83 protein-coding genes and 1 pseudogene are annotated in these 87764 nt (G+C 71.5%); 40 read left to right on the forward strand and 44 right to left on the reverse strand.

Annotated features, from left to right (window positions below):
- Positions 1–257 precede the first annotated feature (257 nt).
- The 6 genes from I6A60_RS12390 to I6A60_RS12415 all read left to right on the forward strand — a co-directional run bounded on the left by I6A60_RS12390 (position 258) and on the right by I6A60_RS12415 (position 6539).
- A complete protein-coding gene (locus I6A60_RS12390) occupies positions 258–1601 on the forward strand; it encodes an ABC transporter substrate-binding protein (RefSeq protein WP_203018001.1) in 1344 nt (447 codons plus the stop codon).
- A 156-nt stretch (positions 1602–1757) separates the two neighbouring features.
- The gene (locus I6A60_RS12395) at positions 1758–2933 is read left to right on the forward strand and encodes an acyl-CoA dehydrogenase family protein (protein WP_203017999.1); all 1176 of its coding nucleotides are present in this window, start codon (positions 1758–1760) and stop codon (positions 2931–2933) included.
- A 124-nt stretch (positions 2934–3057) separates the two neighbouring features.
- Positions 3058–3516 (forward strand): Zn-ribbon domain-containing OB-fold protein, encoded by a 459-nt coding sequence (locus I6A60_RS12400; RefSeq protein WP_203017990.1) that lies wholly within the window; start codon positions 3058–3060, stop codon positions 3514–3516.
- Positions 3513–4682, forward strand: a complete 1170-nt coding sequence (locus I6A60_RS12405) for a lipid-transfer protein (RefSeq protein ID WP_203017988.1) — start codon at positions 3513–3515, stop codon at positions 4680–4682. Before I6A60_RS12400 ends, I6A60_RS12405 begins: the two co-directional genes overlap by 4 nt.
- A gap of 83 nt (positions 4683–4765) precedes the next feature.
- Positions 4766–5428 (forward strand): TetR/AcrR family transcriptional regulator, encoded by a 663-nt coding sequence (locus tag I6A60_RS12410; RefSeq protein ID WP_203017986.1) that lies wholly within the window; start codon positions 4766–4768, stop codon positions 5426–5428.
- 208 nt (positions 5429–5636) lie between these two features.
- Positions 5637–6539 (forward strand): crotonase/enoyl-CoA hydratase family protein, encoded by a 903-nt coding sequence (locus I6A60_RS12415; RefSeq protein ID WP_203017984.1) that lies wholly within the window; start codon positions 5637–5639, stop codon positions 6537–6539.
- Between the two features lie 52 nt (positions 6540–6591).
- Here the strand turns inward: I6A60_RS12415 and I6A60_RS12420 are convergent, their stop codons facing one another.
- The 3 genes from I6A60_RS12420 to I6A60_RS12430 form a co-directional block, all read right to left on the reverse strand.
- Positions 6592–7017 carry a VOC family protein gene (locus tag I6A60_RS12420; protein WP_203042265.1) on the reverse strand — a complete coding sequence of 142 codons (426 nt, stop codon included), beginning with the start codon at positions 7015–7017 and terminating at the stop codon, positions 6592–6594.
- Between the two features lie 91 nt (positions 7018–7108).
- Positions 7109–7867: an SDR family NAD(P)-dependent oxidoreductase gene (locus I6A60_RS12425; RefSeq protein ID WP_203017967.1), complete on the reverse strand. Its 759-nt coding sequence runs from the start codon at positions 7865–7867 to the stop codon at positions 7109–7111.
- Entirely contained in the window at positions 7864–8559 is a 696-nt protein-coding gene (locus I6A60_RS12430) for a hypothetical protein (protein ID WP_203017965.1), read from the reverse strand. The genes I6A60_RS12425 and I6A60_RS12430 overlap by 4 nt, the downstream gene beginning before the upstream one ends.
- Before the next feature lie 266 nt (positions 8560–8825).
- Here I6A60_RS12430 and I6A60_RS12435 point away from each other — a divergent pair, with 266 nt between their 5' ends.
- A complete protein-coding gene (locus I6A60_RS12435; RefSeq protein WP_203017963.1) occupies positions 8826–10046 on the forward strand; it encodes an acyl-CoA dehydrogenase family protein in 1221 nt (406 codons plus the stop codon).
- Positions 10047–10127: 81 nt separating this feature from the next.
- The gene (locus I6A60_RS12440; protein WP_203017956.1) at positions 10128–11381 is read left to right on the forward strand and encodes an ABC transporter substrate-binding protein; all 1254 of its coding nucleotides are present in this window, start codon (positions 10128–10130) and stop codon (positions 11379–11381) included.
- A gap of 98 nt (positions 11382–11479) precedes the next feature.
- Here the strand turns inward: I6A60_RS12440 and I6A60_RS12445 are convergent, their stop codons facing one another.
- The 3 genes from I6A60_RS12445 to I6A60_RS12455 all read right to left on the reverse strand — a co-directional run bounded on the left by I6A60_RS12445 (position 11480) and on the right by I6A60_RS12455 (position 12860).
- Positions 11480–12010, reverse strand: coding sequence for a hypothetical protein (locus I6A60_RS12445; protein WP_203017955.1), 531 nt, complete (start codon positions 12008–12010; stop codon positions 11480–11482).
- Between the two features lie 96 nt (positions 12011–12106).
- On the reverse strand, positions 12107–12394 hold the full coding sequence (locus tag I6A60_RS12450) for a hypothetical protein (protein ID WP_203017954.1): 288 nt from the start codon (positions 12392–12394) through the stop codon (positions 12107–12109).
- Between the two features lie 298 nt (positions 12395–12692).
- Positions 12693–12860, reverse strand: coding sequence for a hypothetical protein (locus I6A60_RS12455; RefSeq protein ID WP_203017953.1), 168 nt, complete (start codon positions 12858–12860; stop codon positions 12693–12695).
- 479 nt (positions 12861–13339) lie between these two features.
- Between I6A60_RS12455 and I6A60_RS43475 the strand changes: the two genes are divergently transcribed.
- Entirely contained in the window at positions 13340–13987 is a 648-nt protein-coding gene (locus I6A60_RS43475) for a phosphoribosylglycinamide formyltransferase (protein ID WP_307873661.1), read from the forward strand.
- A gap of 400 nt (positions 13988–14387) precedes the next feature.
- Here I6A60_RS43475 and I6A60_RS12465 read toward each other — a convergent pair whose 3' ends face one another.
- Complete coding sequence (locus tag I6A60_RS12465) at positions 14388–15737, reverse strand: ABC transporter substrate-binding protein (RefSeq protein WP_307873657.1); 1350 nt, start codon at positions 15735–15737, stop codon at positions 14388–14390.
- Positions 15738–16139: 402 nt separating this feature from the next.
- Here I6A60_RS12465 and I6A60_RS12470 point away from each other — a divergent pair, with 402 nt between their 5' ends.
- Together I6A60_RS12470 and I6A60_RS12475 are read left to right on the forward strand one after the other, a co-directional pair.
- Positions 16140–16853, forward strand: coding sequence for an enoyl-CoA hydratase-related protein (locus tag I6A60_RS12470; RefSeq protein WP_203017948.1), 714 nt, complete (start codon positions 16140–16142; stop codon positions 16851–16853).
- 167 nt (positions 16854–17020) lie between these two features.
- Complete coding sequence (locus I6A60_RS12475; RefSeq protein WP_203017946.1) at positions 17021–18166, forward strand: acetyl-CoA C-acyltransferase; 1146 nt, start codon at positions 17021–17023, stop codon at positions 18164–18166.
- A 37-nt stretch (positions 18167–18203) separates the two neighbouring features.
- On the opposite strand, the gene I6A60_RS12480 is transcribed toward I6A60_RS12475, so the two are convergent.
- Genes I6A60_RS12480 through I6A60_RS12490 form a run of 3 tightly spaced genes read right to left on the reverse strand, consistent with a single transcriptional unit; the run spans position 18204 to position 21020 of the window.
- Positions 18204–19106: an SDR family oxidoreductase gene (locus I6A60_RS12480; RefSeq protein ID WP_203017944.1), complete on the reverse strand. Its 903-nt coding sequence runs from the start codon at positions 19104–19106 to the stop codon at positions 18204–18206.
- 49 nt (positions 19107–19155) lie between these two features.
- On the reverse strand, positions 19156–19950 hold the full coding sequence (locus I6A60_RS12485; protein WP_203017942.1) for an enoyl-CoA hydratase-related protein: 795 nt from the start codon (positions 19948–19950) through the stop codon (positions 19156–19158).
- Entirely contained in the window at positions 19947–21020 is a 1074-nt protein-coding gene (locus I6A60_RS12490; RefSeq protein WP_203017940.1) for a TIGR03617 family F420-dependent LLM class oxidoreductase, read from the reverse strand. Before I6A60_RS12490 ends, I6A60_RS12485 begins: the two co-directional genes overlap by 4 nt.
- 213 nt (positions 21021–21233) lie before the next feature.
- On the opposite strand from I6A60_RS12490, the gene I6A60_RS12495 reads away from it, so the two are divergent.
- Positions 21234–22112 carry an SMP-30/gluconolactonase/LRE family protein gene (locus I6A60_RS12495; protein WP_203017931.1) on the forward strand — a complete coding sequence of 293 codons (879 nt, stop codon included), beginning with the start codon at positions 21234–21236 and terminating at the stop codon, positions 22110–22112.
- Between the two features lie 17 nt (positions 22113–22129).
- On the opposite strand, the gene I6A60_RS12500 is transcribed toward I6A60_RS12495, so the two are convergent.
- The gene (locus I6A60_RS12500; RefSeq protein ID WP_203017929.1) at positions 22130–23455 is read right to left on the reverse strand and encodes an ABC transporter substrate-binding protein; all 1326 of its coding nucleotides are present in this window, start codon (positions 23453–23455) and stop codon (positions 22130–22132) included.
- 66 nt (positions 23456–23521) lie between these two features.
- Here I6A60_RS12500 and I6A60_RS12505 point away from each other — a divergent pair, with 66 nt between their 5' ends.
- The 4 genes from I6A60_RS12505 to I6A60_RS12520 all read left to right on the forward strand — a co-directional run bounded on the left by I6A60_RS12505 (position 23522) and on the right by I6A60_RS12520 (position 26749).
- Entirely contained in the window at positions 23522–24124 is a 603-nt protein-coding gene (locus I6A60_RS12505; RefSeq protein ID WP_307873658.1) for a TetR/AcrR family transcriptional regulator, read from the forward strand.
- A 296-nt stretch (positions 24125–24420) separates the two neighbouring features.
- Complete coding sequence (locus I6A60_RS12510; RefSeq protein ID WP_203017925.1) at positions 24421–25404, forward strand: LLM class flavin-dependent oxidoreductase; 984 nt, start codon at positions 24421–24423, stop codon at positions 25402–25404.
- Positions 25405–25426: 22 nt separating this feature from the next.
- The gene (locus I6A60_RS12515) at positions 25427–25858 is read left to right on the forward strand and encodes a nuclear transport factor 2 family protein (protein WP_203017922.1); all 432 of its coding nucleotides are present in this window, start codon (positions 25427–25429) and stop codon (positions 25856–25858) included.
- A gap of 69 nt (positions 25859–25927) precedes the next feature.
- Entirely contained in the window at positions 25928–26749 is an 822-nt protein-coding gene (locus I6A60_RS12520) for an SDR family NAD(P)-dependent oxidoreductase (protein ID WP_203017919.1), read from the forward strand.
- Positions 26750–26856: 107 nt separating this feature from the next.
- Here the strand turns inward: I6A60_RS12520 and I6A60_RS12525 are convergent, their stop codons facing one another.
- From I6A60_RS12525 to I6A60_RS12535, 3 genes are all read right to left on the reverse strand, one after another.
- Positions 26857–28380, reverse strand: coding sequence for a carboxylesterase/lipase family protein (locus I6A60_RS12525; protein ID WP_203017910.1), 1524 nt, complete (start codon positions 28378–28380; stop codon positions 26857–26859).
- 72 nt (positions 28381–28452) lie between these two features.
- A complete protein-coding gene (locus tag I6A60_RS12530) occupies positions 28453–28794 on the reverse strand; it encodes a hypothetical protein (RefSeq protein WP_203017908.1) in 342 nt (113 codons plus the stop codon).
- Positions 28791–30155, reverse strand: coding sequence for an acyclic terpene utilization AtuA family protein (locus I6A60_RS12535; RefSeq protein ID WP_203017907.1), 1365 nt, complete (start codon positions 30153–30155; stop codon positions 28791–28793). Before I6A60_RS12535 ends, I6A60_RS12530 begins: the two co-directional genes overlap by 4 nt.
- Positions 30156–30235: 80 nt before the next feature.
- On the opposite strand from I6A60_RS12535, the gene I6A60_RS12540 reads away from it, so the two are divergent.
- Positions 30236–31171: a LysR family transcriptional regulator gene (locus I6A60_RS12540; protein ID WP_203017905.1), complete on the forward strand. Its 936-nt coding sequence runs from the start codon at positions 30236–30238 to the stop codon at positions 31169–31171.
- A 22-nt stretch (positions 31172–31193) separates the two neighbouring features.
- Here I6A60_RS12540 and I6A60_RS12545 read toward each other — a convergent pair whose 3' ends face one another.
- The 6 genes from I6A60_RS12545 to I6A60_RS12570 form a co-directional block, all read right to left on the reverse strand.
- Positions 31194–31568 carry a CrcB family protein gene (locus I6A60_RS12545; RefSeq protein WP_203017903.1) on the reverse strand — a complete coding sequence of 125 codons (375 nt, stop codon included), beginning with the start codon at positions 31566–31568 and terminating at the stop codon, positions 31194–31196.
- Positions 31565–31912 carry a DUF190 domain-containing protein gene (locus tag I6A60_RS12550; protein ID WP_203017901.1) on the reverse strand — a complete coding sequence of 116 codons (348 nt, stop codon included), beginning with the start codon at positions 31910–31912 and terminating at the stop codon, positions 31565–31567. The genes I6A60_RS12545 and I6A60_RS12550 overlap by 4 nt, the downstream gene beginning before the upstream one ends.
- Complete coding sequence (gene crcB / locus I6A60_RS12555) at positions 31909–32385, reverse strand: fluoride efflux transporter CrcB (protein ID WP_203017899.1); 477 nt, start codon at positions 32383–32385, stop codon at positions 31909–31911. Before crcB ends, I6A60_RS12550 begins: the two co-directional genes overlap by 4 nt.
- Positions 32386–32600: 215 nt before the next feature.
- On the reverse strand, positions 32601–33677 hold the full coding sequence (locus tag I6A60_RS12560; RefSeq protein WP_203017897.1) for an LLM class flavin-dependent oxidoreductase: 1077 nt from the start codon (positions 33675–33677) through the stop codon (positions 32601–32603).
- Positions 33674–34150 (reverse strand): nuclear transport factor 2 family protein, encoded by a 477-nt coding sequence (locus I6A60_RS12565; protein ID WP_203017895.1) that lies wholly within the window; start codon positions 34148–34150, stop codon positions 33674–33676. The genes I6A60_RS12560 and I6A60_RS12565 overlap by 4 nt, the downstream gene beginning before the upstream one ends.
- Positions 34141–34632: a hypothetical protein gene (locus I6A60_RS12570; RefSeq protein WP_203017893.1), complete on the reverse strand. Its 492-nt coding sequence runs from the start codon at positions 34630–34632 to the stop codon at positions 34141–34143. Before I6A60_RS12570 ends, I6A60_RS12565 begins: the two co-directional genes overlap by 10 nt.
- Positions 34633–34815: 183 nt before the next feature.
- Here I6A60_RS12570 and I6A60_RS12575 point away from each other — a divergent pair, with 183 nt between their 5' ends.
- Positions 34816–36078, forward strand: coding sequence for an aminotransferase class V-fold PLP-dependent enzyme (locus tag I6A60_RS12575; RefSeq protein ID WP_203017891.1), 1263 nt, complete (start codon positions 34816–34818; stop codon positions 36076–36078).
- 10 nt (positions 36079–36088) lie between these two features.
- Here the strand turns inward: I6A60_RS12575 and I6A60_RS12580 are convergent, their stop codons facing one another.
- From I6A60_RS12580 to I6A60_RS12595, 4 genes are read right to left on the reverse strand one after another with little or no spacing between them, the layout of a single operon-like run.
- Positions 36089–37225 carry an LLM class flavin-dependent oxidoreductase gene (locus tag I6A60_RS12580; protein WP_203017889.1) on the reverse strand — a complete coding sequence of 379 codons (1137 nt, stop codon included), beginning with the start codon at positions 37223–37225 and terminating at the stop codon, positions 36089–36091.
- A gap of 45 nt (positions 37226–37270) precedes the next feature.
- Positions 37271–38176 (reverse strand): ABC transporter permease, encoded by a 906-nt coding sequence (locus I6A60_RS12585; protein ID WP_203017887.1) that lies wholly within the window; start codon positions 38174–38176, stop codon positions 37271–37273.
- A complete protein-coding gene (locus tag I6A60_RS12590) occupies positions 38166–38972 on the reverse strand; it encodes an ABC transporter ATP-binding protein (protein ID WP_203017885.1) in 807 nt (268 codons plus the stop codon). Before I6A60_RS12590 ends, I6A60_RS12585 begins: the two co-directional genes overlap by 11 nt.
- The gene (locus tag I6A60_RS12595; protein ID WP_203017884.1) at positions 38969–40042 is read right to left on the reverse strand and encodes an ABC transporter substrate-binding protein; all 1074 of its coding nucleotides are present in this window, start codon (positions 40040–40042) and stop codon (positions 38969–38971) included. Before I6A60_RS12595 ends, I6A60_RS12590 begins: the two co-directional genes overlap by 4 nt.
- A gap of 346 nt (positions 40043–40388) precedes the next feature.
- Here I6A60_RS12595 and I6A60_RS12600 point away from each other — a divergent pair, with 346 nt between their 5' ends.
- On the forward strand, positions 40389–41363 hold the full coding sequence (locus I6A60_RS12600) for a TauD/TfdA family dioxygenase (protein WP_203017880.1): 975 nt from the start codon (positions 40389–40391) through the stop codon (positions 41361–41363).
- Positions 41364–41376: 13 nt separating this feature from the next.
- Here the strand turns inward: I6A60_RS12600 and I6A60_RS12605 are convergent, their stop codons facing one another.
- The 3 genes from I6A60_RS12605 to I6A60_RS12615 form a co-directional block, all read right to left on the reverse strand.
- Complete coding sequence (locus tag I6A60_RS12605) at positions 41377–42951, reverse strand: AMP-binding protein (protein WP_203017871.1); 1575 nt, start codon at positions 42949–42951, stop codon at positions 41377–41379.
- 12 nt (positions 42952–42963) lie between these two features.
- The gene (locus I6A60_RS12610) at positions 42964–43794 is read right to left on the reverse strand and encodes a nitronate monooxygenase (RefSeq protein WP_238435306.1); all 831 of its coding nucleotides are present in this window, start codon (positions 43792–43794) and stop codon (positions 42964–42966) included.
- 256 nt (positions 43795–44050) lie between these two features.
- Entirely contained in the window at positions 44051–44800 is a 750-nt protein-coding gene (locus tag I6A60_RS12615) for a DeoR/GlpR family DNA-binding transcription regulator (RefSeq protein ID WP_203017867.1), read from the reverse strand.
- 49 nt (positions 44801–44849) lie between these two features.
- Between I6A60_RS12615 and I6A60_RS12620 the strand changes: the two genes are divergently transcribed.
- The 3 genes from I6A60_RS12620 (at position 44850) to I6A60_RS12630 (ending at position 46225) form a co-directional block, all read left to right on the forward strand.
- Entirely contained in the window at positions 44850–45212 is a 363-nt protein-coding gene (locus I6A60_RS12620; RefSeq protein WP_203017865.1) for a DUF4406 domain-containing protein, read from the forward strand.
- Between the two features lie 83 nt (positions 45213–45295).
- Positions 45296–45532 (forward strand): helix-turn-helix domain-containing protein, encoded by a 237-nt coding sequence (locus tag I6A60_RS12625; protein ID WP_238435307.1) that lies wholly within the window; start codon positions 45296–45298, stop codon positions 45530–45532.
- 120 nt (positions 45533–45652) lie between these two features.
- Positions 45653–46225 carry a hypothetical protein gene (locus I6A60_RS12630; RefSeq protein ID WP_203017863.1) on the forward strand — a complete coding sequence of 191 codons (573 nt, stop codon included), beginning with the start codon at positions 45653–45655 and terminating at the stop codon, positions 46223–46225.
- 104 nt (positions 46226–46329) lie between these two features.
- Here I6A60_RS12630 and I6A60_RS12635 read toward each other — a convergent pair whose 3' ends face one another.
- A complete protein-coding gene (locus tag I6A60_RS12635; protein ID WP_203017861.1) occupies positions 46330–46773 on the reverse strand; it encodes a hypothetical protein in 444 nt (147 codons plus the stop codon).
- Between the two features lie 82 nt (positions 46774–46855).
- On the opposite strand from I6A60_RS12635, the gene I6A60_RS12640 reads away from it, so the two are divergent.
- Positions 46856–47476 (forward strand): TetR/AcrR family transcriptional regulator, encoded by a 621-nt coding sequence (locus I6A60_RS12640; RefSeq protein WP_203017859.1) that lies wholly within the window; start codon positions 46856–46858, stop codon positions 47474–47476.
- A gap of 90 nt (positions 47477–47566) precedes the next feature.
- Here the strand turns inward: I6A60_RS12640 and I6A60_RS12645 are convergent, their stop codons facing one another.
- The 3 genes from I6A60_RS12645 to I6A60_RS12655 all read right to left on the reverse strand — a co-directional run bounded on the left by I6A60_RS12645 (position 47567) and on the right by I6A60_RS12655 (position 51518).
- Positions 47567–47926, reverse strand: a complete 360-nt coding sequence (locus I6A60_RS12645) for a hypothetical protein (protein ID WP_203017857.1) — start codon at positions 47924–47926, stop codon at positions 47567–47569.
- Positions 47927–48328: 402 nt separating this feature from the next.
- Positions 48329–49090, reverse strand: coding sequence for a crotonase/enoyl-CoA hydratase family protein (locus tag I6A60_RS12650; protein ID WP_203017855.1), 762 nt, complete (start codon positions 49088–49090; stop codon positions 48329–48331).
- Positions 49091–49238: 148 nt separating this feature from the next.
- Complete coding sequence (locus I6A60_RS12655; RefSeq protein ID WP_203042266.1) at positions 49239–51518, reverse strand: acyl-CoA dehydrogenase; 2280 nt, start codon at positions 51516–51518, stop codon at positions 49239–49241.
- A gap of 263 nt (positions 51519–51781) precedes the next feature.
- On the opposite strand from I6A60_RS12655, the gene I6A60_RS12660 reads away from it, so the two are divergent.
- Entirely contained in the window at positions 51782–52777 is a 996-nt protein-coding gene (locus I6A60_RS12660; protein WP_203023063.1) for an aromatic ring-hydroxylating dioxygenase subunit alpha, read from the forward strand.
- Positions 52774–53643 (forward strand): enoyl-CoA hydratase-related protein, encoded by an 870-nt coding sequence (locus I6A60_RS12665; protein WP_203023064.1) that lies wholly within the window; start codon positions 52774–52776, stop codon positions 53641–53643. Before I6A60_RS12660 ends, I6A60_RS12665 begins: the two co-directional genes overlap by 4 nt.
- Positions 53644–53734: 91 nt before the next feature.
- Here the strand turns inward: I6A60_RS12665 and I6A60_RS12670 are convergent, their stop codons facing one another.
- Positions 53735–54754, reverse strand: a complete 1020-nt coding sequence (locus I6A60_RS12670; RefSeq protein ID WP_203023065.1) for an LLM class F420-dependent oxidoreductase — start codon at positions 54752–54754, stop codon at positions 53735–53737.
- Positions 54755–55013: 259 nt separating this feature from the next.
- Between I6A60_RS12670 and I6A60_RS12675 the strand changes: the two genes are divergently transcribed.
- Positions 55014–55691, forward strand: a complete 678-nt coding sequence (locus I6A60_RS12675; protein WP_203023066.1) for a TIGR03085 family metal-binding protein — start codon at positions 55014–55016, stop codon at positions 55689–55691.
- 238 nt (positions 55692–55929) lie between these two features.
- On the opposite strand, the gene I6A60_RS12680 is transcribed toward I6A60_RS12675, so the two are convergent.
- Positions 55930–56754 (reverse strand): SDR family oxidoreductase, encoded by an 825-nt coding sequence (locus I6A60_RS12680; protein ID WP_203023067.1) that lies wholly within the window; start codon positions 56752–56754, stop codon positions 55930–55932.
- Between the two features lie 160 nt (positions 56755–56914).
- Between I6A60_RS12680 and I6A60_RS12685 the strand changes: the two genes are divergently transcribed.
- Positions 56915–57460, forward strand: coding sequence for a TetR/AcrR family transcriptional regulator (locus tag I6A60_RS12685; RefSeq protein ID WP_238435309.1), 546 nt, complete (start codon positions 56915–56917; stop codon positions 57458–57460).
- 76 nt (positions 57461–57536) lie between these two features.
- On the opposite strand, the gene I6A60_RS12690 is transcribed toward I6A60_RS12685, so the two are convergent.
- A complete protein-coding gene (locus tag I6A60_RS12690) occupies positions 57537–57824 on the reverse strand; it encodes a DUF1330 domain-containing protein (protein ID WP_203023069.1) in 288 nt (95 codons plus the stop codon).
- A 244-nt stretch (positions 57825–58068) separates the two neighbouring features.
- Between I6A60_RS12690 and I6A60_RS12695 the strand changes: the two genes are divergently transcribed.
- Positions 58069–58791, forward strand: a complete 723-nt coding sequence (locus I6A60_RS12695) for an SDR family NAD(P)-dependent oxidoreductase (protein ID WP_374113357.1) — start codon at positions 58069–58071, stop codon at positions 58789–58791.
- Positions 58792–58833: 42 nt separating this feature from the next.
- Here the strand turns inward: I6A60_RS12695 and I6A60_RS12700 are convergent, their stop codons facing one another.
- Positions 58834–61146, reverse strand: coding sequence for an Rv1355c family protein (locus I6A60_RS12700; RefSeq protein ID WP_203023071.1), 2313 nt, complete (start codon positions 61144–61146; stop codon positions 58834–58836).
- Entirely contained in the window at positions 61143–61967 is an 825-nt protein-coding gene (locus I6A60_RS12705; protein WP_203023072.1) for a hypothetical protein, read from the reverse strand. The genes I6A60_RS12700 and I6A60_RS12705 overlap by 4 nt, the downstream gene beginning before the upstream one ends.
- A 476-nt stretch (positions 61968–62443) precedes the next feature.
- Between I6A60_RS12705 and I6A60_RS12710 the strand changes: the two genes are divergently transcribed.
- The 5 genes from I6A60_RS12710 (at position 62444) to I6A60_RS12730 (ending at position 69940) form a co-directional block, all read left to right on the forward strand.
- Positions 62444–63814: a 26S protease regulatory subunit gene (locus I6A60_RS12710; RefSeq protein WP_238435310.1), complete on the forward strand. Its 1371-nt coding sequence runs from the start codon at positions 62444–62446 to the stop codon at positions 63812–63814.
- Positions 63811–64911: a tetratricopeptide repeat protein gene (locus I6A60_RS12715; protein ID WP_203023074.1), complete on the forward strand. Its 1101-nt coding sequence runs from the start codon at positions 63811–63813 to the stop codon at positions 64909–64911. The genes I6A60_RS12710 and I6A60_RS12715 overlap by 4 nt, the downstream gene beginning before the upstream one ends.
- 129 nt (positions 64912–65040) lie before the next feature.
- Positions 65041–66534, forward strand: coding sequence for a metallophosphoesterase family protein (locus I6A60_RS12720; RefSeq protein WP_203023075.1), 1494 nt, complete (start codon positions 65041–65043; stop codon positions 66532–66534).
- Between the two features lie 327 nt (positions 66535–66861).
- Positions 66862–67695 (forward strand): LuxR C-terminal-related transcriptional regulator, encoded by an 834-nt coding sequence (locus I6A60_RS12725; protein WP_203023076.1) that lies wholly within the window; start codon positions 66862–66864, stop codon positions 67693–67695.
- A 103-nt stretch (positions 67696–67798) separates the two neighbouring features.
- The gene (locus I6A60_RS12730) at positions 67799–69940 is read left to right on the forward strand and encodes a WD40 repeat domain-containing serine/threonine protein kinase (RefSeq protein ID WP_203023077.1); all 2142 of its coding nucleotides are present in this window, start codon (positions 67799–67801) and stop codon (positions 69938–69940) included.
- A 137-nt stretch (positions 69941–70077) separates the two neighbouring features.
- Here I6A60_RS12730 and I6A60_RS12735 read toward each other — a convergent pair whose 3' ends face one another.
- Positions 70078–71010, reverse strand: coding sequence for an alpha/beta fold hydrolase (locus tag I6A60_RS12735; RefSeq protein ID WP_203023078.1), 933 nt, complete (start codon positions 71008–71010; stop codon positions 70078–70080).
- A gap of 186 nt (positions 71011–71196) precedes the next feature.
- Here I6A60_RS12735 and I6A60_RS12740 point away from each other — a divergent pair, with 186 nt between their 5' ends.
- Positions 71197–71457 carry a hypothetical protein gene (locus I6A60_RS12740; protein ID WP_203023079.1) on the forward strand — a complete coding sequence of 87 codons (261 nt, stop codon included), beginning with the start codon at positions 71197–71199 and terminating at the stop codon, positions 71455–71457.
- A gap of 181 nt (positions 71458–71638) precedes the next feature.
- Here the strand turns inward: I6A60_RS12740 and I6A60_RS12745 are convergent, their stop codons facing one another.
- From I6A60_RS12745 to I6A60_RS43480, 3 genes are all read right to left on the reverse strand, one after another.
- The gene (locus tag I6A60_RS12745) at positions 71639–73204 is read right to left on the reverse strand and encodes a glycosyltransferase family 39 protein (RefSeq protein ID WP_203023080.1); all 1566 of its coding nucleotides are present in this window, start codon (positions 73202–73204) and stop codon (positions 71639–71641) included.
- A gap of 94 nt (positions 73205–73298) precedes the next feature.
- The gene (locus I6A60_RS12750) at positions 73299–73958 is read right to left on the reverse strand and encodes a response regulator transcription factor (RefSeq protein WP_203023081.1); all 660 of its coding nucleotides are present in this window, start codon (positions 73956–73958) and stop codon (positions 73299–73301) included.
- Entirely contained in the window at positions 73955–75094 is a 1140-nt protein-coding gene (locus I6A60_RS43480; protein ID WP_203023082.1) for a sensor histidine kinase, read from the reverse strand. Before I6A60_RS43480 ends, I6A60_RS12750 begins: the two co-directional genes overlap by 4 nt.
- 161 nt (positions 75095–75255) lie before the next feature.
- Here I6A60_RS43480 and I6A60_RS12760 point away from each other — a divergent pair, with 161 nt between their 5' ends.
- A complete protein-coding gene (locus I6A60_RS12760; protein WP_203023083.1) occupies positions 75256–77607 on the forward strand; it encodes a bifunctional diguanylate cyclase/phosphodiesterase in 2352 nt (783 codons plus the stop codon).
- 29 nt (positions 77608–77636) lie between these two features.
- Here I6A60_RS12760 and I6A60_RS12765 read toward each other — a convergent pair whose 3' ends face one another.
- The 3 genes from I6A60_RS12765 to I6A60_RS12775 form a co-directional block, all read right to left on the reverse strand.
- Positions 77637–79355, reverse strand: coding sequence for a sensor domain-containing diguanylate cyclase (locus tag I6A60_RS12765; protein WP_203023084.1), 1719 nt, complete (start codon positions 79353–79355; stop codon positions 77637–77639).
- Between the two features lie 9 nt (positions 79356–79364).
- Positions 79365–80600 (reverse strand): EAL domain-containing protein, encoded by a 1236-nt coding sequence (locus tag I6A60_RS12770; RefSeq protein WP_307873660.1) that lies wholly within the window; start codon positions 80598–80600, stop codon positions 79365–79367.
- Between the two features lie 160 nt (positions 80601–80760).
- Positions 80761–81423 (reverse strand): TetR/AcrR family transcriptional regulator, encoded by a 663-nt coding sequence (locus tag I6A60_RS12775; RefSeq protein ID WP_203023086.1) that lies wholly within the window; start codon positions 81421–81423, stop codon positions 80761–80763.
- 109 nt (positions 81424–81532) lie between these two features.
- Between I6A60_RS12775 and I6A60_RS12780 the strand changes: the two genes are divergently transcribed.
- Positions 81533–82309 carry a metallophosphoesterase gene (locus tag I6A60_RS12780; RefSeq protein WP_203023087.1) on the forward strand — a complete coding sequence of 259 codons (777 nt, stop codon included), beginning with the start codon at positions 81533–81535 and terminating at the stop codon, positions 82307–82309.
- A gap of 81 nt (positions 82310–82390) precedes the next feature.
- On the opposite strand, the gene I6A60_RS12785 is transcribed toward I6A60_RS12780, so the two are convergent.
- Entirely contained in the window at positions 82391–83644 is a 1254-nt protein-coding gene (locus I6A60_RS12785) for an ABC transporter substrate-binding protein (RefSeq protein ID WP_203023088.1), read from the reverse strand.
- Positions 83645–84994: 1350 nt separating this feature from the next.
- Here I6A60_RS12785 and I6A60_RS12790 point away from each other — a divergent pair.
- The 4 genes and pseudogenes from I6A60_RS12790 to I6A60_RS41550 form a co-directional block, all read left to right on the forward strand.
- The gene (locus I6A60_RS12790) at positions 84995–85507 is read left to right on the forward strand and encodes an RICIN domain-containing protein (protein ID WP_238435311.1); all 513 of its coding nucleotides are present in this window, start codon (positions 84995–84997) and stop codon (positions 85505–85507) included.
- Positions 85508–85568: 61 nt separating this feature from the next.
- Positions 85569–86348: an amino acid ABC transporter ATP-binding protein gene (locus I6A60_RS12795; protein WP_203023089.1), complete on the forward strand. Its 780-nt coding sequence runs from the start codon at positions 85569–85571 to the stop codon at positions 86346–86348.
- A 201-nt stretch (positions 86349–86549) separates the two neighbouring features.
- Positions 86550–87488, forward strand: a complete 939-nt coding sequence (locus I6A60_RS12800; protein WP_203023090.1) for a glutamate ABC transporter substrate-binding protein — start codon at positions 86550–86552, stop codon at positions 87486–87488.
- A gap of 30 nt (positions 87489–87518) precedes the next feature.
- A pseudogene (locus tag I6A60_RS41550) lies at positions 87519–87764 on the forward strand (hypothetical protein); the annotation flags it as partial.

The following is an 87764-nucleotide window of genomic DNA, read 5'->3' on the forward strand; positions in this document are numbered from 1 at the left end:
GCCGCCCCCCCCCCCCGCCCCCCCCCGGGGGGCCCCCGCCCCGCCCCCCGCGGCCCCCCACCCGCCGCCACGCGGCCGCACAGCTGACCTGGGCCCGGGAGCCTGCCGTCCATCCGACCGGCGGGTGACCCGAGCCATGCCCATTGATAGTTTCTACTATGTGGCGACTACCATAGAGCGAACGTTGATCTCGCCCTAGCGGCCGCCAGTCGAGAAACCATCCGGCCTCCTTTGGTCGGCAAGAAGAGGAGACAGCTATGCGGCGACCTCACCGGGTTGCTTTAGTTGTGACGGTGGCCTGCGCCGTAGGCCTCGCCGGTTGCGGCGGCAGTAGTGGCGGCGGGAGCGCCGCCCCGGTCACGGTGGACCCGGCGCTGACCAAGCTGGGGCCGGATCACGGCTGGAACCAGACCAACGTCACCGCCGACGCCGCCTCGCTCAAATGCAACACGGCCGCCTCGGACCCGAACCGCGGCATCACCGCGACCTCCATCAAGATCGGCGGGCTGGTCTCTGTTACCAGCCCCGCCGGCGCCGCGATGGGTGACACGACGGCCGGCGCCGAGGCACGCTTCGGGCGCGCCAACGCGGACGGCGGCGTGAACGGCCGCAAGATCGATCTTCTGGACGTGCGCGACGACGGCAGCGACCCAGCCCGCGACGCCGACCAGGCCAAGGCGATCGTCGAGAAGGACAAGCCCTTCGCGTCGCTCGTGGCGACCACGGACGGGAACTACATCGACTCGTTCTGCTCGGGCGAGATGCCTTTCTTCGGCTGGGGCAACAACACCGGCTTCTGCGGCAACGTGATCGGCTTCGGCATCACCGGCTGCCAGACGCCGGCGACCGGCAGCCCGCGCGCCGTCGACACCACCGGCGGCCTGCTGGTGGGCAAGTCCGTCCCCGCCGGAGCCGCCAAGACCATCGCGCTCATCGGGCTCGACAACGACGCGGCCCGCCAGGGACTCGTCACCGTACGGCAGAGCTTCGACATCGCCGGGTTCAAGACGGTCTACAACAAGAGCCCGATCCCGGTCTCCGGCCTGACCGATCCGACCTCGATCGTCAGCGAGGTCATGACCGCCGACGCGGGCAAGCCGCCGGCCGTCGTCTTCTTCATCTCCCAGTTCAATGACGCCATCAAGCTCACCGGCGCGCTCAAGGCGGCCGGCTACAAGGGCACGATCGTCTCGCCGATCTACGACCCGCGCGTCAGTGGCCTCAAGGAGTTCGACGACACCTACGCGCTGCTGCAGTGGCAGGGCGGCTTCAACACCGACATCCCCGCCGTCGCCCAGATGGTCGCCGACTTCAAGAAGTACTCCCCCGACGCCGCGCTCAGCCTGACCGCGGTGGCCGGTTACTGGGCCGCCGACATGCTGGTCACCGGCCTGCAGAAGGCCGGGAAGGACCTCACGGTCGACTCCTTCCTGAAGACGCTCAACAACAACTACTCCAACTACGTCCCCGGAGCGCTGCCGGAGACCCGCTGGCCGGTCAACCACGTCGCCCCCGCGCCGTGCGAGACGGTCGCGCACCTGACGAACGGCACGTGGTCCGCCGGCCCGCTGCAGTGCGGCGCCATCGCCCGGACCAACTGACCGGACGATCCTGGCCGGCCTGGCGACCAACCCCCGCCGGACCGGCCAGGCATCAGGCCGCCACAGCGGTCGCCCCCACCACATAGCAAGTGCTACGTTCCGCACGCCCACGGATTCCGCGGGGTCTTCGGAACATCGCTAGCGAGGAGAGTCGACGTGCGGCGAGAGCTCTTCGGGCCCGACCACGAGGCGCTGCGGGAGACCGCCAGGACGTTCGTCGAGCGCGAGGTCGTTCCCCACCAGGACACCTGGCTGGAGAAGGGCCTGGTGGACCGGTCGGCCTGGCTCGCGGCCGGCGCCCAGGGGCTCCTGGGTATCGCCGCGCCGGCCGAGTACGGCGGCGCCGGCGAGCACGACTACCGGTACCGGCTGGTGCTCGTCGAGGAGCTGGCCCGGGTGGGCGCGGCGTCCTTCAACGCCGGCACCTCCGCGCAGGACGACCTCGTCGTCCCCTACCTGCGGGACCTCGGCACCGCAGAGCAGCAGGCGGCCTGGCTGCCGCGGCTGTGCACCGGCGAGGCGATCGGCGCGCTGGCGATGACCGAGCCGGGCGCGGGCAGCGACCTGCAGGGCATCCGGACCAGCGCCGTTCGCGACGGCGAGGGCTGGCGGCTGTCGGGCAGCAAGACGTTCATCACCAACGGCATCCTGGCCGACGTCGTCATCGTCTTCGCCCGGACCGAACCCGAGGCCGGCTCGCGCGGGTACAGCCTGTTCCTGGTCGAGAGCGCGGCGGACGGCTTCCGGCGCGGCCGCAAGCTGGAGAAGCTCGGCCTGCGCGGCAACGACACCGCCGAGCTGTTCTTCGACGACATCGTGCTGCCCTCGACGGCCCTGCTCGGCACCGAGGGGCGCGGCCTGGCTCACCTGATGGAACGGCTGCCACTGGAGCGGCTGTCGATCGGGGCCACGTCCTACGCGTTCGCCCGCGCCGCCTACGACTGGACCGTCGAGTACTGCTTCGGGCGCCGCGCCTTCGGCCAGCCGATCGGCGACTTCCAGAACACCCGGTTCACCCTGGCCGAGATCGCCACCGAGCTGGATGTCGCGCAGGCCTACCACGACCGCGCCGTCCTGGCCCTGGGCGACGGCTCACTGACGGCGGTCGACGCCGCCAAGGCCAAGTGGTGGCTGACCGACCTGCAGAACCGGGTCGTCGACCGGTGCGTGCAGCTGCACGGCGGCTACGGCTTCATGTGGGAGTACCCGATCACCCGCGCCTACGCCGACGCCCGGATCCAGCCGATCTTCGGCGGCACCAACGAGATCATGAAAGAGATCATCGGCCGCGACATCGCCCGAGGCGCCAATGCGGGCGGCGCGACGGCGTAGCACGACCGCCCGCACGGCCGGCCGCCGGAAGACCGCAGGTGGCCCTCCCGGCGGCCGGAGGCGGCCAGCCTCCGGCCGCCGGCTCCGTTTGCGGCGCGTCAGGTCCGCCGATAGCATCTACTATGTGGCGGACACCATAACCCCGGTCGACGCGACCGTGCACCCTGTGCCAGCGGTCACCGCGGACAACGAGTTCTTCTGGACGGCCGCCAGCGAGGGCCGGCTGGTAGCCCAGCGCTGCACGGGCTGCGGCCTGCTGCGCCACCCGCCGGCCGTCGCCTGCCCGGCCTGTCACTGCCTCGACCACGAGGTCGTGGAGCTCAGCGGGCGCGGCGAGGTGTACAGCTACGCGCTGCTGCATCATCCCCGCAGCCCGCGGTTCCAGTACCCGGTGGCGGCCGTGCTGGTCGATCTGGAGGAAGGCGTCCGGGTGGTCTCGAACCTCGTGGACGTCGACCCGGCCGCCGTCCGCGTCGGCCTTCCGGTCGAGGTCGCCTTCGAGCCGACGGACGACGACGACCTCGCGGTCCCGGTCTTCCGCCCCCGGGCCGGCGTGGCACCAACGAAGGGAGTCGCCCGATGAGCGGCGGCGGGTTGGGCGGACGGACCGCGATCGTCGGCATCGGGTCGACCGAGTTCTCGCAGGACGCCGGGCGCAGCGAGACACGGCTCGCGACCGAGGCGATCCTCGCCGCGCTGGCCGACGCCGGGCTGTCGACCGATGACGTCGACGGCCTGGTCAGCTACACGATCGACCCGGTCGAGGAGACCGAGCTGGTTCGCGCGCTCGGGATCCCGGAGATCGGCTGGTCGAGCCGGGTCCCGTATGGCGGGGCCGGCTCGCAGGGCGTGCTCCTGCATGCCGCGGCCGCGGTCGCCTCCGGCGCCGCCGACGTCGTGGTCGCCTACCGGGCGGTGCGGGCCCGGTCGGGAGCACGGCGGTTCGGGGCGGCGAAGGCCGGCGGAGCGACGTCGTCGCACTCCGGCACGACCGCGGGACAGTGGTGCGCCCCCTTCGGCGTCCTCACCCCGGCGTCCTGGATGTCGCTGAACGCCACCCGCTACATGCACGCCTTCGACGTCACCAACGAGGACTTCGGGCGGGCGGTGGTCGGCCTGCGGGCCTACGCGGCCACCAACCCGGCCGCGCGCTTCTTCGGCCGGCCGATCACCCTGGACGACCACCAGGCGTCACGGTGGATCGCCGAGCCGGCGATCCGGCTGTTCGACTGCTGCCAGGAGACGGACGGCGCGATCGCCCTGGTCATCACGTCGCGCGACCGCGCGCGGGACACCCCGGCCCCGGTGACCATCGCCGCGGCGGCCGGCGCGGCGCTCGCCGGCCAGGAGGTCGCCACCGACCACTACTCCCCCGACCTGTCGGCGATGGCCGGATCGGCGGCGCTCGCCCGCCGGCTGTTCGACCGGACCGGCATCGACCGCTCCGACCTCGATCTCCTGATGATCTACGACGCGTTCACCCCGGTCCTGTTCATGCAGCTCGAAGGCCTCGGCTTCTGCGCGCCCGGCGAGGCGAAGGACCTCGTCGCCTCTGGCGTGTTCGCGCCCGGCGGGTCGCTGCCCCTGAACACCAACGGAGGCCTGATCGGCGAGGGCTACATCCACGGGCTCAACCTCGCCACCGAGGCGGTCCGCCAGCTGCGCGGCACGGCCGCCAACCAGCTCGACCGCGTCGAGCTCGCCCTCGTCAGCGCCAGCCGTACCGGCGTCGTGCTCGCCAGCGCGTGACGAGTGACCCACCCTTCGCTCCGGCCAGGAACGTCCCAGCATGCGAGGATCTACTTGCAGAGGGAAAGTCCGGGAGGAGAACAGTGACGGAGACGGCCGAGAACGGGACGTCCTACGCTCCGCGTGACCGCTCACGGTCGCGTCGGCAGCCGAAGGACCAGGCCGGGCGGACCCAGATCGTCGACGCCGCCGTCGCCTGCATCCTCGAGCTCGGCTTCTACCGCGCGAGCAGCAACGAGATCGCCCGGCGCGCGCACCTGAGCTGGGGCGCGATCCAGTACCACTTCGGCACCCGCGAGGCCCTGATGCTCGCCGCGGTCGAGGAGATCAACCGCCGCTTCATCGCCTCGCTCGCGCAGTGTCACGTCGAGGGCGAGACGCTCACCGAGCGCGTCGAGTCCCTCTACGACCTGCTCGCCCAGCACTACGGCGCCTCGTCCTACCTGGCCAGCATGCAGATCATGCTGAACTTCCAGCACGACCCGAACACGTCGCCCGCTGCCAACGAGGCGCTCCACGCGCAGCACCAGCGGGTCGGCGACGAGATCCGCCGCCTGCTCACCGAGACGTTCGGCCCGGACATCGACCACGCCCAGCGCACCGCGATGTTCCACGCGATCCGCGGCTACGCCATCAGCACCCAGCTGCGCGACCTCGTCGCGGCCGACCTGGCCGGCCCGCTCCAGCCCGAAGCCCGCAAGTTCTTCCTCGCCGGGCTCGTCGCCGGCGCGGAACCGACCAGCTGACCAGCTTCACGGGCGCCGTGGCGCTTTCGGCGCACGCTCCAGTGACGGGCAGCGAGTCCGCCGGCGGTTGTGCCATTTCCCCGACCCAATTGGCGATCATCACGCCCTTGTCACAGGCCACAAGCGCGTCGACACGAACACGGCACCGCGATCGATCATCGCATCGACGCGGACGTTCGCGCGCGGACCGGGAACAGGAGAAGCAGGCGTGACTTCCTTCGAGCAGATTCGCCTCGACAGCGCGGATGGCATCGCCACGATCACGCTGAACCGGCCGGAGGCGCTCAACGCGTTCACGGACACGATGGAGGCCGAGCTCGTCGCCGCCTACGACCTCGTGGACGCCGACGACGCCGTCCGGGCGGTCATCCTGACCGGCGCCGGGCGGGCGTTCTGCGCCGGCATGGACCTCAGCGACGGTGGGGCCGTCTTCGACGCCTGGACGTCGAGTGGCTCCCCGTCCGACGGTGCGCCGTCGCCTGCCCGGGAACTGCGCCGCGATGGCGGTGGCCGGGTGGCGCTGCGCATGTACGAGTCCCGAAAGCCGATCATCGCCGCGATCAACGGGCCCGCCGTCGGGGTGGGCATCACGATGACCCTGGCCGCCGACTTCCGCCTGGCGGTGCCGGCGGCGAAGATCGGTTTTGTCTTCTCGCGTCGCGGCCTCGTTCCCGAGTCCTGCTCCAGCTGGTTCCTGCCACGCCTGGTCGGGCTGCAGACGGCGCTCGACTGGATGTACAGCGGGAGGATCTTCACCTCCGAGGAGGCGCTCGACGCGGGGCTGCTGCGCGGTCTCCACGAGCGTGCCGACCTTCTCCCGGCCGCGCGTGCGCTGGCCGTCTCGCTCACGGCGGAGTCCGCGCCCGTGTCGGTGGCGCTGACCCGCCAGCTGCTGTGGCGGATGCTCGGCGAGAACCATCCGATGCGCGCGCACGAGGTCGAGACCCTCGGCATCAACGTTCGCGGGGTGAGCGAGGACGCGCGTGAGGGCATCAGCGCGTTCCTCGACAAGCGGGCGGCGGTTTTCCCGCAGGACGTGTCGACGCAGACGCCGGACCTGTTCGGTGACCTGCCCGCTCCGGCCTATCGGGAGCCGCGATCGCCACGGTGACTGGCCCGCCTCGGCTGCCCGCCCCGCTCTGGCGGGCAGCCGGGCGCGGCGGTCAGGGGAAGCGGCGCATCAGGGTCACGTTGAACCCGAACCACTGTGCCGGGTCGAGGATGAGCTGGTGGACGGCCGCGGACTGCTCGTCGGCGTTGCCCTTGCGGCTGTCGTACTCGTAGACGATGTTGTAGTCGTGCTCCGCGAGCCAGGCGCGGGTCTCGTCGATGTCGGCGATCTGCCAGACCAGGGGGCCGATCTGGCCCGGCCCTCGTTCCAGCTTCGCGGCGAAGCTGCCCTTTCCGTCGACGGGAGCCACCAGCTCGATGAAGCCGTCGAAGGCGGTCGCCGACAGCACCGGCATGCCCTGAATCGGGTGCGGCTTCGGCAGGCCCAGCCCGAAGACCTCGTTGAACTGCTCGACGGCCTTCTCGATCTCGTCCTCGCGGACGACGAGCTCGACCCGATTGAATCCTAAGTGGTCCACTTTTCCTCCTGCATATAGGAAATGAATGCGGGCTGGGTGTGTCCGGTCGTGCTTTCAAAAGAAGACGGGCCGCGTCGCCAGGGGTGTCGGGTCACCACGACACGCCGCGCGCACCGCCGCCGTTGACGGTCAGGACCTGGCCGCTGACATACCCGGAGTCGTCCGAGGCGAGGAACGCGACCACGTCGGCGACGTCCTCGGGCAGGCACACCCGGCCCGCGGCGGACGCGGCGCCGAACTTGTTGATCATCTCGTCGTCGAAGATCCCGCGGATGCCCTCGGTCAGGACGAAGCCGGGCGCCACCACGTTGCTGCGAATGCCGGCCTGGCCGAAGTTGGCTGCCGTGTACAGGGACAAGGTCTCCACCGCGGCCTTCGCCGTGCCATAGGCGACCCGGGTCGCTGTCGCGGCATGGGCCGCGCCCGAGCTGGTGGTGATGATCGAGCCGCCCCCGGTCTTCACCATCACGGGAATGGCATGGCGGCACCCGTAGACAGCCGCCATCACCACCACGTCGAAGGTCGACCGCCACAGCGAGTCGGGGGTGCGGACCGTGTCGGTGTCCTCGGCCGACGAGCTGACGGCGTTGTTGTGCAGGACGTCGAGCCGGCCGAACCGCTCGACCGCCGTGTCGACTAGGGCCGCGACGGCGGCCTCGTCGGTGACGTCGGCCTGGCGCGCCACGACCGCGTCGCCGAGCTGCTCGGCCACGGCTGCCACGGCGTCGGCGTCGATGTCCGAGGCGACCACCGACGCGCCGTCGGCGGCGAGGCGGCGCACGGTGGCGGCGCCGATGCCGCGACCAGCCCCGGTCACGATCGCGACCTTGCCCGCGAGCCTGGCGGTCATCGCTTCGCGCCGCTGTAGTTGACGATGATCGACCGGGGGTCGGCCGGGTCGACGAAACCGAACCCGGTCATCCAGAGCTGCCCGTTCTGGTGCCAGGTGAGGTCGAGGCCAGGCCCTCGCTCCGTGATGGTCCAGGCGAACGGCCCCCAGGTCGTCCCGCCGTACCCGTCGTAGGTGATGGCGTACGTCCCAGGGAACCCGTCCCTGGCGTCACCGATCGCCCGGCCACGCAGCGCCTCGTGCTGCCCGGATGTGGCCGACATGATCGAGCAGTAGTAGGCGTCGATCGTGTACGGGTCGCGGATGGTGTACCGCACGATTCCCGTCGGCGCCGCGTCGCCGGTCCAGCAGCTGAGGAGGACCGTCGAGGGCGACGCCTCGTCGCGCAGTCCCATGCCGCGCCACACCGTTCCGTCGACCTTCGCCTCGACGTCGACCAGGGCTGTGCCCCGGGTGCTGACGTCGAGCTCGATGGCGAGCTCTGTGCCGTCCGGCAGCTGTGCGGCCGCCTGGTGGTGCCCGGCCGTGTCCAGGCCGCCCGTGGAGAAGCTGAGCAGCGCCGTCTGGGTGGCCGCTTCGGAGTCGGCCTGACCAGGCAGCAGGTAGGTCACGGTGACTCGTTCCGGTGCCGCCGCGTCCCAGGAGCAGGTCGCCACCGCGAGCGCGGCCGACCCGGCGTCGTCGTCGGTCATCTGGTTCCGCCCGTCCTGAATGGTGTTCGGGGTCGTCGGTACGCCGGCCCACCGAGGTGACCGCGGATGCGGCCGGTCGGTGGGAAGCCTGGCGCGGACCCTTGCGGGATGAGGTTCCAGCACTGTAGTACTCGCTATGTGGCGCACGCCATGCCTTCGGCGTGTTGTCAGGACCAGGGCCCACCGGGAGCCAACCAGCGTCTCGGACCGCGCCACGCACTGAGCGTTGGGACACGCGGCCGTCGAGGAACCGAGGAGGAACGGGAGTGGACTTCGCGCCGAGCCCGAAGGCCGCCGAGTACATCGCACGGCTGACGGAGTTCATGGAGGAGCACGTCTATCCGGCTGAGCCGAGCTACGAGGCGTACCGGCGGGAACGCGGGTGGGCCGACAACACCGTTCCGCCGGTGGTCGAGGAGCTCAAGGCCGAGGCTCGCCGGCGCGGGCTGTGGAACCTTTTCCTGCCTGACGCGGATGACCCCGCCCACGGCCTGTCGGTCACCGACTACGCGCAGCTCGCGGAGATCACCGGCCGCAGTCTCGACCTCGCGCCGGAGGCGTTGAACTGCTCCGCGCCGGACACCGGCAACATGGAGGTCCTGCACCTGTTCGGCACCGCCGAACAGAAGGAGACGTGGCTGCGCCCGCTGCTCGACGGGCGCATTCGCTCCGCCTTCGCCATGACCGAGCCCGACGTCGCCTCCTCCGACGCGACCAACATCCAGACGTCGATCCGCCGCGACGGTGACGAGTACGTCATCAACGGCCGGAAATGGTGGATCAGCGGTGTCGCCGATCCCCGCTGCGAAGTCATGATCGTGATGGGCCGCACCGACCCCGAAGCTCCGACGCATCGGCAGCAGTCGCAGGTCCTGGTGCCGCTCGACACGCCAGGCGTGGAGATCGTCCGGCCGCTGCCGGTGTTCGGGTACTGGGACCAGCACGGGCACTGCGAGATCACGTTCACCGACGTCCGGGTACCGGTCCGCAACCTGATCGCGGGCGAGGGCGACGGCTTCGTCATCGCGCAGGCTCGGCTCGGCCCCGGCCGGATCCACCACTGCATGCGCTGCATCGGGGTCGCCGAGCGGGCGCTGGAGCTGGCGTGCCGGCGGGCCAGCACACGGGTGGCGTTCGGGATGACGCTGGCCGAGCAGGGGGTCGTGCAGCAGCAGATCGCTGAGTCGCGGATGGAGATCGAACAGGCCAGGCTGCTGACCCTGAAAGCGGCCTGGCTGATCGACAACGGCGGCGTGAAGGGCGCCAGGACCGAGATCGCGGCCATCAAGGTGATCGCCCCGCGGATCGCGCTCGCCGTGCTCGACCGCGCGATCCAGATCCACGGTGGTGGCGGCGTCTCCGACGACTTCCCGCTCGCCTCGCTGTACGCCCACACCCGGACGCTGCGCCTCGCCGACGGGCCCGACGAGGTGCACGTCCGCACCGTCGCGCGCCAGGAACTGCGTCCCTACCTCAGCCGCGTCTGACCCCCGCACCAGCCGGCTCCTGCCTGCCGGCCACCAGACCGTGACTACTTCAGCTTCACCTTCACCTGAGGACGGAACTTCATGGCATTTGGACTGGGGAGGAAGGCCAGCGTCGTCGGTCGCGTCGGCGCGGCCACGTTGTTATGCCTGGTCGCGGGTTGTGCCGGGACGAGCGCCGACGCAGGACAAGCGGGCTCATGTGACTCGCCCGGCGTCAGTGCCGACGCCATAAAGGTCGGGTTGGTCTACCCGGACACGGGGGCCCTGGCGGCAGCGTTCGCGACGGCCCGCGGCGGTTTCGAGGCACGCATCGACCTGGCGAACGAGCAGGGTGGTGTCCACGGGCGTCGGGTCGAGGTCGTCTGGGGCGACGACGCGGGCGCCCTCAGCGGCAACCTCGCCGTCGCCCAGGACCTCGTGCAGAAGTCCGGGGTCTTCGCCCTGGCGGAGCTCACCACGGTCGCGTCGGGCTCCGCTCCCTACCTCGCGAACGCCGGTGTCCCGGTGGTCGGACTGGCGACCGAGCCGTCCTGGAGCCAGTACGACAACATGTTCTCGACGTCGTACGACGTCTCGGACCAGAAATCCATCTCCACCTACGGCGATTTCATCGCGGCGCGTGGTGGCAAGAAGGTGGCCATCGTCGAGGACCAGGGCTCGCCCGCGACCCGTGCCGCCACCAACACCCTGATAACCAGCCTGACCGCGGCGGGCATACAGGTAGTAGCTCGTATCCCTTACACGGCGGGTGTCACCTCCGCCGTACAGACTGCTTCGAAGATCGGGGCTAGCCGGGCGGACGTGCTGATCGGCGAGCTCGGTGCCGACAGCATCAGCGAGATCGTGGCCGCGACCCACCAGGCCGGTCTCCGCCTCAAGGTCGTGCTTTCGGGCTCGGTGTACGACAAGACGCTGCTCGCGCGCTACGGAGCCGACCTCGCGGGCATGACGGCCTACATCACCCACCTGCCGTTCGAGTCGAACGCACCGGCCGTGACCACGTTCCGCTCGGCGGTGCGGCGCTTCTCCCCGGAGATCGACGACCCGGACCAGAGCGTGGTGCTCGGTTCCTACGGGCAGGCGGACCTGCTGCTGCGCGGGCTGGAGGTCGCCGGCGCGTGCCCGACCCGCCAGGCGTTCATCACCAACCTGCGGTCCGTACACGACTTCAACGCCGCGGGATTCCTCCCGGGCGGTGTTGACCTGAGCACCAACCGGGGCTCCCCGACGGTGTGCCTGGCCTTCCTCACGGTCAACGCGCAGGGGACGGCGTTCGAGATAGACCGGGCCCCGGACGGCAAGGAACAGTGGTGCGGCACCCGGATCGGCACCTGACCGACCGCGGCCCGCGCGCCCCGGGCGGCGGCGGGTACGCCGGAATCTGCGCGGCCACCCTGCCCGAGATCGGCTACTCGGCCATGGGGGTTTTGCCGTCAATCCGTGACGTCAGGGCCTGGGTGCCGGTTGGGTAGCGTCGGCGGGGGCGAGAGATTGGGCAGCGAGGGCGGACGGTCGGGCGCCTCATCCGTGTTGTGCCCGCCGTAGTAGTACCTCACGGGACCGTCGCTGGCTATCAGCGGAGTCTCGCCGGCCGGAGTAGCGGCCTGTAGGACACGCCCGCGTCGCCCGACTCGGCCTGAATCGATGGCGAAGCTGCCGATGATGGTCACGCCGTCCTGCTCATAGACCGGGATCAGGTTTGGTTGTCCGGCCGCTTCCCGTTCGGCGAGGTTCATGTTCCATGCAGACAGCTCGGACGGGGGTAGATGGGCGCCGGTCGCGGCGTCGACTTCGGTCCGCCTGATGTAGCCGCTCTTCCAGTCCGTGGTCCACGCGGAGATCAGGTCTGGCCGGTTGCCCGGGAACAGGGCGGCCAGATCCGAGCCGTAGGTCTCTCCGGCCGCGTTGGACGGCCAGAGCGTCACGTGGCCGGGACGAGCCTGTTCGGACGGACGAGGGGGCACGGGCGGACCTGACTCGTTGTCGGGCATGCAACCTCTACCAGCATCCGAAAAGATCACCAGATTGCCCGCCGTCCTTCACCGCGCGACTGTCACTCGTCAGCACTCGCCAAATTTCACCTCATACGAAGGCCCAAGTTCGTCCGCGACGCGGACGGCCAGCGCGCGACCTCGGGTGTTCAGATCGATCCGGGCCTGTTCGTCGGGCCAGGCACAGCCGTTGGCGAGAAGCGTCTGGGTGTAGTCGTCCGACCAGCGGGCGAGATCCTCGCGCAACGGCGCTCTGAGCGGCAGCGCGTCAGGCGAGAGCATTCCGCCTCGCTCGCCTCCGGACCACAACGGAAACGCGTAGTAGTCGGCCATCACGGCCACCCGCGACACAGGCACGCTGTCAGGATAAGGCGGTTCGCGGGACGGCGCGGACCATCAGTGAAGGCGCTGAGCCGGAGCGACGCGGCATGTCGTTCCCGGCATCAGGTCCACGACGAATACCAGGAGCACCGGAAGGCCGCCTGACCACCTCGAATAGCGACACGGGTAACGTGACCGGAGGCACCTGCGGCCGGTTTGCTTTTCTGGCACCCTTGGGCCCGTGAGCGCCTCCGACTTGGAGCAAGGCACCGAAGCTGAGCTGCTTCGCGAGTGGACCTTGTATCGCCAGGAGATCGATCCCGCCGCCCGAGAGTTACTCGCGGCGAGCGACTCGTGGGACGCACACGACGCTGCCCTCCTCCTCTGTGGCGTGCTCGTCGAGCACCTCACGTGGCTGCCACATGGCGGTCGGGTCTACGCCGCCTGGGCCGAACTCACTGACCTCTACGAAGTCGGCGACACCCCGAAGGACATTGCTCACCGCGTCTTGCGTAACGCGGCGACACGGTGGGTCGAGACGCCTACGACACCTAGTCCTAGGTACATCACAGACTGGCTCATCGCGACGCACGCGGACATCCGGGAGACCTTGGCAAGTCAAGCCGGTCAGTGACGGAATCCGCGCGGCGGCCCCTTCTCGCGCGGCCGACGCATCCGACACACGCGGGAGGGGTGGCATCCCGACACGTCCGGGGTGCCGAGCGAAGCGAGGCGGGGCCCGGGTCGTGGCGGGCTGCCACCCCTTCGGCAGCGTCGCCCCGTCGCTACAGGACGGCGGCTGAAAGCCGGTGCCACACTGTCGTCGCCAGTCCGACCGACACGGGTTGGCGCAGAGTAACAGTTGAGACCGCGCATAAACTCTGCGCGTGGTCGCTCTTTCGTTCCAGCCCGAACTTTCCCCGGTCTCGACGACAGGTACGGACTGCGAGGTGCCAGGTTGTGGCTGACTTTCGCGTTGCCGTGTTCGCGTCACACGAGGGGACCAACCTGCGGGCGTTGCACCGAGCCTCCCTCGAACCGGGGACCGCGTACAGCCTGACTCTGGTCCTGAGCAACAACAGAGACTCCGCCGCGCTCGGTTACGCCCGGACCCATGCCATACCGGCCGCGCACCTGTCAGGGATGACCCATCCCGACCCCGTCAAGCTGGATGCAGCCATCTGCGCGCTCTTGCGCGAGCACCAGGTCGACCTGATCGTGACGGCTGGCTACATGAAGAAAATCGGTCCGCTCACGCTGGCGTCCTACGCCGGCCAGATCATTAACGTTCACCCGTCCCTGCTGCCGCGACACGGCGGTCAAGGCATGTATGGCCGCGCTGTGCATGAAGCCGTCCTCGCTTCCCTCGATCCCGTGACCGGCCCCTCGGTCCATCTCGTCACGGCCGAATACGACACAGGGCCCGTCATCGCCCGCCACGAACTCCCGGTACGCCCAGATGACACCGTCGAAAGCCTCGCCAGCCGAGTCCTCGCGGCCGAGCACGACCTACTGCCCGCCGTGGTCCAGAATCTCGCCGCACGCGCGACCAGCCCGCCGACGCCCGCGGACTCCCTCAGAGCACCCTCTGCGACCAGACCCAACGGCCATCCGCGCACGACGCCCTGAGGTGGCACCCCAGGCGTCGCCCGACGGGGCGCCGAGGTTCTTCATGATCGCGAGTTGGCAGGGGAAATCGTCGTTCACTGCCCTGGCTTGTCGCACTTATTCATGCGCAACTGGCGATCACTGCCGCCACTCACCACCGGACCGCACGAAGATCGCCAGATGGGTAGGCGAAATCGTCGTTCTGTATCCTGATTTGCGCTTTTTATCCCTGCGCAACTAGTGATCATGGCCGGTCAGGCATCCGGAATCGACCGAAGATCGCCAGTTGGGCAGGCAATCCGGCGTCTGCGCGCGGAATGAGGAGCCGCCTCGGGTGGCCCGGCGAACGTCGTCGCCGGACGTCGCCGCGCGCCGAACGGGCCCGAGCGCCAGCGGCGTCCGGGCCCGTCCGGGTCGGTGGCTACTTCTTGACGAGCACCGAGCCGCAGCTGAGCGAGCCCAGGAGGTGCCAGGCACCGTCCTTGAGCTGCGAGAGCGTGCTGCACGGTGTGGCCACGAAGTGGTTGAGCGGCCACCGGGTCTGGGGAAGCGCGCCTGGGAGCTCATACGTGTAGTTGGTGTTGAGGACGGACAGCAGCTTGTCCACCGTCAGGTCGCGGCCGGCCTTCTGCGCGGCGGTGATGAACATGTCGGCGGCGAAGTAGCCGGCCATCGTCGCGAGACTTGCCGCCTGGCCCGGCGCGTACTTGGCGAGATCCGCGCGCATCTGGCGGATCGCCGGGTTGCTGTCGTCGAGCGCGGGCAGCCACTGCACGGTGCCGTAGGCGCCGTCGAGGTCCTTGAGCGCGGCGAGTCGGGGGTCGAAGGTCGGGCTGATCTGCTTCCCGGTGTACCCGGCCGCCTTCAACGCGGTCGTCAGCTTCAGCACCGACTGGAAGTCGGACGTGTGGAAGACGACGTCCGGTGGCTGGCCGTTGTTGGACCGCATCACGGCCTGGACCACCGGCGTCGGGTCGGTCAGGCCGCTGGCCGGGATCGGGTTCTGCGCGTAGACCACGTGCAGGCCGCCGGCCTTCGCGTACGCGGCGAGGGTCGTGACCCCGGCCCGGGCGGAGTCGTTGTCCACTCCGACGAACGCGATCGTGTGCGAGGCCGGCTGTCCGCCGAAGGCGGCGTTGACCGTGTAGGCCAGGCCGTTGTTCGCCAGGTTGCTGGCGGCGAACTGGCAGCCGGTGATGCCGAAGCCGATCGTCGTGGCGCAGTAGCCCTGGTTGAAGCCCCAGCCGAAGAAGGGCACCACGTTCTTGCAGAAGGTGTCCAGGTAGCCGGTGTTGCTGGTCATCAGCGGCACGGCCGCGAAGATCTTGTCCTGCTCGACGAGCTTGTTGGCGGCCTGCGCGTTGCGGGTGATGTCCTGGCCGTCGTCCAGCACGCCCACGAACTTGATCTTGCGGCCGTTGATGCCGCCCTCGTCGTTCGCGCGGTCGAACCGGGCCTGCGCGCCGGCGTCGGTTCCGGCCATCGAGCTGCCATTAGGGCTGGTCAGATAGGCGAGGCCGCCGATGGTGATGCTGTCCGAGGTGACTCCCCTGGTCGGGTCGGCTGCCTTGGAACCGCATTTCAGGTCGGCGTTGTTGACCTGGTAGCCGCCGTCGCTCCAGCCCGAGGCAGGTCCGGCGGTCGGGCCGACCTTGATGAAGCCCGAACCGGTCGAGGTCGGCGCCCCGCCGGAGGATCCGCACGCGGCGAGCCCCAGCGCCAGGACGGTTCCCACGACGCCCAGCGCGCGGTACCGGGAACTCCTTCTCATGATCGGCATAACGGGAGCCTCCCGTTCGCGTGCTGCGCGAGCGGGTGAACCGACCCCGCGGGCCCGGCCGGCGGCCGTGCCTTATCAGGCCACGAGCCGCGTGGCAGATCGAGCATGATCACTCCTGTGTCGTGGCGGACCGAACGTCCGGCGGCGGGTCGGCGACGCGAGCGGCAGCCTCGACGGCTGCCGCCAGCCCCGCGGGTCCACACCTGTGACCGGCCGCCCAGGCAAGCATGTGAGCTAGGGCACATTAGCATTTACTATGTGCCCACTGCTACTCACGTGTTTCGCTAGCCCGGAGAGGCGGCCGTCCTGGCCAGCGCCACAGGAGTGATCGCGATGGAAGCTGGACCACCTCGCCCCGAGGTCAGGATCGACCGAGACGGCCCCCTGGCCGTCGTGACCGTCGATCGCCCGGGTACGCGCAACGCGTTCGGGCCCGACACGCTGCATCACGTCGCGAGCGTGATCCGACACGCGACGGACGACGGCATCCGCGCGCTCGTCCTCACCGGCGCCGGCGAGGTGAGCTTCTCGTCAGGAATGGATCTCAAGGCACTCGCCAGCGCGCCTCGCGAGCAGCTGTCTGCCGCCGTGGAGGCCTTCGACGCGGCGATGGACGCGGCCGAGCGGCCGCCGCTCATCGCCGCCGTCAACGGTGCCGCGACCGGCGGCGGTTTCGAGATCGCGTTGCGTTGCGACCTTGTCGTGGCGGCGGACCACGCGACCTTCGGGCTGCCGGAGGTCCGGCGCGGGATCGTGCCGGGCGGCCGCGGCACGCTGCTGCCGAGCCGCATCCCGATCGCCGTCGCGCTCGAGATCGGGATCGTCGGCGAGCCGATCAGCGCGGCGCGGGCCTACGAGCTCGGCCTGGTGAACCGGGTCGTCTCCGCCCCCGAGCTGCTGGACGTCGCTCGGGACCTCGGGCGCCGGATCGCCGCGAACGGCCCTCTGGCCGTCGCGCGCACCCGCGCGCTGATGTGGACGGCCGCGACCGAGTCGGCCGCGCTCGCCTGGGAGGAGACGCGGCGAGTACGAGACGACCCCGGCCTGGCCCGGGAGATGCGGGAAGGCGTCACCGCCTTCCTGGAGAAGCGTTCCCCTCGCTGGTGACCGCCCGGCGAACGTCCGCCTGAGGCCCGTCCCGCGCAGCGGCTCTCCACACCGAGCGTGCGGTCCTGTGACGGTCCACTCACGCCTCAGCCGGGTCGGTGACAGACCTTCCGACGCGGAATCATGTCAACATAGCAAGTACTATATTCATCGACCGAGGGGCGTACATGCGGGACGCAGTGATCGTGGAGGCCGTGCGGACGCCGGTCGGCAAAAGGAACGGGTCGCTGTCCGGGGTACACCCGGTGAACCTGTCCGCGCACGTCCTGCGGGCGCTGGCCGAGCGCAGCGGGATCGACCCGGGCGTCGTCGACGACGTGGTCTGGGGCTGCGTGTCCCAGGTCGGGCAGCAGACCCTGAACATCGCCCGCAACGCGCCGCTGGCCGCGGGCTGGCCCGAGACGGTCACCGGGGTCACGGTGGATCGGCAGTGCGGCTCGTCCCAGCAGGCCGTGCACTTCGCCGCGGCCGGCCTGGTCTCGGGCCAGTACGACGTCGTGGTGGCCGGCGGCGTCGAGTCGATGAGTCGGGTACCGATGTTCAGTGCGCTCTTGGACGAGGACCCGCTGGGTTCCGAGTTCCTGGCCCGCTACGGCGGAGTGGCGCCCAACCAGGGCATCGGCGCGGAGATGATCGCCGAGCGGTGGGGATTCTCGCGCACCCAGCTGGACGAGTTCTCCCTCGCCTCGCACGAGAAGGCCGGCGCGGCGCAGGACGACGGCCGGTTCGACGCGCAGATCGCCCCGGTCACGCTGGACGACGGCACGGTGGTCAGCCGGGACGAGGGGGTGCGCCGCGGCGGCACGGTGGCGAAGCTGGCCGGGCTGAACCCCGCGTTCAAACCGGACGGCGTGATCACCGCGGCGAACAGCTCGCAGATCTCCGACGGCTGCGCCGCGCTGCTCATGACGACGAGCGAGAAGGCCCGGGAGCTGGGGCTCACCCCCATCGCGCGGGTGCACACGGCCGTGCTCGCCGGCGCCGACCCGGTGATCATGCTGACGGCGCCGATTCCCGCCACCCAGAAGGTGCTGCGCAGGTCCGGGCTGCGCCTGGACGAGATCGGCGCCTTCGAGGTCAACGAGGCCTTCGCGCCGGTGCCGCTCGCCTGGCTGGCCGACATCGGCGCCGACCCGAAGGCGCTCAACCCGAACGGCGGCGCGATCGCGTTGGGCCATCCCCTCGGCGGCTCCGGCGCCCGGATCGCGACCACCCTGGTGCATCACCTGCGCGACAACGGCATCCGCTACGGACTGCAGACCATGTGCGAGGGCGGTGGCCAGGCGAACGCGACCATCTTCGAGCTGCTCTGACGAGCTGCTCTGAGACAGCGCGGCGGCGACGCGGCGGCTACCGGGTCGGGTGGCTGGCGAGGAGCCGCTCGGTCTCGTCCCAGAGCCGCTGGGCCAGGTCGAGGTCGGCGGCGACGGGACTGAGCGCCGCCGGCCTCCCCCGGTCGAAGTAGACGCCGGTGGTGCCCGCCAGCTCCGGGGCGGTCGCGAGGGTGATCGAGGGGGCCGCTCCCCTCGCCGGGCTCATCGGCTCGGGCAGGTTCGCCAGGGCGGCACTCGACGCGGCCGGCTCCTTCGGCATCGCCACCGCGTGGGCCAGGTCGGCCTCCCGGGGCTGGCCCAGCTGGGTCGCCACGTAGCCCGGGTTGACGGCGTTGACGGTCACCCCGGTGCCGGCGAGCTCGCGGGCGAGGACGTGGGTGAAGTAGATGTTGGCAAGCTTGGACTCGGCGTACACCCGCAGCGAGTGGAACTCCTCCCGGTGCTGCAGGTCGTGGAAGCAGAGGCCGTCCGGCGCCGCGCGGTAGGCGCCGGAGGAGACCATGACGACGCGGGCCGGTGCGCTCTCGACGAGCCTGGCCCGCAGCAGGCTCGTCAGCAGGTGCGGGCCGACGTGGTTGACGCCGAAGGCGGCCTCAAGACCCTCCGCGGTCTCCCACCGGTGACCGCCCGGTGCGAGGCCGGCGTTGTTGACCAGCACGTCGATCCGTGGGTAACGGTCGAGCACGGTCGCGGCGAACTCGCGGATCGAGGCGAACGAGGCCAGGTCGAGCCGCACCAGGTCGGCGGGCCCGCCGGACCGGCGGCGGATCTCGGCCACCGCGTCGGCGCCGCGGCGCTCGTCGCGGGCGCCGACGACGACGTGCCAGCCGCGCTCCGCGAGGCCCGCCGCCGTCTCGAAGCCGATGCCGGTGTTCCCACCAGTGACGATCGCGACAGGTCGCGGGGCGTCGCCGTCCATGGTCTGATCCCTCCTGGAGTTACGCCTGGCGAGGTGAGGGCCGCGGTTCTCAGGTGTCGGACCAGTCGGTGCTGACCTGGCCGTGCCATTGCGGGGCTCGCCGTTCGAGGAAGGCGAGGACGCCCTCCCTGGCATCGGGTGCGCCCATGGTGTGGTGATGCGCCGCCGTCTCGCGTTCCTCGACGCCCGCCGGGTCCAGTCCCCAGCTGTCCCAGAGCAGGCGCTTGCTGTACGCGACGGACAGTGGCGCGGTGTTGGCGGCGATGTCGCGGGCGAGCGCGAGGGCGGCGGGCAGGACGTCCTCGTTCGGCAGCACCCGGCTGCAGACGCCCAGGCGGTGGGCCTCGTGGCCGTCGAACGTCCGGCCGGTCAGCAGGATCTCGGCGGCGGCGGACATCCCGGCGATCCGGGGCAGCGTCCAGTGCGAGTAGGCGTCGCCGAGCACCCCGCGGCGGACCTGCACGACGCCGTACTTCGCGTCCGCCGCGAAGATCCTGATGTCGCACTGCAGGGTCAGCGTGAAACCGATCCCGATCGCATGGCCGTTGACCGCCGCGATGACGGGCTTGCGGACCCGCCAGGCCGGCACGGACAGCCCCGCCGCGCTGAAGGCCGAGGCGTCCCGGCTGGCGAACGTGTCCCCGCCGGCGGTCATGTCCGCCCCGGCGCAGAACGCGGGCGGCGTGCCGGTGAGCACGACCGCGCGGACCGCGTCGTCGGCGTCGCAGTCGCGGTAGGCCTCCGCGAGGTCGCGGGCCATCGCGCCGCCGAACGCGTTGCGGACCTCCGGCCGGTGCAGGGTCAGCGTGGCGACCCCGTCGCTCACGTCGCGCAGGACGGTCATGACGCGGCCGTCCCCGCGGCCGTTCCCGCAGGCGTGACGCCGGCTTCGACGGCCGGCCCGGACGCCGCGCGCAGGGCCCGCGCGAGGTCCGCGAGCAGGTCGTCCCCGACCGGATAGCCGGGGAAGTAGGCGCAGACGCGGTCGCAGTGCCCGAACCGGCGGACGATCTCCGCGGCGACCTGGTCGGGGGTGCCGAACACGCCGAGCGTCCCGAGCATCTCGTCATCGATCAGCTCGGTCATCCCCGCCCAGTCCCCGCGCTTCGACCGCGCGTTCAGCTCGGGCTGCAGGTGCCCCCAGCCCTCGACCTCGAGCACCTGCCGGTAGGACGGTGTCGAGCCGTAGAAGCCCAGCACTCCGCGGGCGGCCCGGGCGGCGGTCAGCTCCTCGTCGGTGCGCCCGACGGCGACGATGACCTCCGCGGTGACCGCGATCTCGGCGCGGGACCGGCCGGCCGCCGCCAGGCCGGCCTCGATGGCGGGCATCGTGCGCTCCCTCATGTGCCGGTCGCTGTTGAACGGCATCACCAGGTTCCCGTCCGCGACCTCGGCGGCCATCTGGTTCATCTTGGGGCCGAGCGCTCCGACCAGCACCTTCGGCAGGCCGTACGGGTTCGGCCCGGGGTTGAATGCTGGGGTCATGAGGGTGTGGCTCGTGTAGTCGCCGCGGAAGTCGAGGCGGGTGCCGTCCTGCCAGCTGTCCAGGATCGCCTTGGTGGCCAGCACCCACTCCCGCATCTGGGCCACCGGCCGGTCCCACCGGGCGCCATACCGCTTCTCGATGTGCGCCCGTACCTGCGAGCCGAGCCCGAGCCGGAACCTCCCCCGCGACAGCAGCTGCAGGTCGTAGGCCGCGTGCGCGAGATGCAGCGGGCTGCGTGGGAAGGCGATCGCGACGTTCGTCAGCAGGTCCAGCGAGCAGACCGGCGCCGCCGCGACCAGCGGGAAGAACAGGTCGTGCGCGTTCTCGAAGCTGAAGACCCCGTCCACGCCGGCGCGCTCCAGCGCCTGGGCCCGCTCGGCCGCGTCCACGACCGACCCGGATAGCATCACGTCCAGTTTGAGCGGCATCGCCCGGTCCCTCTCCTCGTGTGGCGCGTGTATCGCCGTCTTCTTCCCGCACTGTGAGACCGCCGGTCGCCGTCGGCGCCCCCGCGTCGCCGGCCGCCGAGGTCGTGGCAGCCATCACCGCCGTGGGCGACCTGGCGCCTCGGGGCTGAGCCCGCCGAAGCCGCATCCTCGCCGATTGGCATCCGATGACGTCGAGAAGGACGGAGAGGCGCGATGGATGACCGGAACGCGACCGTGTTGTTATCCGACGGATTCACCTTCCCAGAGGGACTGCGCTGGCGGGACGGCTGGCTGTGGGTCGCCGACCAGACCACCGGCACGGTCTGGAGGATGACCGAGGACGGCGTGGCCGCACCCGTGGTCGAGGTCGCCGGCGGCGCGTCCGGCCTCGGCTGGTTGCCGGGCGGCGACCTGCTGGTCGTGTCGATGGCGGACCGCCAGGTGCTGCGCGTCGACCCGCGCACCGGCGCGACCACACCGCACGCCAGCCTCGCCGGCCTGCCCGGCTACCGGCTCAACGACATGGTCGTCGACGCCGACGGACGGGCCTACGTCGGCGACTTCGGCTTCGACCCGCAGGCCTTCGTCGCGCGGTTCGGCGGCGCCGCCCTCACCGGTGGTCAGGCTCCCACGTCGATCCTCGCCCGGGTCGACCCCGACGGATCGGTCCGCGCCGTCGCGGACGGCCTCCAGTTCCCCAACGGCTGCGTGATCACCGCGGACGGCCGGACGCTCATCGTCGCCGAGACCTTCGGGGGCCGGCTGACGGCGTTCGACCGGTCCGAGGCCGGCGACCTGTCCGGGCCGCGGACCTGGGCGAGCCTCGACGCCCGCCCCGACGGCATCTGCCTGGACGCGGACGGCGCGGTCTGGGTCGCGAACGCCGGAGCCCCCGAATGCCTGCGGGTCGCGCCGCCCCGGGCCGGACAGCCCGCGGCGGTGGTCGACCGGGTGGCGACGGGAGCCCCGGCCTACTCGTGCGCCCTGGGCGGCGCCGACGGTCGCACCCTGTTCGTCGCGACTTCCCAGCGCTCCCCCGGCGGCGGCGCGGGCCGCGTCGAGGCCACGCGGGTTGCCGTCCCCGCCAGCTGAGCGTCCCATCAGGTCGGCTACAGCGAGTTGATCAGGTGCTGCGGCCGGTGGTATCCGTCGAAGCGCAGCTCGCCGCCGCGCAGCTCCCGGATCGTGAGGAAGTCACCCTTGTAGCCCTTGTGATCCCAGGGGCCGAACTGGATGTAGGTGGCCGGCCCACCGTTCGTCGCGGGCATCCAGCGGATCCGCTCGATGCCTTCCTTGACCTCCTCGGGCGTGGCCATCGCCGCGTTGGCCACCCCGTGGATCGCCACCCGCGCCGTGTCGTAGCCCAGCGCGACGACGACGTTCTTCGACACCCGGCCGAAGCGCTTCGCGAAGCGGTCGACCATGGCCTCGTAGTTCGGGTTCGTGCCCTCGACGCCGAGCTGGTCGATGCCGTGCCAGCCCTCCAGGCCCTCGGCCCAGCGGTTGGTGTTGGAGTAGAACATGAACGCGGTGCCCATGACCCGCGGCGGGTCCCAGTCGAGCGCCTTGAACGCCTCGGCGAAGTGGAAGGTCGAGTAGCCGTAGCCGCCGTAGTAGAGGCCGGTGATGCCGTCCTCGCGCATGGACCGCAGGTGTTCGGTGAGGCCGCGCGGGTTCGGACCGAGCCTGATGTCGCGGGCGATCGTCAGGCCGAGACTGTTGCACTCGTCGCGGAAGAAGCCGGCGTAGTCACGGCCCGAGCTGCCCTGCTCCCAGAACATGCCGACCTTGCTGTGGCCCTGGGCCTTCAGCCACTGCGCGCACATCACCGCCTCGGTGGGGATGTCGCCGTTGGCGATGGTGAAGCAGTACTCGCTGGCGAACCGCCAGGCGCCGGTCCACGCGAGGACCGGGACCTTGCGCCGGTTGACGAGCTCCTGCAGTGACAGCGAGTTGTCGCTGATCTCCGGCCCGATCACGACGACGCAGCCCTGGTCGCACAGCCACTCGTAGCCGGTGCGGGCCTTCTGGAAGTTCTCCCGGGGCAGGCCGCGGGCGTCGGCGATGACGAGCCGGACCGGCCGGTCGTAGATGCCCTCGTTCAGCGCGTCCTCGAAGGCGAGGATGGTGGCGTTGACCCAGTCGAAGATCAGCTGGCCGTTCTCGATGTCCATCAGCAGCCCGATCTTCACGGGCTCGAACGCGTCGCCCTGGGTCTGCAGGCCACGCGAGGGCGGATAGACGACGATGTCCGCATGGGCCTTCTCGCCGATGCGGCCGCCGCCCTCGTACCACCGGGTGGCGTCACCGGCCGTGGGCGAGTCGGTGCCCGAGACGACGTTGCTGACCGCGCGGTCGGGCTCGGCGATCCCGTGGTCCGCCGGCTCCGGGAACATCCGCTCCACGAACTCGCTGTCCGAGTATGAGCTGCTCATCCACCGCTCCATGATCCGAGAGGTTAGAATTATTACGTGTCACATCATAATGTAAACGGGAGCCAGGTGGCCACGGACCCCGCGGAATCGTCCCGTGGGCGCCCTCGCGACCCTCAGGTCGACGAGCGGGTCCGCCTCGCCACCCTCGAGCTGCTCAGCGAGAAGGGCTTCGCCGACACCACGATCGCCGCCGTCGCGCGCCGGGCCGGCGTCGGGGCACCCGCCATCTACCGGCGCTGGCCCACCCGGATCGCGCTGATCGAGAACGCGATCTTCCCCGGCTTCGACCAGGTCATCGTGCGGCCCACCGGCGATCTGCGCCATGACCTCAAGCGCTACGTCGACGCGTTCATCGCGACCTTCGACCAGCCGGCGGCCCGCGCCGCGCTGCCCGCGCTGCTGAGCGTCTACCAGTCCGACCCCGAGAGCAACGCGCTGATGGGCCTGCGGGTCGGCGGCAGCGTCCGCGAACCGTTCCGCGAGATGCTGGCCGAGGCCGTCTCCGGCGACGAGAACCTCGATCTCAACAGTGACGACGTGCTCGACATGCTGATCGGCTCGGTCGTGTTCCACGTGTTCATCCGCCGGTTCTCCGGCCGGGACATGACCGGCGACTACATCGTCGAGCTGCTCGCCCGCGCCGTGACCGCCGGACCGGCCGCCTCCTAGCGGCGACTGCCTGCGACGTCGACCGCGCTGGCATCGAGCGTGCCTACTCGTCCAACGTGCGAGGACTGTCGAAGCTGCCGTTCACCACGAAAGGCTGACCTGGCGGGTCAGCCTTCCAGGCGGGTGCCGCACCATTGCTCGCCGTGGTTCTGGGCCGCCATTTCCGATACGCTCCCTCCCGTAACTTATCTGGCCGTGCGAGAGGCCCGAAGGAGTCGCGATGAAGGCCCGCTGTCCTGCGTGGAGCCCTCCCAGCAGTGCCGAGCCCGGCCCGGGCCGAGCCTTAGGAGCGCATCGTGTTCGCCCTTAGATTCGACATGCGGGCACCCGCCACCGGTGCCGCGGCGACGGAGCTGTACGCCGCCGCCCTGGAGATGAGTTCCTGGGCCGAGTCCCGGGGCTGTGTCAGCATGCTGGTGTGCGAGCACCACATGGCTGCCGACGGCTACCTGCCGGCACCGCTGATCTTCGCCAGCGCCCTCGCGGCGCGCACGAGTACGGTGCCGATCTTCGTCGCGGTCGTCATTCTCCCGCTGCGTGACCCGATCCGGCTCGCCGAGGAGATGGCGGTCCTCGACCTTGTGAGTGGCGGCCGGGTCTCGTACGTGGCGGCACTGGGCTACCGGCCGGCCGAGTACGAGATGTTCGGCGTCGACTTCAAGCGCCGCGGCGCGATCGCCGAGGAGAAGCTCGACCTCCTGCTGCACGCGAAGTCCGGGGCGCCCTTCGAGCACGAGGGACGCCGGATCCACGTCACCCCGGCGCCGGTCACGCCCGGTGGCCCGATGGTCATGTGGGGTGGCGGCAGCCTGGCCGCGGCCCGCCGGGCCGGGCGCCACGGCGTCGGCTTCTTCGCGCAGAGCGGCGACCCGAAACTGGGAGTGGCCTACGAGCAGGCGTCCCAGGAGGCCGGCCACGCGCCGGGCCTGTGCATCCTGCCGCCGCCGGAGCTGCCGATGACGACGTTCGTGGCCGACGACGTGGACCAGGCCTGGGATGAGCTCGGGCCCTACCTGCTGCACGACGCCGTCAGCTATGCGGAGTGGAACGACCCGGCGGCCGACACCACGAGCCTGTCCTTCGCCCAGACGGTCGACGAGCTGCGCGCCGAGAACCGCAGCCACCGCATCCTGTCCGTCGACGAGGCCGTCGCGCTCGTCCGCTCGGGAACGCCGCTGAGCCTGCATCCGCTCGTCGGCGGCCTTCCGCCGGACATCGCGTGGCGCTACCTGCGGACCGTCACCGACACCGTTCTGCCCGCCGCCGGCGCGACGGCCTAGAACGCCCGAGGGGAAGGCTTACATGCCCGACTACCGAGAAGACCAGGCGAGCATCAGCGAAGTCCTGATCCGTTACGCGACCGGGATCGACCGGCGGGACTGGGCACTGTTCCGAACCTGCTGGACCCCCGACGTCGAGGCCGACTACGGCGACATGGGGCGTTTTGACGGCGCCGACGCGATCACCGAGTTCATGACGGCCGTCCACAAGGACATGGGCAGCACCCGCCACCAGCTCTCCAACTTCGTCATCGAGGTGGACGGCGACCGGGCCACCGCGTCCAGCTACGTGCACGCCGTGCTCGCGCTCTCGCCCACCGACCCGGCTCTCTGGATCGATGCCGTCGGCGGCTACGAGGACGAGCTCGTGCGGACGGCCGACGGGTGGCGGATCAGCCGGCGCAGCTTCAGCGCCACCCGCCTCGTCAGCAGCACCGACCTGCCGAAGGCCTGACGACGACGCCCGTCGGCAATCCCTTTCACCGCGGTCGGCGTTCGGCCGACCGGAGACAGGAGCAAGCTCATGACGTTCGCTGACGACTACGGGCCCTGGGCGCTGGTCGCGGGCGCGTCCGACGGGGTCGGCGCCGCGTTCGCCGAGGCGCTCGCCGAGCGTGGCGTCAACGTGGTGCTGCTTGCCCGCCGGCAGGCCCTCCTCGACGAGGTGGCCGCGGGCATCGGTGCCCGCACAGGAGTCGAGACCCGGGCCGTCGCCGTGGACCTCGCCGCCCCGAACGCAGCGGCGACGGTCGCCGCGGCCACCGCGGGCCTTGAGATCGGCTTCCTGGTCTACTGCGCGGGCGCCGACCCGAACTACGAGCACTTCCTCGCGAACCCGATCGAGACCGCCGAGGCGATGGTGCAGCGCAACTGCACCGTGCCGATGCAGCTGTGCCACCACTACACCCCGGGAATGGTCGCGCGCGGCCGCGGTGGGGTCATCCTGCTCGGATCGGCCGCCGGCTTCGCCGGCGCGCCGAACATGGTGGCCTACGCCGCCACGAAGTCGTTCGGCATGGTCTTCGCCGAGGCGCTGTGGGCGGAGCTGCGAGACAAGGGCGTCGACGTCCTGGGGCTCGTGCTCGGCAAGACCGACACCCCGACCCTGCGCCGGCTGGAACATGCCCGCGGCCAGCTCGCCGGGCTGGACACCGCACCGAGCGACGCCGCCGCCGTCAGCGACGTCGTCGCCGAGGGCTTCGACAACCTCCGCAACGGTCCCACCTGGGTCGTCGGAGAGAAGCTGCGGGAGGCCGTCTTGATGATGGGTTCGCTGCCCCGCAACGACCTGGTCCGGTTCATGGCGCAGGCCGCCGAGGAGGCGATGGCCGGCAACGGCTCATAGCCGGCGAGACGTCGAGCGGCTCGCGCGTCCCGCTACGGGCGCGCGAGCCGCTCTTTCGCCGTTACTCGTCGATCAGACAGGCGTGGCCGATCTCGGGGCCGGACAGCTCAGGCTGGCGAGGTCCAAGCGCTGGTGACGTCGTCGTCAGGGGGTTCGGTGACCCTGTCGGCGTCGCCGCCGAACTGGCGGGTGTTGGCGGTGGCAGCGGGGTCGTACGCCGGCCAGCCGGGGTCGCCGGTGGCGGCGAACTCGGCCCAGGCTCGGGTCAGGTCCTGCTGAACCTCGACGAGTTCCGGTGTGGCTTTCCCGAAGCGTTCCAGGCCGTCGAACAGGAAAAGAAGGTCGGCGGCATGGAACGCGCCGAGGTCCGCTCCGAAGGGCTCCGCGGCGAAGAGGTAGGCGTGCGCTCGGCCTCCGGCGGCCGTCTGGGCGGCGGCCAGCCGGCTGGCGGGCAGCCGGTAGACCGCGTCGGTGAGCAACAGGGTGCGCAGGTCGGCGAGGCTGCCGTTCGGAGCCCTGCGGCGGTAGCCGGCCAGGAGACGCTCAGGGGCGGCGACACCGGCCCTGCGGATCTCGGCGAGCAGTCCCGCCTCGTCCGTGGGTTGGTAGGCGGCTCCCTGCATGACCTGGAAGAGGCGTACCTCGTCGCGGTTGGCGCCGACGAGCAGGTCGAGGCCGGCGGCGGCGCCGTCGAGGACGGCCTGGTGGGGATGGCGGGGCAGGACGGTTCCGTCGTGCACGACGCCCCAGGAGCGTCCGCCGGGCAGGTTGCGCCGGCCGATGTCGCTGTCGACGACCGAGGTCTGAACGTCCAGAATCCGTTCGACCGGCAGGTCGAGGAGGTCGTCGACCGTCCGCAGGTCGAGCGCGGCCAGGAGGTCGGCGGCGATCCCGGTGGCGGTGTCGGTGTCGAAGATCCGCGCGGTGCTGCCGCTGCTCAGGATCGCCCGGTGGAAGGTGCCCACGGCCGCGGGCATGGTGAGCAGCGCGCCGACACAGAACGCTCCGGCGGACTCGCCGGCCGCCGTGACGTTGCCCGGGTCGCCGCCGAAGGACGCGATGGTGTCACGGACCCAGCGCAGCGCCGCTGCCTGGTCCTGCAGGCCGAGGTTGCTGCTGCCCTCCCAGCCGGGGCCGCCGAGGTCGGCCAGGTGCAGGAAGCCGAGCGCGCCGAGCCGGTAGTTCGCCGTGACGACCACCGCGCCGGTGAGCCGGGACAGCGCCCCGCCGTCGGTCATGGGCGGGGCAGCGGAGCCCACGTCGAAACCGCCGCCGTAGAACCAGACGATCACCGGCCGGCGACCGGTCGGATCAGGGGTCCAGACGTTGAGGTAGAGGCAGTCCTCGTCGTAGTCGATCTTTGGTGGCCCCGCCGGGCCGGTGAGCGGGGTGGACGTCGCGGCCGTGCCGGTGCTCATCAGCGCGGGGGCGCGCTGCGGGGGTGCGGCCCGAAACTCGGTGGCGTCCCGAATGCCCGACCACGGCCGGGCGGGCCGTGGCGGGCGCAGTCGCAGTGGCCCGACGGGCGGGGCGGCGAACGGGATCCCGGCGAACAACACGCCACCGTCGTCCCGCGAGGTTCCGCGCAGCGTCCCCGCGGGCGTGTCGACCAGGTAAGGGTCGATCATCATCGTGAGCTCCCGGCAGTTCCTTGATCCATTCGTTGTCTTCTCGCCGCGAGGGCACAGCGGCGGAGCACGCGTTCACGCGACCGTGCTGTCATCGTCGGTCCGGCGTGGGGGCGCGGGCAGGTCGAGTTCGAGCATCCAGAAGCTGAGCGTCTTGCCGTGGCTGTCCAGCGCGAGTGATCGCGTCACGCCGCCGTCGAGTGCGTCATGCAGGACAAACTTGAGCGCCGCCAGTTGCGGGAGCTCAAAACGCACGATGGCACCGCGAACGCTTTCGCCGAAATGGGCGCGCACGCGTTCGGTGGTCACGTGCCGGCGGATGTGGTCGAAATCCGCGATCCGGTAGGCGATCACGGAGATGTCGGAGATGTTGCCCTTGTCGCCCGCGCGGGCGTGGGCGACTTCGTAGAGCCTCATTCGTCAGACCCGATCAGCGTCGTCCGGGCCGTCACGTCCACGCGGGGCAGGAAGACCGAGGCGATGCCGACGTCCTCGGTGGCCGTGCGGGTCACGCCGCCGCCGCCGGCGGGCCCGTTGAGCCACAGCGCCGCGACCTCCTGCCCGACCCGGCGGGCACTGCGCAGGTCCGGAGTCCGGGCCGCGACGCGAGCACGCACCTCGCCCGGCTGGCCTTCAGTGCCTGCCCCGGGGAACCCTCCGGTGCCAGCCCCTGGGAACGCGGAGTCCACCCCGATCAGCTCGTACCTGGCCTCCTGCACCGGACTGGCGTCGCGGGACAGTCGCTCCCGCACGACGTCGAGGGCGAGCCGGCCCCGTGCCACCGCGTTGGGGCCGGCGTAGGAGATCTGCCCTTCGCCGACGAAGCCGTCGAGGTAACCCACCGAGACCTTGAGCGTCTCGGGCCGAGCCGTGCCCCGGACACCGGTCACGGCCACCCGGTCGGCCCCGACCTGCGTGAGCTCGGTCGCGGAGAAGTCCGCGACGACGTCCGGGGTGACGTAGCGCGCGGGATCGTGGATCTCGTAGAGCAGCTGCTCGGTCACCGTCGCGACCGACACCTCGCCACCGGTGCCCGCCAGCTTCGTCACCACGAAAGAGCCGTCCGCGCGCACCTCGGCGAGTGGGAACCCGAGCCCGGCCAGGTCGTGGACGTCCTTGACGCCGGGATCGGCGAAATAGCCGCCCGTCAGCTGGCCGGCGCACTCCAACAGGTGGCCGACCGCGGTTCCCGCCGCGAGCCGGGTCCAGTCGTCGTGCGCCCAGCCGAACTCGTGCACGAGCGGGGCGAGGAACAGCGACGGGTCCGCGACCCGACCGGCGACGATCACGTCGACGCGCTGGTCGAGGGCGCCCAGCAGCGCGTCCATTCCCAGATACGCGTTCGCGGAGATGACCTCGGGGAGCGACGACACCCGCCCCGGGCGCTCCAGTAGGGGAGGGTCGGCGCTCCGCACGGCCGGAAGGACGTCGTCGCCCGTGATCGCCGCGATCCGCAGGCCGTGCAGCCCCAACGCGGCGGCCCGCGCCGCGACCCGGTGGGCCGCGCCGAGCGGGTTCGCGGCACCCATGTTCGTGATGATCGTGGTGCCGTGCCGCCCCGCCGGTTCGAGGACCGCGTCCATTCGCTCGTCGAGCCACTCGTTCCAGCCACCGTCGGGATCCCGGCGCCGCTCCAGCTGCGCGAGCGCGATGCTGCGTTCCGCGAGGCATTCGAAGACGAGGTAGTCCAGCTCCCCGCGGTCCGCCAGGTCCACGGCCGGGGCGATCCGATCGTCGGCGAAGCCCGCGCCGACTCCGATCCGGATCGTCCTCACCACACCACCTCCGGCGCCGATCCTGGCCCGGACGATGCATGCGAGGCAAAGACCAAAAGCGTATGCTTTTATGCATCACAGACATGGATCATCCGCGCACAGCAGCTCTCACGGTCGCGAGGGACCTCACGATCGCTCAGCTGCGATCCGTGCTCGCTGTCGCCGAGACCGGATCGTTCACCGCGGCGGCGGCACGGACGCTGCTCAGCCAGCCCGCGCTCAGCCGGACCGTGCAGGACGTCGAGCGCACCGTCGGGACGCGCCTGTTCGACCGCACGACGCGCTCGGTCACCCCCACCACCCAGGGGCGCGAGTTCCTCGCCGTCGCCCGCGACATCGTCGGCGGATTCGATGACGGCCTCGGCCGTTTCGCCGCCTACGTCGACGGCCGCGGTGGCACCCTGCACGTCACCGCCCTGCCGTCGCTCGCGGCGACCGTCCTGCCCGACGTCGCCGCGGCCTTCGCCGCCGAACGGCCCCGGGTAGGCGTCCGCGTCCTGGAAGGCAACGCCTCCCAGGTCCTACGGCAGCTCCACGACGGCCGCGCGGACCTCGCGCTCACCGAGGACCCCGGCCCGGTCCGCGGCCTCCACGTTCAGGTCGTCGGCGACGACGAGATGATCGCCATCGTGCCGCCCGGCCACGAGCTGCACGCCGCCGGCCGCACCACCTGGAAACAGCTCGCGCGTCATCCCTTCATCGCCATCGAGTCGGGCACCAGCCTGCGCCGCCTCGCCGACGACGCGTTCGCCCGTGCCGGAGCCGCACCCACGCACCGCATCGAGACGACGTCCGTCGCCACGGCTGGCGGCCTCGTCGCCTCCGGTTTCGGCGTCTCGGCCGTCACCCGCGCCGTGCTGCCCCTGGTCGCCTTCGCCCAGATCGCCGTCGTCCCCATCGACGAGCCGGTCATCGCGCGATCGATCGCGCTCGTCCGCCCGGAAGTCCCGCAGCCGTCGGCCCTCACCATGGCCTTCGCCGCCGCAGTCGCCGCCGCCCTACGGTGCCGGACCGGCTAGTCCCCGCGCGACGCCGGACCGGCTACCCCCACAGTGCCTGGGAGAGCGCGGCGCCGAGGACAGCGGCGCCGAGCGCGGCGAGCGCGCTCCCGACGACGTTCGCGGCGGCGAGCGCCCGGGAGCCGGTCTCGGCCAGCCGCAACGTCTCGTACGAGAACGTCGAGTAGGTGCTCAGCGCCCCGCACAGCCCGGTCCCGACCAGGATCGCCACCCGCGGGGAGGCCGCGCCGGCGGTGACCGCGCCGGTGATGAATCCGAGCAGCAGGCTCGCGGTGACGTTGACGGCGAACGTGCCCCAGGGGAAGACCGTGTCGTGGCGCGTCTGCACGGCCCGGTCGGTCAGGTAGCGCAGCGGAGCTCCGACGGCGGCGCCCGCGATGACGAGCAGCCAGTTCACCGGTCGCCCTTCCGTCCGACGTAGCGGATGACCTCGACCTCGTCGAGGATGACCAACCCTTCGCCGACGAGTTCGTCCAGCTCCGGCAGGAAGCCGCGGATCCGGGTCTCGTCGTCGACGATGACGACGGCGACGGGCAGGTCCTCGCTCAGTGACAGAAGACGGGTGGTGTGCACGATCGAGGACGCGCCGAACCCTTCGACGCCATGGAAGACGCTGGCGCCGGCGAGGCCGGCGTGATGCGCCCGGTGCACGATCTCCGTGGACAGTGGCCGGTGGTGCCAGAGGTCGCTCTCTCCGATGAACACCGTCAGCCGCAGCGCCCGGCCGGTCAGTCGTGTCATGCCCGCCCCCTCGCGAGTCGCCGCGTCGCCGTCGCCGCGATCCACACGGCACCGAGCGCGCCGGCCATCGTCGCGGCCAGATAGCCGAGCGCCAGGCCGGGCCGGTCGGTGTCCAGCAGCCGTTGCGTGTCCACCGCGTAGGTGGAGAACGTCGTGAACCCGCCGAGGACGCCGGTGCCGAGAAAGGGACGGACCAGGGGGTGCGCGGTCCGCACCTCGGCGATCAGGACCATCAGCACGCCGATCGCGGCGCAGCCGGACACGTTCACGACCCACGTCGTCCACGGGAACGCCCCAGCGGATGTCGGCCACGCCAACGCCGCCCCGTAACGGGCGCAGGACCCCAGCACCCCGCCAGCGGAGATCGCCAGAAGCAGCGTGACCGGCGCCCGACGCAGCTCACCCCGCTGCACCGGGACATGCAGATCGACATCAGGATCCGATGGCTGGGCTGCCCGCTCGACCTCGGTCACGGTCAACCTCCTACCTGCGCGGCGCCCAAGGCTCAGCCTCGGGCGTGACTCGTCACAAGTAGGGACCGTTGGCGGCGCGAACGCCGCGGTTCGGGTACGGCGGGCCCCACCGCCGCGGCGGCCCGCGGGCCGCCTGGCCCCACACTATCGCCCGCAGGCCGCCAGCCGCCCGGCAGCCTCCGCCTCGCTCGGAAGCCGGCGGGTCTCGCCGCCGATCAGGGCAGTTCGGGCAGACCGATCGGGCCCGGCCCCCAGCCCCAGGGCGGGTCGGGAATCTCCCGGCGCAGCACGGGCGCGATGTCGGACTGGAAGAGCTCCAGGCTGGCCCGGTGCTGGGCGGCGGTGAGACCGCTGGCCTCGGCGTGCAGGTGCAGGACGCTGTGCCCGAACTGCTCGTGGTAGCGGTGCACCTTCTCGACGATCTGGGCCGGGCTGCCGATCAGGGCCGAGCTGCGCTCGACGAAGTCCTCCAGGGTCGGGAAGACCGGCTGCATCCCGAGGCTCTTCTGGAAGGCGAGCTGGCCCTCGAAGACCGGTCGGTAGGCGTTGAGCGCGTCCTGCGAGTTACGGGCGGCGTAGTAGCCCGCCGTGCCGGCACCCACGGCGATCGCCGCCGGGTCGTGGCCGTAGTGGGCCCAGCGCTCGCGGTAGTAGTGGACGAGCTCGGCGTAGGGCTCGATCGGGTTGGTGACGTTGGCCGAGAACAACGGGTCGCCGTACCGGGCGGCGAGGTCCACCGACTCCTTGCTGGTGGCGCTGCCGTGCCAGATCCGGATCGGTCGCTGCAGCGGGCGGGGCCAGACCTCGGCCTCGTGCAGCGGCGGGCGGAACCGGGTGTCATAGGTGATCTTGTTGTCTCGCCAGAGCCGGCGGAAGACCTCGTACGACTCGGCGTTGCGGTCCCACTGGTCCTCGGGCGTGACGTGGAACAGGTCGCGCTGGGCCGCGCCGTTGCCCTTGCCGATGATCAGCTCCAGCCGGCCGCCGGCCAGGTGGTCGAGGGTCGCGTAGTCCTCGAAGGCGCGGACCGGGTCGAGCAGGCTCAGCGTGGTCACGGCGGTGAACAGCCGGATCCGCCGGGTCAACGCGGCGATGTGGCTCAGCACCACTGTCGGCGACGAGGAGATGAACGGGCGCTCGTGCCGCTCCCCCACCCCGAACCCGTCGAAGCCGAGCTCCTCCGCCAACAGCGCGCTGTCGAGTACCGCGCGGAACCGGTCCGCTGTGCTCGGCACCTTGCCGGTGATCGGATCCGGCGCATGGACGATCAGCGTGATCGTGATGAACCTCATGACGCCGCCCGGACCGGCGCCGCCTCGCCCGCCGGCAGCGGCGCCAGCCAGGTGGCCGTGGACAGGCTCCGCGTCGAGGGGCCGTCGGGGTCGTCGTCCGGGCGGTTGCCGCGCGTGACCTGCCGCTCGGCGATCCGCCAGCCCAGCGGGGTGCGCACCACGGTGTCCTGGTAGTCGCCGGACCCAGCCGTGCCGTCGCCGCGGATCACGAAGTACTTCGCCCAGACCCGCAGCGTGTCGTCGTCGACCCGGTGGACGGCCACGTCCGTGGTGTGGTGCGGAAACATCACCCGCCCGAACGGGAGCCCACCGACGACCTGCGCCAGCGGCGCCTCACCCATCACCGCGTCGGCGGTGTACGCCCCGGGCACGGCGGCCAGGGCGAGGTTGTCGAACAGGTGCGGATGCCGGGCGAGCAGGTCGCAGACCTCGGCGTAGGTGGCCGCGTCGACCGGCACCACCGTCACGCCCACGGCGCCTCCCCGTCGCCGTCTCCGATGACGGCCGGGCCGCCGTGGCGTGGGTGGACGGTGCGCCGGGCCACCCGCCAGCCGGCTGGCGTCTCGGCCAGGACGTCGAGGACGTCGGCGCTCGCCACGCTCCCGTCGCCCGCGATCGTCACCAGCCGGCTCCAGGCGGCCAGGCCGGCGGGGACGTGCTTGACCTCGGTGTTGACGACGTGGTGGGAGGGCGACGTCGCCGGTTCCAGGGTTGGCGGGTCGACGAAGACCTGGGCGAGCAGCTCCTGGTCGGCGTTGTCGATCGCATGACCGAAACGCGCGAGGACCTGCGCCACCGCCGCCGTCTCTTCGGCGGTCGCCGCGGGCAGCGCGGCGAACGCGGCGTAGGTCGTCGGCAGGCGGTGCTGCTCCACCTTCACCCCGGCGCTGTCGCGCACACCACCGGGTGGGGAACCGCCGGGTCGCAGGTGCCCCGCGATGTGGTCTGTCGTCACGGTCGGCACGCTAACTCCAATCCGCGCCACCTCGGCCGTTTTGTAACGCGACTGAAGCGTCCGGCGGTTCTGCCCGCGCCCACCCGTTCCCGCGCTGGCCGGCGGCCCGCGGCACGACTCGCGCATCGGTAGCCTCGGTCGAGGTCGGAGGGGTGGCGGCCGCTGAGAACGGGAGGCTGACCGATGACGTCCAGCGAGTCACTGCCCACGCAGGGCACGCCGGCGGCCGACGTTCTGGCGAGCGTCCGGGCGAACCGACACGATGACGCTCCGTGGCGGGAGGGGCGGATCTTCAGCCTGATCTACCACCCGGACGACCCCGAGCTGGAGGAGCTCCTCGCCGCCGTCAGCCGCGAGTACCTGGCCGAGAACGCGCTCAACCCGTTCCGTTTCCCGAGTCTCGCGCGCCTTGAGCAGGAGGCCGCCGACATGGTGTCCGGCCTGCTGCACGGACCGCCCGGGGCCGGCGGGCTGACGTCGGGCGGCACAGAGTCGATCTTCGTCGCGGTGTCCGTGGCACGGGCCGTGGCCCAGGAGCGCGGCGTCGAGACGCCCGAGATCATCACGGCCCGCACCGCGCATCCCGCGTTCGCCAAGGCCTGCCACCTGCTCGGCGTCCGCCAGACGCGGGTCGACGTCGGTCCGGATTTCCGGGCGGACGCGGCGGCGATCCGGGCCGCGATCGGTCCGGACACGGCGATGGTCGTCGCCAGCGCCCCCTGCTACCCCTACGGCGTGATCGACCCGGTGCCGGAGATCGCCGCCGCGGCGGCAGCGGCGGGCGTGCTCTGCCATGTGGACGCCTGCCTCGGCGGCCTGCTGCTGCCGTTCTGGGAGCGCCTCGGTGAACCGGTGCCGCCGTGGGACTTCCGCGTCCCGGGAGTGACGAGCATCAGCGCCGACATCCACAAGTACGGGTACAGCTTCAAGGGCGCGTCCACCATCCTGTGGCGCGATCCCGACCTGGCGTTCAAGCGGGTGTGGTTCGACGACGGGGTCTGGGGCGGCGGCCTGTACGCCACGGCGACACCGGCCGGCACCCGCCCGGCGCCCCCCATCGCCGGCGCGTGGGCCGCGCTGAAGTACCACGGCGTCGAGGGCTATCTGGCCAAGGCGCGGGCGGTCCGCGACGCGACGCGGCGGCTCGTCGCCGGTATCGAGAGCATCGACGGGCTGCGCCTGACGATCCGGCCCGACGCGGCGGTGTTCCAGTTCGCCAGCGAAGACGTCGATCTCGCCGCCGTCGCCGACGTCCTGGAGGAACGGCGGTGGTGGCTCAACCGGCAGCCCGGCGGCCTGCACCTGATGGTCTCCCCGTACCACGTGCACATCGTCGACGAGCTGCTCGCGGAACTGCGCGCGGCCGTCGACCAGGTCCGCGCCGGCCGCCGCAGCCAGGGAGCCGCCGCCAGCTACACCGGCCTTCGGACCCCGCCCACCGGCTAGGAGCCGCGGTTCAGGTCGTCGGGACCGGGACGGGCGGCTGGACTTCCGTTACGACGCCGCGGCGGCGTAGCAGGCGGCCGGCGCCCTCGCCGAACCAGTAGGCCTCCTCCAGGTGTGGCTGGCCGGAGAGGATCGCGTGGTCGATGCCCAGCGCGTGGTACTCCTCGAGGCGCTCGGCGACCTGTTCGTGGCTGCCGACCAGCGCGGTCCCGGCGCCGCCGCGGACCAGGCCGTAGCCAGCCCACAGGTTCGGGTAGATCTCCAGGTCCTCGCGGCGGCCCCCGTGCAGGTCCTGCATGCGCCGCTGCCCGACCGAGTCCATCTTCGCGAGATCGGCCTGCGCCGACGCGATCCGCTCCGGGCTGAGGTTCTCGATCATCCGGTTGGCCTCGTCCCAGGCCTGGCCCGCGGTGTCGCGGCCGAGGACGTGCAGCCGGATGCCGAACCGCAGGTCGTCGTTCCCGGCGGCTGCCGCCTTCTCGCGCATCCGGTCGAGCCGCTCCTTCAGCTGCGGCGGCGTCTCGCCCCAGGCGAGGTACACGTCGGCGTGCGCGGCCGCGACGTCCTCGGCGGCCGGGCTCGCGCCGCCGAAGAACACCGGCGGTGTCCCCCACCGGCTCGGTCGGGACGTCGCCCCCTCGACCTGGAAGTACTTGCCGTCGAAGTCGAACGGCGTCCCGCCGGACGCGCCGCGCAGCACCTGGAGGAACTCGGCCGTGCGGGCGTAACGCTCGTCGTGGGAGAGGAAGTCACCGAACCGGCGCTGCTCGACCGGGTCGCCGCCCGTCACCACGTTCAGGTACAGCCGTCCCGCCGAGATGCGCTGGAACGTCTGGGCCTGCTGGGCGGCCAGCGTCGGGCTGAGGAACCCCGGGCGGAACGCGACCAGGAACCTCAGCCGCGAGGTGACCTGCGACAACGCGGCGGTGGTGAGCCAGGCGTCCTCACACCAGCTGCCGGTCGGGGTCAGCATCGCCTCGAAGCCAAGCTGTTCGGCCGAGCGGGCGATCTGGGCGAGGTAGTCGATGTCGGGGAGACGCTCGACGGCCTCCGAGTCGCCGACGCCGCTCGAACCCGCGCGGCCGGAGCCGACGATCCCCCGGCCGTCGCCGTTCGTGGGCAGATACCAGTGCAGGTGCAGGGACATCAGCGGCCCTTTCCGTCAGCGGTCGTGTGCTCAGCGGCCCGTCGGTCAGCGGGTCGTGGGGTCGGCGAAGCGGTGCAGCAGGCGCAGCAGGCCGTCGAAGGCGATGCCGAGCACCGAGATGGCGAGGATGCCGGAAAGGACGAGCGGTGTCTGCAGGTTCACGCCGGCATTGTTGATCAGGTAGCCGAGGCCGCTCGTCGCGGCGATCAGTTCCACCGCCACGATGCTCGTCCACGCGCCCCCCATCGCCAACCGCATGCCGGTGATGATGGACGGCAGCGCGCTGCGCAGCCGGACGGTCAGCAGCGACCACAGCGGCGAGGCGCCGAGGCTGCGGCTCGCCTGCACCAGCTCCTTGGGGACCGCGTCGAGCGCCGACACCGTCGCGATGATCATCACGGGCACCACCCCGATGAGGATCAGGATGAACTTCGGCGTCTCACCGATGCCGAACCACACGATGAACAGCGGGATGAAGGCCAGCGGCGGCAACGGCCGGGTGATCTCGATGATCGGGTCGAGCAGGTGCCGGATGACCCGTACCGAGGCCATGATCCCGCCGATGGCGACGCCCAGGACGACGCCGGCGGCCCAGCCGGCGAGGATGCGCGCCGCGCTGACGAGCGCGTGCTGCCAGAGCGTCTTGCCCTGCACCGCCGGGTACTTCTGGAAGAGGTAGTGCCAGAAGGTACTCACCGTCTTCTGCACCGTCGGCAGGATCACCGGGTCGTCCTTGAGGTAGGACCCGACCTCCCAGACCGCCGCGGCCAGAACCAGGCCGAGCACCCCGTACGCGACCCGGGACCAGGAGAACGTTCGGGCCGGGGCGCGGTCCCCGGCCAGGGTGATCGTTGCCTCCGTCATCGTCCGCGCCGCGAGCTGTGCATCGCCTCCCGGCAGGCCGTGCATCGCCCCGGCGGCCTGGGAACTGGGTGACACCTCAGTGCTCACTTTCGAGCGCCTCCCTTATCTGGCGCTTGAGCCGCACGAACTCCAGGGTCTCCGTGTCGGCGATGCTGCGGGGCCGGGGCAGGTCGATGTCGATGACCGCCCGGGTCCGGCCGGGACTTCCCGACATGACGCAGACCCGGTCGCCGAGCAGAGCCGCCTCCTCGACGTCGTGGGTGACGAACACGATCGTGATCCGGTCCCGTTGCCACAGGTCGAGCAGGAACCGCTGCATCGCGACCCGAGTGATCGCGTCGAGCGCGCCGAACGGCTCGTCCATCAGCAGCAGCCGCGGGCGGTTCACCAGGACCCTGGCGAAGGCCGCCCGGTGCCGCATGCCACCGGAGAGCTCGTGTGGGTAGGCGTCCCGGGCATCGCCGAGGCCCACCGTCTCGAGCAGTTCGACGGCCCGGCCGCGCGTCTCGGCGTCGAGCTCGTGACGGGCTCGCGGCCCGTAGAGCACATTGTCGAGCACGCTGAGCCAGGGGAAAAGCATCGGCGTCTGGAAAAGCACGCCACGGTCGGGACCGGGACCGGTGACCGGCCGCTCGTCGACGAGCACCTCACCGCCGTCCGGGTGGGAGAAGCCGGCGAGCATGTTCAGCAACGTCGACTTGCCACAGCCGGACGGTCCCAGCAGGCACAGGAACTCGCCGGGCGCGACCGCCAGGTCGAACCCGTCGAGCGCGAGGCGCGCGGGCGCCCGGCGCGAGCGTCCGGCGAATTGCTTGCGCACACCGATGATCTCGACGGCGGGTCTGGTGCCGGCGCCCGCCCGCGCCTGCTGGGTGGTGGTCACGACGCGCAGTTGTCCTTCAGGGCCTGCTCGACGTAGCTGGAGTCGAGGTGGGCGGTGATCTGCGCGGCCGTCGGGACGGTCGTCACGCGGCCCTGGTCCTTGAGGAACTGCCCGGTCAGCGCGTAGGCCTTGGCGATCTCACCGTCGGCCAGCGTGCCGCCCGGCTTCTTGAACCAGGACAACTCCTCGCTGGCCGGCACGAAGGGGATGATCTTCGTGGCGGGAATGGCCTGCGAGGCGGGCGAGCCGGTCAGCCCGGAAGCCTTGGTGATGTACGCGTCCGCCTGCGGGCCGGTGCTGATCGCCTGGGCGTGCATGATCTGGCAGACGAACTGCTGCACGACCGGGCGGTTCTTGGCCGCGAAGTCGTCGGTCACGCCCAGCACGTTGAGCGACGGGAAGCCGAGCTTCGCGATCTCCTCGGCCGTCACGACCTGCCGACCCGAGTTGTTGGCCTTCAGGTCGAGAGCCTGGGCGATCTCGACGTAGGCACCGTCGATCCGGCCGGCCTTGAACGCCGCCGCGACCGCCGCCTCGCTCGGGAAGCCGACGACCTTGGTCTTGTCGGTGAGCCCCTGCTTGGACAGCCAGCCGCGGATCTCGAAGTCCTCCGAGGAGCCCTGGAGGTCACCGACGGTCTTGCCGGCGAGGTCGCCGTTGGCCTTGATGTCGGGGCCGACGATCAGCTGCGCGGCGTCGAAGTACTCCGCGTAGATGACCTTGAACTTGGTGTCGTTGGCGATCGCTCCCACCACCGGCGGGTTGCCGACGCCCGAGACGAACGGGAACGCGCCACCGCGCAGCTCGGCGAGGCCCGCGACGCCGGAGTCGATGGGGGTGAGCTTGATCTTCCCGTCGATCTTGCCGGCCAGGTCGGAGTTCCCCGCGACCAGCACCTCCGGACCGACCGTGGCGCTCTGGAAGTACCCGACGCCGAGGGTCGGGTTCGTGCCGGACGAACCCGCGGAGGCCGACGAACCAGCCGAGCCGGACGAGCCAGAGGAGCCGCAGGCGGCGAGGGCCAGCGCTCCGGCGGTGAGCAGGGAGATGCCAAGAAGGGTCTTGCGCATGAAGGGGTATCTCCAGGTTGAGGGAAGCTGAGGCCGCGCACGCGGGCCGGCACGCACCGTCAGGGGCGGCGCGCGCCTGCGGCGAACGATGATCATGCGGCGGACGATGTGGGGGCGATCGGCACTCGATCTGCCGGATCGGGAGCATCTCGGCCGGCGGCTGAGCCGCCGGCCATCAACACATCGTGACGGGACAGCTGGCGCTCGTGACGTGACCGAGATCGACGTGACGCCGACGCGTCCCCCTGAACTCAATCATCACCTTGCACACAATCCAGATCGGAATAGTGGCTGTCAACTGCGCTGTTGGGGAGGAACCGACACCGCGCCGACCGAGGAGAGCGACATGCCAGGCGTCACCGACGACCGACGTCCACCCGCCGCGCCCCGGCCAGCGGCCGCGCGAGCCTCGCGGAACGACGCCGGCACCCGCGGTACCACGGACAGCGCGGCCTGGCGGGCCGAGCGGCTCACCCCCCGGATCGGGGCACGCCTCGACGGCCTGGACCTGCGGACGCTGGCGCGTTCCGGCGGGGCCGAGGAGCTGCGCACGGCCCTTGTCACCCACAAGGTGCTGTTCGTTCCGGATCAGGATCTCGACGCCGACGACCACGTCGCGCTGGGCCGGGCGCTGGGCGAGGTGACGACCTCGCATCCGGTCGTGCCGGGGGCAGACTCACAGCACCCGGAGATCTACGAACTGGACAGCCACGACGGCGGAACATCCGACGTCTGGCACACCGACGTCACGTTCATGGCCCGACCGCCCATGGCGTCGATCCTGCGGGCGGTGCGGTTGCCCGACCTCGGCGGCGCCACGAACTGGGTCGACCTGGAACAGGCCTACGAGTCGCTCTCGCCGTCAGTGCGCGCACTCGCGGACGGGCTGGAGGCCATCCACGACGGGAACCGGGAGTTCGGTGAGTACCTCGCCAACCGCCGCGGCGGCGAGGGCAACGACTGGGACGGAACGCAGGTTCGGACCCTGGTTCCTGTCCGGCACCCCGTCGTGCGGGTGCACCCCGAGACCGGCCGGCGGTCGCTTTTCGTGAATCCTGGCTTCACCGTGCGGATCGCCGGGGTGAGCGACGCCGAGAGCCGGGGGCTGCTCGATATCTTCTTCGCGCACATCACCCGGCCCGAACACCTGGTCCGTCACCACTGGCGGCCCGGCGACGTCGTGCTCTGGGACAACCGCAGCACCGCCCACTACGCCGACCACGACTACGGCGACTTCCAACGGATCATGCACCGCATCACCCTCCGCGGCGACATCCCAGTCGGCCCGAACCTCGCGGAGCGACCTTCCGCTCGAACCTGACCTGAAGCGACGATCACCGCGTCGCGTGCGATGAGGCCGCTTCGGCTCGTTGCTCGGCCCATTGGCGTAGGACGCCCTTGGAGATCTTGTCGAGGGTGGCGCGGGGCAGCTCGTCGACGAGGTAGACGTCGTGGGGAACCTTGAAGTCGGCCAGCTGGGCGCGGCACGCGGCCAGTACCTGGTCGGTCAGCTCGGTGGGCGAGGCGGTGTCGGGCGCGGTGATGAACGCGACGGGGACCTCGCCGCGGAACCGGTCCTGGCGCCCGACGACCGCGGCCGCGGTGACGTCCGTGACCGCGGCGATGACCCGTTCGATCTCGGCCGCGGCGACGTTCTCGCCGCTGACCTTCAGCATGTCCTTGGCCCGGCCGGCGAACTTCAGGCCGCCGGTGGGCGTCAGCGTGACCAGGTCACCCGTGCGGAAGTAGCCGTCGAGAAACGCTTCCGCGGTGGCCTTCGGGTCGCCCAGGTACTCGGCGAACAGCGACAGCCCGCGGACGCCACGGACGAGGAGCTCCCCTGTCTCGCCCGGCGCGACGGGAACGCCGGTCGGGTCGGCGATCCGGAGTTCGTAGGCCGGGGCGGCGCGCCCCATCTCGAGCGGCTCGCCCGGGCTGTCCAGGTTGCCGGCTATCGGGGTGGCGACGACCTCGGTCATTCCCCAGGCACTGAGGAGCCGTAATCCGTAGCGAGCATCGACCTGCGGGTACTCGAAGCCGAAGATCCAGCTGCGGTAGCTGTGGGCCGGCACGGGCTGCTCGGCCAGCAACGTGAAAGGAAGCCCCAACAGGCCGGTGTGGGTGCAGCCGTTGCGGACGGAGACCTCCCAGAACCGGCTCGCCGAGAACTTCGGTACGAGCACCGTCGTCCCGCCGGCCCACAGGGTCGGGAGGAACTGCCAGCACAGCGCATGGGTGTGGAACAGCGGCGCGTAGACGAACTGGACGGCCTCCGAGGACAGCCGCCACGTCGTCGCCCCCAGCTGCCCCGCCCACAACGCGTTCGCGTGGGTGTAGAGCACCGCCTTGGGGCGGGACGTCGTGCCCGAGGTGAGCTGGACGCACAGCGGAGCTCCCGGGTCGGGGGTCCGGGTGGGCGCGTCCGCCGGGTCGCCGAACAGGTCCGGCACCGTGCCCGTGGCCGGGTCCAGCCGCGCGATCCAGCCCAGCCGGGCCGCCGTCGAGCTGTCCGCGAGGCCCAGCCGCGCGTCCGTCACGATGCCGACCGCACCGGTGATCTCGACCGCGTGGGCGAGCTCGTCCTGCGCGTACCGGGTGTTGACGTCGATCGCGACGGCGCCGAGCCGAGCGCACGCGAACCACACCTGCAGGAAGCCGGGACTGTTGTCCAGATGGATGATGACCGCGTCGCCGGGCCCGACGCCGCGAGCGGCCAGGCCGGCGGCAGTGGCCGCGACGTCGTGGGCGAACTCGGCGTAGGTCCAGGTCCGCGGCGCGGCGTCGGCCGGTTCCCAGATCAGCATCAGGTGGTCGGGGCGGCGGCGGACGCGCTCGGCGAGAACGGTCGTCAGGTCCATGCCGACGAACGGGTGCACCGGCGGCAGAGTGGATCCCGCGATTCTCGTCATCGTGAGTACCTCCTAGGCAGGGCGCTGGGCGGGCGGGTTCGCCGGCTGGGTGAGTGCGCGCGATGTCCGGGCGCGGGCGTCGTCCCATTCGCGTTCGGTCTGGTCGACCACCTGGCGGACGGTCGTCACGGCGTCCACTCCTGAGACGGTGTGGCCGGCGCTCCCGTGGGCGGGGAGCAGGCTGGCCTTGACGCCGGTGGGCGACATTCCGACGGTGATGTCGTCGAGCCGCGCGTCGACGACCGCCTGCCGCCACGCGGGCGACGCACCGCCCTCGGCTGTCGCGATGAACCTGGTTCCCATGTATCCGAGGTCGTAGCCGAGGGCGATCGCCGCCCACAGCGCGGCTCCGTCGCTGACACCTCCGGCCAGCACGAGGAGGCCGTCGTAGAAGCGCCGGACGGCGCGGGCGAAGGCGAAGGGGTTGGCCCAGCCGGTGTGGCCGCCGGCGCCGGCGCTGAGCAGGACGAGCCCGTCGGCTCCGGCGGCCAACGCCTTCTCGGCGTGCGCCAGCGACGCGACGTCCGCGACCACGGCGATCCCGGCCTGGCGCAGGTCGGCCACCACCCGGACCGGGCTGCCGACGCTGGTGATGACGAAGTCGACCTGGCGGCGGGCGACGAGGGCGAGGTCGTCGTCCAGTCGCCGGTTCGAGCCGTGCACGATGAGGTTGGCGGCCAACGGCCCCGCTGGCCCGCTGGAAAGCGCGGCCGTGGTGGCCTCGATCTCGTCGAACCATTCGTCGAGCTCCGCGGACGTGCGGCAGTTGCTGGTCGGAAACGCACCGACGATGCCGGCCGCCCGCGCGGCGGCGACCAGCGCGGGAGTCGAGACCTGCGTCATCGGCGCCGCCACCAACGGCAACCGCATCCCGCTCAGGCAGCGCACTGTGCTCCTCCAACCGCGAACCTCGTCTGGCGCGATTAGAATAGCGTTTCAGTCTCCGAGTCGACAGCGAAACAGAGACTGTCACTACATGCGGTGAGCGAGAGTCGGGGGCACCCCCTGGCGTGGAACGATGTTCTTACCAGCGACGCGGGCCAGCAGACGGTCGCTCTGGCGTTCCTCGCCGGTCATGCCGGCGGAGCGGCGGCGGCCACTACGAAGCGTGGATCACCCGCACGTCCAGGGCGCGCACGGTCGGGTTGTCCGGGGCGGCGTCGGTGATGATCCCCGCGACGTCGACCAGGGGCAGCACCGCGAACCGTGACGCCGCGCCGATCTTCTCCGAGCTCGCCAGCACGTAGGTGTCCGCGGCCTGGCGGGCCAGCGCGCGCTTCATCGCGGCCTCGTCCGCGTCACCGGTGGTCAGCCCCACCTCGGGGTGCACGCCGGTCACGCCGAGTAGGAACAGGTCGGCGTGCAGCCCACGCGCGGCCTCCACGGCGGCGGCACCGCAGGCGACCATCGAGTGCTTGAACAGCCGGCCGCCGATCAGATAGACCTCCACGTCCTGGTGGCCGACGAGCGCACTCGCCACGGTCGGGCTGTGCGTCACGACGGTGGCCCGCAGGTCGAGGGGCAGCGCGTGCACGACGGCCAACGTCGTCGTGCCACCGTCGAGGATGGCCGTGCTGCCCGGTTCGATCAGCGCGGCCGCCGCGACGGCCACGCGCTGCTTGCCGGAGACCTCGACCTCCTGGCGCCCGACGTAGTCGACGATCGCGGCCGAGACGGGCAGCGCACCGCCGTAGACCCGCTGGCACAGTCCGGCCGCCGCGAGGTCACGCAGGTCGCGGCGGATGCTGTCCTCCGACAGGCCGAGCTCGGCCGCGAGGTCCTTGGCGACGATCCGGCCGTCCGCGCGCAGGCGCCCGAGGAGAAGATCGCGGCGTTGAGCAGCAAGCATGCACGTTTCCCCTTGTTCTTGCCGACTCATGCACGATATTGTCGGCGGCATGCTGATTCTTATCGCAGGGCCCTACCGATCCGGCACCGGCGACGATCCCGAGGCGATGGCCCGCAACCTGGCCCGCCTGGAGGAGGCCGCCTGGCCGATCTTCCGCAGCGGCCACGTCCCGATGATCGGAGAGTGGGTCGCGCTGCCCGTGCTGCGCGGCGCGGGCGCCACCGGCCCGACCGACCCGGTCGCCGAACAGGTCATGTACCCCACCGCGCAACGCCTGCTCCAGAACTGCGACGCCGTGCTGCGCCTGCCCGGCGAGTCCACCGGCGCCGACCAGGACGTCCAGATCGCCCAGGACCGGGGCCTGCCCGTCTACCGCCGCGTCGAGGACATCCCCGGCTACCAGGCCGCCTAGTGCCACGGCCGACAACGCTGGCCTCGCCCCGAGACCGGCAAGATCTCCGTTTTGGCCCTTACGTGGCTGTAACCGCAACGGTTTTGCGACCACTTGAGGGCCAAAACGGCGATCAAGCCAGCGGGCCGGCACGCGCCTGGCTGACCAACCAACGCCTCAACCAGGCCGAGGAACTGCTCGAGACCACCGACCTGCCGGTCGAGCACATCGCCCACCACGTCGGATACACCAGCAGCGCCGCCCTGCGCGACCAGTTCGTCCAGCGCCGCGGGGTGCCACCCCGGGAATATCGACGCACCTTCCTCGGGCGCCAGCCGTAGGACGCGCAGAAACAACAACCGATGCCGCGCCGGATCAACAGAACCCCGGCCAGGGCGGCACTAGGTTGACGTCAGGGGACCTGCCTGCCGGCGGCACCGACGCGACCCGAGGGGGACGGCGTGCGGGAGCGGAACGCATTCTGGATCGATCATGACTACGACCGGGCGCAGTCCAGCGACACCGGCGGCCGCTACGCCGCGTACGTGGCGGCGAACAGCGATCGGTTCCGCCCGGCCCTCGAGGACATCGCGCCGGTCCGGTTCGCCTGCCTGGCCTGGGAACTCGCGACGCAACCGCGGCTGGACCCCGGATTCGTCCGCTGGCACAGCCGGATCCTCGACGCCTCCTGCCACCGGGGCGAGTGGGACGGCGGGCTGGACGCCCACGTCCGCCTGGTCTCGCCGCGGCCCGGGCAGCTCAGCGCGTCGCGCGCCTGGGAGCACGACCGCGGCTGGCGCGACTGGCCACAGGTCTTCGGCCAGTTCGTGGAACCGTCTTCCGAGAAGACGGCCGCGCATCCCTACCTCCGCGCGGTGCTCCTCGCGCAGACGCCCCTTCCGGTCGCCGAGCTACCCCCGCTCCCAGCCCACGACAAGGACATCCCGCAACACGCCGAGCGTGCCGTGAGCGTCATCGTCCGGGAGCTCAACGACCAGCTGAACCCGATCCTGCGCAGCCTCGACGAGGCCTAGCGCCGGCTCCACGCAGGTCGCCCCAGCGGGGTGATCGCCGTTTGCGCCCTCTCATGGTCGCGAGTAAGGCCCTCAGCGCAACCACCCGAGGGCCAGACTCGCGATCACGGCCTGGGTGACGACACTGGCAGGCCTGGCATCGAGCGGATGATCCGGGCAGCGAGGCAGACGGCCGCCAGGGCCGCGACCAGCGGATGGATCACTCGGTCGCGCATGTCGACCGGGATCGCGCCGATCAGGATCGTGCTGCTGACGGACGCTTCGAGCAGAGTGGCCGCGGCATACGTCAGTCCGATCGCGACGACGCAGAAGAGCCGCCGGCGCGGGAACAGCAGGCCGCCGGCGGCGAGCGCCACCATGGCGAGCTGCCAGACCGAACGCCAGCCCGTCCCGGGCGTCGTCCAGCTGGCTCCGGCTCCGAGAGTGGTCACCGCTCGAACGCCGAAGACCCCGACCACCAGCAGGCAGAACCAGACAGCCGGGGAGCGGAGCGCCCTGCGGCGGCCGGCGGGGGTGGACAGGACCTCTTGGTGCCCGTGCTCGGTCATCGGCGCCTTCCTTCGTGACTCGCGGATCTCCACGGACCGCGCTACTGCCGGCATGGCAGTAGGAAGAACCTATACTGCCACGGTGGCAGTAGATGCGGGAGGGCCCCCGGCGCGCAGGGTGCGGCGAACCCCCACCGTGGCGCGACGGGAGATCCTGGAGGCGGCGCGCGCGGTCCTCGAGGACGGGCAGGCGGCCGACTTCACGGTCGCCTCCGTGATGAGCCGCACCGGGATGACCCGCAAGACCTTCTACGTGCACTTCGCCGACCGGGCCGAGCTGATCCGCGAGCTGGTCGCGCCGTTGCGCGCCGACCTCGACGCCAGCATGCGGCGATGGTCCGGCGCGGCGGACCCGCTGGTCGCCGGGACGGCGGCGCTCGCCGAGGCCGCGCGGATGTACACGACGCACGCGACGCTGCTGCGCGCCGTGTGGTGGTCCGCCGCCGAGGACGCCGAGGTGGATCGGGCCCGCACCACGCTGCTGGAGCCACTGGTAACGGTCGGCGCGAAGCTCCTCGTTGAGCGGCGCGGATTCGACGGCGAACGGGCGCGGGCCGTCGCTCGCGCCCTGGCGATGATGAACGTGCACGTTTTGTTGTCGCTGGGCCCGACGCCCACCGACCCGGAGATCAGCGCGACAACGGACGCCCTGGGCGAGGTCTGGACCAGTGTCGTCCTGCGCGGCGACACATCCTGGCCGTGACCAGATCAGGCCCCTGCAGCAAATAGTCGTGCCGGCTTTGCCTTACGCGAATGCCGGGAACCCGCTGGCAGGTGGCAATGACCGGCATCGCTACCGGTCGGCAGCCCAGTTCTGCCTGCCGCCCGGAGGCCGTGCCCGCTCGCCGACCGTCGCGTCGAGGGCCGCGCGGGGTCTGGGCAGGCGAGTCGGCAGGGTCGCGTCGATTCCCAGGCTGTCCGTGGCGACGACGGCGTCGCGGGAATAGTCGGGCTGGTCGAGCAGGGCCAGGTTGCTGTCCGCCAGAACCACGATCGAGCAGGGCCACCGGCCTCCGCAGCCGGTGCACACCCCGTCGAGGTCCGCATGGGTCCGCATGGCGCGTAACGCCGTGGACCGCAGCCGCTCCAACGAGTTCTCCGGCCAGGAGACAGTCCCGTCCGCGGCCGCGAGCTTCCAAGCGGGCTCGGTCACGCGGAACCTTCCGACACCAGGCCGGCGGACGCGAGGCGGGAGACGCGGGCGGCGTCGAGTGCCGGTCGCCCGCGCAGTGCCGCGCCATGATTGCCGATGCCCATCAGACTCCCCAGGTCAGGTCAACCGGCCGCGTCCGGGCGGGCGCCGTCACGTCATCGGGCCTTCGCCCGGTAACGCGGCCGGTCTGCTCGCGCGTCGCGCACGCTGTCCTCATCATCGAAACAGCCCGCGCGGAGGTCGCGAACAGGTACCCCCCAACGATCACCGCCCCGCCCCGGCGCCGTCATTCTCCCGACTGGGAGGATTTCACTCGTCCCACACTGACGACCTCGCCCGTGGAAACACCGCCGCGGTACTGGCCGGAACGCAAAGAGCCAGGAACCGTGTCCGGGCGCCCGCCTACCGACCGGTCCAGACTGGCGGCCGCCGTTCGGCGAACGCGACGGCGCCTTCCCTGGCGTCGTCGCTGCCGAAGATCGGGCCGATCAGCTTGTGGAAGCGGTTCAGCTCCTCAGGGTCGGTTCCGCCGCCGACCGTGCGCATCTGCTCCTTGGTGAACCGCACCGCGAGCGGGGCGTTGGCGGCGATCCGCTCGGCCAGCTTCAGGGCCTCGGCGCGCACCTCGGACGCCGGGACGACGCGGTTGACCAGCCCGAGCTCGTAGGCCCGGGCCGCGTCGACCGGGTCACCGGTCAGGCCCAGTTCCAGTGCGAGCGCGAGCGGCAGCCGGCGCGGCAGGTTCAGGATGCCACCACCCGCCGCGACCAGGCCCCGCTTCACCTCCGGCAGCCCGAAGCGGGCGCTGTCCGCGGCCACCACCAGGTCACAGGCCAGCAGCAGCTCGAACCCGCCCGCGACGGCGGGGCCGTTCGCCGCGCCGATGATCGGTTTCGGGTACAGCCGCTGGGTGAAGACCTCCAGGCCTGGACCGCTCTCGGCGAGCTGGGTGCCGCTCGACGCGAAGGCCTTCAGGTCCAGGCCGGCGCAGAACACGTCACCGGCACCGGTCAGCACGATCGCGGCGACCGTGTCGTCGCCCTCGGCGTCGGAGAGAGCCCGGCCGACGCCGGCCATCGTCGCGCCGTCCAGAGCGTTGCGCTGCTCGGGGCGGTTGAGCGTGACGATCAGCACGGCGCCCTGCTGCTCGACGAGGACAGTCACGAGTTCTCTCCTTCAGCGCTGCGCACGCCGCACGGCCGCCTTCGCGGCCACGCGGCACGGGCACGGCGTCGCCGACCCAGCCCTTTCTATACCTCTAGATATTTCAGGTCCAGCGGTTCATCATCACTGGATGGGTCTCGGCTCCCGGTCAGGCCTGGGACCGGGTGCCCTGGCGCGTCTTGGGGAGGCCGAGGCGCTGTTCGGCGACCAGGTTGCGGGCGATCTCGGTGGTGCCGCCCTGGATGGTCACGACGCACGAGTGGCGGGCGGCCCGTTCGATCTCGCCGTCGGCGGCGGACGCGACGACGCCGCCCGTGGCCGACGCCCGCAGGATGCCGCCCAGGCCCGCGACGTCCTGCAGCTCGCGGCTGGCCCGCTGGTAGGCCGTCGAGGCGAACAGCTTCGCGATGGTGCCGGCGACCGCGGGAGACTGGCCGGCGACGTTCAGCCAGGCGGTCCACTGGGTGAGCAGGAACGCGGCCTCGGCGTCGGCACGGGCCCGCGCGATCGCCGTCAGCACGGCCGGGTCGTCGCCCGGCCGTTCTCCGTCCAGCCAGCTTCCCGCCGGGCCTGGAACCCGGGCCCAGGCCGTCACCGCGGCGAGCAGCGGCTCCAGCATCGCGGTGCTGCCCATGACGCCGCGTTCCAGGCTCAGCCCGACGGCCATGACCCGCCAGCCCCCGTCCACCTCGCCGATCCGGCAGGAGTCCGGGACGATCACGTCGTCGTAGAAGACCACGTTGGTCCGCTCGTCGGCGATCGTGTGGATCGGCTGGATCGTGATCCCCGGGGTGTCCATCGGCACCAGGAACATCGTCAGGCCACGGTGCTTGGGCACGTCGGGGTTGGTGCGGGTCAGCAGCAGGCAGTGCGCGGCGGTGTGCGCCAGCGTGGTCCACATCTTCTGGCCGTCGATCCGCCAGGCCGACCGCGCGTCGTCCACGGGCACGGCCCGGGTGCGCGCGGACGCGACGTCCGAGCCCGCGCCCGGCTCCGAGTAGCCGAGCACCGCCGTCGCCTCGCCGGCCAGCAGCCGAGGCAGCACCTCGGCCCGCAGCGCCGGGCTCCCGAGCTGGTCCAGCACCCCGGCGACGATCATGGTGGTGCCGATCCCGTGGTACGGGGCGTCGGCGAGCTCCAGCTCCCGGAACAGGGCGCCCAGCTCGAAGGGATCCCTGGCGGCGCGCTCCCCCGGCGCCGACGCGGCGAGCCAGCCACGCTCGGCCAGCGCCCGGTGCAGCGCGGGCACGTGCACGGTGCCGGTCCGGCGGGCCTGTGCGCGGACCTCGTCGGTGAGCCAGGACCGCGTGAAGGCCCGCACCTCGGCGGCGAACGCCGCGACGGCAGGGCTGTGGGCGAAGCCGGGCCCGCCGTCGGCCTGGGCCGCCGCCGCGGTGGGCGCCACGTCGTCGCCGGCCTGGTTGTCGACGAGGTCGCGGCCCAGCTCCCTGGCCAGGGCGCGCGGGGCGCCGGCCAGCGCCGGATAGGCGCGGGCGCGGCGGAAGTACAGCTGGGCGTCGTGCTCGACGGCGACCCCGAGCCCACCGTGGTACTGCACCGCGCGCTCGGCGGACTGCCGGGCGGCGTCGGTGGCGAACAGCGCCGCCATGAACGCGAGCTGGCGACCGTCGGCCCCGGTCACCGACCGCTGCCCGCTCTCCAGGCTCCAGGCCGCCTCCCGGGCCAGCAGCGCGGAGGCGTCGACGAGTCCCGGCAGGTCGGCGAGGCCGTGCTGGACGCCTTGGAAGGAGCCGACTGGCACCCCGAACTGGACCCGCTCCTTCACCCACCGGGTCGCGAGACCGAGCGCGCCGTCCGCGAGACCGGCCAGCCAGCCGGCCACCAGGACCAACCACTCCGCCCGCGCCCGCGCGAAGGCCGTCACGGCTTCTTCCCCGCCGAGCACCACGGCACCCGCCAGGTCGCGGTCGGCGACGGGCAGGTCCCCCTGATTGGCCGTCGCGGCCGGCGGCTCACCGCGCTTCGCGACCACCTGCCCGTCGACGACCGCCAGCACCAGGCCGGCGACCGCACCCGCTGGAACCGCCACGCCGAGACCGGCGCGCACCCGGGTAGCCAGCGTCGCGACCAGCTCACCCGCGACGACGGCCGGCAGGTCGGGATGACCCGGCGCCACGGCGGCGAGCAGCCGCGCCGCCGCGACGTGCTCGGCGAACGGCACTGGCGCCAGCCCGCGGCCCAGCTCGACCGCGGCGATCACCGACGCGTGCAGGCCGGCGCCGCCGCCGTCGTGCTCCACGCCGACCGCCAGGCCGGGCAGCCCGGCCGCGCAAAGCTCGGCCCAGAGCTTCGGGTCATACCCCAGCGGCTCGGCGGCCCGCGCGGCCGCGAGGCCCGGATGGCGAGCAAGGACGGCCTCGACCAGGTCCCGCGCCGCGGCGGACGCCTCATCCAACGACAGGTCCATCAGTCTCTCCCGAGGTCGGCCGCCTGCCGGGCGACGGATCCGGCGCCATCCGTCCGACTGGACGCTCGGCGCTTAAGATCTTTATATATATTATCCACACAGGGCGCCGCCCCGGCGAGATCCGCAGGTCAGCCCACGTGCCCGTCTGCCCCTGCCGAGGAGCACATGACCGGTCCAGCTCGCTCGTGCCAGGTCGTGACGTCCTTGCCACCCCTCCGAGCGGGTGTTAGATAAATCTAGAGCTTTTAGCGAGGGGAAGTCGGATGAAGGTTCCGTTCACCTGGAAGCCCACCGGCTGGTTCATGGTCGGCTGGTCGGGCGAGTTCGCCACCGGGGCGGTCCGGTCGCTGCGGTACTTCGGCGAGGAGCTGGTCGCCTACCGGGACGACGACGGCGAGCTTCACGTGATGCAGGCCCACTGTCGGCACCTGGGCGCGCACCTCGGGCACGGCGGCAAGGTCAACGGCGACTGCATCGAGTGCCCGTTCCACGGCTGGGGCTGGGGACCGGACGGCCGGAACCGCTACATCCCCTACCAGGACAAGCCCAACCGCGCCGCCCAGCTGCGGGTCTACCCGGTCCGTGAGCAGTACGGCTGCGTGTTCGTCTGGCACCAGCCCCAGGGCGCGGAGCCCGGCTGGGAGATGCCCGATATTTTTCGGATCTTCCCCCAGTACGAGACCGACCCGGGCGCCTACTACCCGCCCTACCCAGCCATGTCGCGCAAGATGGAACGCGAACCGGTCCACCCGCAGATCCCGGGCGAGAACGCCGCGGACAGCATGCACTTCCGCTACGTCCACCACGCCACCGTCACACCGGTCCTGGTCGACTGGCAGGCCGACGACCACGGCTGGCTGTTCGAGACCGGCTGGCCCGACAAGCGCAGCGACGACCCCGCCGCGATGGCGCTGAACATCCACAGCTACCTGTTCGGCCTCGGCGGCGCGATCAGCGCCTTCGACGGCACGACCAACTACCGCCTGATCTTCGCGACCACGCCCGTCGAGGACGGCTGCTCGGACATGTTCTACTCGATCTGGTGGCCCCGCCTCCCCGGCGACGAGTCCGACACCCCGCCGCCCGACGTCCTCGAACGCATCGAGAAGGAGTTCCTCTCCACCCTCGACGACGACCTCGAGATCTGGCGCTACCAGGACTACATCGACCACCCCGTGCTCGCCATCCAGGACGCGAAGCCCTACATGGCCTACCGCCGCTGGGCCACCCAGTTCTACGAGCTCCCGCCCAGCGCATGACGGCGGCTTCCGCGTTCGAGGATGTCCGCCTGGAGATCGAGGATCCCGTCGCGGTCGTCACGATCGATCGGCCCGGGAGCATGAACGCCTTCCGGGGGCAGACGCTGCGGGAGCTTCGGGAGGCGTTCTCGCTCGCGGAGCAGGATCGCCGAGTGGTCGGGATCGTGCTGACCGGCGCGGGCGACCGGGCCTTCTCGGCCGGCCTCGACGTCTCCGTCCTGCAGGCCCAGGTCAGTGGAGGCCCTGACGCCGCGCGGCGGCCAGCGGACGAGGGGGGCTGGGGCGGGCCGTTCCCCGGCTCCCCTGCCATGGCGGACATGGCGCGGATGCTGACCTGGCCGCTGGCGATCCGTAAGCCGGTGATCGCGGCGGTGAACGGGGTGTGCGCCGGCGGGGCGTTCCTGCTGGCCGCGGCCTGCGACCTGCGGTTCGCCGCCGACACCGCGGGGTTCACGACGGTGTACTCCCGTCGCGGCCTGATCGCGGAGCAGGGCGTCAGCTGGCTGCTTCCACGCCTCATCGGGCCGGCGCACGCCCTTGACCTGCTGTGGACGTCCCGCGTCGTCCCCGCGCGGGAGGCGCTGGCCATCGGCCTCGCGCAGCGCGTCGTCCCGCCAGAAGGCCTGCTGGACGAGTGCCGCGCGTACATCGCGCAGCTAGCCCGGGTCGCGTCGCCGTTCTCGATGATGGCGTCGAAGCAGCTGGTCTACCAGCACCTCCAGCAGGCCCTGGCGGAGGCGGTCGACCAGGCTGACGCGCTGATGCACGAGTCGTTCGAACGCGCCGACCCCGTGGAAGGTGCGTTGTCCTTCTTCGAGCGCCGCGACCCGAAGTTCCAGCGTCTGGACGTGCACCGAGCCGACTGACCCGGCAGCGCGTGGCCTCACGGCCTCGGCTGCCTGCTCGTCGGTGGGCCGCGGTGACCAGTCGAACCTCGCCGTTCCGGCCCGAGGCCGGCTACCCGGCGCGCGGCCCGCGCACCGCCTCCAACACGGCCGCGACTGTCTCCGCGGGCGTGCCCTCCGGAAGGCTGAACATGAGCCGGTCGACCACGCCCTCGAAGCGTTCCCGGACGCGGTCGGCGAGCGTGTCGAGTGGCCCGACGACGGCGAAGGCGTCGAGGACCTCGTCGTCGATCAGCTTGCCCATCGCCGCCCACTCCCCCCGCAGCGACAGCGCCCGCAGCTCGGTCTGCAGCTCGCCCCAGCCGTGCAGGTCGAGCACACCCCGGTACGCGGGGGTCGAGCCGTAGAAGGCGATCCGCTGGCGCATCGCGTCGGCGGTGACCTCGACCTCGGCCGCCGTGCGCCCGGTCGCCACGAAGGCCGGGTAGCAGACCTGGATGTCACCGCGGCCCCGGCCGGCTCGGGTGAGACCGTCCGCCAGCGCCGGAAGGGTCACCTCCTGGAGGTACCGGCGGGTGGTGAAGGCATGGGTGTGCATGCCGTCCGCCACCTCGCCGCACATCCGGGTCATCGCCGTCCCGACCGCGGCCACGAAGACCCTCGGCTGGCCGTAGGCGTGCGGCTCGGGGACGAAGGTCGGCGTCATGAGCGTGTGCGTGAAGAACTCACCCTCGAACCGCAGCGGCGTCCCGTCCTGCCAGGACGTCCAGATCGCCCGCAGGGCCAGGATGAACTCCCGCATCCGGCTGACCGGCTGGCCCCACGGCATGCCGAACCGCTTCTCGATGTGCGGGCGAACCTGCGAGCCGAGGCCCAGGACGAACCTGCCCCCGGAATACGACTGCAGGTCCCAGCCGAGCTGCGCGACGGACATCGGGTTACGCGCGAACGCCACCGCGATGCAGGTCCCGATCTCCAGGCGCGACGTGTGCTCCGCGGCAAGCACGAGCGGCAGGAAGGGATCATGGTTCACCTCGCCGCACCACGCGCCGTCGTACCCCTGCCGCTCCAGCGCGGCCGCTGTGGCCGGCACCCGCGCGAGCACGGATGGCAGCCCGCCGTCGATTCTCATGACGCCCGACTCTAGCCGCGACGCCCCGAAAAATTTAGATGTATCGACCCGTCGGGGCGAGCGGTGGGCGTCACGGACCGCCCCCTCGCTTGCGTTCGTCGCCGATGACGCAATAAAATTGCGTGCAATACGACGTTCGTCGGCCTGACCTAGCGGACGCCCGCCAGAGCCCGATCCGCGGTGGGTCAGGGTGCCCGAGCGGTCCGGACCAGGTCCGCCCCGTCGATTTCGATCAAGCGAAGCCAGGAGGCCACGCTCCATGCTGCCGAATGACCACAAGGGAGCTGCCCCTGAGGGCGCCGTCGCCGCGCCCGGCCGCGAGACCGGGTACGCCCGCGCGGAGCGTGCGTCCCTGGCGGATCTGCTGTCCGAGGCCGGTCCGGACCGGCCGACGTTGTGTACCGGATGGACGACGCACGACCTCGTGGCCCACCTCGTCACCCGCGAACGCGTGCCCTACGCGGCGCCCGGCCTCGTGGTTCCCGCGTTGCACGGGGTCACCGAGCGCGCCGAGCGAGCGACCGGTCAGGCGCACTCCTTCCCGGACCTGGTCGAGATGTTCCGCTCAGGTCCGCCTCGCTGGAATCCGGCCCGGATTCGCCGATTCGACGACGCCACCAACACGAACGAGTTCTACGTCCACTACGCCGACGTCGACCGGGCCAGGCCAGGCTTCACCTCGCGAGAGGTCGATCCCGCCATACGCACCAGGATCTGGTCGGCGTTGCGGCTGCTGGCCCGCTCCGGATATCGCGGGACGGACGCCGAGATAGTCGCCGAGCGCACCGACACCCACGAGCGGCGCGTCCTCCGGCGGGGCGGGCCGACCGTCGTCATAGCCGGGCTCCCCGAGGAGCTGCTGCTACACGCCTTCGGCCGACGCTCGGTCGCGCAGGTCGAGCTACGAGGCGACCCGACGGCAGTCGCCACGTTCTGACGCCGCCGACCCTTGAGGGCGTAGGCCCGGTCCTCCTACACGGGGTGAGCGACGTACGTCGTCGGCACCAGCCTGGGCCCGCGCCACTTTCGCGGGTGGTTCCCGTGATCGCTGTTTCGGCCCTCCGGTGGTCGTTACTGGGGCTTTTTCACAGCCACCAGAGGGCGAAAACGGCGATCAAGGTGACGGACGGACCTCGGGCGCCGCGGACGCCTGGGACGACACCGGCTGGCGATCGCTAGCCGAGGGCGCCGGTCAGGATGGCGGCGACCGAGCCGCCGTCGACGAGCAGGTCGATGCCGGAGATGAAGCTGGCGGCGGGACTGAGCAGGAACGCGGCCGCGGCGGCGATGTCGTCGGGGGTGCCGAGCCGCTTGGCGTTGGAGGCGTCGATCATCATGCGCATGATGGCGCCGTTCTCGCTGGCGAGCTCGGCGGCGCCCATCGGGGTGGCGATGATGCCGGGGCTGATGGAGTTGATCCGCGCGCCGCGCCCGGCCCAGGTGGTGCTGGCCGCCTGCACGCGGACCTGGTTGGCACGTTTGGCGAAGCCATAGGCCTGGCCGCTGTCGGAGAACAGTTCGAGGCTGGTGGCCGGGAGCGTGAGCAGTTCGGCCGCCGGGGTGGTGGCGAGCTGGCGGGCGACGTCCGGCGGCAGGGGCGGCGTCAGGTGCCCGGCCATGCTGGAGATGACGACGCCGGCCCCGCCCGGCGCGACGACGTCCGCGAACTCCTCCAGCACCAACGCGACCCCGAGCAGGTCCACCGCCAGGACCGCGGCCACTGGAGCCTGCACGGGAGAAAGCCCGGCCGTGTGCGCGACCGACCGCACCGGCCCCAACGATCCGGCCTGCTTGGCGAACGCCACGACGGACTCGGGCGAGGACACGTCGACCACGGCCGTGGCCACGGCGTGACCCTCGGCCTCCAGCCTCTCGGCGGCCGACGCCAGGATCGCCTCGTCGAAATCGGCGATCAGAAGCTGGGCGCCGGAGCCGATCCGGCGGGCGATCGCCAGGCCCATCCCACCGACACCGATCACCACAGCGACATCGCGTTCCATGATCCGCCTTCTTCAGGGTGCGGCCGACCACCTGTCCGCCCATTGGACGTCAGATGTCGATTATTAGACGTATGTCGGTCAGTATCCTGATGAGGTGGCTGCCCGGCAACCCCTCGATCGCCGGTCCCGCCGGTCGCGCGCGGCGATGGAAGGCGCGTTGATGAGGCTCGTCGGCGAGCGGGATCTGGCCCAGATCACGGTCTCCGACGTCACCACCCTGGCCGACGTCAACCGCACCACGTTCTACCTGCACTACAGCGACGTACACGACCTGGCCGCGAGCGCCTGCACCGCGATGTTCGACGAGATGATCTCCGCGTCGCCGGTGCTGATGCCCGACGACTCACCCGACGAGCACCGTCTCGCCCGGGAGGCGCTGGCGGGGGTGCTCGCGCACGTCGGCGAACGCGCCGACCTCTACCGGGCACTCCTCGGCGAGGACGGAAGCGCCAGGGTCATCAACTACCTGCTCCAACGGCTCACGATTGCCGTCCACGTCAATCTCACCGAACCTGACGCCGAAACCCACGCCAACGACCCGGCCAGCCTCCCCGACGACCCCGCCGCCGCGGTGCTGGCCGGCGCCCTCCTCGGCCTCGTGATCGACTGGCTACGCCGCGGCTGCCCGGAGACCCCCGAACAGCTCACGGCCAGCGTCTGGCCCCACCTCGCCAGGACCGCGGCGGCGGTCCTTCCCCCCAGCTAGGTCGGAACTCGAACCCGGTGCGCGGCCGCGGACGGCGTGGGCCAACACGGCGCGATCTTTCCCCAGCGCGGAGCCGCTACGCGCCCGCCACGATGCGCAGGTCACGGATGGCGCCGCCGTCGAGCGCGGCGAGGGCCTCCTGGTAGGCGGCGCTGTCGTGGGCGGCCAGGGCAGCCTCGACCGACTCGAACTCGATGAGCACCGTGCGGGTCGCCTCCCCGGCCTCGAAGGTGTGGGCGGGAAGGCCTCGGGCCAGGAACCTGCCGCCGCCGGCGCGCAGAGCCGGGCCGGCCAGCTCCACGTACGCGGCGACCTTGCGCTCGTCGACGATTTCCTTGAACACGTTGATCCAGTAGGCGCTCACCCCGCCATCCTGCCCGTGGACGGCCGGCCGTGGGGGGCCAGGCCGTCGCGGTGCTGGTCACCGTCGCCGCGACCGTCCGCGATCGCGGGGCGGATGCCATCGTCACGCGGTCGAACGCGAGATCGCGCGTGCCCCGCATCGGAGCCAGACACGCAACTAAAGGTTGCTCATGTCGGCAACGGCGGGTACGTTGATGTGCAACCACTGGTTGCACATGACGGACGGGGCTCGATAACTCATGACGATGACCATCAAGGGCAAGGCGGTCCTGGTGACCGGCGCGAACCGCGGCCTCGGCCAGGCACTGGTCGAGGACGCGCTCCGGCGGGAGGCGGCGCGGGTGTACGCGGCCACCCGTCAGCCCATGACCCACCGCGACCCGCGCGTCACGCCACTCTTCCTGGACGTGACCGACACGGCGCAGATCCAGGCGGCCGTGAAGGTCGTCGAATCCCTCGACGTCCTCATCAACAACGCCGGCCTCTCGGTCCTCGACGACCTCGGCGATCCCGCCGCGATCGAGCAGCATCTCGCCGTCAACCTCTTCGGCACCTACGGCGTGACCCAGGCGTTCCTGCCGCTGCTGACGCGTTCGCGGGGAGCCATCGTCAACGTCCTGTCGCTCGCGGCCCTCGCCACGGTGCCGATCACCCCGGCCTATGCGATCTCCAAGGCGGCCGCCTTCTCCCTGTCACAGTCGCTGCGCGCGCTGCTGGCCGGGCGGGTGACCGTGCACGCCGCCCTGCCCGGCCCGATCGACACCGACATGATCCGTGGCTGGGACATCCCGAAGGCCGCGCCGGAGTCCGTCGCGCGCGCCATCCTCGACGGCGTGGAGAACGGTGACGAGGAGATCTTCCCCGATCCCATGTCGGCGGCCGTGGCCGAGGGCTGGCGCGGCGGCGCGGTCAAGGCGCTCGAACGCCAGAACGCGGCGGCCGTCCAGGCGATGTCCGTCGGAGCCTGATCCAAGGCGGCCGAGCGGGGTCAGCGTCCGGCCGAGGCCTCCTCAGCCGGAGACGATGGTGAGGATGTCGTCAAGGGGGCGGCGCAGTGACCGCGCCGTCGGTGGTCCGGCCCGGCCGACGCGGAAGAGGAACACCTCGGCCTGGTCGGGGCGCGTGTCGAAGAGCTTGCCGAACCTGCCGCGCAGCTCACGCAGCTCGTTCTGGGTGCGGTCGGCCAGCCCCGCGCCGTGGCCCCGTTCCAGCCGGGCGAACAGGTAGGGCAGCCCAGTCAGCGGCTGGAACGAGAGGCCGTGGGCACTCGCGGTCAGCCAGGTGCGTTGGAGGGCCTGGCCGCCGCGCAGATAGCTGTGCCGCCCGGTGCCGGGGACGGTGATGAGCCCGACCGCCGAGGCCGAGCCGACGAGCTGGCGGCCGCCGTCCTCCAGGCCGCGGCCGCCGGTGAGCCGGCCGATCGCCTCCATGATCCGCCAATGCTGGCTCAGGCGCAGCGCGGCGCGTTCGGCGGCGTTGTACTCGAGGGTCGCCACGTCGAGGCCGTGCGGCTGGGCGCGGACCTCGTCGGGCGTCCAGCGGAAGGCGTGGCTGATGTCGTGGTGCAGGTTCTGGTCGAGCAGGGCGACCCGATCTCCGGCACCGATGAGCGCCGCCAGGTCGTCGAGATCCGCCGGCTCCCGCAGCAGCCGCAGCTGGGCGTCCACGCCGGCGCCGGCGCAGCCGGCCAGCAGCGCGGCGGCGTCGGCGTCGGCCAGCGGCACGCGTGGGTCTCGGCGGCGGTTGGTGACCCGGGCCGTCACCTGGGCCAGCAGCGGGTCCGTCTCGCCGGGGTGGCCCGGGGTGAGCCGGATGGCGGCGACGAGGCCGGGATCGGACGGGTCCGGCCAGGGCTGGACCAGCGGATCGAGGCCGAGATGGCGCGCGGCCAGCCGGACGTTCTCGATCAGCGCCCCGAAGGCCACCCAGGTGCCGCCGAGCTCGAAGTCGAGGATGGGCAGGTCCCGGCTCGGGTCGTGGCGGCATTCGAGGGTGCTATCCCGGGCCCACCAGCGCAGCGTCCAGGGCTGGTTGTTGTGGCCGGAGGGCGCCGCCGTCCCGAGCGCGGCGATCCAGCGGATGGCGGCCGGAGCGAGGTTCCGCGCGTCCTCCCGGTCCGGTTGTGGGGGAAGCGGCAACAGCCGGCGGGCCTCCGGCGCCACCTCGAAGGCCGGCGGCGGATCGACCGGCTCCCGCAGCGCGCCACGGTCGTCGGCGACGAGGTCCGCGGGGTCGACGTAGTAGCGGCCGGACGCGGTGAACTCGCCGAGCAGGATCCGCCGCGCGGCGTCGGCCACCAGGGCGCCGCCGAGCGCGACGCCGGACGCCAGCTGCGGCCAGCCGCCGATCGTCCGCTCCACCTCGGGAAGCGACACCGCCATCCTGGTGCTGATCTGGCGCTCGTCGACGATCGCGAGCACGATCGGCACCTTCTCCAGGGCCGTCATGCCACGCAGGCTCGCGGCGCTCACGTCACCGACCAGGCCGTGCAGCACGGCGCGATCCGGCTCCAGGTCGAACCGTTCGACGTCGAGCAGCCCGCGGTCGCTGGTGTCCATGACGACGGGAATGCGGTGGGCGCGGGCCCGCTCCCGGGCCAGCAGCTTCACGCCCAGGTCGTCGCATTCCTCGACGACGAGGTCGAGACGCCCGCCCCCGACGAGGTAGTCGTCCACCGTCTCGGGCTGCACGCCGTCGCGGTGCAGTTCGATCTCCAGCCACGGGTCGATCTCGAACAGCTCACGCGCCGCCAGCACGGTCTTCTCGACCCCGAGGTCGTGGACCGCGCCGCGCAGCCGGTTCAGGTTCGACAGGCCGAGCTGGTCGAAGTCGGCGAGCCGGAACATCCCGCCGATGCCCTCCAGGGCCATCGTGATCGCGGCCATGTTCCCGACCGACAGACCGATGACGCCGATCCGCCGGGTCGCCAGGCTCGCCTGCTCCGCCGACGTGATCTTGTAACGGTTGCGGTCCGCGCGGACCTGGCGGAACTCCTCCCGCGTCAGCAGGTGCACCAGCCGGCCGCTCCAGGGGTAGAACACCCAGGTGCCGTGCAGACGCGGATCCCGGCCGGCGAGATGCTCCTCGACGCGCCGGTCCAGCTCGGCGGCCGGCAGCCTGCGCGGGTCACGCACCGCCATCAGCTCGCGCAACTGCTCCGCGATCGTGTCGTGGACGTGCAGCACCGCTCCGGTGGCGAACAGGCGCTGAAGCTCCGCCGCCTGGCCGTCGTCCGCGAGGTCGAACAGCAGCGGCCGCCAGGAGTCGCCGTCGGCGGCCCGGTCGGGCGACTGGGCGAGAACGGCCAGGATGTCGTCCTTCATGGCCGCCCTCCGGACCGCACGCCGGTCACCAGGTCGCGCGGACCCTCCGTCGCGGCGTTCGCGGAGTTCCCAGCCCGGTGCAGGAGATCGCCGATCAGGACGGAGAACGCCACCACGACGGGCTCAAGGTCCGCGCGCACCGACATCGTTTCCGCGGTGGCGACGCAGAGGGTGTCCAGAAGCTCCGGTGCCGGCCGCCGGCCGAACTCGTCCCGGATCTGCCAGCCCACGTCCGCCACCATCCTGTCCTGGCTGCGCCCGGTTCCGACCGTGGACCAGAGCAGGCGGTGACCCGTCACCCTGCCGAGGCCGAAGGCCGCCAGGCACATCGCCGTCGCCACACCGGTCCGTCGCCAGGCGGGTGCCACGACGAGCCGGCCCGGTTCCAGCACATCCGCCGGCGCGTAGCCCCGCTCGGCGAGGAGCCGCTCGGCGAGCGCCGGGTCCCAGTCCAGCACCCGGCTGTCGGGGAGCAGCCGCACGGGGGCACCCCGCAGACAGGCGGCGATCGCGTCGTCCTCCAGCGTGCGCAGCACGAGGTGATAGCCGAGCTCGTCGTGCGGATCCGGATCGAGCAACAGTCCCTCGGACCGCCGGAAAGCCGGCCGCAGACCGTTCTCCCAGATAACCGCGCCACGGAAACGCTGGAGCGCCGGAATCCATTCGCGACCCTCGGCCACAGCCCCGACTGCCGTGCGGACTTCCAGTCGCAGACCGAGCCGAGCGAGCCCGTCCTCGATTCCGTGCTGGGTGAGGTGTTGGACGACGGCCGCGGTGCGCGGCACGCGGATCGTCTGGCCGGCATCCACCTCCAGAATCACAGCGATGATCCGGCCGGACGGTGCGGGATGTCGAGGCCACGGTGGCTGAAAGGCACGTCACTCTCCATGGACGGGTATCAGCGACTGGAGTACTTCGAAACGTCGACTCGCAGCACGCGACAAAATAACCGCTACTCGGATACGGACATCGACAGCATCACTACGCGCGGTAAATCGCGGTCGCACGCCGGATTGACGACGGAAGACAATCCCATGAACCACGACGTCGGCCAGTCTGATATCCAGCCCCAGAGCCGCGTAAATCAGGACAGACAAGGGTGAATTGGCGTCACGGCCACGAATATCAGGGAAATGCGCTGCCGACGTCCGTCGGGCCCACGCGTCCAGGCCGAGGACCGCGGTCATCCATGATCATCTGACGCCACGCCGCGCAGCAAACGCGCAGGTCAGACCCCGGGGCGGGTACGGCTCCGGACAGGCGGCCGGCGTCTCGTTTGGGTGGGTTCTCCCCTACGATGCGGTCTGTGGTGATCACTCCTGGCGCGGAAGGCGGCGCTGACCCGCTCCTCGACAGCCTGCGGCGCGCGGTCGCGGCGATGCCAGACGATCTGCCGCTCCGGCTGCACCTCGCCGAGCAGCTGCTGCGCCAGGGCCTGCGGGACGAGTCCGTCGCCATGTGCGCCGAGGCGCTGCGGCGGGCACCGGACAACGCCCAGGCCCGGGAGCTCATGATCCAGGCCCTCACACCGACCGAGACGCTCAAGCCGACCGCACCGGCTCAGCCCTCCCCCGATGCCGGGCACAACGTGCCGGTCCGACCGGTCGACCCGACGCCCGAGCACCCGGTCGCGGGCTCCGCCGAGCCCGAGGCTCCCGCCGCTGGTCCGCCGACGCGGGGCGCCTTCGACTGGGGCGCCGCGGAACGCGATCTCGGAGACCTCGTGCCGCCGCCCTTCGTCGGCGCCGAGCCAGCCGAGGGTTCGCCCGCGCAGCCGGGTCTCACCGACGCCTGGGAGGTGCGCGGCGTCGAGGTGACGCTGGCGGACGTCGGCGGGATGGCGCAGGTCAAGAAGCGGCTGGAGCAGGCGTTCCTCGCGCCGATGCGCAACCCCGAGCTGCGGCGGCTCTACGGCAAGAGCCTGCGGGGCGGGCTGCTGCTGTACGGGCCGCCCGGCTGCGGGAAGACGTTCGTGGCCAGGGCCGTCGCCGGAGAGCTCGGGGCGAAGTTCCTCTCGGTCGGGCTGGCCGACGTCCTGGACATGTGGGTGGGCTCCAGCGAGCGCAACATGCACGAGCTCTTCCAGCTGGCCCGGCGGGAAGCCCCGTGCGTGCTCTTCCTCGACGAGGTGGACGCGCTGGGCCAGAAAAGGTCCCAGACCCGCCAGTCCGCGACCCGCGGCACCGTCACCCAGCTGCTCGCGGAGATGGACGGGGTCGACGGGCTCAACGAGGGCGTCTTCGTCCTCGCCGCGACGAACCACCCGTGGGACGTGGACCCGGCGCTGCGGCGCCCGGGCCGGCTGGACCGCACCCTGCTGGTCCTGCCACCGGACCAGCCCGCCCGGGAGGCGATCTTCCGGTACCACCTCTCCCAGCGCCCCGTCGCGGGCGTCGACCTGGGCCGGCTGGCGAAGGCCACCGACGGGTACTCGGGCGCCGACATCGCCCACATCTGCGAGACCGCGGTGGAGCGGGCGCTGCTGGACAGCGTCAGCACCGGTCAGGCCCGGCTGGTGGGGATGGCCGATCTCCAGGCCGCCGTCGCCGAGGTCCGTCCCTCGATGGGCCCGTGGTTCGACATCGCCCGCAACGTCGTGCTGTTCGCCGACGACGACGGCACCTACGCCGACCTGCGCGCCTACCTCAAGAAGGCCAGGCGGCTGTGACCCCGGCCCAGCCCTCCGGTACGCAGCCCTCCGGCGAGGCCGCCGGTCTCGATCGGGCCACCGCCGTCGAGGCGATCGCCCACCTGCTCGACGTGGGCCGGTATGACGACGCCCGCGGCCGCGCCGCGGCGCTGCTGGGCCAGTACCCGGACGACGGCCACGTGCTGTGCCTGCTCGCCCGCGCCCTGCTGGGCGTGGGCGACGCGGCGGGCGCGCTACAGGTGGCCCAGCGATCTGTCGCGGTCAGTCCTGACGACGAGTGGGCGCACCGGCTGGTCAGCGTCGCCTTCGACCGGCTCGGACGACCTCAGCTGGCCCGGGACGCGGCCCGGCGTGCCACCGCCCTGGCGCCGGATCTGTGGCAGGGCTGGGTCCAGCTCGCCGACACCGCCCAGGACGTGCCCTGGGGCGAGCAGGAGGCCGTCCACGCCGCGACCCAGGCGATCCGGCTGGCTCCCCAGGAGGCCTCACCGCATATCGCCTACGGCCGGATCTTCATGAAGACCAATGCCGCCCACGCACGCTTCGCCTTCGAGGAGGCGCTTCGCCGGGACCCCGGCAACGCCGCCGCCCGCAACAATCTCGCCGTCCTCGATCTGCGGACCAGCAAGTTCCGCAAGGCCGGCGAAGGCCTGATCCAGGCCGCCGCCGCGGACCCTCGGAACACGGTCGCCCAGCACAACCTGCGCCTGGCCGTGTACGCCATCGTCGGGCGGGCCTGCCTCGCCGTCGTCGTCTTCACCGTCGTGCTCGCCAGGCCCCTGCTCCTGCTCGGCGACGCCACGGGCCGGCTGCCGGTCCCCTTCACGATCATCTGGATCGTCGGCGAGGCGGTCGGGCTGGGCTTCCTGGTCTGGTGGCTGCGCCGGCTCACCCCGCCGCTGCGGCGCCACCTCTGGTATCTCATCGGGCGCGACCCGATGCTCCGGGTCCTCGTCGCCAGTCTCGCCGTCGTGGGCCTGCTCGGTACCGTCGGCGTCCTGGCCTGGGGGCCTGTCGGGCTGGCCAGCCGGATCCTCACGGTGCTCGTCGTCGTCGCGGTCCGCGTCCTCACGGGGATCGCCTCTCGCCGGCTGCGTCGCGGGCGCGCCGGCTGAGCGTCGTCGCCACGGGTCGGGGCTGAATCCGTCGGCCATCAGCCGGCCGAATCCCAGGGAGCCGTCCGGACCGCGAAAGGCCAGGACGATTTCACCTCCAGGCCGGAACGCCTGCGGGAGAATGCCGCCGTGCCCTGCCGCTGCCACGTCACCCGCCGCGACCTGTTGCTGTGGTCCGCGCTGATCGCCGCCGCGCCACTCGTCGCCTGCTCCGATCCCGACGAGTCCGCCGCCCGGGCCACCGCGGCCGCGACGACGGCCGGCGTCGACCCGCGCACGGTCAGCCCGGTGAACCTGGAGCTGGTCACGCTCACCGAGACCAGCGCCGTGATCACCTGGTACACCGGTATCCCCGGCACCGACGACGGCACCAAACGGCTGCTGCCCCAACCCGCCGACGGGCAGATCTCCTACGGCACCAGCCCGTCCCGGCTCACGATGACCGCGCACGACAAGGGCGGGCTGACCCCGTACCACTACGTCGAGCTGACCGGGCTCGAACCGGGCCAGACCTACTATTACCGGGCGGCGTCGGCCGGCAAGACCGCCGCGCCCACCCCGTTGCCACTGGTGAACGGCAACGCGGCGGGCACCGCCGCACCGGCCGGCGCGGACGGCCCCTTCGTCTTCACCACGCCGCAGCCACCAGCGGGGCGGCACCTGTTCTCGATCGCGCTGTGCAACGACCTGCACCTCGGCGAGACCGTCGCCGGCCTGGTCGGCGGCACCACCATCAAGGGCATCTCCCAGCAGCCCGGGCTCCCGAAATACCCAGAGATCATGCTCGAAGGGCTCGTCTCGGAGGCGACCGCTCGCGGCGCGAACTACCTGCTCGCCGCCGGAGACATCTCCAGCGAGGCGCGCACCGCCGACGTCAGCCGGGCCCGAACGCTGCTCGACCGTTTCGGCACCTACCGGCAGGACTACTTCGTCGCCCGCGGCAACCACGACCGGGCGCACGTCGGCGCGGACTACGCCGCCTGCAGCCCCGGCGAGTGGCAGGGCAACGACTGCTTCCGCGACGACTTCTTCGGGGCGTCAACGCCGACGTACTTCTCGCACGACCTCCACGGCCTGCACGTGGTCGGGCTCGACACCTACGACAAGGCGGGCAACGGCGGCGACGCCGGCGGGATGTCCCCAGCCCAGCGGTCCTGGCTGGCCGCCGACCTGAAGGCGCACCGCGACCAGCCGACGATCGTCTTCGGCCACCACCCGCTGGTGGTCAACGGGACGCCCTTCGGCGGCGGCCCGAGCAGCATGCTCGACGCCACCCAGGCGAACGATCTGCTGTCGACGTACGCGTCGACCCCTGGGGTGTTCCTCCACCACGCCGGGCACACCCATCGCAACCACCGGACCGTCAGCCAGGCCGCGCCGCGCGTCGTGCTGCAGGAGGTCTGCGCGTCCAAGGAGTACCCGGGCGGTTTCTCCCTCCTGCGGGTCCACTCCGGCGGATATGCGCTGAACTTCTACAAGTCGCGCACCGACCTGGCCCGCCAGTGGAGCGAGCGCAGCCGGCAGGAGCTTTCGGGCCTCTGGCCGCAGTTCTCGCTGGGCGCCGCCGTCAGCGACCGCAACAGCGTCGCCACCCGGGACCTGTCCGGACTCACCCCCGCCTGAGTCGGCCAGGAGCATTGGTTGCCGCGGATCCGAGAGTGGCCGTACGCTCCTGAATTGGGGCATCGCCGACATTCTTTGACATCGTCGGCAAACCCTCGGCGGGCATCGCGCGACTGCCGGGCCCGACCGTCTCGGCCGCCGTTGGAGCGCGTGGCTCGGCGAGGTCTTTATATGCGCGCGGGCGGGAACTGGCGACCGCCGGCGCGAGACGGTACCGATCGGCCTGTCGCACTCGAGGGACAACGTGTCTCGTCCTGATCGGGTCCGCCCAGGCCCGCGGACATCCCCGGATCGCGACAGCGGCGGGGGTGTCGAGGAGGACGAGCTATGCCAGAGCCGTGCCAGGACAATGTCGCTGACGAGTTCCTCGCGGGAGCCGCGTTCGAGTTGCGGGAACGCACCGGTGTCGATCTCACCCTTGCCGGCCGCGTCCACCCGCGGACCAGGATTCTGACGATTCGTTGTGCCGACGGCGCGCGAACCGACGCGTGCCTGGGATTGACGCTGGCGCCAGGGCGCGGCGCAGGCGGCCGGGTTGTCACGCTGGGGCGGCCCGTGTCCGACGACTACGCCAACAAACCAGTCGTCGACTCCAGTGGGCGACGCCGAGTCGAGTGCCGCGAGGACCTCGGCTCCCTGCTCGCCATGCCCCTGCGGCTCGGCGGCCGCGTGGCCTACGTCATGTACCTGGGGGAACGGGCCGGAAAGCCGTTCGGCACCGCGACGACCCGGTCCGCGCTGACGTTCATGCAGCAGCTGGAGACCTACATCGCCCGGGCCGCGCGGAGCTACCAGTTCGGTTCCCCGCAGCGGTGGAACGTCGACGAACGGGCCCTCGCCCAGATCTTCACCGAGCTGGCGCAGCTGTCCCGCGAGGTCGCCGCGGCGCCCGCCCGGGAGCGCATCGCGGCCATCCGCAAGCTGCTCGCGGAGAGCATGCTCGAGGCTATGCCGGACCAGGACGGCCGCGCCCTCACCCGGCGCGAGCTGGACGTGCTCCGGCTCGTGGCCGAAGGGCTGTCCAACGCGGAAGCGGCGCAGCAGCTCGTGGTGAGCCCGGAGACGGTCAAGGCCTATCTCCGCAACATCCGCAGCAAGCTCGGAGTCAACAACCGCACCGCGGCCGTCACCGTCGCCCGACGAGCCGGCATGCTCCAGTAACGCCGCCCTTGTGCAGCCCGACGGTCGGTCCGGTATAAATCGGGCGGGGGAGATCGCCTTCGCCCTGGTTGGGGACCAGGCAGGCGGCTATTGGGGGGGTTCGGTGGCTGACCTGCCGCAGGGGGTGACGGCCCTCGAAGAGTCCGATCCGTCCGTGCTCGGCCCTTACCACGTCCTCGGGCGCCTCGGCGAGGGCGGGATGGGCAGCGTCTACCTGGGCCGTCGCGACGGCACCGGGCCGTTCGTCGCGATCAAGGTAGTCCGGGCCGACCTGGCGCGCGTCCCGGAGTTCCGGGAACGGTTCCTGCGGGAGGCCAACGCCGCGCAGCGGGTCGCCCATGCGGCGACGGCCCCGGTCGTGGACGTGGACACCGCCGGCAGCCGGCCGTACCTCGTCACCGAGTACATCGAGGGGCCGACGCTCGACGCGCGTATCCGGGACCGCGGCCCGCTGTCCGCCGCCGAGCTCGAATGGCTGGCGACTGCCGTCGCCACCGCGCTGCGCGCCATCCACGCCGCCGGGCTGGTCCACCGCGACCTCAAGCCGTCCAACATCCTGCTCTCGCCCTTCGGGGCCAGGGTCATCGACTTCGGCATCTCCCGAGCGATGGACTCCACCACCATGCTCACCGAGGGGACCATCGGCACGCCCGCCTTCATGGCCCCCGAGCAGGCACTGAGCCAGCCGGTCTCCGAGACGGCCGACATTCACGCCTGGGGTGCCGTCCTCGCCTACGCCGCCGCGGGCCGCCCTCCTTTCTCTGGTGACTCGCTGCCCGGCGTCATGCTCAGCGTCGCCTACGACCCGCCCGTCCTGGACGGCCTCCCCGTCGGGCTGCGCCCCCTGGTCGCCCGCGCCATGGCCAAGAACCCCGCCGACCGGCCCACCGCCGCCGAGCTGTTCGACCTTCTCCACAGCCCGCGGCCGACCGCCCCCCTGGCCGAGCCGGCGGACGCGGCGCCTCCCGCTCCTGCCGGGTCCCCGGACCGCTCCGGCGTCCGCCCGTCGACGCCCCCTCCCGCTTACACGGGCAAGGTCTCCAGCAGGGACGCCACCGCTCGCTTCGAGACCCCGGCCGGGGGGGCCGACCTGGTCACCTCGTATGCCGGCCAGCCGTCGCACCAGACGGTCGTCCAGCGCAAGCCGCGGCAGGGCCGGACCACCATCGCCCTCGTCGCCGCGCTCGTGGCCGCCGGGACGGTCACCGTCGCCTTGCTGACCAACGTCCTCGGCAGTGGTGGCAGCGGTTCGAGCGTCGCCCCAACCGCCAAGCCGTCGGTCGCGCCGACGTTCGCCCTGCCCACGGGCGCGGGCCGCGCGCTGGCCGGGCCGACCGACAAGGTGCAGTCGGTGGCGTTGTCCCCGGACGGGCACACCCTCGCCGCCGGCAGCGTCGACCAGCGGATCTACCTGTGGGACGTCACCCGGCCGGCCAGCCCCGTCTCGCTGGGCCAGCCGCTGACCGGCCCCGGCAGCTGGGTGTCGTCGGTGGCCTTCTCCCCCGACAGCCACACTCTGGCCGTGGGCAGTGACGACCGCCGGGTCTACCTGTGGGACGTCACCCGGCCGGCCAGCCCCACCCCCCTCGGCCAGCCGCTGACCGAGCCGGGCGACTGGGTGCGCTCGGTGGCCTTCTCCCCCGACGGGCACACGCTCGCCGCGGGCAGCGGGGACGGCAAGGTCTACCTGTGGAGCATCACCGGGACCGGCGCCACGGCGCTCGGCCAGCCGCTGCAAGGTCCGGGCAGCTCCGTGCGGGCGGTGGCCTTCTCGCCGGACGGCCACACGCTCGCCATCGGCGGCTACAACCACGAGATCGCGCTGTGGGACGTCACCCGGCCGGCCAGTCCCACCCCGCTGGGCCAGCCGCTCACCGGACCCACCGACTTCGTGCTGTCGGTCGCGTTCTCCCCGAACAGCCACACCCTCGCGGCCAGCAGCGGCGACGGCAAGATCTACCTGTGGGACGTCACCCGGCCCAGCGGTCCGACGCCCCTCGGGCAGCCGCTGGTCGGATCTGGCGGCTCCGTCCGGTCGGTCGCGTTCTCCCCGGACGGCCGCGCGCTGGCCGCCGCGGGCGACAACGGCACCGTCTCGCTGTGGGACGTCACCCGGCCGGCCAGCCCCACGCCGGTCGGCCAACCGCTCACCGGGCCCGGTGCGGCCGTGACCGCGCTGGCCTTCTCCCCACGCAACGGCACCCTCGTCGCCAGCAGCGAGGACCGCACGGTCTACGTCTGGTGATGCGCCTGGTCCGCCAGGTGGCTTGATCTCCGTTTCGGCCCTCGCATGGTCACAAAAACGCCGCGGTTACAGCCACGCGAGGGCGAAAACGGCGATCTTGGTGGCCTCGGGATGGGGCGAACCTTGTCGATGCGGTACTAGAGAGCAGTTCGTCCGTGTGGGCGGACGCTGGCGGCCAGGTCGCCGTGGAGGTCTTCCAGAAGGCGCACGCAGTCGTCGTCGGCGTCGAGGACGAAGTGGTGGTGGGCTTCGGGCAGCGTGATGAAGGTCGACGCTGCGGGCAGCGCGGTGCGTGCGTAGGCGGCGACCTCGTCCGTGACGACGAGACTGTGCCCGGCGCGCACGAACCAGAGCGGGACCGGCATGCGTGTGAGGCCGGCGACCACCCGGTCGTTGTCGATCGGTGGAATGCCGCGCTGGTCGAACTTCCAGGTCCAGCCGTCGGCGTTCGTGGCTGGGCACACGGAGTACTCCGCGACGGGGCGGATCACGTCGGCGGGAGTCTGCGGCTGCGGTGGCCGCAGCCGGAACCGGGCGGTGGCGGCGTCCCGGGACGGGTAGACGATCTGCCGCGTGGGCGGAAGCGTCCCCGCGCGCAGGGAAATCGAGCCGGCTGGCCGCAGCATCGAGTCGAGCAGGACGAGGCCGCCGAACCGGTCCGGGTGTTCCGCCGCAGCGACCGTCGAGATCCGGCCACCCATGCTGTGCCCGACCAACAGGGCCTGGGCGGAGCCGGCCGCGTCGAGCACCGCGAGCAGTTCGGCGATCCAGGCATCGACGTCGTATCGGTCGCGGTGGCCGCTGTCGCCGTGACCGCTGAGGTCGAGCCTGATCACCCGCCAGCGTGCCTCCAGGGTCGGCAGCAGCCGGTACCACCACATGTGGTGCGCCCGGTAGCCGTGCACCAGGAGCAGGTCGCGTTCGCCCGAACCGGACACGCCGTAGCGGATCGGCACACCGTCCACCCGGACCTCGTTCGGCAGCGCGAACGCCGACGCCGACTGCCAGGCAGCCGCCGATAGCTCCGGATGCGCGGTCCCACTGGTCGCGCCGACCTCGACCGGGTTCATTCCGCCTCCGACCAGCTGTCCCGTGCGGTAGCCAAACCATCCGATTGTCGACCGGCCCGGTCGGCCGGTGCGCACCGATGTGACCCGCGCGGCAATCCGCCGGCAGATTCCTGCCCGCGGCCGTGTTGCGGTCCGTCACGACCAGGGTAGGAGGTTCACCGCAACCCAATGGGGGGACGGTGGGGAATGGAACTGACGGAGGAAGTCCACCCGGGAATGAGTGCGGCCGAGCTGGCGGCAGAGCAGGCCGAACTACTGCCGGAACGCATTACACTGATGATGTTCCAGAACGGCCAGTCCGTGGGTACCGGCAACAACTCTCCGGCCAGCGGGGCGGCCAGCAACAGCGTCATTTCCGGTAACAGCTCGATGGTTCAGACGATCGGCAACACGGGTTCATGCGTCCATTCCCTCGCCACCGGCAGTACCTACACAAACCAGCGCTGACCGTTTGTCCGGTCCAGCGCCGCGACAGCCAAGGTCCGCCCGTCGTCTTGATCGCTGTTTTCGCCCTCTGGTGGCTACGAAACAGACCCGGTAACGACCACCAGAGGGCCGAAACAGCGATCATGGGGACGGGCGGCACGGGCCGGACGGCCGGGACGGGCCGAGTTGGGCGGAGGCGGCGCTAGCCGAGGTGACGGAGGCTCGGCCATTCCTGCGACCACGGGCGGACGGGCCCGTCGCAGAGCAGCACTGGCTTGCCGCGCTCGTCGTTGTCGATACCGGCGGCATTGTCGACGTACGCGGCGACCCGGCAGCCGCGGAGAAAGGGCGCGGCCGAACTGGGCCGGAAGCCGATCGCGACGACCGGACCGTCGCGATCCGGCGGCGGCCCCCAGTCTCCGAACGCGTTGTGGCCGCTGTACGCCGCCGGAAGCCCGAGCGCCGGACCGTACCGGTCGATCGCGCCCGCCTCGCCGTAGTTCCTGGTGAGAATGACCGGCGATCCCCGGCCGGGCGGCACCTGCCGGGCGACCTCCGCCACGGTGCGCACCAGGTCGGGCCACCCGATCGTCTCGCCGACGTCCGCGTTCATCGCGATGATCGGGCCCGCGTCGGAGGCTGGCAGCACCGGCAACCCGATGAGCAGGCCGGCCACGGCGCTGAGCGCGACAACGACAGCGGTAGCCGCGCGTCGAACGTACGGCCGACCGCGATCCAGCCAGGCGTCCACGGGGACGGCGCCGGCAGCGATCAGGACCGGCAGCAGGCCGGCGAGGTAGTACGACTTGCCGCCGGTAGCCATGAAGACCACGGCCAGCAGCAGGTAGGTCCACGCCAGGAAGCGCAGCCGGCGCAGGGCCGGATCGCGCAGCAGCCGGGCCAGCCCGACGATCCACACCGGGGCCAGCAGCGGGCCGGCGAGCAGGGCCTGGAACGGCAGAATCTGCCACCAGGGCTGGGAGCTGGCCGAGTTGCCTGCCGCGATCGAACGCGACACCGCGAGCTGGGGCCAGCCGTGACCGGCCTGCCAGACCAGCCAGGGCGACCACAGCACGATCATGATCACAGCGCCGGTCCACAGATAGCCGCTCGCGAGCGACCTGCGCGGCCCCATCACCCCGATCGTCACCACCAGCCCCGCGGCCAGGAACGCCGGCAGTGGCTTGTTCAGCAGGCCGACGCCCAGCACCGTGCCCACCAGCAGCCACAGCCGGTCGTCACCGGTGCGGTGCGCCCGGACCACCAGCCAGGTCGCCGCCGTCCAGACGAGCAGGTCGAAGGTGGCGGTGCTCAGGGTATGCCCGGTGAACAGCACGATCACGGCGACGGCCGCGGTCGTGGCGGCCAGCAGCTGGCCCCGGCCCCGCGCGCCCAGCTCACGGGCCAGCAGGCCGGTGATCAGCACCGTCAGGCCGGCGGCCAGCGCGGAGGGCAGGCGCAGCACGGTCAGCGAACCCGGGGCGATGCCAGCCATCGCGCGGGCGACAAGCGGCGTCAGCGGTCCCTGGTCGTCGTAGGACCAGGCCAGGCGGTGGCCGGCGGCCAGGAAGTACAGCTCGTCGCGGTGGTAGCCGTAGCGCGAGGCGAAGGCGACCAGCGCGGCAACCACCCCGGCCGCGACGACCAGGACGCCGCGAGCCAACGGGGTCACGCTCTGGGCCGTGACGGTCGGACCGGTGTCGGTCGAACCGTCGTCAGCCGAGCCGTGCGGGTCGGATTCGGTGGAGGTCAACGCGTTGCCGGCCATAGCCGACACCCTGGCCGATTCGACCGGCCGAGCGCATCGGCCGGCGGTCCAGACCCGTTCTCCACCCACGGGCAGAGATCCACGGGCAGGACGGTCAGTCCTGGCCGGGCCGCACGATGCCGTGGTCGAAGGCGAAGACGATCGCGGCGGCCCGGTCGCGGACCCCGAGCTTGTCGAAGATCGCGCCGATGTGCGACTTCACCGTGCCCGGACTGACCCGCAGAGCCTGCGCGATCTCCGCGTTGACCTGCCCACGGGCCAGCAGCCGAAGCACGTCGTGTTCCCGGGCGGTGAGCAGGTCGAGACGGGCCGCCTCCCGTCGCTGGGACGCGACCGCGCCGCGGTAGGCCCGCATCATCCGGGGCGCGACCGCCGGGTCGAACCAGGCTCCGCCCGCGGCGACGACCCGGGCGGCGGCCAGCAGGTCCTCGGCGGTGGAGTCCTTGAGGACGAATCCCTGCGCGCCCGCCTCGATCACCCCCCACAGCACCTCGTCCTCGTCGAAGGTCGTGAGGGCGAGCACCGGCGGCGGCTCGGGCTCGGCGGACAGCTGGCGGGTGGCCTCGATGCCGTCCAGCCGCGGCATCCGCACGTCCATGAGCACCAGGTCGGGCCGCAGCCGCGCGACGGTGGCCACCGCCTCGGCCCCGTCGGCGCACTCGGCGACGACGTCGAAGCCGTCCTCCGCCCCGAAGATGCGGGCCAGTCCGGTCCGCACGATCGCCTGGTCGTCGACGATCACGACCCGGATCACGTCGCCCCCACCGGGACGCGGCACCGCACCCGCCAGCCAGGCGTGGTCGCGCCGGCCTCCAGCTCCGCGCCGATCAGGGCGGCGCGTTCGCGCATCCCGATGATCCCGAAGTGGGGCCGGTCCGCGTCGGCCGGCCGGGCCTGCACGCCGACACTGTCGACCACCAGGTCCACGGCGCCGGCGGCGACGGTCACCGCTACCCGCGTGTCGGCCTCAGGGGCATGGCGGGCCGCGTTGCGCAACGCCTCCTGCGCGATCCGGTACAGCGCCACCCCGACCGCCGCCGGTACGCCGGCCAGGTCGCCGCTCGCCCGGTACTCGACAGCCAGGCCGTCCGCCCGTACCGCGTCGACGAGGTCCGCCAGCCGGGAGAAGTCCGGGAGTGCGCCCGTCACCTCGTCGTCGCCGGGGCCGCGCAGCAGGCTCACCGTGCCGCGCAGCTCAGCCATGCTGCGCCGGCCGACCTCCTCGGCGTCGCGCAGTGCCTCGTCGGCCGCGTCGAGGTCGCGGCGCAGCACGTGACGGGCGCCGGCGACCTGCAGAAGTACCGCGGTCAGGCCGTGTCCGACCAGGTCGTGGACGTCCCGGGCGATCTGGCGCCGCTGCTCGGCCTGAGCCTGCCGGGCGAGCTGCCGACGAGCCAGCTCCAGCTGACCGCTCAGCTGATCCTGGCGGTACATGGCCCGGCCGATCAGTCCCGGGAACGCGATCCCGACCATCCAGATGGCCCAGTTGAGGTGATTGCCCGCGGGCTGGAGCAGCACCACCACGACCGGGCAGAGGGCGGCCAGCCCACACACCAGACCAGCCCGCCAGGCCGGCCGCACCCACCGGGCCACCACCACCGCGAGCAGCGAGACGAGGAACATCGCCGGCTCCAGGCGGCCGGCCAGCTGAACCACCACCACCGGCGCCACCACCCCGACGACCAGCACCGCGAGCGGCAGCCGGGGCAGGCGAGCCCACCCGGCGAACACCGCGACCGGCACGGCCAGCGCCACGAGCCGGACCCAACCACCCGGATCGGCGACGGCGGCGACGACGGCCAGAACCAGCGCCGCCACCGGCACCCACCGGCGCAGCACATCGCGCGAGTGCGGCCCGGCCGCGTCCGCGTCTCTGCCCTCCCCCACCACGCTCCGACGATAACGCCGGCCTGGACACCACGAACGATTCCCGACATGGGCTACCTGTGAAAGCGTCCCGCAGCCCGATCCGGGTACTGAGCTGTTGGTCTGTAGGAGCGCTCGCCGGCAGGCAGGGGGTGGTGCCCGATGCATCGACGAGGTGCGCCCGGATGATCGACGGGCGTCGGACGGTGCGCGTCGCGGCTGTCGCCTGCGTGGCCTACCTGGCGGTCGTGGCCGTGTGCGCGCTGCTGCTTCCGTCGGCGGCCGGAGCGCAACTGTCCAGCTGCGCGGCCGCTGCCGCCTGCCTCGCCGTGGTGGTGTGCCTGGTGTGGACGGGCCGGCGTGCCCAGGGTGCAGACCGGCGATGGCGACTGATCATCGGAATCGCGACGATCCCGACCGTCCTGGTATCCGGCTGGCATCTCCGCTGGATCTTCGGGCACGGCGCGGTCGTCGCACCGCATGTGCCCTGGGCGGCGAGCAGCTTTCTGCTGATCTTCGTGGCGTACCTGGCGGGGGTCCTCGCCTTTCCCACCGATCCGCTCGAGGTCGGGGACGCCGGGTTTGGCGTGGGGCGCGACGGCTACTACTGGTACGCGATCATCGCGTTGGACAGTCTGGTGGTCGTCGGCTCGGTTTTCCTGATTGCCTGGGCGACGGTCCTGGAACCGGCGATCCGGTTGCGGCCGATCGACACCTCCGGCCTCGTGTCCAACACCGGGACCGTCGTCGGCTACCTGATCCTGATGGCGGCCGTACTGCTGCTGGCGACGTTCCGGCAGCCGCGGTCAGGCCTCGCGCTGGCCCTGCTCGGCGCCGGTCTGGGCGTGATGATGGTGTCCACGGCCTTCTACCTCAGCGTCGCGGCCGAGGGCGGCGGTGCCATCCCTCCGCTGGTGGACGTCATCGCCGCCACCGGCTGGCTGTTACTCCTGCTCGCCGGCCTGGTGCCGGTCCCCGGGTCGCCCGCCTCGGTCCGGCGCCGCGGCGGGCCGCGGGTCCTCTGGCTGCGGGCCGCGCTGCCGTATCTGGCACTCGGAGTGGCCGGTGTCCTGCTGGTGAGCCAGTTGATCGCAAACGGCGCCGTGGACCGCGTCGAGTGGGTCGGCCTGATCAGTCTGCTGCTCATCGCACTGGCCCGGCAGCTGATGACGCTGGGCGAGAACACCGTCCTGCTCGCCTCCGTCGAGGCAAGCCGGCAGGAGCTGCGCTACCAGGCGTTGCACGATCCACTCACCGGGTTGGCGAACCGGGCGCTGTTCGCCGACCGGCTGCAGCACGCGCTCGCGTTCCGGGAGAGCCGGCCCTTCGCGCTGGTGTACTGCGACCTCGACGACTTCAAACGGGTCAACGACACGCTTGGCCATGCGGCCGGCGACCGTCTTCTGACGACCACCGCGGCGCGGCTGCGGGCCGGCGTCCGGCCGGGTGACACCATCGCCCGGCTCGGCGGTGACGAGTTCGCGATCCTCCTCGAGGACGATCACGGTGATCCGGAGGCCGCGTGCCAGCGCCTGGCCGAGACGATCCGCGCCCCGACCCTGCTGGGGGGGCACCCCCAACCGGTCGGCGCCAGCCTTGGACTCGTCCTCGCCGACGCGCACAGCCCGCCGGCCGCCGACGCCCTGCTGCGGGAGGCCGACCTCGCCATGTACGCGGCGAAGCGCGAGGGCAAGGGCGGACTGGTCGTCTACCGACCCGACCTGTCCACCCACGAGTCAGCCCCGCAGACCCGCGCGGCCCTGGCGTACGCGCTGGGCGGCGACGAGCGCTACGGAACCATCACCGTCCACTACCAGCCGGTGGTCGACCTGCGCACCGGCGGCGTCTCGGCCCTGGACGCCGTGCCGCACTGGAGTCATCGGCTGCTCACGGAGAACCCGCCCGATCTGCTGGCCCGGCTCGCCGACGAGGCCGGTCTGACGGTGCCACTCGTCGGCCTCGTCCTGCGACGAGTCTGCCGCGATGTCGCGGCGCAGAGTCCACGCCTGCGCGGCAGGCCGGCATTCGTCAGCGTTCCCGTCCGCCGCGACCTCGAAGGAACAACCGTCGCCGAGGTCGCGGATCTCCTGGCCCACCATGACCTGCCACCACAGACGATCATCCTGCGGCTGTCCGAGACCTGCGGTGTCTCCGACCTCGACGCCGCGGCGCCTGTGCTGCGCCGCCTCGCCGGCCGGGGAGTCCGGCTCGCTCTCGACGGAGTCGGCGGCCGGGCCAGCACCTTCGCCGCCTGGCGCACCCTGCCGATCGAGATCATCAGGCTCGACCGCGACCTCACCGACGTCGACCCAACTCCCGGCGCGCAAACCCCGGCCGCGCAACGTACCCGCCGGATCCGCGACGCCGTCCTCGCCGCCGCCGCCCAGCTCGACCTGACCGTCGCCACCACCGGGATCGGCGACCGCGCCCAGGCACGGGAACTCGCCGCCGCCGGCTGCCACCTGGGCACCGGGTCGTACTACGGCCCCCCTCGCCCGCTCGACGAGGCGAACCAGGCCCTCCCCGCGGGCGGGTGAGCCGGCTCGCGCGGCTGGGCGCCGCGGCCTTACTCGTCGGCCGCTCTGCCAGCCGTGCCGCGAGAGCCCGGAGCTCCCTGGTAAGACGCGCGTCGCCCGGGGCCGCCGCGTTTCGCCACGTACATGGCGAGGTCGGCGGCGTTCAGCAACGTCTCGCCGTCCCGGAGCTCCGGGCTGGAGACAGCCAACCCGACGCTCGCGGTCGACCCGATCAACCGATCGCCCTGCAGGAACGGTGGTCTCAGCGCGGCGAGCGCGCGGTCGGCGATCGCCTCAAGGTCCGCGATTCGCTCGATGTTGCCGCACACCACCGCGAACTCGTCTCCGGCCAGCCGCCCGACGACGTCGCCGGGTCGCACGGCCGCGCTCAGCCGGGCCGCGGTCTCCCGGAGCAGCGCGTCGCCGGCCTGGTGGCCGAGCGTGTCATTGATCGTTTTGAACTGGTCAAGGTCGATGAAGAGCACCCCGATGCGGCGACCGTCCCGGCGAGCCCGGCGCAGCGCCCGTGCCAGACGGTCGAGCAGCGCGGTGCGGTTCGGCAGCCCGGTGAGACCGTCGTGCAGCGACCGGTGGCGGATCTCGGCCTCCATCCGGAACCGCAACGCCGCGGAACCGAGCACCGCGGCCACGGAACGGACCAACCCGGCTTCCTGGTCGGTGAACGGGGCCGCGCCAGGCGCCCGGCGCACCTCGATCTTCGCCACCGGCGCTTTTGGTCGCCCGACCGAGGCGGTCAACAGAACGCCGGCCTGCTCGGCCTCGGCGGCCATCGTCGCGGCCGGCGAACAAGCGGCGCGTTCGCCCCCGGACGGCGACGTTCCGGTGGGCGTGGCCGTGGGTCGTTCGCGACGATCCGCGCGAGCCAGCAGCCGCGCCCGGTTCCCGTCAGCGTTCAGCTCGTACATCTCCACCAGGTCGGCCTGCAGCCGGTCGCCGATCACCGCAACCGCGCGCTTCCACAGGGGTGCCGCGTCCCGTGCCTCCAACGCCCGCTGGCCAAGGTCAGCCACCGCCGCGAGTTCGGCCGTCCGCAGCCGCAGACTCGCCAGCGCCTGCTCCCGTTCGGTGATGTCGGTGGCCACCGCGGCCACGGAGCTCACCGCCCCGTCGGTGCCTCGAATCGGCACGAGATGGACCTCCAGGCACCGGTCGAAGATCTCGATCACCTCTTGGACCCGTTCCCCGGCCAGCGCTCTACGCAGGACGGAGGTCACCTGGGGAGAATCGGCGAACGTGGTGAAGACCGACGCGTCTCGGGCCTCCTCCAGGACGGCCGACGCCTGCGGGACCGCGGTCCCCTCCCGCACCAGGACCCGCCCGTCCTGGCCCACCAGAAACATCGACACCGGAGTGTTCTCCACGACGAGGCGCAGCCGGTCGTGCGCCGCTATCTCCTCGGACACGTCCTGCAGGTGCGTGAGGAAACACTGCTCACCGTCGGCGTCGGTCCGCAGCACGGTCGTCGCCACCGCATGGATCACCGAGTGGTCCGGCCGCACCAGGCGGACCACTCGGCGAAACCGGTCGGGGCCGCTCGCGGCGCGCAGGCGGGCCTGCTCGTTCCGCCGCTCCAGCTCTCCCGGGACGGTCGCGTCCTCCCAGGTCCAACGGTCGATCTCACCCGGCGCGATCCCGAAGAGGGCCCGGGTGGGCTCGTTGGCCCGGCGCAGGCGGTGATCCCGCACGCCCGTCTCGACGATCGCGATATCGAGGAGCTCGAAAAGGTCCGATTGTTCCTCCGGAGTCACGGTGACCACCTACTCAGCCACGGCAGGTCGGGGCTGGTGCGGGCGCGACCAGCGCGCTCGGCCCGGTCGCGGCTGCGCGCCAGCCCGGCCGGCCGCGCGGAGCCCGGCTGCCGGGAGCGTCGGATGGCAGGCGGTGCGGACGTCGGGTGTGGGGACGCCGAGCAGGAATCCCTGGCCGTAGTCGATGCCGGCCGCGCGGGCGGCGGCGAGCTCGGCGGGGGTCTCGATGCCCTCGGCGACGACCCGGGCGCCGAGGCTGTGGCCGATGGAGGTGATGCTCTCGGTGACGGCCCGGTGCGCGCGGTCGACGGCCATGCCGCGCACGAGGAACCGGTCGAGTTTGATCACGTCCGGGCGTAGCCGGAGCAGGAGGTCCAGGCCGGCGTGGCCGGTCCCCAGATCGTCGATGACGATGTCGACGCCGTGGCCGCGCAGGGTCTGGATGGCACCGAGCAGGTCATGGTCCTCGCCGATCCGCTCGTGTTCGGTGATCTCCAGGGCGAGGCGGTGCGGCGCGTCGGTGGACAGCAGGACGTCGACCAGGCCACGGGTGACGGTGGAAGGCGCGGCGTTCACCTCGAGGCGCACCCCGGGCGGTAGGTCGGCCAGCAGCGCGAGGGCGCGGCGGATGGCGGCGGTCTCGAGCTCGGGGCCGAGGCCGACCAGCGTGGCCTCGGCGAACAGCGGGCCAGGCCGGACGGCGCCCGCGAACCGGGCCAGCGCCTCGACCGCGACGGTCCGGCCGGAGCACAGATCGACGATGGGCTGCAGGTGGATCTGCGGGCCGCCGCTGTCGATGAGGTCATGGACGCGGCACCACGATCTGCCACGATCCGCCCAGGCACCGTCGAGGGCGGCCACATAGCCGGAGAGGAAGTCCGCGAGCTGACGGAAGAACCGGCCGTCGCCCGGCCCGAGGGACGGGCACGCCCCACGGTTCATGCCGCCTACCAGGCCGTACACGTTGCCTTGAGCGTCCAGGACCGGTGACGCCGCGTAGGCGCCGACGTCAAGGTCACGGACGGAGGCGGCGTCGGCCGTCCGCGGGTCCTGGCGCGCGTCCGAGATCACCGGCGGGATCGCCCCGGTCAGCACCCGGCCGAACAGGCCCCGCTCGCGGCGCACGCTGCTGCCCGGGGCCAGCCCGAACAGGCTGGGGTCCCCGCTGGTCTCGTGGACGACCAGCAGGTCCCCGTCGAGCCGACCCAGGCAGGCCAGATCGAGCCGCAGCCGCCGCCGTGCCATGTCAAGAAGATCCACGACGGGCACGCGCGGCTCGCCTACCTGGGCCTTAGGCCCCAGCAGAGTCGGGTACCTCGCCATCCCACACCCCGAGGCGGGGACTACCCACCCGCGAGGCCACGAACCGCGACCAGCCCACGACGGACCGCCCCGGCCGGCACGGTCAGCCTGCGGCCGCCTCGGTGTTGCCCAGGACGGCAGTGATGGCCTGCCCGCACAGGTCGCGAATCCGGGCGGGGTCGGCGGCGTCGGGGTGGGACAGGGACAGCGCGGCGACGCCCCGGGCCATGCCCATGACAAGGAGCGAGGCGGCATCGGCGTCGACGCCCGACCGGATCGAGCCTTCCTGCTGTGCTTCGCGGATGAGGCGCGCCAGGAGCTGGTGGGTGGCCGCGTCGGCCTCGGTCATCGCGGGGACGTTGGAGCTGGTGGGAAAGGTGGCGCCCCACATGACGAGGACGGCGCGCTCCTCGATGCTCTGGCCCGAGATGACGATCTCAAGGAACGTGTCGATGATCGCGCGTAGCCCGTCCAGCTTGGGCAGCCGCTCGGCGTCGTCTCCGGCGCGGCCCAGGGCCAGCATCGTCGCGTCGAAGGTCCGGCCGTAGGCGTGGTCGATCAGGCTGCTGACCAGGCCGTCCTTTGAACCGAAGTGGTAGGCCGGCATCGCCCGGCTGATCCCGGCGCGTTCGCCGACGCCGCGCAGCGAGGTCCGCTCGATGCCCGCCTCGGCGATGAGCTCGGCCGCCGCCCGCAGCAGCGCCGCCTCCGACGCCGCGCGCCGTTCGGCCTGGGTGCGTCGGGGCTGGTCAGCCGGCGCGGTCATACCGGCAGCGTATGAAGATCCACAAAGATTGACAAACCTGGAAGTCGCCCGAGGAACCTGAGCCCGACGGGCCGGGCGGCCGGGCGAAGGCGGCGAGGATGATGGTGCCATGGTCCGTGTCGCAGCAGTTGGAGACCTGCACGTCACCGCCAAGGCCCCACCAGCCCGGCTCCGGTCGTTCTATCAACGCGCGGCCGAGGTCGCGGACGTCCTCCTCCTCGCCGGCGACCTCACCAACGACGGCACCAGCGAATCCGCCGCGACGCTCTGCGCGCTGTTCGGTGGGCTGGACCTGCCTGTCGTCGCGGTCCTGGGAAACCACGACTACGACCACGGCGAGGAGACGGCTCTCGCCGAGATGCTGACCGGCGCCGGCCTGACGGTGCTGGAGGGCACGTCGATGGTCGTCGACACCGCCGGCGGGCAGATCGGGATCGCCGGCGTGAAGGGATCCGGCGGAGGATTCGCCGGCGGCACGGTCACCGAGCCTGGCGAAAGGGAGCTGACGGCGTTCGCCCAGCGCACCGTGACGGCCGCGCGGGAGTTGCGAGACGCGCTGGAGCGGCTTGACGTCGACCTGCGGGTGGCGCTCACGCATTTCGCGCCAACCCCGGAAACCCTCAAGGGCGAGCCGCTGGAGCTGTACCCGTTCCTGGGAAGCGACCTGCTTGGTGCCGCGATCGACGGAGCACCGGCCGCCGGGGCGGTGGCCGGGCCGGAGGACGCCGGGCGTCGCCCGGTGACGCTGGCCGTGCACGGCCACGCGCACTACGGAATCGAGGTGGGCCTGACGCCCGCCGGCACCGCGGTGCGCAACGTCGCCCTGCCGGTCATTCGCGCGCCGTTCGCCGTCTACCAGCTCCCGGACGTGGTCCGCGTCGGGTGACGCCGGCGCGGCGACGGCCCGCCCACCGCCGAGGAGGCAGTGAACGGGCCGCGCCAAACGCCGGGGCGCCCGGTCCGTCCGTCAGGACGCGGGGGCGACGGTCTTACCGGGGACCAGCTTGCCGCAGACGGGATCGCCGCCGGGGACGAGGGTGAACTTGTCGCCCTCGAGCTTGGTCAGCCACCAGCAGTTGTCGGCGCCGTTCACGATGTTCACCCGGTCGTTGATGTCCGCCTTGTGGCCGCCGAACAGGCCCATCGCGTCCCAGTCGTGGACGTTCGACAGGGCCTTGATCAGCGAGGCCTGGGTGGCACCGGAGCCGGCGTCCTTCAATGCGCGGACGAGAAGTCCGGTCGCGACGTAGCCGGTGTAGGACGCGTAGGTCGGCGCCAGGGTGATGTGGGCGCTCGCGAAGTCGGCCTGCAGCTGCTTGGTCGCCGCGGTCTGCATCTCGACGGGCTCGTACCCGAGCGTGAAGTAAACGCCCTGGGCATCCTGGAGCGCGCCCTGGCCAGCCTGAAGAATGTCACCGCCGTAGCCGGTCGGCAGCAGCACGCCCTTGAGGTCCACGCCCTGGTCGCGCAGGCCGCTGATCAGCGCGAAGCCCGTGTTCGGGTCGACCGACGCCCAGAGCCCGTTGATCCCGGCGTTCTTCATGGCCAGCACCTCAGGGCCGACGTCGGTGCTGCCGAAGGGGAACTTGGCGTTCAGGTAGCCGACCTTGATGCCCGCGACCTCAGCGGACAGCGCGCCGGAGGCCGCGGACTCGGACGAGATCGGTGAGACGCCGTAGCCGAGCGAGGCCAGGTTGGTCACGCCCACCAGCTTCAGCAGCTCGCCGATGGTCGTCGACACCTTGGTCTGCTGCAGCGGGCCGGCGACCGAGAACATGTTCTTCGCGGTCGACCACTCCGGGCCGTCCTGGCTGACCCCGATGACCGGGACGTTGTGCGCGGTCAGGTAGTTGGTCGTGGTGAAGAGGATGGAGGACTCGGCCAGCACCGCCAGCACGTGGTCCTGGGTGACGAGCTTCTGCGCGGCGGCCAGCGCGGTCGTCGGGTTGGTGGCCGTGTCGGCGACCACGTACTTGATCTTGTATCCGTTGCGGGAGGCGTAGTACGTACCCGCCTTCACGCCGTCGACGAAGGTCTTGTTTCCCGACGCCGCGGGTCCCGTCACGTCGGTGAGCACACCGATCGTGACCGTCTGGTCAGAGCCACTGCCAGCGGCGTTCGTGCCACCGCCCGACCCCGACGAGCCACAGCCGACGGCTAAGAGCGTCACCGCGGCGGTGAGGCACGCGGCTCCCACTATTGTTCGGCGCCTAAGGATCATTACGTCCCCTTTGTCATCAGTGGTGAGACCTGGGACGCCCACGACGCGGCTCCACCGACTGGGCTGCCGCCCTCGGCCAGCGACGGCCCGAGCGCGGCGCCGACGTCGGGGCCGAGGACGCAAGCGAGGCGTGCGCCGGCTCAGGTCGCCGGGTCAGTTCGAGGCGGACAGCACGGGCCGCCGCTCCCCCGCCGTGACGGCCGGTGGCCGCCGCGGGCACGTCGACCCGACCCCGCCGCGTCCCTCCCAAAATCTCTACACATATCTAGCACCAGCGCCAGCGCGGCGCAACGGCGTCCGGCCGCCCACGTGGAGTGATCATGGGGCCACAAAGCCGGTCGTGGTGCAACGCCACCAGCAAGAGGGCACGGAGTCTCCGCGACAGACACCGAGGCGTTCGAGGACGTAGGTCTGGACCTCTACGACCCGGCGGCGGTCGTCACGACCGCCGAGTCGCTCGTCCACCAGCGGAAACCGCTAGATATCTCCGGCGAGAGCACAGGCGAACCTCGAGTGGCCGCGGACGGACATCGGGGCAGAGGCTCGAGGAGCGGAGGGTTCGGGAGCCGTGCCACCGCGGCGGCGGGAGTCCAGCGTCGGCTCGGTCGGCCAGGTAACCGCCAGCCCCAGTCTCAGCCGCGGCTGGGGCTGGGGCTGGGGCCGCAGCTGGGGCCGTCGCGACCGTGGCCTAAACCCCGCCTCCGGCAGGGTTCGCCCGTTTCGGCGTTCCATGATCGCCGTTTCGCCCCTCCAGTGGTCGTATCCGGTGCTGTTTCGTAGCCACTAGAGGGCGAAAACAGCGATCAAGGTGACGGGCCGACGGTTGGCGGTCGCGGGACTGGACCCCGCCGACCCGCCTGACCAGCCGCCAGCCGCCAGCCGCCAGCCGCGGCGAACGATTGCATTCAGGAAACCAGCCCGTTCCGCGATCGCGACCGCCCAATTGGGTGCCACAAGGCGTCAGTGGTAAAGAACTGTCAAGGAGAAAAGAAACGGTAAGAAGGCTGTCCGCTAGGTGACGCCATCCCTGGTAGATACCTGCGCCGATACGTCGCCCGGGCGCGCTAGCCTTGGATGACGCAGGCTACTTGATCATCAGGAACTATTTCCCCGATCCTTCCCGCGCGAAGCTCTGCGGCATTCGAAAGAGGTAGCCGAGGGCGTCTCGATCGCCTGGAAAACGGCTTTCTCTGGCGGAACGAAAGGCAGGCGGGCGGGGAACAGCCCGCGTCGACGGGACGGTTTCCGGCCTTCTCGCGGGCCTACAGTGAGGTGTTTGTCTTCATGAGATCCTGGTCAGCTCGCGCCGGTGTGGCACCCGGCCGCGCGCGTCGTCGTCCGTTCGCCTGGTTGGCATTTCTGGTCTCGGCCACGTTGTGTCTGGCGGCTGGCGGAATCGCCGCCGCCGGTCCGGCGAGCGCCATCATCGTCGACCCTGGCGGGGGCTCTGGCGGAGGCTCTGGCGGAGGCTCTGGCGGGCCTGCCCTCTTCGGCCTCAAGCGCGTCGGCAACTACGGCTGCCTCGATGACCCGGCAAACGGCACCAGTACCTCCGTTCAGTACCAGGTGTACTCCTGCAACCAGACCGCCGCCCAGAAATTTTACCTGACCGCCGGATCCGTGCCCGGCACCTACCACATCGTGCATGGAAATCTGTGCCTGGTTCCGGATGGCAGCAATTCCCTCCTGCTCGTCACGCAGCGGCCATGCGGTCCGGGAGACGACTTCAACTGGAACTGGGGGCTCGTGGGCGATGGGACCGTGTACATCACCAGCCCCTACTACAACGGCTTCGGCCTGGAGATGTACGACAACCTGAAGGTTGGCGCGGTGTACGCCTACTACGCCTGGACCATCGTCTAAGACCGATACCACCTGCGGCTGCCACCCTCGAACGCCATTCAGAAAGGAGATTCAGGTAGTTATGTCCCTGGCAGCACCGGCGCCGGCGCCGCCGGTCCCGACCGGCCAGCCGGTCATCGTGCTGAACAAGGTGTGCAAGTCGTTCGGCGCCCACCAGGTCCTCCGGGACGTCGATCTGACCGTCGACCGCGGCGAGGTCGTCGTGATCATCGGGCCGTCCGGGGCCGGGAAGTCGACGCTGTGCCGCTGCATCAACCGGATCGAGGTGATCAGCTCCGGCAGCATCACCATCGACGGCGTCCCGCTGCCGCAGGAGGGCAGGGCGCTGGCCCGGCTGAGGGCGCAGGTGGGCATGGTCTTCCAGTCCTTCAACCTGTTCAACCATCGCAGCGTGCTCGACAACGTCACGCTGGCACCCATCAAGGTCCGCCGCATCCCGCGTGGGCAGGCCGAGGCCACGGCGCGTGAGCTGCTCGACCGGGTGGGCATCGCGGACAAGGCCCACCAGCTCCCAGCGGAGCTGTCGGGCGGCCAGCAGCAGCGGGCCGCGATCGCCAGGGCGCTCGCGATGGAGCCCAAGGTCATGCTGTTCGACGAGCCCACGTCGGCCCTCGACCCGGAGATGATCAACGAGGTCCTCGACGTGATGCGCGAGCTCGCCGCGTCCGGCATGACGATGGTCGTCGTCACCCACGAGATGGGGTTCGCCCGCACCGTCGCGAACCGGGTGGTCTTCATGGACGACGGCCGGATCGTCGAGACGGCACCGCCGGCGGAGTTCTTCGCGAACCCGCGGTCCGAACGCGCCAGGGATTTCCTCGGCAAGGTGCTCAGCCACTGACAATCGCGCCACTGACGACCGCGCCGCTGAAACCGCACCGCGGAAAGCCACGTTACTGACAACCGCGTTACTGACAACCGCGCCGTCGCCCGCCGGGTGCGGCGCGGGTATTGCCGGTCCCCCGGCAAGCCGAAATGCCTCCCGACAAGTCTCTCGCCGGCCACGAGCCCGCGCGGGGAGACAGCAGAAGAGGGGAACACCATGTTCAGATGGACTCGCCGGTCGGCGCCTGCGGCGGCCGTAACGGTCGGCCTCGCCGCCGTGATCGCGCTGACGTTCGCCGCGTGCGGCGGCGGTAGCGACCCGGGCCCTGGAGCGGCCCCCGCCGGCACCGCCAAGGCGACCAGCGGCTACAAGATGACCCAGGCGACCGCATTCCCGGCCAGCGCCACCCTGGACAGGATCCGGCAGCGGGGTGAGCTCATCGTCGGCACCAAGTTCGACCAGCCGCTCTTCGGGCTGCAGAACCCGACGACCGGGAAGGTCGAGGGTTTCGACACCGAGATCGCGCGACTGCTGTCGATCCGCATCTTCGGCAGCCCGGACAAGGTGAAGTTCGTCGAGACGGTCTCGAAGAACCGGGAGCCGTTCATCCAGCAGGGCAAGGTCGACGTCGTCGTCGCCACCTACACGATCAACGACGCGCGCAAGAAGCTCGTCGACTTCGCCGGGCCGTACTACACCGCCGGCCAGGACATCATGGTCAAGACCGGCGACACCACGGTCCACGGCGTCACGGACCTGAACGGCAAGAAGGTCTGCACCGTCGAGGGCTCCACGTCGGAGAAGAACCTGCGGGCGAAGGCGCCCGGTGCCAGCGTCGTTCTCGTGGACACCTACAGCTCGTGCGCCGAGCAGCTCCTCGACGGCCGGGTCGACGCGGTCACCACGGACAACGTCGTCCTGCTCGGCCTGGTGTCGCAGCACAAGGACGCCCTGAAGCTCGTCGGCACGGCGTTCACCTCGGAGCCGTACGGAATCGGCCTGACCAAGGGCGACGACGGCTTCCGCGCCTTCCTCAACGACACCCTCGATGAGGCCTACCAGAACGGCGACTGGGCGAGCGCCTTCCACTCGACTGTCGGCACTGTGGCAACCACGGTCCCCGCCACTCCGACCATCGACCGCTACGTGGCCTGACCGCCGCACCCGGCCCGTTCGGAGCCCACCGTGAACGTCGTCCTGGACCACCTGGACGTATTCGGGTCGGGACTGTCGACGACCCTCCAGCTCACCGCGCTGTCCTTCCTGCTCGCGCTGGGTGTTGGTGTGGTCGTCGCGACGGCGCGAGTCTGCCCCGCCCCCCCGCTGCGGGGGGCCGGGGGGGGGCTGGCCGTGCCCCGGATCCTGATGCTGTCCAGCAACAACATCCTCTCGCCCGCGTCCGGCCGTCCGCTGGCGATGCCGAGCCTCGAC

The sequence above is a fragment of the Frankia sp. AgB1.9 genome, from assembly GCF_016786355.1.
Classification (GTDB): domain Bacteria; phylum Actinomycetota; class Actinomycetes; order Frankiales; family Frankiaceae; genus Pseudofrankia.

Excerpts from the sequence above, each read along its gene's own strand:
- I6A60_RS12595 (WP_203017884.1), bottom strand. The coding sequence starts at position 40,042 with ATGCGCAAGACCCTTCTTGGCATCTCCCTGCTCACCGCCGGAGCGCTG.
- I6A60_RS12390 (WP_203018001.1), top strand. The coding sequence starts at position 258 with ATGCGGCGACCTCACCGGGTTGCTTTAGTTGTGACGGTGGCCTGCGCC.
- I6A60_RS12600 (WP_203017880.1), top strand. The coding sequence starts at position 40,389 with ATGCCAGGCGTCACCGACGACCGACGTCCACCCGCCGCGCCCCGGCCA.
- I6A60_RS12800 (WP_203023090.1), top strand. The coding sequence starts at position 86,550 with ATGTTCAGATGGACTCGCCGGTCGGCGCCTGCGGCGGCCGTAACGGTC.
- I6A60_RS12695 (WP_374113357.1), top strand. The coding sequence starts at position 58,069 with ATGACCATCAAGGGCAAGGCGGTCCTGGTGACCGGCGCGAACCGCGGC.
- I6A60_RS12490 (WP_203017940.1), bottom strand. The coding sequence starts at position 21,020 with ATGCCGCTCAAACTGGACGTGATGCTATCCGGGTCGGTCGTGGACGCG.
- I6A60_RS12675 (WP_203023066.1), top strand. The coding sequence starts at position 55,014 with ATGCTGCCGAATGACCACAAGGGAGCTGCCCCTGAGGGCGCCGTCGCC.
- I6A60_RS12530 (WP_203017908.1), bottom strand. The coding sequence starts at position 28,794 with ATGAGGCTCTACGAAGTCGCCCACGCCCGCGCGGGCGACAAGGGCAAC.
- I6A60_RS12795 (WP_203023089.1), top strand. The coding sequence starts at position 85,569 with ATGTCCCTGGCAGCACCGGCGCCGGCGCCGCCGGTCCCGACCGGCCAG.
- I6A60_RS12475 (WP_203017946.1), top strand. The coding sequence starts at position 17,021 with ATGCGGGACGCAGTGATCGTGGAGGCCGTGCGGACGCCGGTCGGCAAA.
- I6A60_RS12735 (WP_203023078.1), bottom strand. The coding sequence starts at position 71,010 with ATGAACCCGGTCGAGGTCGGCGCGACCAGTGGGACCGCGCATCCGGAG.
- I6A60_RS12525 (WP_203017910.1), bottom strand. The coding sequence starts at position 28,380 with ATGATGATCGACCCTTACCTGGTCGACACGCCCGCGGGGACGCTGCGC.
- I6A60_RS12775 (WP_203023086.1), bottom strand. The coding sequence starts at position 81,423 with ATGACCGCGCCGGCTGACCAGCCCCGACGCACCCAGGCCGAACGGCGC.
- I6A60_RS12635 (WP_203017861.1), bottom strand. The coding sequence starts at position 46,773 with ATGACCGAGCACGGGCACCAAGAGGTCCTGTCCACCCCCGCCGGCCGC.
- I6A60_RS12785 (WP_203023088.1), bottom strand. The coding sequence starts at position 83,644 with ATGATCCTTAGGCGCCGAACAATAGTGGGAGCCGCGTGCCTCACCGCC.
- I6A60_RS12660 (WP_203023063.1), top strand. The coding sequence starts at position 51,782 with ATGAAGGTTCCGTTCACCTGGAAGCCCACCGGCTGGTTCATGGTCGGC.
- I6A60_RS12465 (WP_307873657.1), bottom strand. The coding sequence starts at position 15,737 with ATGAGAAGGAGTTCCCGGTACCGCGCGCTGGGCGTCGTGGGAACCGTC.
- I6A60_RS12515 (WP_203017922.1), top strand. The coding sequence starts at position 25,427 with ATGCCCGACTACCGAGAAGACCAGGCGAGCATCAGCGAAGTCCTGATC.
- I6A60_RS12580 (WP_203017889.1), bottom strand. The coding sequence starts at position 37,225 with ATGTCCCTGCACCTGCACTGGTATCTGCCCACGAACGGCGACGGCCGG.
- I6A60_RS12485 (WP_203017942.1), bottom strand. The coding sequence starts at position 19,950 with ATGACCGTCCTGCGCGACGTGAGCGACGGGGTCGCCACGCTGACCCTG.
- I6A60_RS12620 (WP_203017865.1), top strand. The coding sequence starts at position 44,850 with ATGCTGATTCTTATCGCAGGGCCCTACCGATCCGGCACCGGCGACGAT.
- I6A60_RS12575 (WP_203017891.1), top strand. The coding sequence starts at position 34,816 with ATGACGTCCAGCGAGTCACTGCCCACGCAGGGCACGCCGGCGGCCGAC.
- I6A60_RS12670 (WP_203023065.1), bottom strand. The coding sequence starts at position 54,754 with ATGAGAATCGACGGCGGGCTGCCATCCGTGCTCGCGCGGGTGCCGGCC.
- I6A60_RS12560 (WP_203017897.1), bottom strand. The coding sequence starts at position 33,677 with ATGAGGTTCATCACGATCACGCTGATCGTCCATGCGCCGGATCCGATC.
- I6A60_RS12480 (WP_203017944.1), bottom strand. The coding sequence starts at position 19,106 with ATGGACGGCGACGCCCCGCGACCTGTCGCGATCGTCACTGGTGGGAAC.
- I6A60_RS12725 (WP_203023076.1), top strand. The coding sequence starts at position 66,862 with ATGCCAGAGCCGTGCCAGGACAATGTCGCTGACGAGTTCCTCGCGGGA.
- I6A60_RS12495 (WP_203017931.1), top strand. The coding sequence starts at position 21,234 with ATGGATGACCGGAACGCGACCGTGTTGTTATCCGACGGATTCACCTTC.
- I6A60_RS12665 (WP_203023064.1), top strand. The coding sequence starts at position 52,774 with ATGACGGCGGCTTCCGCGTTCGAGGATGTCCGCCTGGAGATCGAGGAT.
- I6A60_RS12770 (WP_307873660.1), bottom strand. The coding sequence starts at position 80,600 with ATGGCACGGCGGCGGCTGCGGCTCGATCTGGCCTGCCTGGGTCGGCTC.
- I6A60_RS12610 (WP_238435306.1), bottom strand. The coding sequence starts at position 43,794 with ATGACGCAGGTCTCGACTCCCGCGCTGGTCGCCGCCGCGCGGGCGGCC.
- I6A60_RS12605 (WP_203017871.1), bottom strand. The coding sequence starts at position 42,951 with ATGACGAGAATCGCGGGATCCACTCTGCCGCCGGTGCACCCGTTCGTC.
- I6A60_RS12500 (WP_203017929.1), bottom strand. The coding sequence starts at position 23,455 with ATGAGCAGCTCATACTCGGACAGCGAGTTCGTGGAGCGGATGTTCCCG.
- I6A60_RS12540 (WP_203017905.1), top strand. The coding sequence starts at position 30,236 with ATGGATCATCCGCGCACAGCAGCTCTCACGGTCGCGAGGGACCTCACG.
- I6A60_RS12740 (WP_203023079.1), top strand. The coding sequence starts at position 71,197 with ATGGAACTGACGGAGGAAGTCCACCCGGGAATGAGTGCGGCCGAGCTG.
- I6A60_RS12760 (WP_203023083.1), top strand. The coding sequence starts at position 75,256 with ATGATCGACGGGCGTCGGACGGTGCGCGTCGCGGCTGTCGCCTGCGTG.
- I6A60_RS12780 (WP_203023087.1), top strand. The coding sequence starts at position 81,533 with ATGGTCCGTGTCGCAGCAGTTGGAGACCTGCACGTCACCGCCAAGGCC.
- I6A60_RS12550 (WP_203017901.1), bottom strand. The coding sequence starts at position 31,912 with ATGACACGACTGACCGGCCGGGCGCTGCGGCTGACGGTGTTCATCGGA.
- I6A60_RS12405 (WP_203017988.1), top strand. The coding sequence starts at position 3,513 with ATGAGCGGCGGCGGGTTGGGCGGACGGACCGCGATCGTCGGCATCGGG.
- I6A60_RS12425 (WP_203017967.1), bottom strand. The coding sequence starts at position 7,867 with ATGACCGCCAGGCTCGCGGGCAAGGTCGCGATCGTGACCGGGGCTGGT.
- I6A60_RS12520 (WP_203017919.1), top strand. The coding sequence starts at position 25,928 with ATGACGTTCGCTGACGACTACGGGCCCTGGGCGCTGGTCGCGGGCGCG.
- I6A60_RS12700 (WP_203023071.1), bottom strand. The coding sequence starts at position 61,146 with ATGAAGGACGACATCCTGGCCGTTCTCGCCCAGTCGCCCGACCGGGCC.
- I6A60_RS12440 (WP_203017956.1), top strand. The coding sequence starts at position 10,128 with ATGGCATTTGGACTGGGGAGGAAGGCCAGCGTCGTCGGTCGCGTCGGC.
- I6A60_RS12430 (WP_203017965.1), bottom strand. The coding sequence starts at position 8,559 with ATGACCGACGACGACGCCGGGTCGGCCGCGCTCGCGGTGGCGACCTGC.
- I6A60_RS12680 (WP_203023067.1), bottom strand. The coding sequence starts at position 56,754 with ATGGAACGCGATGTCGCTGTGGTGATCGGTGTCGGTGGGATGGGCCTG.
- I6A60_RS12685 (WP_238435309.1), top strand. The coding sequence starts at position 56,915 with ATGAGGCTCGTCGGCGAGCGGGATCTGGCCCAGATCACGGTCTCCGAC.
- I6A60_RS12710 (WP_238435310.1), top strand. The coding sequence starts at position 62,444 with ATGCGGTCTGTGGTGATCACTCCTGGCGCGGAAGGCGGCGCTGACCCG.
- I6A60_RS12745 (WP_203023080.1), bottom strand. The coding sequence starts at position 73,204 with ATGGCCGGCAACGCGTTGACCTCCACCGAATCCGACCCGCACGGCTCG.
- I6A60_RS12655 (WP_203042266.1), bottom strand. The coding sequence starts at position 51,518 with ATGGACCTGTCGTTGGATGAGGCGTCCGCCGCGGCGCGGGACCTGGTC.
- I6A60_RS12615 (WP_203017867.1), bottom strand. The coding sequence starts at position 44,800 with ATGCTTGCTGCTCAACGCCGCGATCTTCTCCTCGGGCGCCTGCGCGCG.